The organism is Kitasatospora sp. NPDC001132 (genome assembly GCF_053598415.1).
On record NZ_JBSFKF010000009.1, the window covers coordinates 114,498 to 205,076 of the forward strand.

Below are 90,579 nucleotides of genomic sequence, written 5' to 3' on the forward strand. Positions count from 1 at the left end.
CCGCCGTCGGCGCGGCCCTCGGTGACAAGGACCACAGCCTCACCGGCGACCCCGGCGTCGGCATCTTCTACGGCCTCAACTTCGGCCAGGCGGCACTGACCTGCTTCGGCATCCTGCTGATCGGCCAGGAGTTCAACACCCGCATGATCGACTTGTCGTTCACCGCCGTACCGAGGCGGGGCCGTTTGTACGGCGCCAAGCTCGCGCTCGGCGCACTGGTCGGACTCGCGGTCGGCGCCGTCGGGACGGCGGGCGCCTTCGCCGGTTACGCGGCCACCGTTCCCGCCGAATGGGACGGGCCCGCCTTCGTCCGCACCGCCGTGGCCGGGGTGCTCTACCAGACGCTGCTGGTGGTGCTCTGCCTCGGGACGGCCGCCCTGCTGGGCAATCTCACCGCCGCCATGGGGCTGTTGGTCCCGTCCCTCTTCCTGCTCTCACCGCTGCTCAGCGGTGTCCCCGGGGTGCGGAAGGTGGTCCAGTTCCTGCCCGACCGGGCCGGCCAGTACGCCCTGCGGTACGCCGACGACCCGGCGGTCGCCTACGGCCACTGGACCGGACTGCTGATCATGGCGCTCTGGACGGCCCTGGCGGCGTACGGCGGGCTGCGGGCACTGCGACGCGCCAAGTGACCCGGAGCGAAAGGGACATGGGAGATCGGACATGGGATACCGGAGTTGGGAGCGACAATGAGCACGATGGCCGACGCCGTACGCGCCGAACGGGTCAAGTTCACCACCCTCCCCTCGCAGTGGGCGGCCCCGCTGGTCGCGCTCGCGCTGACCGTCGGGGTCACGGCGGCCGTCAACGCCGCCTACGGGGCGAAGGACCACACGCCCGGTGAGGACCCGGCCGGCGGGATCTTCTACGGGCTGCTGTTCGGCCACGTCGCGGTGGCCTGCCTCGGGATCCTGCTGATCGGGCAGGAGTTCAACACCCGCATGATCGGCACCTCACTCACCGCCGTCCCCCGGCGCGGTCGGCTGTACGGCGCCAAGCTCGTGCTCGGCGCCGGGCTGGGCCTGCTGCTCGGGCTGGCGTCGACGGCGGGCTCGTTCCTGGCCGTCGGCACCACCGTCGGCCTGGACCTCTCCACCCCGGGCCTGGCCCGCAGTTTCCTGGCCGGGGTGCTGTACCACCCGATGATGGTGCTGCTCTGCCTCGGACTGACCGCGATGCTGGGCAACTTCAGCGCCGCACTCGGCCTGCTGACCCCGATGGTGTTCCTGGGCACCACCTGGCTGGCCGCCATCCCCGGCGTCCGCGAACTGGGCCAGTTCCTGCCCGACCGGGCCGGCCTGTACGCGACCCGCACCCAATCCGAGCCGGGCGTCCACTACGGCCACTGGACCGGACTGCTGATCATGGCGCTCTGGACGGCCCTGGCGGTCTACGGCGGGCTGCGGGCGATGCGGCGCTACGAGCGGAGCTGACGACCGACGAGGAACGGCGAACGGATGACAGCTGACAGATTTCGAATTCTGTCAGCTGTCAGCTGTGATCCGTTATCTGTTCGCTGCAATCTGTGCGCCGCCGGCCCTCTGCCGCCGCCACCCCGTCACCGCAGTGCCGGGTGGTCCGCGATCACCGTGCAGCTGCCGGGGACGATCTCGGTGAAGCCCGCGTCCTGGACCACCGGCAGCCCGCTGCGCAGGAGGTCCTGCCACGTCTCCGGCGCGGCCGTCCGGACCGCGAGCGCGAACCCGGTCTCGGCCCACTCCTTGCGCTGTGCCTCATCGAGCCGCCACCACGCGAGCTGGGCGGCGTGCCCGGTCTGCGCCATCGTCTTGCCCGCGCTCATCTCCAGCTCGGGGTTGAGCCACAGCACCGGCAGCCCCGGCTCGGGCGTCCCGACCTCGGCCGTCTCCTCCAGGTCCGTCCCGGACACCTGGAGCTTGGCGAGTTCCTTCGGCCAGCCGTCCAGCGGGATCGGCGGGAACACCCGCACCTCGGCCTCCCGCCCCCGCACCGTGACGCCGGGCAGCTCGCCCGCCCGCCGCCACTCACCGCCCCGGGCCCGCCGGACCACCTTGCGGATCCGGGCGTCCTCCCAGGCGGCGACCCGCTCCGCCCACTCGCCGTCCACCTCGGTCACCCGGGGGTCGGCGAGCAGGGTGAGCACCGCCCGCGCCGAGGTCTCCAGCGCGTCCGTCCGGCCCGGCGGAGTCGCCCGCTCCACCCGGACGACCAGCGGCAGCACGTACTGCGGCCGCTCGTCGCGCTCCTCGCGCGACGGGGTGTCGCCGAGCTCCGCCGCCGGGGCGGGGGCCACGGCGGCCGGCGACGGGACCGAAGCCGGGGCCGGGGCCGGAGCCGTGGGCAGGGACGGGGAAACCGGAGACGAAGGAGCCGGGGCCGGAGCGGCGGAAGTCGGAGCGTCGGAAGGAGAAGTCACCCGACCAGGATGCCAGCCCCGCCCCGACCGACTCGGCCCGCCCCGTTCACCTCGACGGTTCGCCTCGACGGCGAGCCCCCGGCACTCGCCGTCCGAACCGCCGTACCACCGCACCACCGCACGGCAACCGCGACGCCCGGTCAGCGCCGGTAGCCGCGCTGCGGGTCCCGCTCCTCCGCGTCCTCGTACATCAGGAACCAGCCCTCCGGGTGGGTGGCCGCCAGCAGCAGTTCCGTGCGCTGCTCCGCCGCGAGCTCCGGATCGCCGTCGTCCGGCCCGTAGACGCCGAACAGCTCGTCGTGGCAGCCGTCCCAGTCGTAGTCGTAGAGGTCGGCCGGGAGGTCGCCCATCATGTCCGCCACCGACTCGGGCTGCGCGCCGAGCAGGGCCCGGGCGTCCACCAGGGCCATCCGCAGCGCTATCTCCTCGGCCAGGCAGCGCGGCAGCGGCCACTCGCCGAGGGCGAGGTCGTCGGCGAGGTCGTCGAAGGCCCGGGCCATCGCGCGGCGCCAGCCCCGATGCATCCGCCAGGTGCGCTCGGGCAGCCGGGAGAAGACCGTCCAGTCCGTGTCGTCGCCCTCGGAGACCGCCTCGTCCCCGTGCTCGTCGAAGTCGTCGTACGCGGCGTCGGCCAGACCGATCAGCTGGGCGTGGAGCAGACAGGCGGTGCGCGGGGTGAGCGTCCAGTCCGCGCCCGCGCCGCCGTCCTCCTCGTCGCCCTCCAGCGGGAACAGGTCCGCGAAGTCGGGGGTGAAGTCCTCCGTGACGCTGATCTCCAGCGTGCCGCCGAGCGCCTCGACCCCGGGGATGGCGGCCACCAGCCGGTCCGGGTGCAGCAGCGCACCGAGCGCCGCGTTGGCGTCCTCGGCCACCTCACGCAGCAGTTCACGGCGCTGGCCGGCCGGGTCGATGCCCTCGAAGTCCAGCTCCTCGACGGCCCTGATCGCGGCCGCGCGCAGGGCCGGCCAGTCGGTGATCCGAAGGCCCAGCACCACCGTCGCCTCGATCTCCTGCGCACCGGAGTCCTCCGCCGCGCCCGGCCCCTGTGGATGATCGCTTCGCTCGCCCATGGGGCTAACGGTACGGCCTTTCGGGCGCCCGATCACGGGTCCGGACCAGCTTCCGGAAGCCTTCTCGGCCACCGCCCGGCCCCGCCTCGGTCACTCGGACGCACGAACTGGCAGGATGCGTCCCATGGCAGACATCAACGAGTACGGCGGCGGGCAGGGCCCGAACGCAGACGTCCTTGTCGTGACCACCAACGACATCCCCGGTTTCCGGGTCGACCACGTGATCGGCGAGGTCTTCGGGCTGACCGTCCGCAGCCGCCACGTCGGCAGCCAGATCGGTGCCGGTCTGAAGTCGCTGGTCGGCGGTGAGCTGCGCGGTCTGACGAAGACCCTGGTCGAGAGCCGCAACGAGGCGATGCAGCGGCTGGTCGAGCAGACCAAGGCGCGTGGCGGCAACGCCGTCCTGATGATGCGTTTCGACGTCACCGAGGCGGCCGCTGTCGGCACCGAGGTCTGCGCCTACGGCACCGCCGCGGTGATCTCCCCGGTCTCCTGACGCCCTTCCGGCCCGGGACGGACGCCCTCCGGCCCGGTGCGCGGGAACACACCGCCGGTCCGCCGATGTTTCACGGGCGTGACTGTTTACGGTGCAACTAACGCTGTTCCGCAACGCGTGGACGTCCTGGTGGTGGGCGCCGGGCAGGCGGGCCTGTCCGCCGCCTACCACCTGCGCCGTCGCGGCTTCGCCCCGTACCGGGCGGGCATCGACGGCGGCTTCGTCGTCCTCGACGCCAACCCCGTACCAGGCGGTGCCTGGGCGCACCGCTCGCCGTCCCTGCGGATGGCCACCGTGCACGGCGTCCACGACCTCCCGGACGCCGAACTCCCGCCGCCGGACCCCGAGGCCCCCGCCCGCGAGGTGGTGCCGGAGTACTTCGCGGCGTACGAGGCCCGGCACGCGCTCCCGGTCGTACGCCCGGTCGTGGTGCGTGCCGTACGGGCGGAGTCCGAGCGCCCGGACTCCCGGTTGCTGGTCGAGACCGACCACGGCACCTGGTCCACCCGTGCGCTGGTCAACGCCACCGGCACCTGGACCCGCCCCTTCCTCCCGCACTACCCGGGCCACTTCGCGGGCCGTCAGCTGCACTACGCCGAGTACCGCGGTCCCGAGGAGTTCACGGGCAAGCGCGTGCTGGTGGTGGGCGGCGGGGCTTCGGCGATCCAGGTGCTGTCGGAGGTGGCCGCGGTCGGCGAGACGGTCTGGGTCACCCGCTCCGAACCCGTCTACCACGACGGACCGTTCACTCCCGAGTACGGGCGCGCGGTGGTCGCCAAGGTGGCGGAGCGGGTCCGGAAGGGCCTGCCGGTGCGCAGCGTGGTGAGCGTGACCGGGCTCGGCCCGTCCGTCGCCTACCGGCGCGCCGAGGAGCTGGGCGCGCTGCACCGCCGGCCGATGTTCGACCGCCTGACCGAGCACGGGGCCGCCTGGGGCGACGAGGAGCTGGCGGTGGACGCGATCGTCTGGGCGACCGGTTTCCGGCCCGAGATCGGGCACCTCGGCCCGCTCGGCCTTCGTTCCCCCGGCGGCGGCATCGCGCTCACCGGGACCCGTGCCACCGCCGACCCCCGCGTCCACCTGGTCGGCTTCGGCCCCTCCGCCAGCACCGTCGGCGCCAACCGGGCCGGGCGCGCGGCGGTCAACGACCTGGTCAAGCTCCTCGGGAACCCGGCCCTCGGTGCTCCGGCGCTCGGTGCTCCGGCGCTCGGTGGCGCGGTGACGGAGCCCGCCGCCGTCTGAGGCTCAGCGGTCGTAGTCGACGGTCACCCGGTCGGTGAGCGGGCGGGCCTGGCAGGTGAGGACGTAGCCGGCGGCCAGTTCCTTCTCCTCCAGCGCGAAGTTGCGGCGCATCTCCACCTCGCCCTCGGTGACCAGGGCGCGGCAGGTGCCGCAGACCCCGCCCTTGCAGGCGAACGGCAGGTCGGGGCGGGAGCGCTGGGCGCCGTCCAGGATCGAGCGGTCGCACGGGAGGCAGAGGGTGCTGCCGCGGCCGTCGAGGACGACGGTGACCTCGCTCTGCGGGCCCGAGGCTCCACCGGACGAAGCGCCGCCCGACGAGGCGTCCGTCCGGTCCCAGTCCTCGTCGCGTTCCGGGAGCGGCTCGTCCTCGGCGTGGAACAGCTCCTGGTGCACCCGCTCGCCCGGCACGTCCAGCTCCGCCAGCAGTTCCTTGGCCCCCGCGACCATGCCGAACGGGCCGCACAGCCACCAGTGCCCGACGCTGCCGACGTCCACCAGCGCCGCCAGCAGCGCGCGAACCCGCTCCGGGTCCAGGCGGCCGCTGAGCAGCTCGGCGTCCCTGGTCTCCCGGGAGAGTACGTGGACCAGCTGGAAGCGGCCGAGGTAGCGGTCCTTCAGGTCGGCCAGCTCGTCCGCGAACATCACGGTGTCGCTGCGCCGGTTGCCGTAGAGCAGGGTGACGGTGGAGTCGCGGTCGGCGGCCAGCACGGAGGCGGCGATCGACAGCATCGGGGTGATGCCGGAGCCGGCCGCGAGCAGCACGTGGTCGGCCGGGACGCCGAGTTCGGGGGTGAACAGGCCGGACGGCGTCAGCACCTCGACCTCCTCGCCCGGCACGGCCTCGCGCACCAGCCAGCGCGAGAACAGCCCGCCGGGCACCTCCCGGACGGCGATCCGCAGCGGCCCGCCGACCGGGGCGCAGATCGAGTACGAGCGGCGCTCGTCGGTGTCGTCCACCAGCTTGCGCAGGGTCAGGGTCTGCCCGGGGCGGAAGGCGTACTCCTGCACCAGTTCGTCCGGCACCGCGAAGGTCACCGCGACGGCGTCCTCGCACAGCCGCTCGACCCGGTCGATCCGCAGCCGGTGGAAGGTCGGGCGGCGGGCGGGGCGGATGCCGCTCGCCTCGGTGTCCGAGCCGGTGTCCGCCCTGGTGGCGGAGGCGGAAGCCGCAGTGGCGGAGGCCGGTCCGGCGGGGGTGGAGGCCGGTCCGGCGGGGGTGGAGGCCGGTCCGGCGGAGGCGGCGCCCGGACCGGCGGTACCGGCGGACGCGGCGGCGGGGGAAGCGGCGGGCATTCAGATCTCCTTGACGCGTTCGAACGGCTCGCGGCAGGCCCGGCAGCGCCAGAGCGCCTTGCAGGCGGTGGAACCGAAGCGGGACAGCTCCTCCGTCGCGGTGCCACCGCAGTGCGGGCACGGCACGGGGGGCGGGGTCGCGGTTCCGGTGCGCGTCGGGCCGAGGGTGAGCGCCACCGGACCGGCCGTGGCGACGGCGGCGGTGGGGCGCGGCGGGGCGATGCCCGCCTCGGCGAGCTTGCGGCGGCCCTCGGCGGTGATCAGGTCGGTGGACCACGGCGGGTCCAGCCGCAGCCGCACCCGGACGTCCGGGTACCCGGCCGCGCGCAGCCGGCGGTCCACGTCGGCGGCCATCTCGGCGACGGCGGGGCAGCCCGAGTAGGTCGGGGTCAGCCAGGCGGTCACCGTGCCGTCGGCGCTGCCGCTGCCGCCGTCCACCTCGACCTCGGCCAGGACGCCCAGGTCGGCCAGGGTCAGCATGGGCAGCTCCGGGTCCGGGACGGCCGCGGCGACCGCCCAGGCCAGGTCCCGGGTCGTCCTGCCCGTCGGGTCCGCGGTGCCGGTCGGGTCCGCGACGCCCGTCGGGCCCGCCGCGCCCGTCGCGGTGCCGCCCGTCACCATGTCGCCCCCGGGTGGGCCCGGGCCACCACCTGGAGCTCGGCGAGCAGCGGGCCGAGCGCCTCGGTGTGCACGCCGTCCCGGCCGGCCCGGCCCAGGACGGTGGCCAGCGGCGGCACGTCCGGTACGGTCAGCCCGGCCTCGGCGAGGACGGCGGCGAGCGAGCGCAGCACCGGTTCACGCAGCGTCGCAGGGTCGACGCCCGCGCGCTGCTCCACCGGGTGTGCCGTGAACAGCTCCTCCAGCAGTGGCCAAACCGCGTCCAAACCGGCCTGCATCCGCTCGGCGGAGTACGGCGTGCCATCGCCCAGGCGCAGCGTCCAGGCGGTGGCGTACTCCCGGTGGTAGGCCAGCTCCTTGACGCCCCGGGCCGCGACCGCGGCCAGTACCGGGTCGGGGTGCGTGCTCAGCGCCTCGTACAGGGCGCCGCGCGCGGTGGCGAACAGCAGCAGCCGGGCGATCGAGTACGCGAAGTCGCCGTTCGGCGTCTCCACCAGGCGGACGTTGCGGAACTCGTGCTCCTCGCGCCAGTACGCCAGGTCGTCCTCGGTGCGGCCGGTGCCGTCCGCCTGACCTGCCCGGGTGAGCAGCAGGCGGGCCTGGCCGAGCAGGTCGAGGCCCAGGTTGGCGAGCGCGACCTCCTCCTCCAGCTCGGGCGCCCTGGTGCACCACTCGATCAGCCGCTGGGCGAGGACCAGAGCGTCGTCGCCCAGCATCTGGCAGTAGGCGGCGAGGTCCGCGCCGTCCACGCCTGCGGGCAACGCCGTGTCCACGCCGAGCAGCGGGTCGGCGAAGCCCGTCCCGTACGCCCAGCGGCCCTCGCCCTCGGGGCCGGGGGCGGCGTCGGCGAGGCTGAGGTAGACGTGGTCGTCCTGGTCGGCGCCGGTGGTGGTGTCGTTGTGCACGGTGGCTCCCCCGTCAGATGTGCGGGACATCCTCGGGGATGTCGTAGAAGGTCGGGTGGCGGTAGACCTTGTCGCCGCTGGGCTCGAAGAACGGGTCGCGCTCGTCCGGGGTGGAGGCGGTGATCGCGTCCGAGCGGACCACCCAGAGGCTCACACCCTCGTTACGGCGGGTGTACAGGTCGCGGGCGGCGAGCAGGGCCATCCGGTCGTCGGAGGCGTGCAGCGAGCCGACGTGGACGTGGTTCAGCCCGCGCCGGGGGCGCACGAACACCTCGTACAGCGGCCAGCCGGCCTTGGACCCGGCCGGGGAGCCAACCTGGGGGTCGGTCACTTTCCGTTCTCCTGTTCGGTGGCTTCAGCGGCCGCGGGGGCTGCGGTGGTCTCGGGGGCTGCGGTGGTCTCGGGGGCCGCGGGGACTGCGGCGGCTTCGGCGGCGCGCTTGGCCGCGTAGGCGACGGCCGCCTCGCGCACCCAGGCACCGTCCTCGTGGGCGGCGCGGCGGCGGTCGACCCGCTGGGCGTTGCAGGGGCCCTGGCCGTGGATGACCCTGGTCAGCTCGGACCAGTCCGGCTCGCCGAAGTCCCAGCCGCCGCGCTCCTCGTTCCAGCGCAGCTCGGGGTCCGGGAGGGTGACGCCCAGGTGCTCGGCCTGCGGGACGGTCATGTCGACGAAGCGCCGGCGCAGCTCGTCGTTGCTGTGCCGCTTGATCCGCCAGGCCATCGAGCGGGCGCTGTTCGGCGAGTCGGCGTCCGAGGGGCCGAACATCATCAGCGACGGCCACCACCAGCGGTCCACCGCGTCCTGGACCATCCGGCGCTGGGCCTCGGTGCCGCGCATCAGCGTCATCAGCAGCTCGTAGCCCTGGCGCTGGTGGAAGGACTCTTCCTTGCAGATCCGCACCATCGCGCGGGCGTACGGGCCGTAGCTGCAGCGGCAGAGCGGGACCTGGTTGCAGATCGCGGCGCCGTCCACCAGCCAGCCGATCACGCCGACGTCGGCGAAGGTGAGGGTCGGGTAGTTGAAGATCGAGGAGTACTTCTGGCGGCCGGAGATCAGCTTCTCGGTGAGCTCGGCGCGGTCGACGCCGAGGGTCTCGGCGGCGGCGTAGAGGTAGAGGCCGTGGCCGGCCTCGTCCTGGGCCTTGGCGAGCAGGATCGCCTTGCGGCGCAGGGACGGGGCCCGGGTCAGCCAGTTGCCCTCGGGCTGCATGCCGATGATCTCGGAGTGGGCGTGCTGGGCGATCTGGCGGATCAGGGTGGCCCGGTAGGCGTCGGGCATCCAGTCCCTGGGCTCGATCCGCTGCTCGGCGGCGACGACCGCCTCGAACCGGTCCTCCGGCGTCTGCGCGGGGACCGCCTCGGCCACCTCTGCTGTCACCACGGTCCCCTCTCGTGTCCTACCCGGTCGGTCGGGCGTCTGGGCGCCGACCAACCGACTGACCGTTCGGTCGGTACCATTCTGCGCGGCGGGACGGAGGGATGGCAAGGTGCGGAACGGATAACAGCTGACAGATTTCAGAATCTGTCAGCTGTTATCTGTCAGCTCTTCACTGTTTGCTGTTCGCTGTCCCCTGTTCGCTGACCGCTGTTCGCTGTGAGTTGTTCGCTGTTCCCCGTCCGCTGTCGACTGTCTGCCCGTCGTCGACCGTCAGCGGTCGGCCGTCAGCGGCTCACCGGCGGCTCATCCCTCCGCGCGGTCGCGCAGTCGCGGCAGCGGTACGGCAAGAAGTGCTGCCAGCAGGGCGACCCGGGGGGCGATCTGATCGAGCCGGATGTGCTCGTGCCGAGCGTGTGCTCCGGCGCCCACCGCACCGAAGCCGTCCAGGGTCGGCAGCCCACGCGAGCCGGGCAGATTGGCGTCCCCCGCCCCACCCGCCGGGGCTCCGTCCAGCTGCTGCCCGAGCTCGGCGGCGAGCGAACGCACGTGCCGCAACAGCGGGTTGCCCGTCCGTTCGGGCCACGCCGGACGGCTGGACAGCACCTCCGTACGGACCCGGGCGCCCGGGCGCAGCGCGGTGAGCCGGGCCAGGTCGTCGAGCGTGCGGCGCTGCGCCTCTGCGGTGGCGAAGCGCAGCCCCAGCTCGGCCTCGGCCCGGCCGGCGACGACATTGGCGCGCGTACCGCCGCTGATCCGCCCGGTGTTGAGCTCGGTACCGGGTTGGCCGGCGAGATCGCGCACCAGCACGAGCTGGTCCACCAGTTCGTCGACCGCGGACACCCCGTCGTGGGCGTCGTTGCCGGCGTGCGCCTCGCGGCCGGTCACGGTGAGCCGCACCCGGGTGCTGCCGCGCCGCGCGGTCTTCAACCGGCCGTCGGGGTGCGACGGTTCGAGCCCCAGGACCGCGGCGGCGCCGCGCAGCTGGCGCTCGACCAGGCGCCGCCCGTCCGGACTGCCCACCTCTTCGTCGGAGACCACGACCAGGCGGACGGTGCGGTGCGGGCACTCGCCCAGGTCCGCGAGAAGCGCCAACGCGCCCTCGAGGATGGCGAGTCCACCCTTCATGTCGACCACGCCGGGGCCGGTGAGCCGGCCGTCCTGCTCGGTCACCGGCCAGTCCGCGAGGGTGCCGACCGGCCAGACGGTGTCATGGTGCCCGACGATCAGCAGGTGCGGCAGGGACTCGTCCCGGCCCTCCCACTCCAGTACCAGGTGGTCGCCCGCCGGTCCGGGTTCGCGGCGGGCGGTGGCACCGGTGGTACGGAACCCGGCCGCCAACTCCTCGGCCAGGGCGTCGAGTCTCGGGGCGTCACCGCTGGGGGACTCGATCCGCGCCAGGTCGGCGCAGCGGCGCCGGACGGCGCCGGCGAGGCTACGGGCACGGGTGCTGAGTGCCTGCGGCACACCGGGCAACGCCGTGGTGGCGGTTGCGGTCCCCGGGGTGGCGGTGGCCGCCGGTCTTGCCGTGGGCTTCGCGACAGTCGTCTTCGCCACCGCGGTCTTCGCGACGCCGGTTTTGGTGAGGGCTGATTTCGTGAGGGCGGCATTGATGAGGGCCGACGTGGCGGCCGTGGTCTTGGCGACCGCCGCCTTGGTGGCGGACGCGGTGGCGGTGGCCTGCCCCGAGGCGGTCGGCACCGTGGTGGCCGGAGCCGGAGCGGCAGTTGCCGTGCAGGCGGCGGCAGCGGTACCGGTGGCAGTGGTGATGGCGAGGGCCTCGCCGTCGGTGGCGGCCGGGACGGTGACAGGTGACGGGGCGGGTTCCCCGGCGGCGCCCGGCACGGCGTGCGACCCGATGGTCTGGGAACTCAACGCTCGCCTCCGCGGCCGCCGCCGGTATACAGCGGCCGTACCGGCCGACCGTTTCCGCCCGGGCGCCAGGCCCGGCCGGACCGCACCGACCGAACGGGATGATGGGCGGCCCACCGGAGCGGCCCGACTGGCCCAAGTACGGTGGTACGGCATGGCGGCGTGCTTGGCATGATGCGTCCTCCTCGCTCGATCCGGGGACCCCGGTCCGCCCGGAGCCCCCGTGGACGGCGGCCTCCTGACAGCGGGCGCAGTGGCCGGACCGCCGCAGGGAAGCCGAGATGTGAGCCTAGAAGAACCGTTCGGTTTCCTGCGAGGTGGCCCTGCTCCCAGCGTGCCGGTACCGGGCCCCGCTTCGGAGGCCGCCCGTCCGCGATCGGCGCGAGCGCTCGGCGCGCGGGCCTGGATCGGCGCGCGGGCGCGGTCGCCGGATCGCGCCCATCTCCACCATGGACCCGCCGCCCGAGTTCGGCAGCGCAAACGGCGAAGGCACGGCAATTCCACGCCGGATGGGTGACAGCGGCTCAGCACGCGGTACGAACCGGGGGCACGCGACGGCTCAGGGAGGCCCGCTTCGAGTCCCGCCCTGACTCCGGAGGAACGTCCGGGGAACGCCCGCGTGAACACCGGACGATGCCGTGCCCCGATGTGCCCCACCGCGCCTCGACGTGCCTCGACTGCTACCCCGGGCACGACAGGGCGGCAGCCGGGCACGGCGGGACGGCGGCCGGGCAGGGCGGGACGGCTGGGCGGCGTGCCCTTGGGACAGCGACTCGCTCAGCCACCGTCGCCCACCAGCCCGGCGTCGCGCGCGAGCAAGGCCGCCTGGACCCGGTTTCCGACTCCGAGCCCGGTCAGGATCCGGCTGACGTGCGCCTTGACGGTGCTCTCACGCATCCCGAGCACGCCGGCGATCTCCGCATTGGAGAGCCCGTCGGCGAGTTCGCGCAGGACCTCGGTCTCCCGCGGGGTGAGCCCGGCGACCCGACTGCGGGCCGTCACCGACCGGGGCGCCCCGACCCGGTGGTAGCGGTCGATCAGCCGTCGCGCGGCCGCCGGGTGCAGCATCCCCTGGCCGCCGGCGACGACGTGCACGGCCCGGGCGATCTCCGCGGGCGGGGTGTCCTTCAGCAGGAACCCGTCCGCCCCGGCCGCGAGCGCCTGGTACACGTACTCGTCCAGGTCGAAGGTGGTGAGGGCGATGACCCGCGGGCCGTCCGGGAGTTCGCGCAGCCGCCGGGTGGCGGCGATCCCATCGAGCCTGGGCATCCGGATGTCCATCAGCGCGACGTCGATCCGCCGGCTGCCGGCGAGTTCGACGGCCTGCAGCCCGTCGGCGGCCTCGGCGACCACGGTGAGTGCCGGATCCTGGGCCAGCAGGTCGACCAGGCCGAGGCGGACCAGCGCGTCGTCGTCCACCACCATCGTTCGGATCATGCGATGTCCTTCGGCTGAGGCTTCGCGCCCTGCTCTGACCGTTCTGACCGCTCTGATTGCCCTGATCCCTCGGACTGCTCCGAGCTCGGTGACACTCGCCCCGGGTGGGGCCGCGCGGCCCGCAGTGGTGAAGCCGGACCGTCGCCACGGGTGGGACCCGGGTCGGGCGCCGCACGCGGCGGGCGGTCCGGCGCGGGTAACCGGGCGGAGAGCCGGAAGCCGCCGCCTCCGTCCGGGCCTGCGTCGAGATGGCCGCCGAGTGCGCCGACCCGTTCGGACAGCCCCACCAGTCCGTACCCGCCACCGGTGCTGGGCTCGTCCGGCGGCGCCTCGCCCGGGCCGTTTCGGACCTCGACCGTCGTCGCCGGAGCCCCGTAGCCGACCCGGACGGTGACGGGTGCGGCGTGGGCGTACTTGCGGGCGTTGGTCAACGCCTCCTGGACCAGCCTGTGCACAGCCAGCCGGTGGGTGGTCGGGACGGCCTCCGGGTCTCCGGAGAGGGCGAGTTCGACCCGCTGGCCGGCCTGGGTCGCCTCGCCGACGAGCTCGGTGAGGTCCCGCAGGGCGGGCGCCGGGACACGCCCGCCCCCGGCGGGCACGGACGGCTCGACTCCCGTCGCGGACGGGGCAGGTGGGTGGTCGGCCCGCAGCGCGCCCAGGACGTCGCGCAGGTCGTCGAGCGAGCGGGCGGCGGTGGTGCGCAGCAGTTCGAGGCGGTGGGTGAGCCGGTCGGGGTCGGCGGCGACGGTGCCGGCTCTGGCCTGGTCGCGCAGCACCCCGGCGTGCAGCACCAGGAGGCTGAGCCGGTGGGCCAGCACGTCGTGCATCTCCCGCGCGATCCGGGCGCGTTCGGCGGCCCGGGCCTGTTCGGCGCGCAGCTCGCGCTCGCGGCGCAGCGCGTCGACCTGTTCGTGCAGGGTGCGGATCAGCACCCGTCTGCCGTGCAGCCACAGGCCGACCGCCAGGACGGCGGCCTGGACCAGGAGTTGGGACCCGGTGGCACCGACCCAGCCGAGCAGCGAATCCGCGCGCGTCGCGCCGGCCACCGCGATGACCGCGCCACCCGCCATTGCGGGGCCCGTCCGGCCGAGGTAGGCGAGGTGGAAGACGCTGAACAGCCCGGGGAAGGCGCGGTTGAACAGCCCGCCGACGAGCACCGGCAGCACGGCCGAGGCCACCGGGTGGCGGCGGGCGAGGAAGAGCGAGAGCGCGGCGAGCGCGGCCACGGCCGTGCGCGGCAGGCGCAGCGGATCGTCGGAGTGCGTCCACTGGACCAGGGCCTCCTCGGTGGCCAGGCCGAGCACGCCGATCAGCAGCAACGTGTCGATCCCGGCCCGGTGGTCCGGCTCGTACCAGCCGAGCACACTCCTGCGCATGCCCTTCCTCCTTTCCTCGCTTCGCGCTCCGAATGCCTTCCGGGGGGCCGGCGTTCGGCACTTCGGGCTCGATGCTAGGGGCGCTGCGCCGCGCAGCGCCTCTGTCTTCCGGCTACCCGCACCCTCGACTTTCGTCGGGGGTCGGCGCCGCTGACCGGCCGATTCGCGGCGGCTCCGCCGTGCCTAGCGTCGACGGCATGACCGAGAACCGGCTCCGCCACCTCCCCGACTCCCCTTCCCTCCGCCACAGTTCGCCCGTCGGCGGGGACCACCTGCTGTTCCTCGCCGAGGCCCTGCGCACCTTCCACGACACCGGCGCGCTGGCCCCGAGCGGCCCCGAGCTGGTGAACGCGCTGGTGGTACCGGTCACCAGCCGCCCGAACCGTCCGATCTCGGTGCTGGAGGTGGGTGCCGGTACGGGCGTGGTCACCCGCCGACTGGCCCAAGTGCTGCGTCCGGGCGACCGGTTGCACGTCGTCGAGGCCAACCCGCGGTTCGCCGACCGGTTGCGGGAGGATCCGGTCCTGGCCGCCCGGCACCCCGGGGTCGGGTTGCGGCTGTCGGCCTGCCGGGTCGAGGAGTTGCCGGAGTGCCGGCCGTCGGCGCCGGACGGGGCGCGGCCGGAGGACGGTCCGCACCGGTACGACGTGATCGTGTCCGGGCTGCCGTTCACCAACTTCGAGCCCGCTCGGGTGCGGGACATCCTCGACCTCTACCTTCGGCTGCTGGTGCCCGGAGGCGAGCTGACGTACTTCGGGTACCTCGGCACGACGACGGCGCGCACCCTGACCTCGGGTCCCCGCCAGGGCGCCCGCCACCGGGCGGTGGCGCGGCTGCTGCGCCGGTTCGAGGCGGAGCACGGCCTTGGCCGGCGCACGGTGTGGCGCAACGTGCCGCCGGCCCGCGCCCACCTGCTGCGGTCGCCGGGCGGGCGCGAGGCCTGGGCACCGGCGACGGAAGCGGCGGGCCCGGGCGCGGCGGACCGGGACACGGCGAGGCCGAAGAACCCGGCGGGCGGCGAGGAGGTGGGGCGTCACCCGATTCCGAACAAATGACAATCGACAGATTTCAACTTTCAGATAACAGACGACAGCGAACAGATTTTGAAATCTGTTCGCCATCATGCCATAGTGGCACCCGGGTCACCCTGCCCCCGCCTCCCCGGCACCGCAGCCGCCCCCTGGAGCCCCCGTGTCCCCTCACACCCGCCCCGCCCAGCGCCCCCTCGGCACCACCGGGCCGGTCACCTCGACCCTCGGCCTCGGTTGCATGGGCATGTCCGACCTGTACGGCCCGGCCGACGAGGCCGAGAGCATCGCCACCATCCACGCCGCCCTCGACGCCGGGATCACCCTCCTCGACACCGGCGACTTCTACGGCATGGGCCACAACGAGCTGCTGATCCACGAGGCACTGCGCGGCCGCGACCGCGAGAGCGTGCAGATCAGCGTGAAGTTCGGTGCCCAGCGCACGCCCGACGGCCAGTGGCTCGGGTACGACGCCGGCCCCGCCGCCACCAAGACCGCGCTCGCCTACACCCTGCGCCGCCTGCGCACCGACCACGTCGACGTCTACCGCCCGGCCCGGCTGGACCCGAACGTCCCGATCGAGGAGACCGTCGGCGCCATCGCCGACCTGGTGCAGGCCGGCCACGTCCGCCACATCGGGCTCTCCGAGGTCGGCGCCGACACCCTGCGCCGGGCCGCCGCCGTCCACCCGATCAGCGACCTCCAGATCGAGTACTCACTGCTGTCCCGCTCGATCGAGGCCACCGTCCTCCCCACCGCCCGCGAACTCGGCATCGGCATCACCGCGTACGGCGTGCTCTCCCGCGGCCTGCTCGGCGGCCACTGGGACCGGGACCGCGCCCTCAGCGGCACCGACTTCCGCAGCCACAGCCCGCGCTTCCAGGGCGAGAACCTGGCCCACAACCTGGCGCTGGTCGAGGCCCTGCGCGAGATCGCCGCCGCCCGGGGCACGACCGTCGCCCAGATCGCCATCGCCTGGGTGGCCTCGCGCGGGCAGGACGTCGTCCCGCTGGTCGGCGCCCGCCGCCGGGACCGCCTGACCGAGGCCCTCGGCGCACTCGACGTCACGCTGACCGAGGCCGACCTCGCCGCCATCGAGGCCGCCGTACCCGCCGGCTCCGCCGCCGGCGACCGGTACGGCGCCGCACAGATGGCCCACCTGGACAGCGAACGCTGACCGCACCACCCAGCCCCACACCCCGACCGCCACGCCCGACCACACGATCCCAAGGACGGACCTCCCCGTGACCACGGACACCACACTCACCGCCGAGCAGATCCTGATCGCAGCGGAGGACGTCCTGCGGCGCTTCGGCCCGGCCAAGGCCACCGTCGTGGACGTCGCCCGCAACCTCGGCGTCAGCCACAGCAGCGTCTACCGTCACTTCCCCAGCAAGGCCGCGCTGCGCGAGGCCGTCACCCAACGCTGGCTGGACCAGGCGCACTTCGACCTGGCGGCCATCTCCAACGAGGGCGGCCCCGCCGCCACGCGGCTGCACCGCTGGCTGAAGACGCTGTTCGCGGCCAAGCGGAAGAAGGCGCTGGACGATCCGGAGCTGTTCGCCACCTACATGGTGCTGGTCGAGGAGAACAGCGGCCTGGTGGAAGCCCACATCGACACCCTGGTAGACCAGATCGCGCAGATCGTCCAGGAGGGCACGGAGGGCAAGGAGTTCAAGCTCGCCCACATCCGGAACACCGCCCGCGCTGTCTTCGACGCCACCGGCCCATTCCACGACCCGGCCTATGCGGCCACCTGGTCCACCCCGGGGATCGACGACCGGTTCGAGGCCGTTTGGCGGCTCGTTCTCGGTGGCCTGAAGGCCAAGTGACGTCACGTCAGTGATCGGGGCCGCCGGCGAGCGGGGGAAAACCGCTGGCCGGCGCCCCGCCCGTCGGCCAGACTGCCGCACACGGTCGATCTCACCTGGAGGATGACATGCGTGCGGCCCGCCCGGCCCTGGACAGCCTGGAGGGACTCGCCCTCGGCGACGCCTTCGGCGACCGGTGGTTCTCAGTGCCACTGGACGAGGCGCCCGCCGCGCTGGCCGCCCGACTGGTCAGGCCGGCGCCCTGGCACTGGACCGACGACACCGCCATGGCGCTCGTGCTGGTCCGCCACCTGCTCGACGGGGGCGAGGTCCGACCGGACGCGCTCGCCCGGGAGTTCGCCGCCGAGTACGCCCGCGAGCACGGGCGCAAGTACGGCCCGTCGATGCACCGGGTGCTGCGCGGGATCGGCACCGGCGGGGACTGGCGCACCATCACCGCGGGCCAGTTCGAGGGCCAGGGCTCTTACGGGAACGGCGCCGCCATGCGGGCCGCACCGCTGGGGGCCTGGTTCGCCGAGGACCTCGACCTGGTGGCCCGGCAGGCCGAACGGCAGGCGCTCACCACCCACTTCCACCCGGAGGCGGTCGCCGGTGCGGTGGCGGTCGCGCTCGCCGCGGCGCTGGCGGTCCGCGGCCGGGGCGAAGACCGGCCCGCTCGGGCCGAGTTGCTGACCGAGATCGCCGGACGGCTGCCGGACACCGACGTCCGCTCCGGGCTGCGGATCGCCGCCCGGCTGCCCGAGCACACCAGTGTCCGGCACGCCGCCAACGTGCTCGGCTCGGGGGCGCTGATCTCCGCCCCGGACACCGTGCCGTTCGCCCTCTGGTCCGCGGCCGGGCACCTGGACTCGCTGCCCGAGACCGTCTGGCACACCCTGGAGGGCTGGGGCGACAAGGACACCACCTGCGCCATCGCCGCCGGCGTGACCGCCGCCAGGACCGGGCTCGCGGGCGTGCCGCCCGAGTGGCTCACCTCGCGCGAGCAACTCCCGGGCTGGGTCGCCGAGGTGTCCCTGACCACCGACCGGTGACCGGGCGCAGCGGCCGGTGACCAGAACACCCGCTGACCGGAACGCCTGGAAAGCCGGGCCCCGCTTCGGGGCCCGGCGGTCAGCGCCGGGAGACGAAGCGGAACACCCGGTAGGCGAGGAGCAGGACCATCGCGCCACCGATCGCCGACACCCAGGTCGTGACGTCGAGGATGCTCGGTCTCACCGTCCCGTGCATCCAGTGCGAGACGATCCAGGTGCCGATGTAGGAGCCGGTGATGCCGATCAGGGTGCTGCCGATCAGGCCGCGCTCACCCCTCGACATCGCCATCCTGGCCACGGTCCCCGACACCAGGCCCAGCACGATCCACGCCATCCAGCTCATCCGCCGCCCCTTGCGTCATCGGTTGACGACCCCGCCGAGCCCCCGGGTCCGACCGGAAGGACGTACGAGGACGCCGTGCCGTTCCAGCGAACGGAAGGACCGGTACGAACCGGCCACCCGCCGTGCCGCGGCCGCTGCCGAACTGCTTCGTCAGCGGCGCGAGTTGCCGAACAGCAGCCGGTAGAGGATCAGCAGCACCAGCGCGCCGCCGATCGCCGACACCCAGGTCGCCGCGTCGAAGAAGTGCGCGGTGACCGAACGGTGCAGGAAGTGCGACGCGATCCAGCCGCCGACGAAGGACCCGGCGATGCCGATCAGGGTGGTCACGATCAGGCCGCCAGGGTCCTTCCCCGGCAGCAGCAGCTTGGCCAGCCCACCCGCCAGCAGGCCCAGCACGATCCACGCGACGACGCTCATCCGCAGTCCCCTCCCGTCCGAGGCGCGACGGGCCCCGTCCCGTCCGCTCTTGCCCGCAAGGACGCCACCGCACGCCACCCGGTTCCGGCACCCGCGGAGCCGCGGTCGAAGCAGCTGACCAGCCGGGCCCGCGCCATGCCGGGACGTGCCACGCCGGGCCGTGCCGCGCCGGGCCGCACCGCGCCGTGCTGGAGCCGAACCGCCCGCGCGCGGCACCCTTCCGGCGGGCCGCCCGCGCCGAAATACCGCGGCCATGCGCATCCTGATCGCCATCGCCGGCTCCCGGGGCGACGTGGCGCCCTTCACCGGGCTCGGCGTCCGCCTGCGGGCCGCCGGGCATCAGGTGGCCGTCGCCACGCACGGCACCTTCGCCGATTCCGTGCGGGCCGCCGGGCTGGAGTTCCGTCCCCTGCCCGTCGACCCGCGCGCCGAACTCGCCTCCGCCGCGGGCCGTAGCCCGCTGCGGGCCGGCAGCGGACCGGGGGCCGTCCTGCGGCTCCTGCGGCTCGGCAGGAGGTTCATGCCCGCCCTCGGCGACGGCATCGCCGACGCCACCGCGCTCGGCACCGACCTCCTGCTGACCACCAGCACCACCAGCGCGCTCGGGCAGGTGGCCGCCGAGGCGGCCGGCATCCCCAGCATCGGGCTGTACCTCCAACCCCTCGCCCCACCCGTGAATTCGCGCCCGCCGTCACCGGCACCCGATCGCTCGGCCGGTCCGGCAACCTGCTGGCGGGGCACGCCGTCCGGGCCGCGACCGACCAGCTGTTCGCCCCGGCCGTCCGCGGACTGCGCCGGCGACTCGGCCTGCCGCCGCTCGGCGTCGCCCGGGCCCGTCGTGACCGCCCCGTGCTGGCACGACTGGCTCTTCCCGCGCACCGCCGCCGTGGTCCACCACGCGGACGCCGGCACCACGGCCGCCGCCCTCCGCTCCGGGACGCCCACCGTGCCCGTGCCGGCCCAGCTCGACGCGCCGTTCTGGTCCGCCCCGCTGGCCCTGCTCGGGGTCTCCCCCGGCCCCGTCCCCCTGCGCTGCCCTCACCCCTGCCCGCCTCGCCTCCGCCCTGCGCCTCGCCCTCGACGACCCCCGCTACCGGGCCCGCGGCCAAGCCGTCGCCGCCGCCCTGGCCGCCGAGGACGGTGCGGCCAAGGTCCTGACCGCCGTCGAACGGGTGGCGGCAACGGCCCGGGTGACGAGTGGCAGCCGACAGCGGACGGCGAACAGCGGACGGCTGACAAATTTCAAAATCTGTCAGCCGTCCGCGGGCACCCGTCATCTGTCAGCCGCCACCCGTCATCCGCCTTCCGTCATCCGTCAGCGCCCCACTCCCTCCCGACGCCCCTCTCCCGCACACCCCGGTCAGCCCCAGGTACACCACGGCCGCCGCCGTCAGCCCGACGGCCCAGCCGTAGTCGGCGAGCGGCTTGAGGACGGGGATCAGACCGTCGGCCGGAAAGGGGCCCTGCTCGGCGCCGTCGGCGTCGAGGGCGGAGTACGAGCCGCCGACGGCCAGCACCCCGCCCACCAGCAGCGCCGCGACGGCCCGCCAGTTCCAGCCGGCCGCGTACCAGTAGGCCCCGCCCGGCCGGTACAGCTCGGCGAGCCGGAGGCGGGTGCGGCGAAGCGCCCAGTAGTCGGCGATCAGCACTCCTCCGACCGTGCCGAGCAGGCCGCCGACCACGCCCAGCCAGGTGAAGATGTACACGTGGGGGTCGGAGATCAGCCGCCACGGGAAGATCGCGATCCCGACCACTCCCGTGATCAGCGCCCCGGTCCGGAAGGTCACGAGGCGCGGCAGCAGGTTGGCCAGGTCGTAGGCGGGTGAGACGACGTTGGCGGCGATGTTCACCGACAGCGTCGCGACCAGCACGGTCAGCAGCGCGAACAGGATGCCGATCGGGTTCTCCATCTTGGCGGCCAGTTGGATCGGGTCCCACACCGGCGCCCCGTAGACCGCCTCGGAGCCCGAGGTGACCAGCACGGACAGGAAGGCGAACAGCGTCATCGTGGTCGGCAGGCCGAGTGCCTGCCCGCGGATCTGGGCCCGCTGGCTGCCGCCGAAGCGGGTGAAGTCGGGAATGTTCAGCGAGAGGGTGGACCAGAACCCGATCATGCCCATCAGAGCCGGGAAGAAGACCTTCCAGAAACCGCCGCCCCACCCCAGCCTGGACGGCTGGTCCAGCAGCGGCCCGAGCCCGCCCGCCTTGACGGTGATCCACACCAGCAGCGCGAGCGCGCCGACGATGACGAACGGCGCCGCCCAGTTCTCGAACCGCCGCAGCGCCTCCATCCCCCGCGCGATGACGGCCATCTCGATCAGCCAGAACAGCAGGAACGAGAGCCACTGCGTCCACGGGTAGCCGCCGAACTCACCGGCCGTGCGCCAGGATTCACCGAACAGCTTGCCGGCCAGCAGGAAGATGCCCTCGCCGCCGATCCAGGTCTGGATGCCGAACCAGGCACAGGCCACCGCCGCCCGCAGCAGGGCGGGCAGGTTGGCGCCGCGCAGCCCGAAGGCGACGCGGGCGAACACCGGGAACGGGATGCCGTACTTCGTTCCGGCGTGGCCGGTGAGCAGCATCGGTATGAGCACGAGGAGGTTGGCGAGCGCGATGGTCAGCACCGCCTGCTTCCAGTCCATGCCGAGCGTGACGAGGCCTGAAGCCAGCGTCCAGGACGGGATGTTGTGGGCCATGCCGACCCAGAGCGCGAGGAAGTTGTACGTGGTCCAGGTGCGCCGCGCCACCGGGACCGGCCGCAGGTCGTCGCTGGTGAAGCCGTTGGGGGGCAGTTCCCCGGCGGCCGGGTCCAGTTCGACCCGGCCGTCGGGGTGGTGCCACTGTCTTCCGCCACTGGTCGCGGTGTCGGGCATGGGCAACTCCCGTCCGCCGCGGGCGAGTCCGCGGCTGGGCTCAGATGGAGGTCACAGGCGGATTCTCGGGCAGGTTCACCAGCCGGCTCGGGATCGACACCACAGCGGGTCGCCACCGCAGCGGATCGGCACCACACCGGGTCGCCACCGCAGCGAGTCGGCACCGCAGCCGGAGGGGCATCACACGGAACATCACAGGCAGAACATCACGAACAGGGCGTCACAGGTGCGGGATGACGTCCGTCCCGTACGCGTCGATGGTCGCCTCGATGGCGTCGTGCATGGCATAGACGGCGAACTGGTCGACGCCGAGCGAGCGGAGCTCCGCCAGCCGGGCCCGCTGCGCCTCCACCGGGCCGATCAGGCAGAAGCGGTCCACGATCTCGTCGGGGACGAAGGCCGTATCGGGGTTCCCGGCCCGCCCGTGGTGACTGTAGTCGTAGCCCTGGCGGCCCTTGATGTAGTCGGTGAGCGCCTCCGGCACCAGGTCGGAGTGCTCGCCGTAGTGACTGACCAGGTCGGCCACGTGGTTGCCGACCATGCCGCCGAACCAGCGGCACTGCTCCCGGGCGTGGGCGAGCGCCTCGGGCGAGTCGTCCGCGGTGACGTAGGCGGGGGCGGCTACGCAGATGGTGATCGAGTCCGGGTCCCGGCCGGCCTCGACGGCGGCGGCCCGTACCGCCTTCACCATGAACTCCGTGAGGTAGGGGTCGGCCAACTGCAGGATGAAACCGTTTGCCTGACGTCCGGTCAGGTTCAGCGCCTTCGGCCCGTACGCCCCCATCCAGATCGGCAGGGAGGCACCGGCGCCGACCCACGGCAGGCGCATCTCGGTGCCGTCCACCTCGGCGGTGCGCCCCTCGGCCAACTCCTTGATGGCGTGCATGGCTTCGGAGAGCCGGGCGAGGGTGGCGGGGCGTCGTCCGGCGACCCGCATGGCGGAGTCGCCGCGGCCGATGCCGCAGACGGTCCGGTTTCCGTACATGTCGTTGAGCGTGGCGAACATGGAGGCGGTCACCTCCCAGGTGCGGGTGGAGGGGTTGGTGACCATCGGGCCCACGACCATCCGCTCGGTCTCCGCGAGGATCCGGCTGTAGATGACGAAGGGCTCCTGCCACAGCACGCAGGAGTCGAAGGTCCAGCCGTGGCTGAACCCGGCCCGCTCGGCGCGGATCATCCGGTCGATGAGCAGCCGGGCGGGCGGGTCGGTCTGAAGGACGAGGCCGATGTCCATGAGGGGCTCCAGGTAAGGGTTTCGACCGCCGCCGCCCGGTCGCCGGTCGGGTCGGAGCGACGAGCGCGCGGGCGGCGGCGGGTGGACGTCCAGAGCGGGAGAGGCGGGCGGACGTTCCGGACGGGAGGAACGAGAGGGGCAGGAGAGATGGAAGGGACGGGAAGCTGAGGTGGTGTCAGAGCAGGTACTGGCAGGTGTCCCGGCGCAGGAAGGTGCCGTGGCCGGCCCGGCCCAGCCAGTGGCCGCCGTCCAGCACGACGGTGCCGCGCGACATCACCGTCCGTGCCCGGCCGGTGAGTCGGCGGCCCTCGTAGGCCGAGTAGTCCACGTTCATGTGGTGGGTCGCGGCGGAGACGGTCTGCACCGCGGTGGGGTCGTAGACCACCAGGTCGGCGTCGGCGCCCGGGGCGATGGTGCCCTTGCGCGGGTGCAGGCCGAACATCCGGGCCGGGGTGGTGCAGGCGATCTCGACCCAGCGGCGCCGGCTGATGTGCCCGTCCAGCACGGCCTGGTGGAGCAGGTCCATCCGGTTCTCGACGCCCGGCAGGCCGTTGGGGATCTTCGAGAAGTCGCCCCGGCCCAGCTCCTTCTGGCCGACGAAGCAGAACGGGCAGTGGTCGGTGGAGACCACCTGGAGGTGGTTGGTGCGCAGTCCGCGCCACAGCGCGTCCTGGTGCTCGCGCGGCCTGAGCGGCGTGCTGCACACGTACTTGGCGCCCTCGAAGCCGTCGGCCCCCTCCTCGGCGAGGTTGTCGGTGGAGAGGAAGAGGTACTGGGGGCAGGTCTCGCCGAAGACGTTGAGGCCTTCGTCCCGGGCCCGGGCGAGTTCGGCGAGCGCGGCGGCGGCGGAGACGTGCACCACGTAGAGCGGGCTGCCGGCCACCTGGGCGAGCCTGATCGCCCGGTGGGTGGCCTCGGCCTCCAGCAGTTCGCGGCGGACCTCGCCGTGGTGGCGGGGGGCGGTCCTCCCGGCGGCGAGTGCCTGTTCGACCAGGACGTCGATGGCGATGCCGTTCTCCGCGTGCATCATGATCAGCCCGCCGTTGGCGGCGCCGCGCTGCATGGCGCGCAGGATGCGGCCGTCGTCGCTGTAGAACACGCCGGGGTAGGCCATGAACAGCTTGAAGGAGGTGGACTCGCCGGAGTCCACGAGGGCGTCCATCTCCTTCAGCACCGCGTCGTTGACGTCGGAGACGATGGTGTGGAAGGCGTAGTCGATCGCGCAGTTGCCCTCGGCCTTGGCGTGCCAGGTGTCCAGGCCCTCGCGCAGCGAGCCGCCGACCGGCTGGACGGCGAAGTCCACGATGGTGGTGGTGCCGCCCCAGGCGGCGGCCCGGGTACCGGTCTCGAAGGTATCGGAGGCCGCGGTGCCGCCGAACGGCAGTTCCATGTGGGTGTGGGCGTCGACGCCGCCCGGGATGACGTAGTGGCCGGTGGCGTCGATGACGGTGTCTGCGGTCCAGGCCTCGGCGGCGGAGCTTCCTGTGGCGGCGAGGGCGGCGATGCGCTCGCCCTCGATCAGGACGTCGGCGTGGAGTTCCTCGGTGGCGGTGATGACGAGGCCGCCGCGGACGACGGTGCGCTGCTGCGGGCCGCGGGCGGTCCGCACGTCGTTGGTGGTCATCGGGCTGCTCCTCACGCCTCGGCGAGCGGCCCGTAGGCGTCGGGGCGGCGGTCGCGGTAGAACGCCCACTGCTGGCGGACCTGTTCGATCAGGCCGAGGTCGAGGTCGCGGACGACGAGTTCCTCCTCCTTGTCGGAGGCGACGTCGCCGACGAACTGACCGCGCGGGTCCACGAAGTAGGAGGTGCCGTAGAAGTCGTTGTCGCCGTACTCCTCGGTGCCGACGCGGTTGATCGCGGCGACGAAGTACTCGTTGGCGACGGCGGCGGCGGGCTGTTCGAGCTGCCAGAGGTAGCCGGACAGGCCGCGGCTGGTGGCGGAGGGGTTGTAGACGATCTGCGCGCCGGCCAGGCCCAGGGCGCGCCAGCCCTCGGGGAAGTGGCGGTCGTAGCAGATGTACACCCCGACCTTGCCGACGGCGGTGTCGAACACCGGCCAGCCGAGGTTGCCGGGCTTGAAGTAGTACTTCTCCCAGAAGCCCTTGACCTGCGGGATGTGGTGCTTGCGGTACTTGCCGAGATAGCTGCCGTCGGCGTCGATGACGGCGGCGGTGTTGTAGTAGACGCCGGTCTGCTCCTCCTCGTAGACCGGGACGACCATCACCAGCCCGAGTTCGCGGGCGAGGTCCCGCATCCGGCGCACGGTCGGGCCGTCGGGAACGGCCTCGGCCCAGCGGTAGTGCTCGGCCTCCTGGACCTGACAGAAGTACGGGGAGTTGAAGACCTCCTGGAAACCGATGATCTTCGCGCCCTGGGCGGCGGCCTCGCGGGCGTACCGCTCGTGGAGCGCGATCATGCTCTCCTGGTCACCGGTCCAGCGGGTCTGGACGAGCGCGGCACGGACGATCTGCGACATGGGTACCTCCGCAACTCCGCGGCCCGGCCGTGCGGTCGGGCCTGCGGTCTGAGGGTTGACGGGGCTGGTCCGACCCGCGGTTCCGCTCGGGGAACCACTGGGTCTACGTGCGTAGAAAGCGATCTGTAGACGGTAGGCCCGGCCTCGGTGGCCTGACAATACGTCGGCTGAAACGCGTCTGGGGCGATCTTGTTGCGCGGACACGCGGACGGTCCCGGGTGGGGTGAAAAGCTGATCTACCCCGGGAGTTGCCCCCTTACTCGTTCGAGTGAAACCAGGCACTCCTGGTGCGCAATCGGCGATGGTGGGGTAAGACCCGCGTGGACGTCGTCGCGGATCACCACGAACCGTCAGTTCACCGTGGTCTCCTACGAGTTCACGGCCCGATCACGGGGGATCGGGCCGACGAAGCGGGGGTGTGGTGGTGGGGAATTCCGCGGCGGACACCGCGAGATCGGCGGAACCGACGGGCACGGCGCCCACGGCGGCGGGCGCCCCCGCGGCACGGCCGCCCGCCCTGCCCGCCTGGGCGGGTCTGCTGCTCGCCCTCGGCACGCTGCTGCCGCTCGTCCTCGGAGGGCTGCTCTTCCACCGCCAGGCACCGCCCGTACGGGACGTCGCCCTCCAGTTGGCCGGTTCCCGCACGGCAGCCGAGGCGGTGGTCGGCGGGCGGGTCGCGGACCACCTGGCCGCCCTGCGCGCCGACGGCTGGCTGATCGGCGGCTACGGGCTGACGCTGGCCGCCGCTGCGCTGCTGGGCGGGTACGTGCTCGGGCCGGCGCGCCGGCGGTCGCAGGCGTTCGCAGTCGGCGGCGCCGGGCTGCTCGCGGCCTGCTGCGACCTCGGCGAGGACGCGCTGCTGCGCGCGGGGCTCGACGGCCTCCACCCGGGCACGGGCGGCTCCGACGCCCCCTTCGCCGCCGCCACCGCGCTCGCCACCGTCAAGTGGCTGCTGCTCCTGCCCGCCGGGGTGGCCGCCGCGGGGCTGTTGCTGGTGACGGCCACCCGGGCGGTGCGCGGGCTCCGGCCGTCGCGCGTGGACGCGAAGGCCTTCGGCGCCGACTCCCCCGACCGGCCGGCACTGATCCCGCCCTGGCCGATCGCCACCCGGCACGCCGCCCCGCCACCCGCCGACGCGGCGCCGGGCGCCTGCGCCACACCCGACGCCCGGGAAGCACCCGTCCGGCACGCCCACTGGCGCGACGCCGCCCGGGTGCCGCCCGGCCGCGAGCCCGCCGAGCTCGGCTTCTGCGCCTCCGGCGGCGGCATCCGCTCCGCCTGCGTCGCGCTCGGCGCGCTCCAGTCGCTGCGGCCCTGGCTGAAACGGGCCCGCTACCTGGTCTCCGTCTCGGGCGGCGGCTACACCGTCGGCGCGCTCCAGCTCGCACTCAGCGACTCGGCCCCCGGCAGCCCGGTGCGCGCCGTCTCGGGCCTGACGGCCGACACCGTGCTGGAGCCCGGCTCCCCCGAGGAGGACCACCTCCGCCGGCACGGCAAGTACGTCGCCGACGGCGCCGGGGAATGGCTGGTCGCCCTCGGGACACTGCTGCGCGGCCTGCTGTCCGCCCTCACCCTGCTGCTGGCCGCCGTCCTGACGCTCGGCCTCGGACTCAGCCGCTTCTACCAGGCCGTGCCGCTCACCGATCCGGGCCGGCTGGCGGCGGCCGGGCTGCGCCACGCCGGGGCCGTCGCAGGGCCGTTGGAGTTCCGGGCGCCGGCGCTCGCGGCCCTCGGTGCCCTACTGGCGTCGGCGGCCGGGTGCTGGCTGCTCTGGCTGCTGGCCTTCCCGTCGCTCGGCTGGCAGGCGCTGCTGCCACGCGCGCTGCGCCGGGTCAACCTCGGCCTGCTCGGGCTGGCCGCCCTGCTGGCCGTCGGGGTGCTGGCGGTGCCGGGCCTGGCCTGGGGCGCGGTGCGGCTCCAGCAGGCCCTGGCCGCGGGACCGCAGCTGACCGGCGCGGGGCTCGGCCTGATCTTGGCGCTCAGCTACCTGGCACTGCTGCTCGGCATACTCTGGCGCGACCGCCGGGTGCCCGGCCGGGGTGCCGGCGCACCGGGCGCGGCGGGCCGCGGCGCGGTCCGGCCCCGCGGCGTCCGCTCCGCCAGCCTCCCCCAGACCCTCGTGGTGTGGTCCGCCCTCCTGGCGCTGACGGCGGGTGCCCTGCTGGCCCTCGGCTGGGCGGTCGCCACCGGGTACGCCTGGCCGGCCGCCGTCCAGGTGATGCTGCCGCTGCTGCTCGTCGCGGTCGGGCTGAACCTCGACCAGACCTGGATGAGCCTGCACCCGTTCTACCGGCTGCGGCTGGCCTCGGCGTTCGCGGTCCGGCGGGTCACCGAGGGCGGCCGTTCGCTGGCCCGCCCGTACCACTTCTTCCGGGAGCAGACCTGGCTGAGCCACTACGGCGCCCGGCGCCCCGACTTCCCGCAGGTGATCTTCTCGGCGGCAGCCAACCTGTCCGGCAACTCCCGCACGCCACCGGGTCGTCCGGCGGTCTCCTTCTCGCTCTCGTACGACTACGTGGGCGGTCCGGACGTCGGGTACGCGCGTACCGACCTGCTCGAGCGGCGCACCCGTCCGCACATCGCCAGGGACCTCACCGTGCAGTCGGCGATGGCCGTCTCCGGCGCGGCCTTCTCCTCCGCGATGGGACGGGAATCCCGGGTCTACCAACGGCTGTTCGCGGTCACCAACGCGCGTCTCGGCACCTGGCTGCCCAACCCCGCGGTGCTCGGTCCGGACTGGTCCGGGCCGCCGGACTGGCGCCGCTCCGCGCAGCCCGCCGTCCGCCGCCTTCCGTACCAACTGCGGGAGCTGATCGGGCGGTTCCCGGCCGACGACCGCTTCCTGCTCACCACCGACGGCGGCCACTACGAGAACCTCGGGCTGGTCGAGCTGCTGCGGCACCGGGTGCGCACCGCGGTCTGCATCGACGCCAGCGGGGACGCCGGCTACGCCACCAACCTGGCCGCCGCGATCACCCTGGCCCGTGAGGAGCTGGGTGTCGCCATCACCCTGCACGAGCCCGAGCTGCTGATCCCGGGCAGCGCCGCCGACCGGCCCGCCGAGGGTGGCGTCGCGCACGACGGCGCGCACGACGGCCCCGACGGTGGCCCGGACACCGGTTCGGACAGCGGTTCGGACGGCGGCCCGGGCTCCGGTGCGGTCGGCCGCACGGGCCGCCGACCGCCGCTGCGCGGGCTGGCGGCGCAGCTGTCCGCCAGGCTCTCGGCCCGGGCGGTGGTCACCGGGGACATCCACTACCCCGACCTGGGCGAGGGCCCCGGGGCCGTCCGGCACGGCCGACTGATCGTCCTCCAGGCGGTGCTGACACCCGACATGCCGTACGAGCTGCACGCCTACGCGATGGCGAACCGGGCCTTCCCGAACGACCGCACCAGCGACCAGTGGTTCGACCACCAGCAGTTCGACGCCTACCAGACGCTCGGCCGCCACTTGGGCGAACAGGCCGCACCGCTGCTCGAGCGGGCCCTGGCCGGCCCCGCGCCGGGCAGCACCGCCGGGTCGCTGCCCGCGCAGCCGGCGGGTGACGCCGTGCCGGCACCGTCGGCCACTGCCCCGCCGGCGCCGCGCGGCCGGGCCGAGGGGTAGCGGCCGACGGGTTGTCGACATGTGGTCGAGGGGCGGTCCGCGGGTGGCCGAGGGGACCGCCCGGCACCGGCGGTGACCGGCGGCGGGCCGTCGGCTCGGCTTGACTTCGTCCGCTTCGCTCGGGAAGGATCCGGCGCATGGAATCCGGCACCACTCTGGTCTGCCGCCTGCACGTCGATCTGCGACGCCAGGCGAGTTCCATCTGTGCCTGTTGACCTTGCTCTTCCCCGCCGGTCCCGCCCTGTGACGTCTGCCAGGGCCCGTGCCGCGCGATCGCACCCGCAGTCCTGACTTCCGCCTCCGTCCCGGCGCACCCGTGCGTGGCCGGCCGCTCCGTCGGCCCGCGCCCGTCCACGGCGGCCGGATGGCGGGCGCATCCCACCGACGTTCCCCGCCGCATCCGAGGACGCCCCCCATGAGCCTGAGCCCGAGCATCAGCCCCGACGCCCGACCCGCTGCCGGCCCCGGTCCCGACTCCGCCACCGCCCCCGGCACCGCCCCCGTCCATCGCGCCGGCACCGGCACGGGCACCGCGCGCCCCGCCGACAACGCGGGCAAGGCTGGCAACGCGGGCACCGCGAGCACCGCCGCCAACCCCGAGCCGCCACCGACGCCGCCAACCGAGTCCACCCCCGCGCCGCTCACCCCCGGCACCCTGCGGACCATCGTCCGCGAGCTGGCCGAGCGCCCCGAGGAGTGGATCCACCACGTCCGCCTCTCCACCGAGGAGCGCTGGTACCGGCGGCTGGCCGTCGACGGGGCCCACGAGGTGTGGCTGATCAGCTGGTTGCCCGGCCAGTCCACCGGTTTCCACGACCACGGCGGCTCGCGCGGCGCGTTCACCGTCGCCCTCGGCGAGTTGGAGGAGCTGTCCCTCGGCGGCCCGGACCAGGGCCTGCTGATCCGGAGGATCCCGGCCGGCACCACCCGCGCCTTCGGCCCCGAGTACGTGCACGACGTGCGCAACACCGCCGTCGGCCCGGCCGTCACCCTGCACGCCTACTCGCCGCCACTGAGCTCGATGGCGCACTACGACCTGCGGGCCGGCGGGCTCGTCCGCACCTCCGAGGAAGGACCCGAACAGTGGTGACCACGATCGACGACCTGGTGGAGCGGGCCCGGGAGGGCGTCCACCGGCCACGCGCCCGGGAGGCGTACCAGGCCCAGCTGGACGGCGCGCTGCTGGTGGACATCCGTCCGGCGGCGCAGCGGGCGGCCGAGGGGGAGATCCCCGGCTCGCTGATCATCGAGCGCAACGTGCTGGAGTGGCGGCTCGATCCGACGGGCAGTCACCGGATTCCCGAGGCCTCGGGCTACGACGTCGAGGTGATCGTGGTCTGCTCCGAGGGCTACGCCTCCAGCCTGGCCGCCGCCTCCCTGCGTGAGCTGGGGCTCCATCGGGCGACCGACCTGGACGGTGGTTTCGTCGGCTGGGCGGCCAGCGGCCTGCCGACCCGTCAGGGCGGCTGAGCGCGCGGGCGCACCGCGTGCCGGGGCGGTAAATCAAGGACAGGAGATGATGCAGGTCATAGTCTGATCAGAGTTTCCGCCGGTCCAAAGCTGGGCAGCTACGCGGGCGGAAGTACGCCTGGGCGCTAGAAACTGCCGTCACCGAACGACCCGACCGAACGACCGAACGACCCAGGCGCCACCTCCCCGGGGCGCCCTGACGAGGAAACTCCACGTGATCAGATTCGAGGGCGCGGGAAAGCGCCACCCCGACGGCACCGTCGCCGTCGAGGGCCTGGACCTGGAGGTCCCGACCGGTCGGATAACCGTCCTGGTCGGGCCTTCCGGCTGCGGGAAGACCACCCTGCTGCGCATGGTCAACCGGATGGTCGAGCCCACCTCCGGCCGGGTCCTGCTGGACGACACGGACGTCGCGAAGCTGGAACCCGCCAAGCTGCGCCGTGGCATCGGCTACGTGATCCAGCAGGCCGGGCTCTTCCCGCACCGCAAGGTGATCGACAACATCGCCACCGTCCCCTACCTGCTCGGCTGGGACCGCAAGAAGGCCCGCGCCCGCGCCGTCGAACTGCTCGAACTGGTCGGACTCGCACCGGAAACCGCCAAGCGGTACCCGTTCCAGCTGTCCGGCGGCCAGCAGCAGCGCGTCGGCGTGGCGCGCGCGCTGGCCGCCGACCCACCGGTGCTGCTGATGGACGAACCGTTCAGCGCGGTCGACCCGGTGGTGCGGGCCGGGCTCCAGGAGGAACTGCTGCGGCTCCAGTCCGAGCTGCACAAGACGGTGCTGTTCGTCACCCACGACATCGAGGAGGCCGTCCGGCTCGGCGACCAGGTGGTGGTGCTCCGCGAGCACGGCCGGATCGCCCAGCTGGCCGACCCGCACACCCTGCTCACCACCCCCGCCGACGACGGCGTGGCCGCCTTCCTCGGGCGCGACCGGGGCCTGCGCGGCCTCGGGCTGCGCCCCGCGAAAACCGTCGAGCTCCGCCCCGTGGACGGAGGACTCCGCTACGGCGGCTGGGAGTTGACGCTGGACGACGAACGCCGCCCGATCGGCTGGATCGACCGCGACGCCGTCACCGCCGAACTGCACCCGCCGGCGGTCTTCCGCCCGGACACCGACACCCTGCGCACCGCGCTGGACGCCGCCGTCCTCTCCCCCGCCGGGGTCGCGGTCGCGCTGGACGCCGACGGCCGGGTCACCGGTACGGCGAGCCGCGACGCCGTCCTCGCCGCGCTGCGGCCCGACGGCTCCGCCTCCGGCTCTGGCTCCGGCTCGTCTGAGGCCGGCCGGGGCGTCCGCGTCGACAAGTCCCCGGCCGGCGCCGGAAGCCGGCGGAACGACACGGGTGGACAGCACGACGCGGCGGGCGCGGACGGAGTCGACGGTGGACGATGAACCGATCGTCCGCTGGTACTGGATCGGCGACCACCTCGGCTACCTCGGCGACCTGCTCGCCGACCACGCCCTGATCGCCCTCGTCCCCGTGCTCATCGGCCTGCTGCTGGCCGTCCCGCTCGGCCTGGCCTGCGCCCGCTACCCCCGGCTGTACCAGCCGCTGTCCGCCGTGTTCAACATCGTCTACGCGCTGCCCTCGCTGGCCGTGTTCGTGGTGCTGATCCCGTACACCGGCCTCGCCACCCAGGCGACCGTGATGATCCCGCTCACCTTCTACGCCCTCGCCGTGCTGCTGCCGACCACCGTGGACGGGCTGCGCGCCGTCCCGGACCCCGTCCGGCAGGCCGCCACCGCGATGGGGTACGGGCCGTGGCACCGGCTGACCTCGGTCGAGCTCCCGGCCGCCGTGCCGTACCTGATCGCCGGACTGCGGGTGGCGGCGGTGTCCAGCATCTCGCTGGCGAGCGTCGGCGCACTGGTCGGTCGCGGCGGACTCGGGTACCTGTTCGTCGACGGCTTCCAGCGCACCTTCCCGACACCGATCGTGGCCGGCATCGTGCTGATCGCCGTCCTGGCCCTGGCCGTCGATCTGCTGCTGGTGGCCGCCCGACGGCTGCTCGCGCCGTGGGCCGTCCGGGAGAAGGGAGCCGGCTCGTGAACTGGCTGAACTGGCTGAGCGACTTCTTCACCGCTCCGAACCACCTCAGCGGGCCGGACTCGATCGTGCACCGGGTCGCCGAGCACCTGGTGCTCTCCGGCGAGGCCCTGCTGTTCGCGGCGCTGCTCGCCGTCCCGCTCGGGCTGCTGATCGGCTACACCGGGCGCGGCGTCACCGCGGTGACCGCGCTCGCGGGCGCCGCCCGCGCCCTGCCCACCCTCGGCCTGGTGACGCTGGCGGTGCTGCTCGCCGGGGTCGGCGACACCGCCGTGCTGGTCCCGCTGGTCGCGCTCGCCGCACCGCCACTGCTGGTGGCCGCCGTCGAGGGGGTGCGCGGCACCGATCCGGACGTCCGGGACGCCGCGCGCGGCATCGGGCTGACCCATCCCCAGGTGCTGCGGCAGGTCTGCCTGCCCTCGGCAGCGCCGACCCTGCTGGCGGGCTTCCGCACCGCGACCGTGCAGGTCATCGCGACCGCCACGGTGGCCGCCTACGTCGGCCTGGGCGGTCTCGGCCGCTACGTCATCGACGGGCTGGCGACCCGCCAGTACGCGGTGACCGTGGGCGGCGCGCTGCTGGTGGTGCTGCTCGCGGTCGCCGCCCAGCTGTTCTTCGCGCTGCTCGCCCGGTTCGCGCTCCCGGCCGGGGTGCGTGCCCAGCAGCAGCCCAACTGACCCCGTCCGCCCTCCTCTCCAACTCCGGAAGGACATCTGTCACCATGTCGACAATCAACCGAAGCCGCCGCGTCGCCGCCATCGGTGCCCTCGCCGCGCTCGCCCTCGGCGCCACCGCCTGCGGTTCCTCCGGCGGCAACCCGCTCGACGGGGGCGCGGGCGCCTCGGCCTCGGCGGGCGGCTCGGGCGGCTCGGACGGCTCGGGCGGTTCCGGGTCGACCGTCGTCGTCGGCTCGGCGAACTTCCCGGAGAACGTCCTGCTCGGATCGATCTACTCGCAGGCACTCAAGGCCAAGGGCGTCAAGGTCCAGGAGAAGTTCAACATCGGCAGCCGCGAGGTGCTCTACGGGCAGTTGCAGAGCGGCAACCTGACCGTCCTGCCGGAGTACAACGGCTCGCTGCTCGCCTACCTGGACGCCAAGTCCACCGCCGTCACCACCCAGGACGTGAACGCGGCGCTCACCAAGACGCTGCCGGCCTCGCTGGGAATCCTCGAGTCCTCCCCGGCCGAGGACAAGGACTCGCTCAGCGTCACCCAGGAGACCGCCGACAAGGACAACCTCAAGAGCATCGCCGACCTCGCCGCCAAGGGCGGCGAGTTCACCATCGGCGGGCCGCCGGAGTTCAAGAACCGCCGCGAGCAGCAGCTCAAGGACGTCTACGGGCTGACCTTCAAGGAGTGGAAGCCCACAGCCGACACCACCGCGAACGCACTGAAGGACGGCAGCATCCAGGTCGGCAACGTGTTCACCACCGACCCGAAGATCGCCCAGTACAAGCTCGTCCCGCTGGCCGACCCGAAGAACATCTTCGGCGCACAGAACGTCACCCCGCTGGTCCACAAGGCGGGCGTGGACGGGACCGCGACGGCGGCGCTCAACGCGGTGTCGGCCAAGCTCGACACGGCCGGGCTGATGGCGCTGATGAAGCGCGTGTCGGTGGACAAGGAGGACCCGTCGGCCGTCGCCAAGGACTGGCTGAAGGTTAACGGCCTCGGCTGACGACTGACGGCTGGTCGGCAGGGCCGGCGGTCCGGCCTGCGGCAGGCGGTCGGCAGGTCGACCGGCAGGCGGGCGCGGCCCGCGGCGGCCCCGGAGGAGCTTCCTCCGGGGCCGCCGCGCTGTCGCTCCGGAGATCGCCCTCCGGCCTTCGGGGGACCTTCCCTTCCACGCCGCGAACATGACAGTCTGGGCGCCATGCGCACTCGTCTCCTCGCCGCCACCCTCACGGCACTCGCCGCGGTGAGCCTCGCTGCCTGCTCCAGCTCCGGATCGGGCTCAGGCTCGGGCTCGGACAAGGCCACCTCCGCGGCCGGCTCCCCCACCGCCGCCGCCTCGGCCGCCGCGCCGTCCGACGCCGCCACCACGCCCGCGGCCCCCGCGCCCGACTCGACCGCCCCCACGGCCGACGGCGCCACCGGCGCGCCCGCCCCCGACGGCGGCGCCTCGGGAGCCCCCGCACCGGCCAAGCCCGCGCCGCCCGCCGACGCCGGACTGCCCGCCAAGCCGGGCACCGACCTGACGGCCAAGCTGGTCTCCGCCCTGGACGCGATCGACCCGGCGATCGTCGACGGCAAGCCGGACCAGGCCGTGGACCGGGCGCGCAACCAGTGCCAGTCGATCTACCAGTTCCCCAAGGACAAGCAGAAGTTGACCGAGCTGGCCAACCAGCGCTTCACCTCGGCCGCACACCCGCAGGGTTTCGGACCGGACACCGCCGCGAAGATCAACGAAGCGCTGCTCGCCACGCTCTGCCCGCCGGGCCGCTGATCCGGACGGCGGCCCCGCCCGCTGCCCGTCGACCCGGGGGTCCGCATGTCCACGGATCCCCGACACCATGAACCGCCCGGCGTCCTGAGCGCCGGGCCGCCGTGGCCGCGCCCCCTCGCCGGGTGCGCGGCCACGGCTTTCTCGTTTCCGGCGCCTCCCGTCGCCATCGGCCTCCCGACCGCCCCGGGCCGCCAGAGCGCCCCCTTCCTTCGCACGGACCGTCCGCTGACGAACTGTTAGGTCTCTTGACAGACCAGTGGTCTAGTCCAAACATAAGCATGTCGATCCGACCGGGATGCACTGTGGGGGTGTGACCACCGGCGGCTGAGGCACTGCCCTGCCATGCACCGCTCCACCCCCGCCCCGTACGGCGCACGCGTCCACACGCCGCCCGCGTCCGCGCGATTCGGTGGGCCTTCGCACGCCCGAACTCCCGAGCTCACGCACGCACTCCCGATGTCCGACCCGGTCCCGGGATCACGGCCGACCCCACACGGCCGCCCCGCCAGGACCGGCCGCACCTCGCCAACGTCCTGTCCCACCACGTCTGTTGGAGGAATTCATGCGCCTTCGCCGAACAGTCCAGGCCGTGTTCACGGCCTGCGCCACGCTGGCAGCCTCGGCCGGCCTGGTCGCCGCCGGGACGAGCTCCGCCGAGGCCGCCACCCCGCTCCCCAGCCGGGTCTTCGCCCCCTACTTCGAGGCCTGGACCGGCCAGAGCCCAGCCCAGCTGGCCGCGCAGTCCGGCGCCAAGCACCTGACCATGGCGTTCCTCCAGACCGCCACCAAGGGCTCCTGCACGCCGTACTGGAACGGCGACTCCTCGATGCCGGTGTCCTCCGCCACCTTCGGCGCCGACATCGCGACCATCCGCGCCAACGGCGGGGACGTGATCCCGTCCTTCGGCGGCTACACCGCCGACAACACCGGCACCGAGCTGGCCGACAGCTGCACCGACGTCAACCAGATCGCGGCCGCCTTCGAGAACGTGATCACCACCTACGACGTCAGCCGGATCGACCTCGACATCGAGGACAACTCGCTGACCAACACCGCCGGGATCGACCGCCGCAACAAGGCGATCAAGATCGTGGAGGACTGGGCCGCCGCCAACGGCCGGACCATCCAGTTCTCCTACACGCTGCCCACCACCACCTCCGGGCTGGCCAGCAGCGGGCTCGCGGTACTGAAGAACGCGGTCAGCAACAACGCGCGGATCGATGTCGTCAACATGATGACCTTCGACTACTACGACAACGCCGCCCACGACATGGCGGCCGACACCCAGACCTCCGCGCAGGGCCTCTACAACCAGCTCGCCAAGCTCTACCCGTCCAAGACCCCGGCCCAGCTGTGGGGTTCGATCGGGATCACCGAGATGATCGGTGTCGACGACTTCGGCCCGGCCGAGACCTTCACCGTGGCCAACGCCACCACCGTGTACAACTGGGCCGTCTCCAAGGGCATCAACACGCTGTCGTTCTGGGCGCTCCAGCGCGACAACGGCGGCTGCCCGGGCACGGCCGGCAGTGACTCCTGCTCCGGGATCTCCCAGAACACCTGGGACTTCACCCACATCTTCGCGCCGTTCACCAGCGGCTCGACGGTGAACAACGACTTCTCGGTGTCGGTCAGCCCCAACTCGGCCACGGTCGCTGCCGGTTCGTCCACCTCGGCGACCGTCGCGACGGCCGTGACGGCGGGCTCGGCGCAGAGCGTCAACCTCACGGTCAGCGGCGCCCCGGCCGGCGTCACCGCCACCGTCACCCCTGGCAGCGTCACCGCCGGCAGCAGTGCCACGCTCAACATCAGCACCACCTCCTCGGTGGCGCCCGGGAGTTACCCGATCACCGTCACCGGCGCGGCGGCCTCCGGCAGCCACACGAGCACTTTCACCCTGATCGTCACCGGCACTCAGCCCGGCAACGACTTCTCGGTCGCGGTGAACCCGGCCTCCGGTACGGTCGCGGCCGGCTCGTCCACCTCCGCCACCATCGCGACGGCGGTCACCGCGGGCTCGGCGCAGAACCTCAACCTCACGATCACCACCGTTCCGGCCGCCGGCATCAACGCCACCGTCACCCCGGGCAGCGTCACCGCCGGCAACAGCGCCACGCTCAACATCTCCACCACCGCGGCCGCGAACCCGGGCTCCTACCCGCTGACCGTCACGGCCACCGGGGCCTCCGGCAGCCACAGCGCGACCTACACGCTGACCGTCACCGGGACCGGCCCGACGACCGGACTGGTCAACGGCGACCTGGAGAGCGGCAGCCTCGCCCCGTGGACCTGCCAGAGCGGCGGCGCCGTGGTCTCCACCCCGGTCCACTCCGGCAGCAAGGCGCTCCAGGCCGCGGCCACCGCCGCCCAGACCGGCGAGTGCTCGCAGACCGTCACGCTGAAGCCCAACACCAGCTACACCCTGAGCGGTTGGGTGCAGGGCAACTACGCCTACGTCGGCGTCAGCGGCGGTGCCACCGCCAGCGCCTGGGCCAACTCCGCCGGCTGGACCAAGCTGTCCGTCCCCTTCACCACCGGGGCCAACGGCACCGTCACCGTGTACCTGCACGGCTGGTACGGCCAGGGCAACGTGTACGGGGACGACTTCTCCATCGCCTGAGTCCGCTTCGGGTGGCGAGGACCACTGACGATTGACGGATGACGAACGACGGATGACAGCTGACAGATTTCAACATCTGTCAGCTGTCATCCGTTTCCCGTTGTCTGTTCGCTGTTTTCTGTTCGCCGTGTTCCGCTCGCCGTCAGCTGCCCGCCGTTCGCATCCGCTCCGGGCGGCACAGCGCCAGGTACGCCACCGTCGCCAGCACCCCACACACCAGGACCACCAGCGCCAGCAGCACCGCCGACGGCCGACCGCCGAGGCTGCTCAGCGGTGCGACCACCGCGCCGCACAGGAAGTTGCCCGTCCCGAGCAGCGCCGACGCCGTGCCCGCCACCTGCGGCTCGACCAGGCCGAGCGCCTGGGCGGCGGTGTTCGGCAGCAACACCCCCAGGCTGCCCATCATCACGAACAGCGGCGGACAGAAGCCGGCCAGTCCGAAGTCCCACACCGTCGTCAGCAGCACCAGCGCCACCCCGGCGGCGACCGCCGACGCGAGGCTGCCCAGCATCAGCGTCCGCTGCGTGAAGCGCGGCGCCAGCACCCGCCCGTTCAGCTGGGTCATCACCACGATCGCGAACGAGTTCAGCCCGAACAGCAGGCTGTAGGTCTGCGGCGAGACCTGGTACACGTTCTGGAGCACGGTCGACGACCCGCTGATGTAGCCGAACAGCGCCCCGAAGGCGAGGGAGCTGGTCAGCGCCAGCCCGAGGAACGGCAGGTTGCGCAGCAGCCGCCCCATCGTCCGCAGGGCCGCGCCCACCCCGCCGCGGTCCCGGGTCTCCGGCGGCAGCGTCTCGCGCAGCACGCCGAACGAGACCAGGGCGAGCAGCAGCCCGAGCGCCGTGAGCACGCCGAAGGTGCCGCGCCACGAGGTGAACCGCATCAGCTGTGCGCCGATGATCGGGGCGAGGATCGGCGCCAGACCCGATATCAGGGCGATCGAGGCGAGGAAGCGCAGCAGGGCGACGCCCTGGAAGCGGTCCCGGGAGACGGCGCGCCCGATCACCAGTCCGGCGGAGCCGGCCGCGCCCTGGACGAACCGGCCGGCGATCAGCACCGACAGGTTCGGCGCGAACACGCACACCAGGCTCGACAGGGTGTAGAGGACGAGCCCCGCGAGCAGCGGAGTGCGGCGCCCGAAGCGGTCGCTGAGCGGCCCGAAGAGCAGCTGCCCGGCGGCGACCCCGAGCATCGAGAAGGTCAGGGTGAGCTGGACGGCGGCCGGCTGGGCGACCAGGTCGTCGGCGATGGCGGGCAGGCCCGGCAGGTAGAGGTCGGTGGTGAGCGGGCCGAGCGCGGTGAGTCCGCCGAGGACCGCGATCACGGCCCAGCCGGGACGGGCCTGGCCGGTGACGGGTGCGGCGGCGGATGCGGGGGTGGGTGTGGTGGCGGCAGCGGTCGACGTGTCGTCGGTGGGGCCGACGGTCGGGCCGGGCATGGTGCTCCTTACGGACGGGTGACGTGGGGTTCGTTCGCGCTCCGTCCTATCGCAGCCCGGTCGGGTTCCGACAGCGGGGGTGCGCACTGTTCGGCCGTCGGCGTGCGTCGCGGGCGGACGTCCGCCACCGCCGCGGCCCGCACACGACGGCGGCCCGCCCGCACCGGAAGGTGCGGGCGGGCCGTTGCGTTCTCCGTGCCCCGGGGTGCGACGCGCCGCCCCGGCAGCCGGCCGCGGCGGTCGCGGCGCCTGGCGACCTGCTCGGCGGCCTCAGCGCCTGGCGACGTGCTCGGCGCGCAGCGCCGCCTGCATCGCCGCGCCGTCCTGCCACGCGTAGAGCTGGTTGCCGGTCAGCGCCACGTTGTAGTGCCCGCAGGTGCCGGTGGCCTTGGTCACGACGTTCTCGGGGAACCAGCCGGCCTTGAGCGCCTCCGGCACCGGGTGCGCGCTCTTGCCCGGCAGCCCGGTGCTGCAGCCGGCGGGCAGCCGGCCCTCCGGGAGGGTGGCGAACAGCAGGCGGTCGTCACCCCTGGTGGACATCATGTACTTCACCCCGGAGGCGTTGTCGGGGAGCCAGCTCGGCATCGACCGGCGATCGGCCTTGGCCTGGACGCCGGTCTCGTACGAGCCCTGCTGCTGGTGGTGTTCGTCGTACCAGTCGGACACTCGTGGGCCGATTGCCACGGCCGCCACGGCGACGGCCATGCCGGTGCCCGCGACTCCCATCGCGACCTTGCTCACGATGCTCTTCATGCCCGACTGCCCTCTCCGTGTCGTGACCGGTGCGGCTGTTGCCGCTCGTCTCCGCCGCCGACGGCCGCTCAGGGGGCACCGCCGGCCCGGTCGGCGTGCTCCGCCGTCCGGTGCAACCATCCTGGCCCGTCCGCACCCGTCGGTTCGTCACCACCAGGTCGCGATCCTGTCTCCGACCCACGGGGTACCGTCTCCACCTTCAGACGTACGCCCGTCGGCGGGGCCCCTGAGGTCTTCGGGTTCCGGGCCCCGATCGAGCCTCGCCGAAGCCCGGGGCCGCCGCAGCCCGACCTGCTGCACCCGGGGCACCGGCGGCGCCCCCGCGCGGCCGTCCGGGTCTCAGACCGACGCCGGCACCGGCCGGGCGACCGGGAACGGGCGGCCGTCGAGGGTCCAGTGCGGGTCGATCGGGCGCAGCAGCGAGGCGTACACCTGCGCGGCGACGTCCGGGTGGCGGATCTCGCCGGTGGGCGGGCCGGCCGGGATGTCGTGCCCGGCGCAGGCCACCCAGGCCGTCCGTTCCTCGGCCGTACGGCCGCCGTGGCCGCCGGCGTCCACATGCCCGTGGTCGGTGACGACGATGACCGTCCACTGTTCCTCGGCGTAGGTCTCCCGGCCGCGGACGGCGTCGAGGAGGCGGCCGAGGCGCTCGTCGGCGGTGCGCATGGACGCGCGGTACTCGTCGCCGCAGCCCAGGAAGTGGGCGGTCTCGTCGACGGCGCCGAGGTAGACGAAGGAGGCCTCCGGGTCGGCGGTGCCGAGGACGTGGACGGCCTCCCGGGTGACCTCCTCGTCCACCGCCTCCCAGGCCTCGGGGGCGTCCTCGGCGGGGGCTATGTACGAGAGCCGGCCGGGGGCGCGGAACAGCGGGCCGCCGGACTCGTTGATCATCAGAGGGTCCCAGCCGGCCGCGACGAAGGTACGGCGGCGGTCGCCCCGGGCGAGGCGGGTGGCGAAGTCGGGGAACACGTCGAGGCGGTTGCCGCCCAGGTGGTTGCCCCAGACTCCGTGCTTGGCGGGCTCGACCCCGGTCACGATGGTGGCCCAGCACGGCCCGGACATGGTGGGCGTGGTGTCCGCGACGGTGACCGGCACCAGGAACCCGGCCTCGGCGACCTCCCGCAGGCGCGGCATCGGCACCTGCTCCAGGTAGTCGTGGCGGACTCCGTCGATCCCGACGACGAGCACGCGGGGGCGGGGCCACTGGGCAGCGGACATGGGCGGTTCCTTTCGGTCGTGCGCACCCGGCCGCGCCCGCCGAGGGCGCCGCCGACCGCGCCATGCTCCACCGGCCGCCGTACCGGTCGGCGTCGCACCACCGAACACGGGGTGGCCACCAGGTGTCGGGAAGTCGCCATTCCGCTCTCGGCCGGTCCGCTCACGGCCGGTCGGCTCGCGTCGGTTGCCGTCAGCCGGTCGGTTCGCGGTCGGCTGCCCGTCGGCCGGTCGCCGACGGCCGGACGAAGCGGCGGTCGGCCGCGTCGAGTTCGGCGGCCGGTCCGGCGGCGCGCGGCACCACGCCGAGGCCCCGCTCCGGGTCCGCGGCGTAGCAGTGCGCGAGCCGGGGCAGGTTCGCCTCGACCACGGCCCGGTTCCCCGCCGGGTCGTACGGATCGGCGATCGGGCCGACGTCCAGGACGGCGGCGCTGGGCAGGGCGTCGGCGGCCTCGGCGAGCAGGACGGCGGTGGTGGTCCGCTGGGCCGAGGTGAGCAGGACGCGCTCCCCCGTGCCCAGGGCGTCGGCGGGCGACGTCACGGCTGCGGGCGGAACTCGTGGACGAGCTCGATGCGGCCGACGATGTGGCGGTTGAACTCCGCCAGCTCCTCGGCGGGCACCCAGAGTTCGAGGATCGTCCGGCCGCCCGCCTGCTGGACGGGGTAGCGGGCGAGGAAAGCGGTGTCGACCTTGAAGCGGGTGACGTAGCCGACGCCGGAGGCGGGGACGTTCCAGTCCCGGGCGATGCGGATCGCGTAGTCCTCGTTGAGGACGGGGTAGAAGATCGGCTGCTCGGGCAGGCGGGGCGGCCAGGCGCACCAGTCGGCGGCCTCGACCAGGGCCAGCTCCTCGGGGCCGGTGGGGCGCCAGAGGGTGGTGGTCGGGGGCGGCGTCGGGGCGAACCGGCTGGTCATGGCAGGGACGGTAGCCGGGCCGCGACGGGCCCGGCCACCGGTTTTCCCGGGCCGGCGCGGGGCCGCGGGGGACGGTCGAGGGAGAAGAGGGCGGGGGTGGGGCAGGGCCGTCAGCGGTAGGCGGACTCGCCGGTGATGGCCTCACCCAGGACCAGGGTGTGGATCTCGCTGGTGCCCTCGTAGGTGAGCACCGACTCCAGGTTGTTGGCGTGCCGCAGCACCGGGTACTCGGTGGTGATGCCGTTGGCCCCGAGGACGGTCCGGGCGCTGCGGGCGATCTCCAACGCGGTGCGGACGTTGTTGAGCTTGCCGAAGCTGACGTGCGGCGGGCGGGCCGCGCCCTGCTCCTTGAGCCGGCCGATCCGCAGGGCGACCAGGTACGCCTTCTCGACCTCCAGCATCATCTCGACGAGCTTCTGCTGGGTCAGCTGGAAACCCGCGATCGGGCGGTCGAACTGGATCCGGGTCTTGGCGTAGTCCAGGGCGGCGGTGTAGCAGTCGCGGGCGGCACCGACGGTGCCCCAGAGGATGCCGTAGCGGGCCTCGTTGAGGGAGGAGAGCGGTCCGCGCAGGCCGACCACCCCCGGCAGCACGGCGTCAGCGGGCAGCACCACCTCGTCGAAGGCCAGCTCGCTGGTGACAGAGGCGCGCAGCGAGAGCTTGCCGTGCACGTCGGTGGCGGTCAGACCGCGGGTGCCGCGCTCGACCAGGAAGCCGCGCACGCCCTCCTCGGTCTGCGCCCACACCACGGCGACGTCGGCGATGCTGCCGTTGGTGATCCACATCTTGCTGCCGGACAGCACCCAGTCGCCGCCCCCGCCGCCCTTGCGCACCGCCCGGGTACGCATGTTGGCCGGATCCGAGCCGAAGTCCGGTTCGGTCAGGCCGAAGCAGCCGATGAGTTCGCCGGCGGCCATGCCGGGCAGCCAGCGCTGCTTCTGCTCCTCGGAGCCGAAGGCGTGGATGGAGCGCATGGCCAGCGAGCCCTGGACGGAGACGAAGCTGCGCAGCCCGGAGTCGGCCGCCTCCAGTTCCATGCAGGCCACCCCGTACGCCACCGCGTCGGCGCCCGCGCAGCCGTAGCCGTCGAGGTGCATGCCGAGCACGCCCAGGGCGCCGAGCTCGGGGGCGAGTTCGCGGGCCGGGAAGACCCCGCGTTCGAACCAGTCGCCGATGTGCGGGCGGATGCGCTCCTCGGTGAACCGGCGGACGGTGTCACGGATCAGCCGCTCCTCGTCGGAGAGCAGGTCTCCGACGGCGAGCAGGTCGGACGGGTCGATCCGGGTCGGCTTCGTCATCGAAGCTCCTTGTACTCTCGGCGGAATACCGGCGAGTATCGCGCACCCGGCCGGGCTGTGGGCGGGCGCGAACGAGTGAGGATGGCGACATGTCCGACGACGCGTACGTGGTCAGCGAGCTGACGGCCGGGGAGCTGGACGACTCGGCCGAGGAACTCGCCGCACTGCTGGTGGAGACGGTGCGCGCGGGCGCCTCGGTCGGGTTCCTCGCCCCGCTCGCGCCCGAGGAGGCCGCGGCGTGGTGGCGGGCGCTCGGCCCGGACGTCGCGGCCGGGCGCCTGGTGCTGTGGACCGCGCGGACCAGGGTCGGCGGGCGGCTCGCCGGCACGGTGCAGCTGCGGCCGGCCACCGCCGCGAACGGCCGGCACCGGGGCGAGGTGGCCAAGCTGATGGTGGACCCGGCCGACCGGGGGCAGCGGCTGGCCGGGCGGCTGCTGGCGGCCCTGGAGGCGCGGGCGGTGGCGCTGGGCATCCGGCTGCTGGTGCTGGACACCGAGACCGGCAGCCCGGCCGAGCGGCTGTACGAGGGGGCGGGTTGGAGCCGGGTCGGTTCGGTGCCGGACTTCGCGGCCGACCCGGCGGGTACGCTCCGGCCGACCACCATCTTCTTCAAGTCGCCGACGGGCCGGGCCGCGGTGACGGGCCGACGCGCTGACGGGCCGACGCGCTGACGGGCCGAGCGGCCGAGCGGCCGAAGCAGCGGCCGGCGGGGGCACAACGGATCGGATGGGGACGGAGCGGGGGCAGGGCATGGCACGTTGGGCGCTGGTCGTGGAGGAGACGGTCGGCAGCGGGCACGACCGGACCTGGGGCAGCAAGGTGCTGGCCGAGGTCGAGGGCAGCCGGGAGGATGCCGTCGAGGAGCTGAAGCGACTCGTCCCCTCCTACACGCCGCAGCACCCGTTCAACAGTCGGCGGCGGACGCTGCTCCGTGACGGGGACACCTACCTGCTGATCTCGCAGGGGAGCATGCGCGACTACCACTGCGTGTTCAAGGTGTGGGAGCTGCTCTGGGACAGCAAGCGGCCGGAGGTCCAGGCGGAGCGCCTGGCCGAGGGCGCCGGGGAGGAGCAGTGACCGGTGGCCGATGACTGGCGCACGGATGAGAGTGGACGGACGGCGGCCGACAGATGACGGCCGACAGATGTCAGCTGACAGATTTCAAACTCTGTCAGCTGACATCTGTCATCCGCCCGCCGTCATCCCACCCCGCACAGCCGCAGCACCGCTGTCGTCGCCGCACCCGCGACGACCACCGCCGGGAACGGCGCCCGGCGCAGCGCGAGCACCCCCGCGACCAGTACGCCTGCCGGTCGAGCCCATCCCGCGAAGCCGTGCCCCTGGGTCAGCGCACCGGTCGCGACCAGGGCCACCAGCAGCACCGCCGCCGCGACCGCCAGCAGGTGCCGCAGTCGCTCCGAGAGGGCGAGTCGGCCGGCGAGCAGCGGCCCGGCCAGCCGGTAGGCGTACGTTCCGGCCGCCAGCAGCAGGATCGCGTACAGCGGCATCATCGGACCGCCTCCTTCTTCCCGTTCACCGCGCCCGCGTCGTCCGCCGCCTTCCGGTCCGCCTTTCCTGCGGCCGGCCGTCCAGCGAACAGCAGTCCGACGAGGGCCAGCAACACCGGCAGCCCGGCCGGGACGAACGGCGTTGCCGCCACCGCGACCACCGCGCCCACCAGCGCTGCCGTACGGGTGCGGCGGTCCGCGAGCGAGGGCAGGACGAGCGCGAGCAGCACCGCAGGGAAGGCCGCGTCCAGGCCGAGTGCGTCCGTGTCGCCGATCAGCCCACCCGCGAGCGCTCCGAGCAGCACCGAGATGTTCCAGACCACGAACAGCGCGATCCCGCAGAGCCAGTAGACGGCCCGGCGCCGACGCGGTTCGTCCTGCTGCAGGGCGAAGGCGGCGGTCTCGTCGGTGAGCAGCTGCGCGCCCAGCAGGCGTCGCCACCGCGGGCCGTCGAGCACGTCGGCCACGGTGAAGCCGAAGGGCAGCAGCCGGGCGTTGAGGACCAGTCCGGTGGCGACCGCGGCGAGGGCGCCGCCGCCGGAGAGCACCACGCCGACCGCCGCGAACTGGGAGCCACCGGCGAACACCAGGACGGAGAGGGCGACGGGCACCCAGAGGGGCAGGCCGCCGGAGACGCTGATCGCGCCGAAGGAGGCGCCGACGAGGGCGTCGGCCAGACAGACCAGAGCGACGTCCCGAAGGGTGGCACGCTCCAATGTTCGGATTAGCGAACGCATGTTCATTAGAGTGAACCGCACCGGCGCCGTTCGTCAAGGCGAACAGGTAGACCGATCGGGCGAACGATGGTCGACTTGGCCGACCGTGGCAGCATGAACGGCGGCATCAGCCGCACCGGCAGCCGTGGAAGGGGCCAGGAGGAAGCGTGAGTGGCGAGCATGAGTGACCAGACCACCCCGGCCACGAGCCCCGGCGGGGCCGGCGGCACTGGCGGCACTGGCGGCCCCGGCGGGCCCGGCGGCGTCGGCGGGCCCGGCGGCGTCGGCGGCGTCGAGCTGATCGGCCAGATCGCCGCCTCGATCCGGCGAGAGCGCGAGCGCAGCGGCCTGTCGATGGCCGAGCTGGCCCGGCGCGCGGGCATCGCCAAGTCCACGCTGTCCCAGCTGGAGTCGGGCTCGGGCAACCCCAGCGTGGAGACGCTGTGGGCGCTCGGGGTCGCGCTGAACGTGCCGTTCAGCCGGCTTGTCGACCCGCCGCGCCCGGCCGTCAAGGTGATCCGGGCCGGCGAGGGCCCGGTGACCCACTCCGAGCGCGCCGACTACGCCGCCACCGTGCTCTCCTCCTGCCCGCCCAACGCCCGGCGCGACATCTACCGGATCGAGGCCCAGCCGGGCGAGACCAGGGCTTCCGACCCGCACATGCCCGGCACCGTCGAGCACGTGATGATCGGTGCCGGGCGGGCGCTGGTCGGGCCGACCGAGGCGCCGGTCGAGCTGGGCCCGGGCGACTACGTGAGCTACCCGGGCGACGCTCCGCACGTGTTCCGCGCACTGTCTCCCGACACCCTCGCGGTGATCGTCATGGAACACATCTGACACACCTGACTCACCGTCAATACCCGAGGTGACGCGAGAGGCTACTTCAACAGGCCGTCCAGGAAGGGGTTTCCGAACACCCGGTGCGGGTCGTGGCGGTCCAGCACGGCGACCGCCTCGTCCCAGCCCGGCCCGCCGCCCGCCCGCAGGCTGTCGGGGATGACCCGGCCGAGCAGGTCGGGATCGGACCAGGCGGCTTCGTCGGTGTACGCCCAGCCCTTGGACCACTCGACCCGCAGGCCCGCCCTGGTCCCGTCGAAGGTGCGCAGCAGCCACTGCTCCAACTCCCGGGCGAAGCGCTCCAGTCCGGGCGTGCCGGGGAAGGCCAGGACGTCCAGCCAGATCGCCGTGTCCCAGTCGGGCCGGTCGGCGCGCGGGCGCAGCGCGGACAGCAGCGGGGGCCGGGCGCCGGGGGCACCGGAGGAGGCCGGGTCGTCCAGGCCGGTGACCCTGATCTCCACCGCGCCGTTCACCGGGAACTCGCCTCGGGCCTGGTAGGTGGCGAGCAACTCCCGGTAGTGGGCGGCGAATTCGCTGACCGCCCACTGGATGTCGGCGCGCTTGAGGTGGATCGCGTAACCGTTGGCGGTGACCCGCAGGGTGGTCGGGCGGACGTACTGGAGCAGGGTGCGCGAGGGGCCCCAGAGGTCGGAGCGCAGTCCGCCCGCGAGCAGGTGGGTGAGCACCTCGCCGCTCAGCAGCCGGCGCAGCAGGTCACCGGAGAGCAGGACATCCGTGATGTCGCCCGTGAGCGCCACCTTCGCGACCAGGTACTGGAGTTGGCCGAACAGCGGGGCCGAGGCCCAGGCGCCGGTGACGATCTCGCCGGCGAGCCGGGCGACCGGCTCCGGAACGCTGTCCGAGAAGGGGTAGTTGTACGGGTGGTCGACGGCCAACGAGGCCAGCGGCTTCGTCGGGGTGACGGTCCAGGTCTTGAGCCACGGGTACTCGGTGTAGGCGAACCAGATCGCCTCGACCCGTCCGTCGCGTTCCACGAAGTCGGCGAGGGTGCGCGGGCCTCCCCCGGTACCGAGGACTCCGCCCAGCACGCCGCCGACGACCCCGCCGAGCACACCCCCGAGCCCACCGCCCTCGCCGCTCCCGGCTCCGGCTCCGGCCCCGGCGCCGGCTCCCGTTCCGGCGACCGGGCGGGCGAAGAGCTCGCTCGCCGGGATGTCGAGCCGGCTGACGCAGCGCAGCGGCCGGTCGGCGCCGGCCCGCAGCACCACCTCGGTGAGGAAGGCGCGGCCCAGGTGCACCAGGAAGGCGGCGCTGTCGGCCTCGGAGCGGTCGAAGGTGCGCAACGTGTAACGGCCGGTGGCCGGGTCGAGGACGACGGCGGTGAGCCGGACGACCTGGTTGCTGACCGAGCCGTAGCCGTGGCCCTGAGGCCGTACTTCCCCGGCGGCCGGGACGGCGGTGCCGTGGCCACCGATGGCGAGCACGCCTCCGACGGTGATCTCGCCGGGGGCCGGGCAGGCGGTCAGGCCGAGGCCGCGGTCGGCCAGGTGGGCGAGCAGTGCTTCCATGGTGGCGCCGGTCTGCACCCGAACGGTGTCGGCCGAGTCGGCACTGATGGCGGTCAGGTACCGGCTGGTGTCGACGAGCAGGACCCGGGCGCTCTCCTGGGTCCCGGCGGCGACGGTGAGCGGCGCCCAGGTGTGCCGGTAGCCGGAGGCGCGCAGCCGCCAGCCGTTGGCGTGCGCCCAGTCGGCCAGCGCCGGGACCTCCTCGGGGGTGCGGGGCGCGCAGGTCCACAGCTGGTCGGTGCGGATCTCGCCGGACCAGTTCTGGAAGACCCGCTGGTAGAGCTCGGTGCCGGCGGGCAGTCCGGGCGGTACGGGCGCGGCCGCCTCGGCACTGTCGGGTCCGACGGTGCCGCGCAGCAGCCACGCCGCGCCGCCGAGCGCCGCCGACGCACCCAGCAGCTGCCGACGGGTGAGGCCCCCGGGGGTGCTCGTCGGGGGCCTCACCGGTACGTCCGTCCGGGCGTTCATCGGGACCATTCCGTCCGGTTTCGCCCCGCCGCCCGTTCCGCCCGTCGGGCCGTGTCCTGTGGTCATCCGCGTCTCCGCCCCCTCGTGCTGGTCCCCCGGGCCGAGCTGCGGCGATCGGGTCCGGCCGGAGTCCGCCCGGCCCGGTTGGGAGCGTATGAAGGGGCGCGCGGCAGTTTGAAGCGCCTGACCGGGATCTCACTCCTTCGAGTGAGATCGGCCCGATCGACCCCGGGAGACCCGTTCCACCTGCCCCCGCTCCTCGCCCGGACCCGGTTGCCCGCCCGCTCGGCCGGCGCATAGGTTGATCACGATCACCCCGCCCGCCCGCCGGAGGCTCCGCCATGCCCTCGTCCGCGAACTCTTCCGTGCCCACGCGTCCCGAGCCCGCGCGCCCCCAACCCGCGCGTCCCGAGCCCGGAGCACTGACCGTCCCCGGAGCGCTGACCGTCGCCGTCGCCCAGCCCCTCTGCGCCGCCGCCGGCCGTCCGGACACCGTGTCCGAGAACGTCGCCCGGCACGCCGAGGCGGTGCGCGAGGCGGGCACCCGGCTGGTGGTGTTCCCCGAGCTGTCGCTGACGGGCTACGACCTGGCCGCACCGGCCGTCGACCCGGCGGACGCCCGGCTCGCGCCGCTGGTGGCGGCGTGCGCCGCGACCGGCGCCGTCGCCCTGGTCGGGGCGCCGGTCCTCGAGGCCGACGGGCGCGAGTCCATCGCCACGCTGGCGGTCACCGGGGAGGGCGCCGAGGTCGTCTACCGGAAGACGCGCCTGCACGGTGCCGAGGTGGAGCGCTTCGCCCCCGGCGAGAAGCCCGTCGTCCTGGAGCTGGACGGCCTGCGGCTCGGCCTCGCCGTCTGCGCGGACGCCGCCGACCCGGCGCACGCCGAGGAGACCGCCGCGCTCGGCATCGACGCCTACGTCGCCTCCACCCTCTACGGGCCCGGCGCCGCCCAGGCCGAGCGCCGGGACGGCCACTTCCGCGACCGGGCCGCCGCCCACGGGGTGTGGTGCGTGCTCGCGACCTGTGCCGGGGCCACCGGCGAGTACCCGGACAGCTCGGGCGGCTCCGGTGTCTGGGCCCCGGGCGGGGGCCTCGTCGTCCAGGCCGGCAGTGCCCCGGGCGAGCTGGTCCGCGCCGAGCTGCCCCGGCGGTAGGCCCGGGCGGTAGGCCTCGGGGGCAGGCCCCTCGTCGACCTGTTCCCCGGCGGCCGGCTGGCCGGAACCGAGTCCCCCGAGCGGAAGAACCCGGCCCGAGCGGAAATACCCGGGCCCCGCGCGCGGCTGTGGTGAGCGAAGATCCGTTCCGGGCCGCTCCGGCCCGTACAGGAGGTGCAGCGCGCGATGAGTGGCGAGCAGGCGAAGCCGCAGGAGTACCGGATCGAGCACGACTCGATGGGCGAGGTCCGGGTGCCGGCCGACGCGAAGTGGCAGGCGCAGACGCAGCGGGCGGTGGAGAACTTCCCGGTGTCCGGTCAGCGGCTGGAGCGGGCGCACATCGCCGCGCTGGCCCGGATCAAGGCCGCCGCGGCCCGGGTGAACGCCCGGCTCGGGGTGCTGGACGAGGAGACGGCGGAGGCGATCGCGGGGGCCGCCGAGGAGGTCGCGGAGGGGCACTGGGACGACCAGTTCCCGGTGGACGTGTTCCAGACCGGCTCGGGCACCTCCTCCAACATGAACACCAACGAGGTGATCGCCACCCTGGCCGGGGAGCGGCTGGGCCGGCCGGTCCACCCGAACGACCACGTCAACGCCAGCCAGTCGTCCAACGACGTCTTCCCGTCCTCGATCCACATCGCCGCGACCGCCGCCGTCACCCACGACCTGGTCCCGGCACTGGAGCACCTCGCGGAGGCGCTGGAGCGCAAGGCCACCGAGTTCGCCGGGGTGGTCAAGTCGGGCCGCACGCACCTGATGGACGCCACGCCCGTCACGCTCGGCCAGGAGTTCGGCGGCTACGCGGCGCAGGTGCGGAACGGGCGGGAGCGGCTGCTGGCCTCCCTCCCCCGGGTGGCCGAACTCCCGCTCGGTGGAACGGCAGTGGGCACCGGCATCAACACCCCGCCCGGCTTCCCGGCGGCCGTCATCGCGGAGGTCGCGCGCGCCACCGGCCTGCCGCTGACCGAGGCGCGCAACCACTTCGAGGCGCAGGGCGCGCGGGACGCCCTGGTCGAGCTGAGCGGTCAACTGCGCACGGTGGCGGTCGGGTTCACGAAGATCGCGAACGATCTGCGGTGGATGGGCTCCGGTCCGCGCACCGGGCTCGGCGAGATCAACCTGCCGGACCTCCAGCCGGGTTCGTCGATCATGCCGGGCAAGGTGAACCCGGTGCTGCCCGAGGTGGTGCTGATGGTCGCCGCCCAGGTGGTGGGCAACGACGCGACGGTCACACTGGCGGGTGCCAGCGGCAACTTCGAGCTGAACGTGATGCTCCCGGTGATCGCCCGCAACGTGCTGGAGTCGGTGCGGCTGCTCGCCAACAGCGCCCGGCTGCTGGCCGACCGGACGGTGGACGGCGTCACCGCCAACGTCGAACGGGCCCGGGAGTACGCGGAGTCCTCGCCCTCGGTGGTGACCCCGCTGAACCGCTACATCGGGTACGAGGAGGCGGCGAAGGTCGCCAAGCAGGCGCTGGCCGAGCGCAAGACGATCCGTCAGGTGGTGCTGGAGCGCGGCTACGTCGACCAGGGCAGGCTCACCGGGGAGCAGCTGGACGAGGCCCTGGACGTCCTGCGGATGACGCACCCGTAACGGGGGCCGGACCACGCCGGCGCCCGGGGCGCGCGCGGGGGCGTACGCCGGGGCGCGGCCGACGTCCCGGCAGGCGTGTGCGCCACCGTCCCGGCAGGCGTGTCGGGACGCACGCCGGGGCGCGGCGGGCGGTTGGGCCCTCCGCGCCCCGGTCATGGGCTGTGGGGAAGATCAGCCCTTGGCGCGGCCGGCCCGGCCGCGCCGCATCGATGCTCCGTTCGACGTCATGGTCGCCATCGAGATCGCCGCGAGGCCGAGCAGGAACATCACGGCGCCTACGATGATGCAGGTCACGATGTTCTTGCCGTGCGCGACGGACCCGGAGACGAGCCACGGGGAGATGATCGTCCAGACACCGAGCGCGGCGGCCGCCCAGGCCCGCGCGTGGGTGCGTTCGTAGGCCGATCCGTAGCCGGCCATGAGGGCCGTGTAGGCCAGACCCACGATCAGGCAGGTCACGGTCAGGGTGTTGTACGCGGTGAAGCCGACGATCCATGGCGATGCTGCCAGGAAGAGACCGGCCAGGACGGCCAGGGCTTCGATGCCCTGGGCACGGGGGGTCGAAGTGACCCGCTCGTAGCGTTCGCGGAGTTCGACGATGTCCGGATGGTGCTCCATGCCCGTCGTCGGGATATGGGTTGCCACCGATACCACCTCCTGTGGTCGGAACCGGTAAGGCGCTTGCCCCGTACCCATTCTGGCCCTTATCCACCGTTTTGCACCCGATGGCCGGGAATGGTGGATAACCATCCGATCACGCCGGTGACCTGCGTCTCAACCGCCCGGGCCGCCATTGCCTATGCAACTCGTTGCATAGCAGGATGCGGGCCATGGCACTGGAGCACGCGATCCTCGTCTCGCTGCTGGAGCAGCCCGGCTCCGGCTACGAGCTGGCCCGGCGCTTCGACCGCTCGATCGGACGCTTCTGGACCGCCACCCACCAGCAGATCTACCGGGTGCTGCGGCGGATGGAGGCGGACGGCTGGGTGGCCGCGCAGGAGGTCCCCCAGGACGGGCGCCCGGACAAGAAGGTCTACTCGGCGGCCGAGGCCGGACGCGCCGCACTGGCCGGCTGGCTGCGCGAGCCCGTCGAGCCGGAGACCGTCCGGCACGAGCTCGCGGTCAAGATCCGGGCCGCCGCCTTCGACGACCCGGCCGCGCTGGTCTCCGAGGTCGAACGGCACCGCGAGAGCCACGCCGCCCTGCTCGCCCGCTACCTGCACGGCGAGCAGCGGGACTTCCCCGACACCACCGCGCTCGACGCCCGCGAGCAGCTCCAGCACGTGGTGCTGCGCGGCGGCATCGAGTACGAGCGGATGACTCTCGCCTGGCTCGACGACGTGCTCGCCACCCTACGCCGCCTCGCCACCGACCGGCCTGACCAACCGGCCTGACCAACCGGCCTGGCCGGCGGTCCGACCGGCAGTCAGGCCAGCAGTCAGGCTGGCCAGCAGGCCGGCTCGCCGCCCATTTCGCACCCTCGACCTCTCACACCCTCGACCCCCGGGAGCCCCTCGATGCTCTTCAACCCGCGAAGCTACGACCCCGTACAGTTCGACGAGCCGACCCGCCGACTGCTGCGCGCGACGGTGGACTGGTTCGAGTCCCGCGGCAAGAAGGCGCTGATCGACACCTACATCGACCGCAGCTGGTACGCGGACTTCCTGGACTTCGCCGCGAAGGAGGGCCTGTTCGCGGAGTTCCTGACCCCCGCCGCGGCCGACTCCGACAAGCGCTGGGACACCGCGCGGATCGCCGAGCTCAACGAGATCCTCGGCTTCTACGGCCTCGGCTACTGGTACACCTGGCAGGTCACCATCCTGGGCCTCGGCCCGGTCTGGCAGAGCGAGAACGAGGCCGTCCGCGCCCGCGCCGCCAAGCTCCTCGCCGACGGCCACGTGATGGCCTTCGGCCTCTCCGAGCGCACCCACGGCGCCGACATCTACTCCACCGACATGATCCTCACCCCGGACGGCGAGGGCGGCTTCACCGCGAGCGGCTCCAAGTACTACATCGGCAACGGCAACGTGGCCGGCCTGGTCTCGGTGTTCGGCCGCCGCTCGGACGTCGAGGGCCCGGAGGGCTACGTCTTCTTCGCCGCCGACAGCCGCCACGACGCGTACCACCTGGTCAAGAACGTGGTGAACGCGCAGATGTACGTCAGCGAGTTCCGCCTGGAGGACTACCCGGTGCGCGCCGAGGACGTGCTGCACACCGGCCAGGCCGCCTTCGACGCCGCGCTGAACACCGTCAACGTCGGCAAGTTCAACCTCTGCACCGCCTCGGTCGGCATCTGCGAGCACGCGATGTACGAGGCCGTCACGCACGCCCACAACCGGGTGCTGTACGGCCGGCGGGTCACCGACTTCCCGCACGTCAAGCGGGAGTTGACCGACGCGTACGTCCGCCTGGCGGCAATGAAGCTGTTCAGCGCGCGGGCCGTGGACTACTTCCGCAGCGCCTCCCCCGAGGACCGCCGCTACCTGCTGTTCAACCCGATGACCAAGATGAAGGTCACCACCGAGGGCGAGAAGGTCATCGACCTGATGTGGGACGTCATCGCGGCCAAGGGCTTCGAGGCGGACACCTACTTCGACAAGGCCGCGAAGGACATCCGCGGCCTGCCGAAGCTGGAGGGCACCGTCCACGTCAACCTGGCGCTGATCCTCAAGTTCATGGGCAACTACCTGTTCGCGCCCGCCGACTACGCCCCCGTGCCGACCCGCCTGGACGCCGCCGACGACGCCTTCCTGTTCCGGCAGGGGCCCGCCCGCGGCCTCGGCGCGATCCGGTTCCACGACTGGCGCGCCGCCTACGACCGCCACGCCGAGCTGCCCAACGTCGCCCGCTTCCGCGAACAGGCCGACGGCTTCTGCGAGTTGCTGCTTGAGAACGCGCCGAGCAAGGAGCAGCAGGCGGACCTGGACTTCCTGCTGGAGATCGGCCAGCTGTTCGCGCTGATCGTCTACGGACAGCTGGTGCTGGAGCAGGCCGAGCTGACCGGCCTGGACGCGGACGTCCTGGACCGGATCTTCGACGCGCTGGTCCGCGACTTCTCCGCGCACGCCACCGAGCTGCACGGCAAGGCCTCCGCCACCGAGGAGCAGGCTGCCTGGGCTCTGGCGAACGTGCGCCGCCCGGTCGCCGACCCGGCGCGGGACGCGCGGGTGTGGGCGCGGGTGGAGGCGCTCTCCGGCGCGTACGAGATGCAGCCGTAGGGCCGCGCGGCAGGACCCCGGGGGTGCCGGTCGGCGGGCCGGCACCCCCGGTTCATCCCTCCGGGGAGGGCCGGCACCCCCCGGTTCACCTCTCCGGGGAGGACCGGCCGTCCCCGAGGCCCATGTCGCGGGCCCGGGCGACCGCCTCGGCGCGTGTCGCGACGTGCAGCTTCTCGAAGATGTGGGTGATGTGGTTGCGGACGGTCTTCTCGGCGACCACCAGCTCCCGGGCGATCCGCCGGTTGTCCAGTCCGCGCGCGACCAGGTCCAGCACCTCGGCCTCGCGGGCGGTGAGCTCGGGAAAGAGCTGTCCCGCCTCGCGCATCCTCGCCCCGGCCAGCAGGGCGGTGATCCGCCCGGCCACCTCGCCGCCGAACACCGCGCCGCCCGCCGCGACCGTCCGCACCGCGTGCAGCACCTCCTCCCGGCCCGCGCCCTTGACCAGGTAGCCGCGCGCGCCCGCCTGGAGGGCGCCGAGCAGGTTCCCGTCGTCGTCCGACATGGTCAGCATCAGCACCGGCGGCGGGGCTTCCTGGGTGGCGAGCTGCCGGACGGCCTCCAGTCCGGAGCCGTCGGGCAGCGAGAGGTCCATGATCACCACGGTCGGGCGGTGCCGGGCGACCGCCCGCGGGACGTCGGCGACCCGCTCGGCCTCGGCGACGACCGAGATGTCGTCCGTGCTCTCCAGGGCCGCCCGGAGGCCCTCCCGGAAGAGGGGGTGGTCATCGACGATCAGTACACGGACGGCCCTTTCCGTGCTGGGGTCCGGAGGTTCCACTGGCTGCTCCTCATCCACGCGGGCGACACTATCAGCGGCGATAGCATGACTTTCCGTGACATGCTGGTGAACCCCTCGGCGTGTCGGCCCGCCTGCGCCAGGATCCGAGACCGGTGCCTCAGGCACCCGGGACACCGGGCCGCCGAGGCTTGGGTCCCCGGGACCGGTGCCCTGTCGACCGAGCCCGTCCAAGAGGTGATGCCATGGCCACGGCGATCTCTCATCCGCACCGCACGCGGGCCGAGCGGCAACTGACCGCCGCCGCGGTCGTCACGGCGGTCTGCTTCATCGTCGCGACGCTGTGGATCTGCTACGTGCTCGTGCACCTGGGCGATCCGGGCGTGTCCGTCCCCCGGGACGCACTCCTCAACCTGCTCGCCATCCTTCCGGCCGCCGCCTCGGGCATGCTGCTGCATGCCCACCGCCCCGGCAGCCCGCTCGGCTGGGTCTTCCTGATGTGGGCCTTGAGCTTCGTCCTGACCCTCGCCCCGACCGCACCGGCCTGGGTCGAGGTCACTGCCCCCGGCCTCATCGGCGCCATCCTGGTCGTCGAGGTGATCGGCCTTGCGGTCAGCTCGACGATCATCTACGCGCTACCGCTATGGCTACCGAACGGTCGGCTGACGACCCGACGATGGTGGTGGTACATCGCGGCCGTCTCGCTGTACACGGTTCCGGCCGCGGCTGCGCTGCTCGACCGTCCGCATTCCTTCGGACGGCCGAATCCGCTGGCGGGCACCCCTCCGGCACGCTTCTTCAGCACCGTCGCCGGCACCTGGGCCGACCACGACCGGCTGATCAACGACTGCCTCCTCGGGTTCCTGGCGGTCGTCCTGTTGACTCGAATGCTGCGATCCCGCAGCCGGGGCAGCGACGCGGAAGTGACTCGCAGGCGCCGGTTCCGGGTGCTGGCGATGCTCGGAACGTATTCGCTCTTCGCTGCGACCGAGGCCCTGTACGCCCGGCTGTCGAGTGTGCACTTCTGGCTCACCTATGTGCTCTACGCCGTCGCGGGTCTGGTTTGGGCCGTCGTGGGTTTCCTGGTCGTGCAGCATCACGGCTGGCGGCTCGACAGAGCGGCCCGCAATGTCCTGATCGGGCTGTTGCTGGGCACAGGCGTCACCGGGCTGTTCGTGGTGGCCGCCGCCGTGCTGTCCAACTGGCTGGTCCCTGGCCACGGCGCGGCAGCCCTGGTGTTGATCGCCCTGGTGTACGCGCTCGGCGCGGCACTGCCCCGTGCGGCGCGGGGAGCCGTCGCCCTGGTCGACCGGCTGTACTTCGGCAAGCGCGCACAGCCGTACCAGGTGTTGCGCACGCTCGCCGGGAGGTTGCGGCAGGTCGTCGATCCGGAGCACATTCCGGAGACACTGTGCTCAACGGTCGCCGAGGAACTACGACTGCCCGGAGTCGCCCTCTCCGTCATCACCCAGTCCGGGCACCGCACCCTGGCCACGACCGGAAGACTGGGCGGACTCAGCCAGGACTTCCTGCTGTTCCATAACGGGATGAAGATCGGCACATTGACCGTGGGCCTGCGCTCCGGCGAGCAGCGACTGGACGCCAGCGACGTCGACATCCTGCGTTCGCTCGCCGACCAGGCCTCACCGGCAGTCGCCTCGCTTCGGCTCCAGGAGGACCTTCGAGCCAGCCGGGAACAGATCGTCTCCGCGCGGGAGGAGGAACGGCGGTGGCTGAGGCGCGACATCCATGACGGGCTCGGGCCGGCCCTGGCCGGACTGCGACTGCAGGTGGACAATGCGGGCTCGGAGGCCGACGGCAGGCTCGCGGGCACCCTGCACAAGGTGTCGGACGGCCTGGGGCTGGCGATCAAGGAGGTCCGCCGGATCACCGACCGGCTCGGGCCCGCGCCGGTCTGCGAGTTCGGTCTGACGCGAGCGGTACGCCGACTCGCGGAGACCTTCAGCGGGACCGGGCTGACCGTGACGGTGGAGCTGTCATCGGATCCACTACCGGACCTGCCGGCGGTAGTGGAGAACACGGCGTACCGCATCACGGCAGAGGCGCTCAACAACGTGTTGCGGCATGCCCGAGCTCGAACAGCGCGTGTGACGCTGCGGGTGGACGCGGAGGAACTGACACTGATCGTGCATGACGACGGCGTGGGGTACCAGGCCGACCAGCGTCTGCGAACGGGTGGCGGCGGAGTCGGAATGCGGTCGATGGCGGAACGGGCGGCGGAGGTCGGCGGCCGGTGCACCATCCGGTCGCTGCCGGATGACGGGGGAACCCAGGTGGTGGCCGTACTGCCGCGCTCTCCGATGACCAGGAACAGTTGAATGACGGATGACGGATGACGGGCGGATGACAGATTTCAAAATCTGTCATCCGTCATCTGTCATCCGTCATCTGTCATCCGTCTCGACGACTTGCAGGTCGCCCTGTTCTCTCAACTCTGCGGATCGACCTGCCCCAGGCGCGTGGGCCCGTCCTCCCGCTCCGGCGCCGCTCCGGCGCCGGGGGCGCCGACGCGGCCGAGAACGGCGGTGACCGGTCCGCGCCGCCCGGCCCGCAGGCCGTACCGCTCGCCCGCCCTGGCGTAGACCAGGTCGCCGGGGATCAGCGGTACTTCACCGAGTTCGCCGAGGAAGACGGCGGCCCCGGAGAGGAGCAGCAGGAAGGTGTCGGCCGAGCGGTCCGTGTACGGGCCGCAGGTGGTGCCCGGGGCGAGGCGGACGGTGCCCACGTCGACCTGGCGCCAGTTCCGGGCGGGCGCCGAGTCCGATCGCTGGGTCGGGATGGCGGCCCTGGCGGGGTTGGGGCGGACGGTGAGCACGGCGGTCGGTGTGCCGCGGACGGCGGTGAGCCGGTAGGAGGTGCCGGGCCGGTGGTGCAGGGCCTCGCCCGGGGAGAGGATCCGGCCGGCCGCGAACAGCCGGCCGGAGAGCACCACGGTCACCGACTCGACGGACTTGTACGGGAGTTGTTCGACCCGGACGCCCGGCGGCAGCGCCTCGACAGTGAGTCCGGCGCGGACGGCCGGCCGCTGCTCGGGGTCGATCAGCCGCTGGAACGCGGGCGCGGTGCGGGGAACGGCGGCGGGGACGAGTATCACGAGGGGTTCCTCCGACGAGGACTGGTGGGACCGGTCAGGGCCGGTTCCGGCGGGTGGCGCGGCGCCGGGCCGGGGCGGCCCGGGTGCCGGCGGAGTGCCGGGGTACGGCGAGGGTCAGGCAGAGCAGCTCCGCACCGAGCGGCCCGGCTTCGAGGTGCAGGGCGCGGCCGCGGCGGGCCAGCAGCAGGTCTCCTTCGGAGGCCAGGTGCTCGGGCTCGTCGGAGAGTCGGCCGACGACGGCGGCGCCGCGCAGCACGTGCAGGACGGTCTCGGTGTCGGGCCGGCCCGGGAGGACGTGGTGGGCGCCCGGGCTCAGGCGCAGGTGGTCGAAGGCCTCGCAGGCGCTGGCGAGCATCGGGCTCCGAGCCAGGGAGCGGATCCGTACGCGCTCGCCGTTCGGGCCGATGAGGACCATGGCCGCGCCGGTGTCGGTGGTGACGATCACCTGGGGTCACCTCCTCGGGAGGGGAGCGGGACGGCGAGCAAGGCGTGGAAGAACTCCAGGCCCGCCGTCCCGGCGGTCAGGACGGTCCGCGAGCCGAGCGGCAGTACCACCGCGGTGCCCTCGACCAGCGGGAGGCCGGCCCCGGCGCGCTCCGGGTGATCCGGGTGGTCCGGGTTGTCCGGGTGCACGGCGCTCTCGGGCAGCTCGGCGAGCCCGGAGCCGGCGGTGACGTAGATCGCGTGCTCGATGCCGTCGGCGACCAACTCGGTGCACCAGCCCGGGTCGAGCCGTTGCAGGCCGACGCCGCGCAGCGGTCCGGCGAGCAGGCGGCCGGGGTCGACGGCGCCTCGGCGGCGCAGGTCGGTGATGACGGTGCCCGACATGACGGGCGCTCCTTCCGCTCGTGGGCGGGCTCTGCGGCCCGCCTACGCGATCCACCGTGCGCCGCCCACTGTCCCGGCCACACGGGGGTGTCGTCCCGTCCGGCTCCCGACCCGATCCCGGACGGCTCCCGACCCGATCCCGGCCGGCTCCCGACGCGATCCCGGCCGGGACCCGGTTCGATTCCGCCCCCCCCCCCCCCGCCAGGAGCGCCGCCCCGGTCCGGACCGGTTTCCCCCTCGCGCGCACCTCGCAAGCCCCCCGCCCGCGACCGCCCCGAGCCGAGCGGAACGACGTACGGTGGAACCGGAGGCCGTGTCATGCACGTCACCGGAACCCACTTCACCCGCTTCGCCGACCGGACCGAGGCGGGCCGTCGGCTGGCCGCCCGCCTGGGCCACCTGGCCGGCCCCGACACCGTGGTCGTGGCGCTGCCGAGGGGCGGTGTGCCGGTGGCCGCCGAGGTCGCCGCGGCGCTCGGCGCCCCGCTGGACATCTGCGTGATCCGCAAGCTCGGCGTGCCGTACCAGCCCGAGCTCGGCATGGGGGCGATCGGCGAGGACGGGGTCCGGGTGCTGAACGACCAGGTCATCCGGTTCTCGTCGGTCACGGACGGGCAGCTGGCCGAGGTGGAGCGGCGTGAGCGCGCCGAGCTGGCGCGCCGCGCCCGTCGCTACCGGGGCGACCGGCCGCCCGCCGACCTGCGCGGACGAACGGTGGTCGTGGTGGACGACGGCATCGCCACCGGGTCCACCGCCCGGGCGGCCTGCCGGATCGTCCGCGAGCGTGGCGCGGGCCGGGTGGTGCTCGCGGTGCCCGTCGCGCCCGTGGACTGGGCCGAGCGGCTCGGCGAGGTCGCCGACGAGCTGGTCTGCGTCGACACGCCGTCCCCGTTCTACGCGATCGGCGAGTTCTACGCCGACTTCTCGCAGACCGAGGACGAGGAGGTGCTGCGGTTGCTGGCCGCGGCCGGTGGCGACCGGCCCGCGGCCTCCGCCGGGGTCGACCGCGAGCTGCAGCTGCCCGTCGCCGGGGCCCGCCTCGCAGGCCGGCTGACCGTCCCGGCCGGAGCGCGCGGGGTCGTCCTGTTCGCGCACGGCAGCGGAAGCGGCCGGCACAGCCCGCGCAACCGGCACGTCGCCGAGTACCTGAACCGGACCGGGCTGGCCACGCTGCTGTTCGACCTGCTCACCGAGGCCGAGGAGGCCGACCGGCGGAACGTGTTCGACGTGGCGCTGCTGGGCGGCCGGCTGACGGCCGTCGCCCGGCAGCTGGGCGCGGAGCGCGACCGCGCGGGGCACGAGGGCCCGGAGCACGACGGCCCGGAGCACAACGGCCCGGAGCACGAGGGCCCGGAACGAGCCGGCGGGGAGCACGGCGCCGAACGAGCCGGCCCGGGAGCCGTCATGCCCGAGACCCGGTCGCTGCCGCTCGGCCTGTTCGGCGCCAGCACCGGCGCCGCGGCCGCGCTGCACACCGCCGCCGAGCTGGGCCCGGCGGTGCGCGCCGTGGTCTCCCGGGGCGGTCGCCCCGACCTCGCCGGGCCCGACGCGCTGGCCCGGGTCCGCGCCCCGACGCTGCTCGTCGTGGGCTCCCTGGACCCGACCGTGCTCGACCTCAACCGGCAGGCCCGCAGCCGTCTGCGCTGCGAGACCGGGCTCGCGGTGGTGCCGCACGCGAGCCACCTGTTCGAGGAGCCGGGGACGCTGGACAGGGTCGCCGAGCTGGCCGCGGACTGGTTCCTCCGGCACCTCCCGCGCCCCGTCGGCCCCGGAAGTACGTGAACGCCCCATTGCACAGACTTCGGGCATCATCGCCGGTCAGCAGCACATTTTGCGCAGCGGACAGCGGGATTTTCTGATCAGCTTGTACACATTGAGCAGTCAAAATCCGACCTGTTGCCCAAGGCCCCCGACAGTAGCAAGCTCTCCGCAACCACACCGCCCACCCGTTCGCGGTGCGGTCGCGATCCAGCGGAAGCCTCGACGGCGAGGCCCGAAGTGGAGGAACGAGCGATGACCCCGCAGACCCACGCCCTTGAGCTGACCCCCGAGGAGCGCGAGGCCGGTCTTGACGCCGACCAGCTGCGCCGCCTCGTCGGCCTCGTCGAGCACGACGCCGCCGCCGACCCGTTCCCGGTGACCGCCCAAGACGCGGTCGTCTTCGTGGTCGGCAACGCCACCCAGACGGCCCAGTTCTACCAGGTCGTCTTCGGCATGGAGCTGGTCGCCTACTCCGGCCCGGAGACCGGCCGCCGGGACCGCAAGTCGTACGTGCTCCGCTCCGGCTCCTGCCGCTTCGTGATCAAGGGCGGCGTCCAGCCGGACAGCCCGCTGCTGGACCACCACCGCCGCCACGGCGACGGCGTCGTCGACCTCGCCCTGGAGGTCCCGGACGTCGACAAGTGCATCGAGCACGCCCGCGCGTCCGGCGCCAGCGTCCTGGAGGAGCCGAACGACATCTCGGACGAGAACGGCACCGTGCGCCGCGCGGCCATCGCCACCTACGGCGAGACCCGCCACACCCTGATCGACCGCTCCCGCTACCACGGCCCGTACCTGCCGGGCTACGTCGTCGCGGAGAGCAGGGTCACCCACCCGGAGGGCTCGCCCAAGCGCCTCTTCCAGGCCCTCGACCACGCCGTCGGCAACGTCGAGCTGGGCCGGATGGACGAGTGGGTGTCGTTCTACAACCGCGTCATGGGCTTCGTGAACATGGCCGAGTTCGTCGGCGACGACATCGCCACCGAGTACTCCGCGCTGATGTCCAAGGTCGTCGCCAGCGGCAACCACCGGGTGAAGTTCCCGCTCAACGAGCCGGCCATCGCCAAGAAGAAGTCCCAGATCGACGAGTACCTGGAGTTCTACACCGGCCCCGGCTGCCAGCACATGGCACTCGCCACCAACGACATCCTCACCACCGTGGACGTGCTGCGGGCGCGCGGCGTGGAGTTCCTCAACACCCCGGACGCCTACTACGACGACCCGGAGCTGCGCGAGCGGATCGGCAAGGTCCGGGTGCCGATCGAGGAGCTGAAGAAGCGCGGCATCCTGGTCGACCGCGACGAGGACGGTTACCTGCTGCAGATCTTCACCAAGCCGATCGGCGACCGTCCCACCGTCTTCTACGAGTTCATCGAGCGGCACGGTTCGCTCGGCTTCGGCAAGGGCAACTTCAAGGCGCTCTTCGAGTCGATCGAGCGCGAGCAGGACCGCCGCGGCAACCTGTGAGCGTCTTGAGCGTCGGAGAGCTCTGACGAACGGTCGAGGAGGACCACGGAGATGGCGTACTACCGGCAGCTGGGCAGCATCCCGCCCAAGCGGCACACCCAGCACCGCACCCCCGAAGGCGGGCTCTACTACGAGGAGTTGATGGGCGAGGAGGGGTTCTCCTCGGACTCCTCGCTGCTCTACCACCGGGGCATCCCCTCGGCGGTGGTCAACGCTGTGCCCTGGGAGCTGCCGGACCAGTCCACGGTGCCCAACCACCCGCTCCTCCCCCGCCACTTCAAGCTGCACGAGCTGTTCGCGGACCAGGACTGGAAGTCCGCGGACGTCGTCGGCAGCCGCCGGCTGGTCCTCGGCAACGGCGACGTGCGGATCTCGTACGTCGCCGCCGGGGCCCCGAGCGAGCTCTACCGCAACGGGCTCGGCGACGAGTGCGTGTACGTGGAGTCCGGCTCCGGCACGGTCGAGACGGTGTTCGGCTCGATCGAGGTCGGCCAGGGCGACTACGTGATCATCCCGCGCGCCACCACCCACCGCTGGGTGCCGGCGGGCGACGAGCCGCTGCGCGCGTACTGCATCGAGGCGAACAGCCACATCACCCCGGTCAAGCGCTACCTGTCCAAGTACGGGCAGCTGCTGGAGCACGCGCCGTACTGCGAGCGGGACTTCCGCGGACCGGTCGGCCCGCTGGTCGTCGACGCCCCCGGGGACGTCGACGTGCTGGTCAAGCACCGCGGCCCGAACGGGATCGCGGGCACCCGCTACACCGTGCCGCACCACCCGTTCGACGTGGTCGGCTGGGACGGCTGCCTGTACCCGTACGCCTTCAACATCAAGGACTTCGAGCCGATCACCGGCCGGATCCACCAGCCCCCGCCGGCCCACCAGGTCTTCGAGGGCAACGGCTTCGTGATCTGCAACTTCGTTCCGCGCAAGGTGGACTACCACCCGCTGGCGATCCCGGTGCCCTACTACCACGCCAACGTGGACAGCGACGAGGTCATGTTCTACTGCGGCGGCGACTACGCGGCCCGCAAGGGCTCCGGCATCGGCCAGGGCTCGATCTCGCTGCACCCGGGCGGGCACACCCACGGGCCGCAGCCGGGGGCGTACGAGCGCAGCATCGGCGCGGAGTTCTTCGACGAGTTGGCCGTCATGGTGGACACCTTCCGCCCGCTGGAGCTCGGCGAGGGCGGCCGGGCCGTCGAGGACGCCGACTACGCCTGGACCTGGGCCGGTCGGGGGCCGGGCCGATGAGCGCGCCGGCCACGGGGGGCGCGCTGCCCGAACCGGTTTCCGCACCGGGTCCCACAGCGATCCCCGAGCTGTTCCGCGGGCTGTTCGACGACGCGGCGGTGTTCCCCCCGGGGAACCTGCCGGTCGCAGAGGCGGTGCCCGCGCACCGGGCGCACCGCGCGGCCTGGTACGCGGAGGCGGTCGGGCCGTTCCTCTGCGGGGCTGGCCGGCTGGGCGAACTGGCCGCGGTGGTCGCGGATACGGCTGCCGCGGTGGGTGCGCCCACCGGGGCGGCGGGGGGCGCGGCGGGGGCGGACGACGCGGCGGCGGCGGGCGACCGGCCGCTCAAGGTCGGGCTGGTGCTGCCGGGGGGCAGCGCCGAGCTCGCCCCGGCGCTCGCCGCCGCCGCGTCGTTCGAACTGGCCGGCGTCGAGCTGGCCGTCCGGGACGCCGCCGAGGCGGTGGCCGCGCTGGACCGGCTGCTGCCGCCGCACGTCCCGGCCGCCGTCGAGCTGCCGCGCGAACTCCTGCGCGGGGACGGGCTGGACGCCGTCCTGGACGCGCTGGTGGACAGCCCGTACCGGGCGAAGTTCCGCACCGGGGGGCTGGTCGCCGAGGCGTTCCCGGACGAGGACGAGCTGGCCGCCTTCCTCACCGGCTGCGCGCGGCGGGGGCTGCCGTACAAGTGCACGGCCGGGCTGCACAACGCCGTCCGGCACACCGACCCGGAGACCGGCTTCGAGCACCACGGCTTCCTGAACGTGCTGCTGGCCGCGCAGGAGACCGACCGGGCCGCGGCCGCCGCGGTGCTGGCGGAGCGCGACGGCGAGGTGCTGGCCAAGGCGGTGCGCCAACTGACGGAGCATCAGATCACGGTGATCCGCAACTCGTTCACCGCGTTCGGCACGTGTAGCATCGCCGAGCCCCTGGGCGACCTGGCCGCGCTCGGCCTGCTGTCCTCGCCCAGTCCACTGCACCAGGAGGACCGTTGAGCACCACCCCCAGCAGCACCGGCAGCTGGCTCACCAGCGCCCAGGACTCGCCGTTCGGCGTGCACAACCTGCCGTACGGTGTCTTCACCGCGGCCGACCGGCCCGGGCGGCGCCGGATCGGTGTGCGCGTCGGGGACTTCGTGCTGGACGCCGGGGCGGCCGCCCGGGCGGCCGGGGCGCCGTCGGAGCTGCTGGACGCGGACTCGCTCAACCCGCTGATGGCGGCGGGGCGTCCGGTCTGGACCCGGGTGCGGGCGGACCTCACCACCTGGCTCACGGACGAGTCCTTCCGCGAGGCGCTGTCGCCGGCACTGCTGGCGGCCGACGAGGTGGAGCTGCACCTGCCGTTCGAGGTCGCCGACTACGTCGACTTCTACGCCTCGGAGCACCACGCCACCAACCTGGGCCGGATCTTCCGCCCGGGCTCGGAGCCGCTCACCCCCAACTGGAAGCACCTGCCGATCGGTTACCACGGGCGGGCGGGCACGGTCGTGGTCTCCGGCACGCCGGTGGTGCGACCGCACGGGCAGCGCAAGGCGCCCGCCGACGCCGCACCGGCCTTCGGTCCGTCGCGGCGGCTGGACATCGAGGCCGAGGTCGGCTTCGTCGTCGGCGCGCCGTCCGAGCTGGGCCGGCCGGTCGCGCTGGACGACTTCCGCGAGCACGTGTTCGGCGTCTGCCTGCTCAACGACTGGTCGGCGCGCGACATCCAGGCCTGGGAGTACGTGCCGCTCGGCCCGTTCCTCGGCAAGTCCTTCGCGACCTCGGTCTCGCCGTGGATCGTGCCGCTGGACGCGCTGGAGCACGCCCGGGTCACGCCGCCGGAGCGCGACGTCGAGCCGCTGCCGTACCTGGACGACCGGGACGGCGAGCCGTGGGGCCTGGACCTGGCGATGGAGGTCCGGCTGAACGGGCACCCGGTCTCCCGGCCGCCGTTCGCCACCATGTACTGGACGGCGCAGCAGCAGCTGGCCCACATGACCGTCAACGGCGCTTCGCTGCGCACCGGCGACCTGTTCGCTTCGGGGACGGTCAGCGGGCCCGAGCGGGACACCCGGGGCGCGCTGATCGAGCTGACCTGGAACGGCGAGGAGCCGCTGAAGCTCCCGGACGGGACGACCCGCACGTTCCTGGAGGACGGCGACGAGGTGACCATCACCGCCACCGCGCCGGGGCCGGACGGCGCCGTGATCGGCTTCGGCGAGGTCACGGGGCGGGTCCGGGGCTGAGAGTCCGCCGGGGCTGCGGCCGCCGGGGCACAGCTGACGGGCAACAGATAACGGATAACAGCCGACGACTGACAGCTGACAGATTTCATCATCTGTCAGCTGTCAGTCGCTCGCCCGTCTCCGACCGGACGGTCCGCCCCGTCCGCGCCCCGCCCTGCCCCGCCTACAGTCGCGAGCCGCCGGTGGCGTCGACCACCCGCCCGGTCATCCACCGCGCGTCGTCCGAGGCGATGAACGCGACGATGTCCGCGATGTCCTCCGGCGCCCCGACCCGGCCGAGCGCGGCGAGCGAGGCCGCCTGGGCCCTCGCCTCCGGGTCACGCAGCCAGTCCGCGTTGAGGTCGGTGTCGATGATCCCGGGCGCCACGGAGTTGACGGTGATCCCGCGCGGCCCGAGCTGCTGGGCGAGGTTGAGCGAGAAGGTGTCCAGCGCCCCCTTGGTGGCGCCGTAGGCCATGATCTCCGGCATGGCGAGCCGGGCCAGGCCGCTGGAGACGTTGATGATCCGGCCGCCGTCGCGCAGCCACCTCGGTCAGCGACCTCACCACCGCCATGGGCATCCGCCCCGGCAGCCTCTACGCGGCCTTCGGCGACAAGCGGTCGCTGTTCGAGGAGGTGGTCCGCCAGTACGGGCACTCCCCCGTCGGCGCGTTCGCGACCGTCGCCCTCGCGGAGGAGCCCACCGCGTACGGCGCCTTCGCCCGCATCCTGCGCGAGGCCGCCGCCGTCTACGCCGACCCGTCGCATCCGGCGGGCTGCCTGGTGATCTCCGCGGCCACCAACGTCGCCCCGCAGGACGCCGGCATCCAGGAGCAGCTGCGCGAGTGGCGCAACGGGAACCTGCGGACCTTCGAGGAGCGGCTGCGCCGGGCGCGGCAGGACGGCGAACTGCCGCCCGGGGCCGACCCGAAGGCCCTGGCCGGCTACTTCGGCGCGGTCCTCCAGGGCATGTCCCAGCAGGCCAGGGACGGCGCCACCGCCGCCGACCTGGCCCGCACCGCCGAACTCGCCCTGCGCGCCTGGCCCTGAGCCGCGACCGCACACCCGCCCCGGCCCACGCTGCCCGGTGATCAGGGCTCCCCACCGCCCCCGGTACGGTGGACTCCAGGATTCCGGCAGGGACCAGGTCGGCATCGCCGAGGGACGGGAGCGGACCCGATGGACACAGAGGTGGCGGAGACGGCGGAGGTCCGGGCGTTCCTGGACGGGGGCGTCGGACGGCTGGTGCTGAACCGTCCACGGGCGCTCAACTCGCTGACCCAGGGCATGGTCACCGCCCTGCGTGCCACCCTGGACGACTGGGCCGCGGACGACCGGATACGCGCCGTCGTGCTGACCGGCGCGGGCGAGCGCGGCCTGTGCGCGGGCGGCGACATCCGCGCGATGCACGACGACGCCAAGGCGGGCGGGGCCGGCACCCGGGCGTTCTTCCGCGACGAGTACCGGCTGAACGCGCTGATCGCCCGCTACCCGAAGCCGTACGTCGCGGTGATGGACGGCATCACCATGGGCGGGGGCGTCGGCGTGTCCGCCCACGGCGCGGTGCGGATCGTCACCGAGCGTTCCACCGTCGCGATGCCCGAGACCCGGATCGGCATCGCCCCGGACGTCGGCGGCAGTCGGCTGCTGGCCCACGCCCCGGGCGAGTTGGGCACCCACCTCGGTCTCACCGCGGCCGCGATGGGCCCGGGCGACGCCCTGCTGTGCGGGTTCGCGGACCACTTCGTGCCCTCGTCGCGCGTCGCGGACCTGCTGGACGCCCTGGGCCGGAGCACCGCCGCGGCGACCGGGAGCGGCACCGCCGAGGTGGCGGCCGTCGTCGCCGCGCACGCCGAGCCCGCTCCGCCCGCCGCACTGGCCGACCAGCGCGCCTGGATCGACGCCTGCTACGCGGCCGACACGGTCGAGGAGATCGTCGAGCGGCTGCTGAACTCCGGTGTCCCGGAGGCGAAGGAGGCCGCGGAAGCCGTCCTGTCGAACTCCCCCACCGCCGTCAAGACCACCCTGGCCGCACTGCGCCGCGCCCGCACGCTCCCCTCGCTGGAGGCCGTGCTCGACCAGGAGTACCGGATCTCCTGCGCCGCGCTGGAGGGCCACGACATGGTCGAGGGCATCCGGGCACAGGTGATCGACAAGGACCGCAACCCCCGCTGGCGGCCCGGCACGCTCGCCGAGGTGACGGAGGCGGACGTCGCCCGGATCCTCGCCCCGCGCGAGGGCGACGAACTGGGCCTGGCCTGACCCCCGCCCCTCCGCTGCCCGCACACCTGGAGCCCGCCGTGACCACCAGGTCCCGCCATCGCGACGGGAGGCTGTTGCGGAGCCGGGAAGGCCTCGGGGTCGAGGTGTGGACGGTGCCGTCGCCGCACCACGTCCGGCCAGAGCCGCACCGCACGAGAACGCCTCCGAGCACCGGCCGTGTTGATCGAGGGCGGCGGCCCGTGTCCCGTACGGCGGGCCGCGGAGCGCCACGGCGTCCGCTTCTGACCGGCACGCGCACACCCCTCCACCGACTGGTGACCGGCGTCTCGCATACCAAGACTGGCGCGAGGCGGGGCGCGTCGTAGATCGTTGGGTGGTCAGGCGCGCCCACGGGCGCCGAGCAGCGGAAATGGGAGTCGACGGCGATGACCGAGACCGAGACCTACGAGACGATCCTGGTCGAGCGCAAGGGGCGGGTGGGCCTGATCACGCTCAACCGGCCCAAGGCGCTCAACGCGCTCAACACCCAACTCATGAACGAGGCGGTCGCCGCCGCGACCGCCTTCGACCGGGACCCGGAGATCGGCTGTCTGGTAATCACCGGCTCGGAGAAGGCCTTCGCGGCCGGCGCCGACATCAAGGAGATGCAGGGCAACCGCTTCCCGGACGTCTACCTGGACGACTGGCTGGGCCCGTGGGACCGGCTCGCTGCCCTGCGCAAGCCGGTGATCGCGGCGGTCGCCGGGTTCGCGCTGGGCGGCGGCTGCGAGCTGGCGATGCTGTGCGACATCCTGCTGGCGGCGGACACCGCGAAGTTCGGGCAGCCGGAGATCAAGCTCGGCGTGATCCCGGGCATCGGCGGCTCGCAGCGGCTGACCCGGGCGGTCGGCAAGGCGAAGGCCATGGAGCTGTGCCTGACCGGCCGGATGATGGGCGCCGAGGAGGCCGAGCGGGCCGGCCTGGTCTCCCGGATCGTCCCGGCGGACCAGCTGCTGTCCGAGGCGCTGGCCACCGCCGAGACGGTCGCGGCGATGTCCGCCCCGGCGGCCATCATGATGAAGGAGAGCGTCAACCGCGCCTTCGAGACCACGCTCGCCGAGGGCGTGCGCTTCGAGCGCCGGCTCTTCCACGCGGCCTTCGCCACGGCGGACCAGAAGGAGGGCATGGCGGCCTTCGCCGAGAAGCGCCCGCCGGAGTTCCAGAACCGCTGACGACGAGGGGCGGCCACGGGGAGCGGCCGGGGAGCGCGACGGACGGATGACGGATGACAGCTGACAGATTTCAGATGTTGAAATCTGTCAGCTGAACTCCGTCCGCTGACCGCTGTCGGTTGTCAGCCGACCGACTGCCCCCAGCTGCCCGCCGGCCCCGGCCTTCGTCGCCGTCGCCGCGCTCAGTCTTCTCAGTCCTCCTCCACCGCCACCGTGTTGAGCCGGGCCAGCCCGCTGCGGGTGGCGGCGACGACGATCTGGTCACCCGGGGCGAGCCGCCGGGTGCGGTCGGGGAAGTTCCACTGCAGCTGCCCGCCGTGGGCGAAGCGCACGGCGATCACCCGGACGCCGCCCGGGTCCTCCAGGTCGTGCCGGTTGAGTCCGATCAGCCCGCTGCCGTCCTCCACCTTCAGCTCGGCGATCAGCAGCACGTGCCGGAGCACCGACAGCGTCCCGCGCACCTCGCGTCCCATCAGCGCCGCCGCGAAGGCGGGCGCGGCCAGGTAGGACACCGACCGGGAGGCCGCGTTGTCCAGCGTCTTGTAGAAGTGGCCGGCGAAGTCGTCCTCGAACAGCCGCACCACCACCCGGATCTCGGGGTTGCCGTGGCGCGCCTCCAGGGCCGCCTCCAGGTTGGTGGCGTCGTCCCCGCTGACCGCGACCAGCGCCCGGCTGTGCTTCAGCCGGGCCCGGCGCAGCTGCTGCTCGAACGGCCCGTCGCCCATCACCACCGGGATGCCGAGCGCCCGTACGGCGGCGATGCCGCGCGCCTGCGGGTCCCGTTCCATGCAGACCACTGGCACGCCCATGTCGTGCAGTTGGGCCGCGACCCGGGTGCCGACGTTGCCGAGGCCGACGACGATCACGTGGTCCCGGGTGCCCGCCCCGGGGTTGCGCGGCTGTCCGCGCCGCCCGGAGCCCAGCACCTCGACCGCGATGGCGGTGGCGACCGGCGCGAAGGTGATCCCGCAGATGGTGATCACCACCTGGGCGACCCGCTGCCAGAACCCGCCGGTGCCCGTCCCGGCGGAGATGTCGGCGAGCTGGTCCGGCTGGGCGGCGCCGGCCAGGTCGAGCAGCGCGATGTAGACGGTCCAGCCGAAGTTCCGGTTGAGGTACCAGAGCACGCCGAAGGCCAACAGCACCGCCGCGAGGGCGGTGAGCAGCACCAGCCGCATCCGGGCGCTGGTGAAGAAGCGCATGGTGTCGAGCAGTCGCCAGCGCAGCCGTCGCATCCAGTCGATCGGCTCCCGGGGTTCGATCCGCAGCACCTGGAGCGCCGCCCGACTGCCCGGTTCCCGCGCCACGGCGGGGTCGTCCGTCGGGGCCGGTTCGCGCCGTACGCCACCGGGCCGGATCGGCCCGTCGTCTCCGAACTCGCTGGCGAGACGGACGAACTCGGCCGAGTCGCCCTGCTGTTCGGGCAGCAGCCGGATCCTGCCGAGGTCCTGCCGGTCGATCTGGTCGGCGACCACGCAGATCCGGTCGGAGGTGATGTCGTCGTCGAACGCGATGTGCAGGTAACGCCCTTCGATCTCCACCGAGTTGGGCCGGTCGAGCGCCGCGGAGGCGAAGGCCGGAGCCGCGGTGGCGGAACCGGAGAGCGCGGCACCGTTCTTGAGCAGCCGTTCGATGTTCTCCCCGAGGCGCTGGTTGAACATCCGGAACACGATGCGGATGTCCGGGTTGTGGTTCTGGGCGCTGAGCGCGGCGTGGATGTTCTCCTGGTCGCTCCCTTCGACCAGGGCGAGACCGCGCGCGGTGCCGATGGACACCGCGCGCAGTGCCTCTTCGGTGACGCTGGCGTACTCCACGACCGCGGCGACGCCCGAGAGTTGCTCGATCTGCGGCGCGTGGTCGCGGGTTCGGTCGGCGACCAGGACGACGACCGGGACCTCGTAGTGCTCGCCGAGCTCCAGGACCAGCCGGTGTGCCAGCGCGTTGCCCCCGCAGACGATGTAGTGCTGACCGATCGGCTCGACCGGAGGGGTCCCCCACCCTTCAGAAGTCATACCGACAGACGATAGCTACGGAAAGTGTCCGGGGGATGACACTCCGGCGACCGAGGCGGATCCCCCGAACGGCCGTATCCGGCGCGCGGTCCGACCGTGGCGGCGGAGAGGCTGGGGTACGTTCCCTGCCCGCCAGCCGGCCGACCCGACCCGACCCGCCCTGCGTCACCCGACCAACGTGTCACCCGACCAGCACGGTGCCCGTCACGCGTCACCCGTCGCCCGGCGTCAGCCCGAGGAGGACACCACCGTGGCCTCTCCGATCATCACCCCCGACGGCACCCCGGTCCAGGGTCCGCTCGGACTACTCGCCAAGGCCGCCTGGCAGGTCCTGCTGGTCGCCGGGCTCGCCTCCCTCGCCCTCGGGATCGTGGTCTTCGCCTGGCCCCGGGAGACGCTCCTGGTGGTGGGCGTGCTGTTCGGCATCTACCTGCTGGTGATCGGCATCGTGCAGCTGGTCGCCGCCTTCGGCACCCACACCACCACCGCGCTACGGGTGCTGGCCTTCATCAGCGGTGCGATCTGCGTCCTGCTGGGGCTGCTCTGCTTCCGCAGCGCGGCGCAGTCGCTGCTGCTGCTCGCGCTCTGGATCGGGATCGGCTGGCTGTTCCGCGGCATCACCCAGATCGCCGCCGCGATCTCCGACCCGCTGATGCCCGCCCGCGGCTGGCAGGCCTTCGCGGGCGTGGCCAACACCCTGGCCGGCGTGCTGCTGATGGTGTGGCCCACCGGGTCGATCACCGCGCTGGCCGTACTGGCCGGGTGCTGGCTGGTGATCCTCGGCCTGATCGAGATCGTGACGGCGTTCCAGGTCCGCCACCGGGCCAAGGAGATCCCGTCGGGGGTCTGACCGCACGAGCCAGTGCGCCGGGGCCGTGTCCCACGGGGGGCACGGCCCCGGTGCCGGGCGGAGCGGCTCAGCGGGCGGAGCGGCTCAGCGGGCGGAGCGGCTCAGGGGTGCGGGTGCGGGGCGTAGCCGATCCGGAAGGTCGCGGCCTCCAGCCGGTGCGGGTCGAGCCGGACGTCGGTGAGCCGCTCGGCGAGCGCGAACGCGGCCTCGGTGTGCAGTTTGAACTCCTGCGACTCCAGCTGGAAGCCGCAGTCGGCCAGCAGCTGGGGGATGCCCGGGGCCTCGGCGTCCGAGCCGTTCCGCTGGTCGGGGAAGAGCGGCTCGAAGTGGAGGCGCTGAACGCCGTGCTCCCACCAGTGGAACTTGTCCACCGCGTTGACGTTGCGGAAGTGCGAGACCAGCCGGACGTCCCCGCCGAGCCGGGCGATCACCTCGTGCAGGCAGCCGAGGTAGCCGTTCGGCTCGATGGCGACGGCCCAGCCGTCGAGTTCGGTGACGGCGACGAACAGCCGGTCGTCCTCGTCTTCACCCCCACCGTCCTCCTCGTCCTCACCGTCCTCACCGTCCTCCTCGCCCTCGCCGTCCTCCTCGCCCTCGCCCTCGCCGTCCTCGAAGGCGCACCAGGCCTCGATCGCCGCGTCCAGCCCGGTCACCTCCCCGCCGGGCACCGCGTCGAGGCGGCGCAGCAGTTCCTCGGCGGAAATTCCCTGGACCTCGGTGAGGCAGTAGGCCTCCCGCAGGACGGGATAGCGCTGCCCGAACCAGGTGTAGTCGGTGGCGTGTGCGGTCATGACGGCGATGCTGCCAGACGCCTCGGACAGTGTTCGCCCGCGGCCGTCAGAGCCAGACCGGCTCGTCCGTCCCCCAGCGCCCGGGCGGGCGCGACCAGTCGGCGGGAGCCCCCTCGTACCCGATCGGCGGCAGGGCGTGGCACAGCCGCCCGTACGCGGAGTCGGTCTCGACGAGCCACCGGGAGGGGTCGTACGGCTCGGGCGAGGCGGCGTGCGGTGCTTCCGGTTCGATGCCGTGGAGCAGCCAGGAGGCCGTACCGGCGAGGGAGAAGCGCAGGTGGCGGCCGCCGTGGCGGCGGGTGCGCTGCTCGACGAGGGAGCGCAGGACGCCGGCGGCGATGAGGTAGCCGGTGCCGTGGTCGAGGGCCTGGGCCGGCAGCACGCCGGGACGGCCGTCGGGGTCGGGTCCGGCGGCATCGTCGACGGCCTCGTGGGCGGCGATGCCGACGCCCACCTGGACCAGGCTGTCGAAGCCACGCCGTCCCGCCCAGGGGCCGGTCCAGCCCCAGGCGCAGAGCTGGGCGAGGACCAGGTCAGGGCGGCGGGCGAACAGCGCCTCGGGGCTGAGGCCGTGGGCGTCGAGGGCGCCGGGGCGGTAGCCGGTGACGACGACGTCGGCGGTGGCGAGCAGGTCCTCGAAGACGGCGCGGTCGGCCGGCGTGGTGAGGTCGAGGCGGGTGGAGCGCTTGCCGAAGCCGGTGTCGGCGTGGGCGTCATCGGCCTCGGGCAGCCGTGGCGAGTCGACGCGCAGGACGTCGGCGCCGAGCAGGGCGAGGGTGCGGGTGGCGACCGGTCCGGCGATCACCCGGGTGAGGTCGAGGACCCGGATCCCGGCGGCGGGCCGGTCCAGCGGGGCCGCGCCGAGCGGGCGGGCCGGTGCGGGCCCTGCCGTGGTCCCGACCTCGGCGGTGGCTTCGACCTCCAGGTGCTCCACGAGGGGGTGCACGGTCGGGCTCACCGGTGCGACGGCCACAGCGAGCGCCCCCGCCTCGTACGCGCGCTCCTGGATCCGCTCGGCCGGCAGCCTGCCGAGCACCTCGGCGAGCTGCTCGGGCCCGGCGTCGGCGGCGAGGCCGAGGGCGGAGAGCAGCCGGGTGCGGTGGTGCGGGTAGTTGGCGTGGGTGCGCACCCAGCCGTCGGCGGTGCGCCAGAAGCCGGAGTGCGGGGCGAAGGTGACGGGCGTGCGGCCGTCGACCGTCAGGTGCCGCTCGCTGACGAAGGCCGTGGCGACCGCCCCCTGGTCCACCCGGACGGCGGGGACGGGTGCGCCGGTGCGGTGGGCCGCGAGTTCGGCGGCGGCCAGCGAGCAGACGGCCACGGTGGCGCGGGCGAGCCGGCGCACCGGGAGACCGGAGGGCAGGACGTCCTCCGGTCCGTGGAAGGCCACCCGCTCCAACAGCTCAGGCGGTCCACCGAGAGCCGCCCAGGCGTGGGCGGTCGGGCGGTCGACGGACCCGGCGGCTCCGGCGGCTCCGGTCGTTCCGGCAGGTCCGGTCGTTCCGGTGGCTCCAGGCACTCCGGCGGTTCCCTCTGGCAACGGACGATCAGTCATGCCGGGAATTGTGCTCCCGTTCTCAGGCGGTCGCCGTGACGCCCGCCACCAGCATCAGCAGCACCGCCGAGACCACGGTCATCCGGCGGGCCGCCCGCGGGCTGCCGCCGAAGCGGCCGCCGAGCCGCCCGCTGGCGTGCGCGACCAGCCCGTACACCACGGCGCAGGCCAGCACGTTGAGCGAGCCGAGCGCGAGCACCTGCCCGCCGACCGGCAGCGCGGCGTCCGGGTCGACGAACTGCGGCACCAGGGAGAGGTAGAGCAGCAGGCCCTTGGGGTTGAGCAGCGCGGTCAGCATGCTCTGGCGCAGCACCGTCGCGGTGGGCTGTGGCTTGGGCTCGGCCAGGGCGGAGGAGCCCCCGCCCTTGCGCAGCGCCAGCAGCATCATGACGGCCAGCACCAGCAGGTACGCGGCGCCGGTGAGGCGCAGCACGGGCAGGGCGGCCGGGACGGCGCGCAGCGCGGCTGCGAGGCCGGCGCTGGACAGCAGGGTGTGGACGGCGTACCCGGCGCAGACCCCGCCGACCGCGGTCAGTGCGGCGCGGCGTCCCTGGCCGAGGCCGCGGGCGGCGATGTAGAGCCAGTCGGGGCCCGGGGTGCAGACCAGCAGGAGGTCGACTCCGAGGAAGAGGAGGAGGGCGTGGGTGTCCATGGGCGTGGGCGTGGCCTGTCGTGCTCGTCGCGGTTCGGCCCGGCGGTCGGCCGGTGCGGTCACTGAAGGTAGCCGGATCGGGCTGGCACGCGATGGCAACTTCACGCTGGTCGGAGCGGTGTTTTGGCAGAATGTTGCGCCATGGACCGAATCGACCGCAGAATCCTCCGCGAGCTCCAGCAGGACGGGCGCCTGACCAACGCCGAGCTGGCCTCCCGGGTGGACCTCACCCCCTCCCCCTGCCTGCGCAGGGTCCGCCAGCTGGAGCAGGACGGCGTGATCCGCGGGTACCGGGCGGTGCTGGACGGCGCGGCGGTCGGACGCGACTTCCAGCCCTTCGTCACGATCACCATGCGTCACGAGGATCAGGTGACGGTCGCCGAGTTCGAGCGCCGGGTGGCCGAGCTGCCGGAGGTGGTGGAGGCGCACCGGCTCTTCGGCGAGCCGGACTACCTGCTGCGGATCGCGGTGGCCGACATAGCCTCGTACGAGCGCTTCATCACCGACGTGCTGTCCGGTCTGCCGGGCATCGCGCAGGTCAACTCCCACTTGACGATGAAGCAGGTGAAGGCCGACCGGGGGCTGCCGATCGGCGGGTAGGGTGCGAACCGGGGCCCGTGCGGCGCACGTACGGGGCCAGAGCGACGCACTGCGACATGGGGGGCTGAATTGCGCGTGATCCGCCGTCTCGACCTGGGGTACATCGTCCGGCCGGCTTCCGAGGTGGGCGGCCCGGAGCCGCGCGTGGAGCCGGTGCTCGCGTACCTGGTCCGGCGCCCGGAGGGGCTGCTGCTGTTCGACACCGGGATCGGCGGCGGCGAGCCGGAGACCGAGGCGCACTACCGCCCGGTCCGCCGACCGCTGCCCGAGGCGCTCGCCGCGGCCGGGGTCTCCGTCGCCGACATCGACCTGGTGGTCAACTGCCACCTGCACTTCGACCACTGCGGCGGGAACCCGCTGTTCGCCGGCACGCCCGTCCTGGTCCAGGCGGGAGAGCTGGCCGCCGCCCGGCGCGGCGGGTACACGATCGACGCGCTGGTCGACTTCCCCGGTGCCGAGTACCGCGAGCTCGACGGCGAGGCCGAGGTCTGGCCCGGCGTCCGGGTGCTGCCCACCCCCGGCCACACCGGGGGCCACCAGTCGCTGCTGGTCGACCGTCCGGGCAGCGGGCCGGTCCTGCTGGCCGGGCAGGCGTACGACTTCGCCTCCGAGTACGGGCAGGCGGTGCTGGCCCGGCGGGCGGCGCGCGACGGCGTGGCCGCGCCGCTGCCCGGGTACCGGGCCTGGCTCGACCGGATGGCGGAGCACGCGCCGCACCGGGTGCTGTTCGCGCACGACCACGCCGTCTTCGAGCCGACCGACTAGCGGCGGCTTCCTCCGGCCCGGGGTTCGGAACGACGTCGTGCTGCTCGGCGCTCCGAACGGCTTCGTCCTGCTCGGGGCCCGGGGCGGCTCCGTCCCGCCCGCCGAACCTCAGAAGGTGAAGCGCAGCGAGCGGACCCGATGATCGAAGCTGGACGGGACGATCTGCGGCTCGCCGACCGACCGCACCTCGGGCAGGCGGGTGAAGAGCTCGCGGAACAGCGCCGTCATCTCCTGCCGGGCCAGGTGCGCGCCGAGGCAGTAGTGCGGGCCCCCGCCGCCGAAGCCGAGGTGGGGGTTGGGCGTGCGGGTGACGTCGAAGGCGTCCGGCTCGGGGAACACCTCCTCGTCACGGTTGGCCGAGCCGTAGAACAGCGCGACCTTCTCGCCCGCGCGCAGCAGCGGGCCGCCGGGGCCGCCCAGCTCGTGGTCGACGGCGAGGGTCCGGTTGAACTGGATGATCGGCGTGGCGTGGCGGACGATCTCGTCCACCGCGCCTTCGAGCCGCCCGTCGAGGTCCTCGAGCAGCAGGGCGCGCTGCTCGGGATGGACGGTCAGCAGGTGCAGGCCGTGGGCCAGCGCGTTGCGGGTGGTCTCGACCCCGGCGACCAGCAGCAGGCTGAAGAAGGCGCCCAGCTCCCGACCGGTGAGCCGGCGGCCGTCCACGTCCGCCGTGACCAGCGCGGAGATCAGGTCGTCCTCCGGCCGGCGGCGGCGCCGACGGCCGATCCGGGCGACGATGCCCTGCATCCGGGCGAGCGCCCGCAGCCCGCGCCCGGGCACCCGGAGCCGACGGCGCAGCGGGCGGGCCACACCGATGTCCTCGGAGCTGCGGTTGACCAGGTCGAGGATGACGCGGCGCTGCCGCTCCGGGATGCCCATCATGGTGCAGATCACCTGGAACGGGAGCTCGGCGGCGACCGCGGCCACGAAGTCCTCCGGCCGTTCCCGCTCGATCCGGTCGACCAGCTCGGTGCTGATCCGTCGGACGTCCTCCTCGACCCGGTCGAGCAGCCGCGGGGTGAACGCGCGCGAGACGATCCGGCGCAGCTGGGCGTGACGGGGGTCGTCCAGGTTGACCATCGAGTCGCCGAACAGCAGCCGGACCCAGCGCGCCGGGACCGGGGTGGTCACGCCGGGGCCGCTGAGGAAGACGGCGGGGGTGCGGCTGGCCTCGACCACGTCGGCGTGGCGGACCAGTGCGTGGAAGCCCCGGCCGGTGGCGCGGTCGCCGAAGAACACCGGGGCGGGGCGGCTGCGCAGCTCGGCGAAGGCGGCGGCACGCGCTGGGGCGGGCAGCTGCCAGAAACGGGGGTCGGCGAGGTCGGCGCCCTCGGGCGGGGCGGGGGCCTCCTCCGGGGTCGCGGACGCGGGCGCGGCGGGCGCGGCGGCGGGGGCGGACGTGTCGGCGGGGGCGGACGTGTCGGCGGGGGCAGCCGCGTCGGCGGTTGGCTCGGCCGCGTCGGCAGGATCGGTGGACTCGGCCGCGTCGGCAGGGGCAGCCGCGCCGGCGGGCACGGTGGACTCGGGTGAGTCGGCCTGCTCTGCGGGCTCGGCCGACTTCTTGGCTGCGGCCGGTTCCGCGGCTTCGACCGTCTCCGGGGCGTCGGTCGTCCCGGCGGCCTCGGTCGCCCCGACAGGGCCGGCCGACCCGGCGGCCTCGACAGCTGCGGCCGGTTCGGCGGCCACGGCCCGCTCCCCGCGGTCCGCCGCTTCGACCGGGGCCTTCGCCTGTTCCGGGACCTTCGCCCGCTGCGGGACGGTCGGCTCCGCGGGGGCAGCGGACTCGGCACTGTCGGCAATGGGCGCCGAGGCATCCGTTGTATCCGTCGGGGTCTCCAAGACCGGACCTCCCTGCTTGCTGGACGGCATCGTTCACATACACACCGTGCTGGACTGAGCACATTAAGTGAGCATGGGGATACGTGCTGTCAAACCGCCCCGATGGTCGTACGAGCAGCTGTTCGTTCAGCCTGCCGAACCGACAGGCCGGGCCTGGCCGTGGTCGGGCGCCGTCGCGAACGGGGTCCTGGACGGGTCCTGGACGGGGTCGCGGGGCGGCGGCCGGGCATGGTCTCACGGCATAGAACCAGCCATCACCGGAGGGTGCGGTACGGACCGGGCAGGGCGGGTGCGACGATGAGTGCCATCGTGATGACCGACCGGATCCGCCTGCTGCGCGCCGCGGTCTTCGCCGCGCTGTGCGTGGCGATGGCCGCCACCGCGCACGTCGCCATGGCCGGATCCGGCGTCTCGCCGACGGCCCTGGCCGGCGGCTTCGGGACGGTCCTCGGACTGACCTGGCTGCTCGCCGGGAAGCGGCGCGGGCTCGGGGCGATCAGCCTCTGGATGGTCGTGGCGCAAACCGCGCTGCACCAGCTGTTCGAACAGGCCGGGGCGATCTCCCGAGGAGGCGGCGGTCTGGGCCGGCTCGCCACCACGGACTGGGCCGCGCTCCTGCTCTGCAATCCCGACCGGGCACCCGGCGGGCTCTCCCCGGTCGAACTGGCGCGGATGGCGGGCATCGACCCGGACGTCCCACCGGCCGCCGGCAGCCTGCGGCCGACGGCGGTGCCGCGCCACGGTGCCCCCGGGGCCACGGGCACGGACACGGGCACGGACACGGACCTGCCAGGGATGACCGGGATGGCCGGGATGCCGGGGATGCCGGGGATGCCCGCCGGGCAGCACATGATGCCCGACGGCACGTTCCAAGGCGCCGCGTCGTACGGCCCGGCGCAGGACCTGGTGAGCGCGCCCGCGCACGGACCGGCGCACGACATGGCGCACGGGATGTCCCACGGCATGTCGCCGGGAATGACCGCCGCCCACGTGCTCGCCGCGCTGGCGTGTGCGCTCCTGCTCTGGCGCGGTGACGCGGCGCTGGTCCGGCTCTTCGAGCTGCTCGGCGCGCTCGGCGCCGTGGTCGCGGGGGCTCTGCTGCCCCCGCTGCTGGCGCTCTTCGCGCGCCCCTTCGGCTACCGGGTCCCGGCTCCGCCGCGCCCGGCCGACGACCGGGCCCGGCCACCCCGCTCGGTGCTGCTGACGCATGCCCTGGTCCGGCGCGGGCCGCCGGCGTTCGCCCTCGCCTGCTGACGCGCCCGCCGCTCCGTCTTCCCGCTCCCGGCCGCTTCCGGTCGCCGGGGAACTCTCGCGACGGGCAGGTCGCCCTGCCGTACGGCCGCGCCTCGTGCCGTCGTGCCGCCAGGGTGCGGGCCCGCGTCCGCCGCCGCGCCTCCCCAGGGGGCCCGGCGCGCCGCGCGGCTGCCCATGGACGCCGACGGTGCCGCGCTGCGCGGCGCCGCTCCCCGCCTTCCCCTCGGGACCTTCCCATGCCTGACTTCCACGGCGGACCGGCTGCGGCCGGCGCCACCGTCCCGCCCTTCCCGCTCCCCCGGCCACGCCGGCCGCGCCTACTGCTCGGCGATCTGCGGGTCGTCCGGAGCGCTACCTCCCGGCCGGTCCTCGCCCAGCCGGGCCAGCAGCCGGGCCGACCACTCGGGCGAGGGGCCGTCGCCGGTGCCCGCCCTTACCCGACCACGCAGCCGTTCGGCCCGGTCCAGCCACTCCCGGCAGCCGGCACAGCGCGCGACGTGCTTGTCCAGCCGGATCTCCGGCAGCCCGCCCGGTTCGCCGTCGAGCCGGGCGGACAGAGCCGTACGAAACTGCGCGCATCTCATAGGACCATCGTCCCGCATGGCCGTGGCGCCGGGACCAGCCAGGCGGGGGGCCACCGTGGATGACGAACAGCTCACCGCCCTGGCGCTGACCGCCCGCTCCGGACGGGCGGCGGACGTCGAGGCCTTCGTCCGGGCGACCCAGCGGGACGTCTGGCGCTTCGTCGCCCACCTGACGGACGTGCAGTCCGCCGACGACCTCGCGCAGGAGACCTTCCTGCGCGCGCTGCGCGGCCTGCCCGCGTTCGCGGGGCGGTCCTCGGCCCGTACGTGGCTGCTGTCGATCGCCCGGCGCACGGTGATCGACCGGTATCGGATGGCCGCCGCCCGGCCGCGTTGCGCCGCACTGCCGGACTGGCAGGAGGCGGCGGAGCGACAGATCGGCGTGCCGACGGCCGGGTTCGAGGACGGCATCGCGCTCGGCGACCTGCTCGACCGGGTGCCCGCCCAACGGCGGGAGGCCTTCGTGCTGACGCAGGTGGTCGGCCTGAGCTACGCCGAGGCGGCCGAGGTCGCCGGCTGTCCCGTCGGGACCGTCCGCTCCCGGGTCGCCCGGGCGCGGGAGGAGCTGGTGGCACGCCTGCGCGCCGCCGAGGCCGGGGAGCTCGCGACCGCCTGCTGAGCGGGGACCGACGGAGAACAGATGACAGTAACAGATGACAACTTTCGAAATCTGTTATCTGTCATCTGTTCGCTGAAAGCCGTCGACTGTCGACCCCCGGGAAGAAATCCCCCAAGTGTTCGGAACCGGAGCCCCCGCGCCACCGACTGCTGTACCGGACCCCGCCGCCGAGGCGGTGTCCGCTGCAGCAGCACGGGAGACGGAGGGACTTCGTGACAGCACAACCAACCCCGGCCGCCCCATCCCTGACGGAGCGTCAACCGCCAGCCGACCGCTGGAGCCTGGTCGTAGCCGCCGGCCTGCTGTCGTTCGTCGCGATGCTCGACATGAACGTGGTCAACCTCGCGCTCACCGACATCTCGGCCGGCCTGCACGTCTCCCCCGGGGTCGCCCAGTGGGCCGTCCTCGGGTATCAGCTCCCGCTCGTCGCCCTGCTGTTGCCCGCCGGGCGGTGGCTGGATCAGGTCGGCACCCGCTCGGCCCTGCTGTTCGCCGTCGGCTGCTTCGCCCTGTGCAGCATGCTGGCCGCCTGCGCCCCGTGGGCCGGTTGGCTGATCGCGGCCCGGATGCTCCAAGGCGCCTTCGGAGCCGTGCTCTTCGTCCTGATGCCGGTGCTCGCCGCGACCTCCGTCCGGCCCGAGCTGCGCGGCCGGGCGATGAGCGTGCCCGCGACACTCGGTCCGCTCGGCGCCGTCACCGGGCCGGTGGTCGGCGGTCTGCTGCTGGACCACCTGGGCTGGCGGGCGATCTTCCTGGTGAAGCTGCCGGTCTGCCTGGCCGCCGTCCTGGTCGTGTGGCGTCGCGCCCCGCGTCGCGGCGGGCTGCGGCCGCCCGACCGGTCCTCGCTCGGCGACGCCGGGCTGATCGGCGCCGCCGTGGCCGCCGTCCTGCTCGGGCTCACCCTGGCCCCACAGGCACCGGGGTGGCTGCTGCTCGCCCTGCCCGCCGTGCCGCTGGTGCTGCTCTGGCTGCGCCGCCCCGGCGGGCGGCCGGTGGCCGAGGTGCTGCGGGCCGCCGGGACCGCCGGGGCCAACGCCTCGGTGCTGGCGCTCGCCGCCGGCTTCGCGGCCTGCCACTACCTGCTCGCCCAGCACCTGCGCGGCCCCCGGGGCGAGAGCGCCACCGCCACCGCGCTCACCATGCTGGCGTTCCCGCTCGGCATGGTGCTGGCCGGCCGGGTCGGCGGCCGGCTGGCCGACCGCTGGGGCGCCCGCCCGACCGCGCTCACCGGCGCCGCCGTCACGGCCCTCGGCCTGGCCCTGCTCGTCCCGCTGGACGCCGGTTGGTCCGCCGCCGAGATAGCAGCGCGACTCGCGCTCGCCGGTGCCGGGATGGGCCTCAACGGCGGCCCCACCCAGGCCCTGGTGATGTCCGCCTCCCCGCCCGGAAAGCTCGCCACCGCCGGCTCCGCCGTCCAGCTCGCCCGCAGCCTCGGCTTCGCCCTCGGCCCGGCCCTCGCCACCGCCGCCGCCCTGGCCGGCGGCCGTACCGTCACCGGGACCCGCGCCGGGATCGCGCTGGCCGCACTCGTCGCGGCCACCGCCGTCGCCCTGCTCGCGCTGCACCGCCGCCCCACGCCCTGACCGCCCCACGCCACACCACCCCGACCCGCACCGCGACACAGCTCCCCGAACCCCCGCACCACCCCCGACCCGCACCACACCGCACCGAAGGATCCCCGATGACCGAAACGATCCCCGGCCCGGCCTCCACCGACGACGACGTCCCGGGCTGCCCGTACGGGTACGACCGGCTCCCCTCCCCCGTCCCGCTGTACGGCCCGGCGTACAAGCGCGACCCGTACCCCCTCTACCAGCGGATGCGCGAGGCCGGGCCGGTGCACCGGGTGGAGTTCCCGAGCGGCATCCACGCCTGGCTGGTCACCGGCTACCGGGCCGCCCACGCGGCCCTCAACGACCCCCGCCTCGGCAAGAACCACGCACTGGGCAACGACAACTGGCGCCGACTCGCGTCGATCATGCCCGAGCCGCAGCACTCCCAGCTCCAGGTCCACCTGCTCCACCAGGACCCGCCCAAGCACACCTCGATGCGCCGGCTCGTGCTGGACGCCTTCGCCCCGCGCCGGGTGGAGTCGCTGCGCCCCCGGTTCCGGGAGCTGGCCGACGCGCTGGTGGACGAGCTGCCGGAGTCCGGCGGCGCGGACCTGGTGGCCGGCTTCGCGGCCCACTACCCCTTCCGGGTGCTCGCCGAAGTCATCGGACTGCCAACCGAGTTGGCGGAGCGCTTCGACCGGGACTGGGGCAAGGTGGTCGCGCCGGTCGGCCCGCAGGACCCCGGCCGTCCGGCGTACGAGGCGCGGCTGCGCGGCCTCCAGACGTACATCGCCGACGTCGTCGCCCGCAAGCGCGCCGACTGCCGGGAGCCCGGCTGGGCGGCGCAGGAGGACCTGCTGGGCCGGCTCGTCGCCGCCCATGACGCGGGCGAGTTGAGCCGCGCCGAGCTCGACTCCATGGTGTTCCAGCTGCTCGTCGCCGGGCAGGAGCCGGTGACCAACCAGATCACCACCATGCTGGTCACCCTGCTGCGCCACCCCGAGCAGCTCGCCCGGCTGCGCGAGGGCGTCGACGAGCCCGGCCGACTCGCCCGGGCGGTGGAGGAACTGCTGCGCCACGACGCCGCGTTCGAGCTCACCACCTGGCGGTTCTTCGCCGAGGACAGCGACCTGTTCGGCACCGCCGTCCCGGCGGGCGACTCGGTGATCGTCTCGCTCTGCGCCGCCAACCGCGACGAGGCACAGTTCCCCGGGCCCGACCGCCTCGACCTCGACCGCACGCCCAACGCCCACCTGGCCTTCGGCCACGGCATCCACTTCTGCCCGGGCGCCGCGCTGGCCCGGGCAGAACTCCAGATCGCCCTCGCCACCCTGCTCACCCGACTGCCCGGCCTGCGCCCGGCCGAGGCGCCCGGCGACGGTCTGGCGGACCTGACCTGGGTCCCCGCCGTCCTGGCGCGCGGCGTGAGCCGGCTGCCGGTCGCCTACGACCACCGCCGCTGACCCCGGACGCGTCCCGCCACCCGGCTCCACCCGCCCGGAGCCGCGCCCCGCACCCCGCACCCCGCACGACCTTCCCTGGAGGACCCGCCATGCCGCCCGTCGGCACCGCCCCTGCCGTCATCACCCCCCACGCGCCCGACGCCCCCGACGCCCCCGACGGCCCCGGAACCCGCGCCGGCGCCACCGCCCTCGCCGCCCGCGTCCTCGGCCTGCTACTGCCACACCGTCGCGCCTCGGACCCGGAGTTCGACGCCGGCCCGGAGCACTTCCCGCTCCAGCTGGCGCAGTTGGCGGACTTCATCACCGCCGGCGAGCCGATCGTCCTCACCCTGCCCGGCTTCCCCTGCAAGTCGCCGAACCCGGCGAAGGTGCTCGGCCACCTGCCGGACGAGGGCGAACGGCTGTCGCTGACCTTCCTCGACGGGCTCTGCGCCGAGATCGGCCGCCTGCACGCGCCCGGCGCCCGCATCCTGATCTGCTCGGACGGCCACATCTTCGGCGATCTGATCAACGTCCCGGACGATCACATAGACGCCTACTCGGACGCCCTGACCGCGATGATCGCCCACGAGGGCCTCTCCCACCTCGACATCTTCGACCTGCGGGCCGTCCTCGGCGACCTCCCGTACGACGAGAAACGCGCCCGGGTGCACGCCCAGTACGCGCCGAGCGTCGAGGAGTTGCGCGAGCAGGTGCTGACCGAGGAGGAGACCCTGCGGCTCTACCGGGGCATCACCCGCTTCCTCACCGAGGACACCATCGGCTTCACCGGCACCCGTTCCGCCCTCCAGCGGGAGTGCCGCCGCCGCGCCTACGGGGTGATCCAACGCAGCCGTGCCTGGGGCGAGTTGATCGCCGAGCACCACCCGCGCGCCGTCCGGCTCTCCATCCACCCGCAGCCGGCCGGGGCGTCCAAGTTCGGCATCCGACTGCTGGCGTCCGCCGATGCCTGGACCACGCCCTGGCACTCGGCGGTGCTCCACCGCACCGGCGGCGAGCGGGAGTTGCTGCGCAACGACGAGGCCGCCAGACTCGGCCGGCTGGTGCTGCGGGACGGCAGGCCGAGCCACTACGAGGGCTGCTGAGGCACGCCTCGCCGGCCCGCGCGGGCCGGGTGGTACCGGGGGCGGCCGGCCCCTGCGCTACCCGGCCCTGCCGTCGACCCCGCAGCGCGTGGGAGCGATGGCCGGGTCCGCCGCCGGGGCACGGTGGTCGAAGGCGATCAACGGGTCGCCGGTGAGCGGGTGTTCCACCACCGCCGCCCGTACCCCGAAGACCTCGGCCAGCAGCCCGGCGGTCAGCACCTCGCGCGGCGCCCCGGAGGCCACCAGGGCGCCGCGGTGCAGGACGTGCAGCCGGTCGCAGACCGAGGCGGCGGCGTTGAGGTCGTGCAGGGCCACCAGGGTCGTGCGGCGCTGCTCCCGGAGCAGCGCCAGCAGTTCGACCTGGTGCCGGACGTCCAGGTGGTTGGTCGGCTCGTCCAGCACCAGGACGTCCGGCTGCTGCGCGAGCGCCCGGGCGAGCAGCACCCGTTGCCTCTCGCCGCCGGACAGTTGGGCGAAGCGGCGGTCGCCGGCCTCGGCCATGCCGACCCGGTCGAGCGCCTCGGCGGTGATCCGGTGGTCCTCGGCGCCGTCCGCCGCGAAGGCCCGCTTGTAGGGCGTGCGGCCCATCGCGACCACCTCGCGGACGCTCAACTCGAAGTCCTCGCCGCGCTCCTGGGGCAGCGCCCCGATGTGCCGGGCGGACTGCGCGGGCCGCAGCTCCGCCAGGTCCCGCCCGGCCAGCAGCACTCGGCCCGCGCTGGGCCGCAGGTGCCGGTAGACGGTGCGCAGCAGGCTGGACTTGCCGCTGCCGTTGGGCCCGACCAGTCCGGCGATCTCTCCCTCCTCGGCGATCAGGTTGGCCCCGGCCAGCACCGTCCGGCCGGCCAGGGCGACGCTCAGGTCCTCGACGGCGATCCTCAACTGCGCTCCAGTCGTCGGTCCAGCAGGTAGAGCAGGGTGGGGGCGCCGAGGACGGCGGTGACCACGCCGATCGGCAGTTCCTGGCCGTCCAGGGCGGTGCGGGCCACGGTGTCGACGACGACCAGCAGCAGCGCCCCGGTCAGCGCGGACAGCGGGAGCAGCCGCCGGTGGTCGCCGCCGAGCAGCAGTCGGCACACGTGCGGCACCATCAGTCCGACGAAGCCGATCGCCCCGGAGACCGCGACCAGCACCCCGGTGAGCACGCTGGTGACGACGAAGACCTCGCGGCGCAGCCGGGTGACGTCCACGCCGAGCCCGGCGGCCGTCTCGTCGCCCATCAGCATCGCGTTGAGCCCCCGGGCGCGGGCCTGGAGCAGCGCCAGTCCCACCGCCACAGCGACGGCGGGGAGGGCGAGTTGGGCCCAGACGGCGCCGCCGAGGCTGCCCATCAGCCAGAACAGCACACCTCTGGTCTGCTGCTCGTCGCGGGTCTGCAGGACGAGGTAGCTGGTGATGCCGCCGAGGAACTGGGCGATGCCGATGCCCGCGAGGACCAGGCGCAACGGGGAGAAGCCGCCACCGCGGCGGGCCATCAGCCAGACCAGTGAGAACGCGGCGAGCGCGCCGGCGAACGCCGCCAGGGAGACGGTGAGGCCGAGCGCGCTGCCGAAGGAGAGCTGGAGACCGAGGGTGGTGCCGAGGACGATGGCGGCGACCGCGCCGAGCGAGGCGCCGGAGGAGATGCCGAGCAGGTAGGGGTCGGCGAGCGGGTTGCGGACCAGGGCCTGTACGGCGGTGCCGACCAGGCCGAGTCCGGCGCCGACCACGGCGGCCAACAGGGCGCGTGGGACGCGCAGTTGCCAGACGATGAGGTCGCGGGTGCCGGGTTCGGGGGCCCGGCCGGCGAGTCGGCGGGCGACCACCGACCAGACCTCGCCGGGCGGGACGTCCACCGAGCCGAGTGAGACGGCGGCGGTCAGCGCGAGCACCAGGGCGGCGGTGAGGGCGGCGGCCAGCGGCCCGGCCCGCAGGGTGCGGGCCGGGCGGGCGTCGCCGCGCTCATTCCGGGAGGTGGCCGAAGTCACCGGCTACTGCCCGTTCTTGGCGAGGTCGGGGCTCTTGACCAGGTCCGGGTGGATGGTGGCGGCGATCTGCCGGACGGCGTCGGCGTTGCGGACCCCCGCGATGGTGGTCACCTCGGAGCCGAGCCGGACGAAGTGCCCCTCCTGGACGGCCTTCAGGCCCTGGGTCGCGGGAAAGTCCTTCAGGAAGGCCTCGGCCTCGTCGAAGGCCTTGCGGGTGGCCTCCTCGCTGCCCCGGTTGCGCACGGCCAGCTGGATCCAGTCCGGGTTCTTGGCGACCACGTCCTCCCAGGAGCCGGGCTTGAAGTCGGCGTCGCAGTCGGCGAACACGTTGCGCGCCCCGGCCTGGCTGATTACGGCGTTGGCGACCTGTCGGCCGCAGACCGCCACCGGCTGCTTGGTGCCGGCGTCGAAGTCGAAGACGAAGTAGCTCGGCCGCTGTGCCTCCGGCACGGCGGCGAGCGCGGTGCGGACCTCGCCGAGTTGCTTCTCCATCCCGGCGACCAGTTCCTCCGCGCGCGCCGCGGTTCCGGTGACGGCGCCGAGCCGGCGGACGTCCTCCTCGATCCCGGCGAGGTCGATGCGCGGCGCCTTGGCGGCCTTCGGTGTCCCGGCGCAGGCGGTGGAGAGCAGGTAGACGTGCTGGATGCCGGCCGCCGCGTACTCCTCCTCGCTCGGCCCGGTGGCGCCGCCGCCCATCATCGGCATCGCGCCGAAGGTGTCCACGTAGAGGTCGGCTCCGGAGCCGAGCAGCTTCTCCTTGGCTATGCCCTTGTCCCCGAGCGCCGGCACCTTGGCGCCCTGCTCGGCGAGGTCGGCGGGCAGGGTGCCCTTGCCGGGCGGGAAGCCGGTGCCGATCACCCGCTCCCCCGCGCCGAGTCGGAGCAGCAGCTCCAGGCTGGAGGCGTTGCTGGTGACGATCCTGGCGGGCGCCTTGGCGATGGTGGTCTCCTTGCCCGCGCAGTCGGCGACCTTGACGGGGAATCCACCACCGGGGGCGGGCTGGACGGTGACGGAGGCGCTCTGCCCGCCCCCGGTCCCGCTTCCGCAGGCCGTGGCGAACAGGGCGACGGCGGCCGCGATTCCGCAGACGACGCGAGGGCGCATGACAACTCTCTCCTGGTCGGTGATCGCGCTCGGCGATCGTGTTCGGTGCTTGGTGCTTGCGTTCGGTGCTCGGTGCTCGGCGTTGGCACTCGGCGCTCGTGCGTGCCGAGGGCCCGTGCTGCGGACCCGGACCAGGTAGTCGGACGGCCCGGGCGGCCGGTTCCCCGCGATTCGCGACCGGTCGCCGGCGGCGCGCCCCCTCGCCGGGAAGCCGGACGTAGGCTGGCCGGATGGCCGCCCCCACCGCCCCGCGCGACGACCTCGACCTTCCCGTCCGGCTCGGGCCGCGCCCGCCCCGCCGGGTGGTCTCGCTGGTGCCCTCACTGACCGAGGCGGTCGCCGCCACCGCGCCCGGGCTGCTGGTCGGCGCCACGAACTGGTGCAGCCACCCCGCCGACCTGTCCGTCACCCGGATCGGCGGCACCAAGAACCCGGACGTCCCGCGCGTCCTCGCGCTCGCACCCGACCTCGTCCTCGCGAACGACGAGGAGAACCGGCGCCCCGACCTGGACGCGCTGCGGGCGGCCGGCGTCCCGGTCTGGGTCACCGACATCCGCACCCTGGACGACGCCTTCCGCTCCCTGGACCGGCTGTTGACCACCGCCTGCGGGCTGCCCCGCCCGGCCTGGCTGGACGAGGCGGAGGCGGCCTGGGCCCCCGTCTGCAGCGGCGGCACTCCTCCGGACGTCGACGGCCCGCGGACCGTCGTGCCGATCTGGCGCCGACCGTGGATGGTCCTCGGGAGCGACACCTTCGCCGGGGACCTGCTGCGCCGGCTGGGCCTGCGGCTCGTCCACGCCGACCACCCCGAGCGCTACCCCGCCGTCCCGCTTCCCGAACTGATCGCCTGTCGGCCGGAATTGGTGGTCCTACCGGACGAGCCGTACCGGTTCACGGCCGAGGACGGCCCGGAGGCATTCCCGGAGACACCGGCGGCGCTGGTCAGCGGACGGCACCTGACCTGGTACGGGCCGTCGCTGGTGACGGCCCCGGCCGTGCTTCGGCGGGCCCTCGACCACCCGCTCGGTCCTGGTGGCAGGGGCACCTCGTAGGATGACCGCCACTCACCGGCGGCCGCCGGTGACCAGTGGGGGGACCACACATGAGAGTGAGCACGACCGGGCGGGCCCTGGGCCTGATGTCCGCCGCCGCCGTCTCGGCCGCCGTCCTGGCCGGCTGCGGCACCGAGCACGCCGACAGTCACCGGGACGCGTCGTCCGGCGGCACCCCGGTGGCCGCGAGCGCCTCGCCCGTCGCGACACCGAGCGAGAGCCCGTCCGCGAGCACCGCGCCGAGCCCGACCGCACCGGCGAGCACGAGCCCCGCCGCCACCCAGGGCCTGGCCACCGGACAGAGCACCGGCCCGGGCACCTTCGGAAAGCCCTCCCCGAGCACACAGCCGGGCAGCACCGCCAAGGCCGGAGCCGGCAGCCTGCCCGCCGGGGTGACGACCCAGCCGCCCGTCGCCAAGCCCGTCGTCGCGGCGCCGGTGCCGAGCGCCAAGCCCGGCCCGGTCGCGCCTCCACCGCCGGCGCCCTCGACCCCGCACGTGCCCCCGGCGCAGAGCGGCTGCGCGCCCGGCAAGCCCCGGCCGGACGAGGCCAAGGAGGCCGTCGGCGCGGCGCTCGGGGCGGCGGCCGACCAGACCCGGACGCTCAGGCTCGGCAGCGGCGGCACCGACCAGCTCCCGCCGCTGCCCTCAACCTCGTCAGGGCGATCGCCTGGCAGGAGAGCGGCTGGCAGTCCGGCATCGTCGCCTGCGACGGCGGAATCGGCACCATGCAGGTCATGCCGAACACCGTCAGCTGGATGAACGGCAAGTTCGGCACCACCTCCGACCCCGCCACCCTCGCCGGGAACGTCCAGCTCGGCACCCAGCTGCTCGACTGGCTCGTCGCCTACTACGGCGACTCCTCGTTCGGCGGCAAGTACGACCTCTCCCCCGACCCGGTCACCGGCAAGACGCCGCTGCTCGACCTGGTCGTCTCCGCGTACAACGCGGGCGCGGGCAACGTGCACTACAGCGTCGTCATCGACCCGGCCACCGGCGAGGCCGTCGGCAGCCTGGCCATCCCCAACCCGGCGTACGTCGCCAACGTGAAGGCGCTGATGTCCAGCCAGCCGTGGAACAAGGCCGGCTGACGGAGGGCACCGTTTCACCCCCGGAACACGACGGGGCCCGGGACGCGTGCTCGCGTCCCGGGCCCCGGCCCTGCGGCCGTACGTCGTCAGCCGCGCGCGGCGGCGACGGCGGCGCCCAGCGCCTCCTTGATCCGGGGGCCGAGGCGGGCGAAGCCCAGCTCCTTCATGGCCGCCCGCAGCAGCTCCTCGTCGCTCCGCTCGACACCGTCACCGTCCACCCACCGCACGACGGCGAGCAGTTCCTCGGCGGAGTAGGCGGTCACGGGGCGACCGGGCGTGAAGTCCGGCTTCGCGGGACGGGCGTCGGCCTCCGGCTCGGCGACCGGAGCCTCGGCGACGACGGGCTCGGCCTCGATGACCGGCTCCTCTGCCTCGACGACCGGCTCCGCCACCTCGACGGCAACAGCCTCGGTCTCGGCGACGGGCTCCTCGACAACGGTCTCGGACTCGGACTCGACGACCGGCTCAACCTCAGCCTCAGCAGCTTCGACAACCGCATCGGCACCCTCGACCTCGGCCGACTCCTCGGCGGCAGGCTCCGCCGCTACGACCTCAGGCTCGGTCTCGGACTCGGTCTCGATCTCGGCCGCCGGCGCGACCTCAGCAGCGGCCTCCTCGACCTCAACGGCCGGTTCCTCGACCGCAGGCTCCGCCACGACGACCTCGGCGACTACCTCAGCGGCCTCGGCGGCAGGCTCCGCCGCTACGGCCTCAGGCTCGGTCTCGGACTCGGACTCGGACTCGACGACCGGCTCAACCTCAGCCTCAGCAGCTTCGACAACCGCATCGGCACCCTCGACCTCGGCCGACTCCTCGGCGGCAG

Annotated in this window: 86 protein-coding genes and 2 pseudogenes (1 of these 88 cut by a window edge); 45 read left to right on the plus strand and 43 right to left on the minus strand. The window is 73.7% G+C overall.

Annotation, left to right across the window (positions count from 1 at the left end; genetic code table 11):
* Both ACWDBE_RS15035 and ACWDBE_RS15040 read left to right on the plus strand, forming a co-directional pair.
* Positions 1-629: the 3' portion of an ABC transporter permease gene (locus tag ACWDBE_RS15035; protein ID WP_449791639.1), read on the plus strand. Its footprint begins 145 nt before the window's first position; the window shows 629 of its 774 coding nt (coding positions 146-774); its start codon lies beyond the left edge, outside the window; the stop codon is at positions 627-629.
* Between the two features lie 57 nt (positions 630-686).
* Complete coding sequence (locus ACWDBE_RS15040; protein ID WP_449808211.1) at positions 687-1,430, plus strand: hypothetical protein; 744 nt, start codon at positions 687-689, stop codon at positions 1,428-1,430.
* A 125-nt stretch (positions 1,431-1,555) separates the two neighbouring features.
* Here the strand turns inward: ACWDBE_RS15040 and ACWDBE_RS15045 are convergent, their stop codons facing one another.
* Together ACWDBE_RS15045 and ACWDBE_RS15050 are read right to left on the minus strand one after the other, a co-directional pair.
* On the minus strand, positions 1,556-2,269 hold the full coding sequence (locus ACWDBE_RS15045; protein WP_449808212.1) for a peptidyl-tRNA hydrolase: 714 nt from the start codon (positions 2,267-2,269) through the stop codon (positions 1,556-1,558).
* 263 nt (positions 2,270-2,532) lie between these two features.
* The gene (locus tag ACWDBE_RS15050; RefSeq protein WP_402400157.1) at positions 2,533-3,462 is read right to left on the minus strand and encodes a hypothetical protein; all 930 of its coding nucleotides are present in this window, start codon (positions 3,460-3,462) and stop codon (positions 2,533-2,535) included.
* A gap of 124 nt (positions 3,463-3,586) precedes the next feature.
* Between ACWDBE_RS15050 and ACWDBE_RS15055 the strand changes: the two genes are divergently transcribed.
* Both ACWDBE_RS15055 and ACWDBE_RS15060 read left to right on the plus strand, forming a co-directional pair.
* Entirely contained in the window at positions 3,587-3,958 is a 372-nt protein-coding gene (locus tag ACWDBE_RS15055) for a YbjQ family protein (RefSeq protein WP_449791642.1), read from the plus strand.
* Between the two features lie 117 nt (positions 3,959-4,075).
* Positions 4,076-5,200 (plus strand): flavin-containing monooxygenase, encoded by a 1,125-nt coding sequence (locus ACWDBE_RS15060; RefSeq protein WP_449808213.1) that lies wholly within the window; start codon positions 4,076-4,078, stop codon positions 5,198-5,200.
* A gap of 3 nt (positions 5,201-5,203) precedes the next feature.
* Here the strand turns inward: ACWDBE_RS15060 and paaE are convergent, their stop codons facing one another.
* From paaE to ACWDBE_RS15100, 8 genes are all read right to left on the minus strand, one after another.
* On the minus strand, positions 5,204-6,493 hold the full coding sequence (gene paaE, locus ACWDBE_RS15065) for a 1,2-phenylacetyl-CoA epoxidase subunit PaaE (protein WP_449808214.1): 1,290 nt from the start codon (positions 6,491-6,493) through the stop codon (positions 5,204-5,206).
* Positions 6,494-7,114 carry a 1,2-phenylacetyl-CoA epoxidase subunit PaaD gene (paaD, locus tag ACWDBE_RS15070; RefSeq protein WP_449808215.1) on the minus strand — a complete coding sequence of 207 codons (621 nt, stop codon included), beginning with the start codon at positions 7,112-7,114 and terminating at the stop codon, positions 6,494-6,496.
* Positions 7,108-8,016, minus strand: coding sequence for a 1,2-phenylacetyl-CoA epoxidase subunit PaaC (gene paaC, locus ACWDBE_RS15075; RefSeq protein WP_449808216.1), 909 nt, complete (start codon positions 8,014-8,016; stop codon positions 7,108-7,110). The genes paaD and paaC overlap by 7 nt, the downstream gene beginning before the upstream one ends.
* A gap of 13 nt (positions 8,017-8,029) precedes the next feature.
* On the minus strand, positions 8,030-8,347 hold the full coding sequence (gene paaB / locus ACWDBE_RS15080) for a 1,2-phenylacetyl-CoA epoxidase subunit PaaB (RefSeq protein WP_387757691.1): 318 nt from the start codon (positions 8,345-8,347) through the stop codon (positions 8,030-8,032).
* The gene (gene paaA / locus ACWDBE_RS15085) at positions 8,344-9,396 is read right to left on the minus strand and encodes a 1,2-phenylacetyl-CoA epoxidase subunit PaaA (protein WP_449791647.1); all 1,053 of its coding nucleotides are present in this window, start codon (positions 9,394-9,396) and stop codon (positions 8,344-8,346) included. Before paaA ends, paaB begins: the two co-directional genes overlap by 4 nt.
* Positions 9,397-9,696: 300 nt before the next feature.
* Positions 9,697-11,265, minus strand: coding sequence for a M20 family metallopeptidase (locus ACWDBE_RS15090; RefSeq protein ID WP_449808217.1), 1,569 nt, complete (start codon positions 11,263-11,265; stop codon positions 9,697-9,699).
* A 774-nt stretch (positions 11,266-12,039) separates the two neighbouring features.
* Positions 12,040-12,699 (minus strand): response regulator, encoded by a 660-nt coding sequence (locus ACWDBE_RS15095; RefSeq protein WP_392871939.1) that lies wholly within the window; start codon positions 12,697-12,699, stop codon positions 12,040-12,042.
* Positions 12,696-14,075 carry a sensor histidine kinase gene (locus ACWDBE_RS15100; protein ID WP_449808218.1) on the minus strand — a complete coding sequence of 460 codons (1,380 nt, stop codon included), beginning with the start codon at positions 14,073-14,075 and terminating at the stop codon, positions 12,696-12,698. Before ACWDBE_RS15100 ends, ACWDBE_RS15095 begins: the two co-directional genes overlap by 4 nt.
* 197 nt (positions 14,076-14,272) lie before the next feature.
* Between ACWDBE_RS15100 and ACWDBE_RS15105 the strand changes: the two genes are divergently transcribed.
* From ACWDBE_RS15105 to ACWDBE_RS15120, 4 genes are all read left to right on the plus strand, one after another.
* Positions 14,273-15,130: a class I SAM-dependent methyltransferase gene (locus ACWDBE_RS15105; RefSeq protein ID WP_449808219.1), complete on the plus strand. Its 858-nt coding sequence runs from the start codon at positions 14,273-14,275 to the stop codon at positions 15,128-15,130.
* A gap of 214 nt (positions 15,131-15,344) precedes the next feature.
* Positions 15,345-16,280 carry an aldo/keto reductase gene (locus ACWDBE_RS15110; RefSeq protein WP_449808299.1) on the plus strand — a complete coding sequence of 312 codons (936 nt, stop codon included), beginning with the start codon at positions 15,345-15,347 and terminating at the stop codon, positions 16,278-16,280.
* Positions 16,281-16,347: 67 nt separating this feature from the next.
* Entirely contained in the window at positions 16,348-16,935 is a 588-nt protein-coding gene (locus tag ACWDBE_RS15115) for a TetR family transcriptional regulator (protein WP_449791651.1), read from the plus strand.
* Positions 16,936-17,042: 107 nt separating this feature from the next.
* Complete coding sequence (locus ACWDBE_RS15120) at positions 17,043-17,966, plus strand: ADP-ribosylglycohydrolase family protein (RefSeq protein ID WP_449808220.1); 924 nt, start codon at positions 17,043-17,045, stop codon at positions 17,964-17,966.
* 79 nt (positions 17,967-18,045) lie between these two features.
* Here ACWDBE_RS15120 and ACWDBE_RS15125 read toward each other — a convergent pair whose 3' ends face one another.
* Complete coding sequence (locus ACWDBE_RS15125) at positions 18,046-18,309, minus strand: GlsB/YeaQ/YmgE family stress response membrane protein (RefSeq protein ID WP_449808221.1); 264 nt, start codon at positions 18,307-18,309, stop codon at positions 18,046-18,048.
* 150 nt (positions 18,310-18,459) lie between these two features.
* Positions 18,460-18,726 carry a GlsB/YeaQ/YmgE family stress response membrane protein gene (locus ACWDBE_RS15130; RefSeq protein WP_449791654.1) on the minus strand — a complete coding sequence of 89 codons (267 nt, stop codon included), beginning with the start codon at positions 18,724-18,726 and terminating at the stop codon, positions 18,460-18,462.
* 253 nt (positions 18,727-18,979) lie between these two features.
* Here ACWDBE_RS15130 and ACWDBE_RS15135 point away from each other — a divergent pair.
* Positions 18,980-19,093 (plus strand): annotated as a pseudogene (locus ACWDBE_RS15135) (glycosyltransferase); the annotation flags it as partial.
* Here ACWDBE_RS15135 and ACWDBE_RS15140 read toward each other — a convergent pair.
* The 5 genes from ACWDBE_RS15140 to ACWDBE_RS15160 all read right to left on the minus strand — a co-directional run bounded on the left by ACWDBE_RS15140 (position 19,066) and on the right by ACWDBE_RS15160 (position 25,311).
* On the minus strand, positions 19,066-19,368 hold the full coding sequence (locus ACWDBE_RS15140; protein ID WP_449808306.1) for a hypothetical protein: 303 nt from the start codon (positions 19,366-19,368) through the stop codon (positions 19,066-19,068). The pseudogene ACWDBE_RS15135 and the gene ACWDBE_RS15140 overlap by 28 nt on opposite strands.
* Before the next feature lie 638 nt (positions 19,369-20,006).
* Positions 20,007-21,599 carry an NCS1 family nucleobase:cation symporter-1 gene (locus tag ACWDBE_RS15145; RefSeq protein ID WP_449808222.1) on the minus strand — a complete coding sequence of 531 codons (1,593 nt, stop codon included), beginning with the start codon at positions 21,597-21,599 and terminating at the stop codon, positions 20,007-20,009.
* Positions 21,600-21,819: 220 nt separating this feature from the next.
* Positions 21,820-22,833 carry a TIGR03842 family LLM class F420-dependent oxidoreductase gene (locus ACWDBE_RS15150; RefSeq protein WP_449808223.1) on the minus strand — a complete coding sequence of 338 codons (1,014 nt, stop codon included), beginning with the start codon at positions 22,831-22,833 and terminating at the stop codon, positions 21,820-21,822.
* Positions 22,834-23,008: 175 nt separating this feature from the next.
* Positions 23,009-24,457, minus strand: coding sequence for a dihydropyrimidinase (gene hydA, locus ACWDBE_RS15155; protein ID WP_449808224.1), 1,449 nt, complete (start codon positions 24,455-24,457; stop codon positions 23,009-23,011).
* Between the two features lie 11 nt (positions 24,458-24,468).
* Entirely contained in the window at positions 24,469-25,311 is an 843-nt protein-coding gene (locus ACWDBE_RS15160) for a nitrilase-related carbon-nitrogen hydrolase (protein ID WP_392871972.1), read from the minus strand.
* A gap of 424 nt (positions 25,312-25,735) precedes the next feature.
* Here ACWDBE_RS15160 and ACWDBE_RS15165 point away from each other — a divergent pair, with 424 nt between their 5' ends.
* From ACWDBE_RS15165 to ACWDBE_RS15210, 10 genes are all read left to right on the plus strand, one after another.
* Positions 25,736-28,918 (plus strand): hypothetical protein, encoded by a 3,183-nt coding sequence (locus ACWDBE_RS15165; RefSeq protein ID WP_449808225.1) that lies wholly within the window; start codon positions 25,736-25,738, stop codon positions 28,916-28,918.
* A gap of 137 nt (positions 28,919-29,055) precedes the next feature.
* Positions 29,056-29,133, plus strand: a complete 78-nt coding sequence (locus tag ACWDBE_RS15170; protein ID WP_350736542.1) for a putative leader peptide — start codon at positions 29,056-29,058, stop codon at positions 29,131-29,133.
* A gap of 200 nt (positions 29,134-29,333) precedes the next feature.
* Positions 29,334-30,008, plus strand: a complete 675-nt coding sequence (locus ACWDBE_RS15175) for a cysteine dioxygenase (protein ID WP_449808226.1) — start codon at positions 29,334-29,336, stop codon at positions 30,006-30,008.
* Positions 30,002-30,388: a rhodanese-like domain-containing protein gene (locus ACWDBE_RS15180; protein WP_360251340.1), complete on the plus strand. Its 387-nt coding sequence runs from the start codon at positions 30,002-30,004 to the stop codon at positions 30,386-30,388. Before ACWDBE_RS15175 ends, ACWDBE_RS15180 begins: the two co-directional genes overlap by 7 nt.
* Positions 30,389-30,602: 214 nt before the next feature.
* Entirely contained in the window at positions 30,603-31,784 is a 1,182-nt protein-coding gene (locus tag ACWDBE_RS15185; protein WP_449791661.1) for an ABC transporter ATP-binding protein, read from the plus strand.
* Positions 31,774-32,442 (plus strand): ABC transporter permease, encoded by a 669-nt coding sequence (locus ACWDBE_RS15190; RefSeq protein ID WP_449791662.1) that lies wholly within the window; start codon positions 31,774-31,776, stop codon positions 32,440-32,442. The genes ACWDBE_RS15185 and ACWDBE_RS15190 overlap by 11 nt, the downstream gene beginning before the upstream one ends.
* Entirely contained in the window at positions 32,439-33,116 is a 678-nt protein-coding gene (locus tag ACWDBE_RS15195; protein WP_449791663.1) for an ABC transporter permease, read from the plus strand. Before ACWDBE_RS15190 ends, ACWDBE_RS15195 begins: the two co-directional genes overlap by 4 nt.
* Before the next feature lie 44 nt (positions 33,117-33,160).
* Positions 33,161-34,117, plus strand: coding sequence for an ABC transporter substrate-binding protein (locus tag ACWDBE_RS15200; RefSeq protein WP_449808227.1), 957 nt, complete (start codon positions 33,161-33,163; stop codon positions 34,115-34,117).
* 195 nt (positions 34,118-34,312) lie between these two features.
* A complete protein-coding gene (locus ACWDBE_RS15205; protein WP_449808228.1) occupies positions 34,313-34,885 on the plus strand; it encodes a hypothetical protein in 573 nt (190 codons plus the stop codon).
* A gap of 562 nt (positions 34,886-35,447) precedes the next feature.
* Positions 35,448-37,505, plus strand: a complete 2,058-nt coding sequence (locus ACWDBE_RS15210) for a glycosyl hydrolase family 18 protein (protein ID WP_449793607.1) — start codon at positions 35,448-35,450, stop codon at positions 37,503-37,505.
* Between the two features lie 142 nt (positions 37,506-37,647).
* Here the strand turns inward: ACWDBE_RS15210 and ACWDBE_RS15215 are convergent, their stop codons facing one another.
* The 6 genes from ACWDBE_RS15215 to ACWDBE_RS15240 all read right to left on the minus strand — a co-directional run bounded on the left by ACWDBE_RS15215 (position 37,648) and on the right by ACWDBE_RS15240 (position 43,127).
* A complete protein-coding gene (locus tag ACWDBE_RS15215) occupies positions 37,648-38,946 on the minus strand; it encodes a multidrug effflux MFS transporter (RefSeq protein WP_449793606.1) in 1,299 nt (432 codons plus the stop codon).
* Between the two features lie 270 nt (positions 38,947-39,216).
* Positions 39,217-39,699 carry a hypothetical protein gene (locus tag ACWDBE_RS15220; RefSeq protein WP_449808229.1) on the minus strand — a complete coding sequence of 161 codons (483 nt, stop codon included), beginning with the start codon at positions 39,697-39,699 and terminating at the stop codon, positions 39,217-39,219.
* A 339-nt stretch (positions 39,700-40,038) separates the two neighbouring features.
* Positions 40,039-40,917 (minus strand): alkaline phosphatase family protein, encoded by an 879-nt coding sequence (locus ACWDBE_RS15225; RefSeq protein WP_449793444.1) that lies wholly within the window; start codon positions 40,915-40,917, stop codon positions 40,039-40,041.
* A gap of 190 nt (positions 40,918-41,107) precedes the next feature.
* Complete coding sequence (locus ACWDBE_RS15230) at positions 41,108-41,455, minus strand: hypothetical protein (protein WP_449793445.1); 348 nt, start codon at positions 41,453-41,455, stop codon at positions 41,108-41,110.
* Positions 41,452-41,829 (minus strand): ADP-ribosylation/crystallin J1, encoded by a 378-nt coding sequence (locus ACWDBE_RS15235; RefSeq protein ID WP_449793446.1) that lies wholly within the window; start codon positions 41,827-41,829, stop codon positions 41,452-41,454. Before ACWDBE_RS15235 ends, ACWDBE_RS15230 begins: the two co-directional genes overlap by 4 nt.
* Positions 41,830-41,939: 110 nt before the next feature.
* Positions 41,940-43,127: an acyl-CoA dehydrogenase family protein gene (locus tag ACWDBE_RS15240; protein WP_449793447.1), complete on the minus strand. Its 1,188-nt coding sequence runs from the start codon at positions 43,125-43,127 to the stop codon at positions 41,940-41,942.
* 89 nt (positions 43,128-43,216) lie between these two features.
* Here ACWDBE_RS15240 and ACWDBE_RS15245 point away from each other — a divergent pair, with 89 nt between their 5' ends.
* Both ACWDBE_RS15245 and ACWDBE_RS15250 read left to right on the plus strand, forming a co-directional pair.
* Positions 43,217-43,798 (plus strand): GNAT family N-acetyltransferase, encoded by a 582-nt coding sequence (locus tag ACWDBE_RS15245; RefSeq protein ID WP_449808230.1) that lies wholly within the window; start codon positions 43,217-43,219, stop codon positions 43,796-43,798.
* Positions 43,799-43,877: 79 nt separating this feature from the next.
* Entirely contained in the window at positions 43,878-44,204 is a 327-nt protein-coding gene (locus ACWDBE_RS15250; protein WP_449808231.1) for a hypothetical protein, read from the plus strand.
* A 122-nt stretch (positions 44,205-44,326) separates the two neighbouring features.
* Here the strand turns inward: ACWDBE_RS15250 and ACWDBE_RS15255 are convergent, their stop codons facing one another.
* Positions 44,327-44,635, minus strand: coding sequence for an AzlD domain-containing protein (locus tag ACWDBE_RS15255; protein ID WP_392872766.1), 309 nt, complete (start codon positions 44,633-44,635; stop codon positions 44,327-44,329).
* Complete coding sequence (locus tag ACWDBE_RS15260) at positions 44,635-45,372, minus strand: AzlC family ABC transporter permease (RefSeq protein ID WP_449793450.1); 738 nt, start codon at positions 45,370-45,372, stop codon at positions 44,635-44,637. Before ACWDBE_RS15260 ends, ACWDBE_RS15255 begins: the two co-directional genes overlap by 1 nt.
* A gap of 150 nt (positions 45,373-45,522) precedes the next feature.
* Between ACWDBE_RS15260 and ACWDBE_RS15265 the strand changes: the two genes are divergently transcribed.
* Positions 45,523-46,188: a helix-turn-helix domain-containing protein gene (locus ACWDBE_RS15265; RefSeq protein ID WP_449808232.1), complete on the plus strand. Its 666-nt coding sequence runs from the start codon at positions 45,523-45,525 to the stop codon at positions 46,186-46,188.
* Positions 46,189-46,229: 41 nt separating this feature from the next.
* Here ACWDBE_RS15265 and ACWDBE_RS15270 read toward each other — a convergent pair whose 3' ends face one another.
* Entirely contained in the window at positions 46,230-48,185 is a 1,956-nt protein-coding gene (locus ACWDBE_RS15270; RefSeq protein WP_449808233.1) for a cholesterol oxidase substrate-binding domain-containing protein, read from the minus strand.
* A gap of 365 nt (positions 48,186-48,550) precedes the next feature.
* Here ACWDBE_RS15270 and ACWDBE_RS15275 point away from each other — a divergent pair, with 365 nt between their 5' ends.
* Positions 48,551-49,339, plus strand: coding sequence for a carbon-nitrogen hydrolase family protein (locus tag ACWDBE_RS15275; RefSeq protein WP_449793453.1), 789 nt, complete (start codon positions 48,551-48,553; stop codon positions 49,337-49,339).
* Between the two features lie 186 nt (positions 49,340-49,525).
* Complete coding sequence (locus ACWDBE_RS15280) at positions 49,526-50,932, plus strand: class II fumarate hydratase (protein ID WP_449793454.1); 1,407 nt, start codon at positions 49,526-49,528, stop codon at positions 50,930-50,932.
* Between the two features lie 171 nt (positions 50,933-51,103).
* Here the strand turns inward: ACWDBE_RS15280 and ACWDBE_RS15285 are convergent, their stop codons facing one another.
* Complete coding sequence (locus tag ACWDBE_RS15285; protein ID WP_449793455.1) at positions 51,104-51,577, minus strand: SPW repeat protein; 474 nt, start codon at positions 51,575-51,577, stop codon at positions 51,104-51,106.
* A gap of 185 nt (positions 51,578-51,762) precedes the next feature.
* Here ACWDBE_RS15285 and ACWDBE_RS15290 point away from each other — a divergent pair, with 185 nt between their 5' ends.
* Both ACWDBE_RS15290 and ACWDBE_RS15295 read left to right on the plus strand, forming a co-directional pair.
* Complete coding sequence (locus ACWDBE_RS15290) at positions 51,763-52,326, plus strand: PadR family transcriptional regulator (RefSeq protein ID WP_449793456.1); 564 nt, start codon at positions 51,763-51,765, stop codon at positions 52,324-52,326.
* Between the two features lie 123 nt (positions 52,327-52,449).
* Positions 52,450-54,150 (plus strand): acyl-CoA dehydrogenase family protein, encoded by a 1,701-nt coding sequence (locus tag ACWDBE_RS15295; RefSeq protein ID WP_449793457.1) that lies wholly within the window; start codon positions 52,450-52,452, stop codon positions 54,148-54,150.
* Positions 54,151-54,235: 85 nt separating this feature from the next.
* Here the strand turns inward: ACWDBE_RS15295 and ACWDBE_RS15300 are convergent, their stop codons facing one another.
* On the minus strand, positions 54,236-54,928 hold the full coding sequence (locus ACWDBE_RS15300) for a response regulator (protein WP_449793458.1): 693 nt from the start codon (positions 54,926-54,928) through the stop codon (positions 54,236-54,238).
* 203 nt (positions 54,929-55,131) lie between these two features.
* Here ACWDBE_RS15300 and ACWDBE_RS15305 point away from each other — a divergent pair, with 203 nt between their 5' ends.
* A complete protein-coding gene (locus ACWDBE_RS15305; protein WP_449793459.1) occupies positions 55,132-57,225 on the plus strand; it encodes a sensor histidine kinase in 2,094 nt (697 codons plus the stop codon).
* A 110-nt stretch (positions 57,226-57,335) separates the two neighbouring features.
* Here ACWDBE_RS15305 and ACWDBE_RS15310 read toward each other — a convergent pair whose 3' ends face one another.
* The 3 genes from ACWDBE_RS15310 to ACWDBE_RS15320 are packed head-to-tail and all read right to left on the minus strand — an operon-like array spanning position 57,336 to position 58,829.
* Positions 57,336-58,001, minus strand: coding sequence for a hypothetical protein (locus tag ACWDBE_RS15310; RefSeq protein ID WP_449793460.1), 666 nt, complete (start codon positions 57,999-58,001; stop codon positions 57,336-57,338).
* Between the two features lie 34 nt (positions 58,002-58,035).
* Positions 58,036-58,446: a hypothetical protein gene (locus tag ACWDBE_RS15315; RefSeq protein WP_449808234.1), complete on the minus strand. Its 411-nt coding sequence runs from the start codon at positions 58,444-58,446 to the stop codon at positions 58,036-58,038.
* Positions 58,443-58,829: a hypothetical protein gene (locus ACWDBE_RS15320; protein WP_449808235.1), complete on the minus strand. Its 387-nt coding sequence runs from the start codon at positions 58,827-58,829 to the stop codon at positions 58,443-58,445. The genes ACWDBE_RS15315 and ACWDBE_RS15320 overlap by 4 nt, the downstream gene beginning before the upstream one ends.
* Before the next feature lie 318 nt (positions 58,830-59,147).
* Between ACWDBE_RS15320 and ACWDBE_RS15325 the strand changes: the two genes are divergently transcribed.
* The 5 genes from ACWDBE_RS15325 to fahA all read left to right on the plus strand — a co-directional run bounded on the left by ACWDBE_RS15325 (position 59,148) and on the right by fahA (position 65,511).
* On the plus strand, positions 59,148-60,611 hold the full coding sequence (locus ACWDBE_RS15325; protein WP_449788536.1) for a phosphoribosyltransferase family protein: 1,464 nt from the start codon (positions 59,148-59,150) through the stop codon (positions 60,609-60,611).
* Positions 60,612-60,842: 231 nt separating this feature from the next.
* Entirely contained in the window at positions 60,843-62,057 is a 1,215-nt protein-coding gene (gene hppD, locus ACWDBE_RS15330) for a 4-hydroxyphenylpyruvate dioxygenase (protein ID WP_449808236.1), read from the plus strand.
* Between the two features lie 51 nt (positions 62,058-62,108).
* The gene (locus ACWDBE_RS15335; RefSeq protein WP_449808237.1) at positions 62,109-63,311 is read left to right on the plus strand and encodes a cupin domain-containing protein; all 1,203 of its coding nucleotides are present in this window, start codon (positions 62,109-62,111) and stop codon (positions 63,309-63,311) included.
* The gene (locus ACWDBE_RS15340) at positions 63,308-64,282 is read left to right on the plus strand and encodes a hypothetical protein (protein WP_449788539.1); all 975 of its coding nucleotides are present in this window, start codon (positions 63,308-63,310) and stop codon (positions 64,280-64,282) included. The genes ACWDBE_RS15335 and ACWDBE_RS15340 overlap by 4 nt, the downstream gene beginning before the upstream one ends.
* On the plus strand, positions 64,279-65,511 hold the full coding sequence (gene fahA / locus ACWDBE_RS15345) for a fumarylacetoacetase (RefSeq protein WP_449788540.1): 1,233 nt from the start codon (positions 64,279-64,281) through the stop codon (positions 65,509-65,511). The genes ACWDBE_RS15340 and fahA overlap by 4 nt, the downstream gene beginning before the upstream one ends.
* Before the next feature lie 163 nt (positions 65,512-65,674).
* Here fahA and ACWDBE_RS15350 read toward each other — a convergent pair.
* Positions 65,675-66,034: pseudogene (locus ACWDBE_RS15350) on the minus strand (SDR family NAD(P)-dependent oxidoreductase); the annotation flags it as partial.
* 29 nt (positions 66,035-66,063) lie between these two features.
* On the opposite strand from ACWDBE_RS15350, the gene ACWDBE_RS15355 reads away from it, so the two are divergent.
* The 3 genes from ACWDBE_RS15355 to ACWDBE_RS15365 all read left to right on the plus strand — a co-directional run bounded on the left by ACWDBE_RS15355 (position 66,064) and on the right by ACWDBE_RS15365 (position 68,924).
* Positions 66,064-66,540, plus strand: a complete 477-nt coding sequence (locus tag ACWDBE_RS15355; protein WP_449788541.1) for a TetR/AcrR family transcriptional regulator — start codon at positions 66,064-66,066, stop codon at positions 66,538-66,540.
* Between the two features lie 129 nt (positions 66,541-66,669).
* Positions 66,670-67,752: an enoyl-CoA hydratase/isomerase family protein gene (locus ACWDBE_RS15360; RefSeq protein WP_449808238.1), complete on the plus strand. Its 1,083-nt coding sequence runs from the start codon at positions 66,670-66,672 to the stop codon at positions 67,750-67,752.
* Positions 67,753-68,138: 386 nt separating this feature from the next.
* Entirely contained in the window at positions 68,139-68,924 is a 786-nt protein-coding gene (locus ACWDBE_RS15365; protein ID WP_449808239.1) for an enoyl-CoA hydratase, read from the plus strand.
* Between the two features lie 191 nt (positions 68,925-69,115).
* Here ACWDBE_RS15365 and ACWDBE_RS15370 read toward each other — a convergent pair whose 3' ends face one another.
* A complete protein-coding gene (locus ACWDBE_RS15370) occupies positions 69,116-70,936 on the minus strand; it encodes an NAD-binding protein (RefSeq protein ID WP_449808240.1) in 1,821 nt (606 codons plus the stop codon).
* Between the two features lie 250 nt (positions 70,937-71,186).
* On the opposite strand from ACWDBE_RS15370, the gene ACWDBE_RS15375 reads away from it, so the two are divergent.
* A complete protein-coding gene (locus tag ACWDBE_RS15375; RefSeq protein ID WP_449808241.1) occupies positions 71,187-71,786 on the plus strand; it encodes an HdeD family acid-resistance protein in 600 nt (199 codons plus the stop codon).
* A 101-nt stretch (positions 71,787-71,887) separates the two neighbouring features.
* On the opposite strand, the gene ACWDBE_RS15380 is transcribed toward ACWDBE_RS15375, so the two are convergent.
* Genes ACWDBE_RS15380 through ACWDBE_RS15390 form a run of 3 tightly spaced genes read right to left on the minus strand, consistent with a single transcriptional unit; the run spans position 71,888 to position 74,781 of the window.
* Positions 71,888-72,577: a DUF6461 domain-containing protein gene (locus ACWDBE_RS15380; protein ID WP_449808242.1), complete on the minus strand. Its 690-nt coding sequence runs from the start codon at positions 72,575-72,577 to the stop codon at positions 71,888-71,890.
* A gap of 46 nt (positions 72,578-72,623) precedes the next feature.
* Entirely contained in the window at positions 72,624-74,129 is a 1,506-nt protein-coding gene (locus ACWDBE_RS15385; RefSeq protein WP_449808243.1) for a CoA transferase, read from the minus strand.
* Between the two features lie 22 nt (positions 74,130-74,151).
* On the minus strand, positions 74,152-74,781 hold the full coding sequence (locus ACWDBE_RS15390) for a LysE family translocator (RefSeq protein WP_449788547.1): 630 nt from the start codon (positions 74,779-74,781) through the stop codon (positions 74,152-74,154).
* Positions 74,782-74,922: 141 nt separating this feature from the next.
* Here ACWDBE_RS15390 and ACWDBE_RS15395 point away from each other — a divergent pair, with 141 nt between their 5' ends.
* Both ACWDBE_RS15395 and ACWDBE_RS15400 read left to right on the plus strand, forming a co-directional pair.
* Complete coding sequence (locus ACWDBE_RS15395; RefSeq protein ID WP_449808244.1) at positions 74,923-75,381, plus strand: Lrp/AsnC family transcriptional regulator; 459 nt, start codon at positions 74,923-74,925, stop codon at positions 75,379-75,381.
* Positions 75,382-75,459: 78 nt separating this feature from the next.
* The gene (locus tag ACWDBE_RS15400) at positions 75,460-76,146 is read left to right on the plus strand and encodes an N-acyl homoserine lactonase family protein (protein WP_449808300.1); all 687 of its coding nucleotides are present in this window, start codon (positions 75,460-75,462) and stop codon (positions 76,144-76,146) included.
* A gap of 108 nt (positions 76,147-76,254) precedes the next feature.
* Here ACWDBE_RS15400 and ACWDBE_RS15405 read toward each other — a convergent pair whose 3' ends face one another.
* Positions 76,255-77,442 (minus strand): cytochrome P450, encoded by a 1,188-nt coding sequence (locus ACWDBE_RS15405; RefSeq protein ID WP_449788698.1) that lies wholly within the window; start codon positions 77,440-77,442, stop codon positions 76,255-76,257.
* Between the two features lie 840 nt (positions 77,443-78,282).
* Here ACWDBE_RS15405 and ACWDBE_RS15410 point away from each other — a divergent pair.
* Entirely contained in the window at positions 78,283-79,239 is a 957-nt protein-coding gene (locus ACWDBE_RS15410; RefSeq protein ID WP_449808245.1) for a hypothetical protein, read from the plus strand.
* A 317-nt stretch (positions 79,240-79,556) separates the two neighbouring features.
* Here the strand turns inward: ACWDBE_RS15410 and ACWDBE_RS15415 are convergent, their stop codons facing one another.
* Positions 79,557-79,823 carry a zf-HC2 domain-containing protein gene (locus ACWDBE_RS15415; RefSeq protein ID WP_449788550.1) on the minus strand — a complete coding sequence of 89 codons (267 nt, stop codon included), beginning with the start codon at positions 79,821-79,823 and terminating at the stop codon, positions 79,557-79,559.
* A gap of 16 nt (positions 79,824-79,839) precedes the next feature.
* On the opposite strand from ACWDBE_RS15415, the gene ACWDBE_RS15420 reads away from it, so the two are divergent.
* From ACWDBE_RS15420 to ACWDBE_RS15435, 4 genes are all read left to right on the plus strand, one after another.
* Positions 79,840-80,442 (plus strand): sigma-70 family RNA polymerase sigma factor, encoded by a 603-nt coding sequence (locus ACWDBE_RS15420; RefSeq protein ID WP_402400335.1) that lies wholly within the window; start codon positions 79,840-79,842, stop codon positions 80,440-80,442.
* Positions 80,443-80,654: 212 nt separating this feature from the next.
* Positions 80,655-82,025, plus strand: a complete 1,371-nt coding sequence (locus ACWDBE_RS15425) for an MFS transporter (protein WP_449808246.1) — start codon at positions 80,655-80,657, stop codon at positions 82,023-82,025.
* Positions 82,026-82,123: 98 nt separating this feature from the next.
* On the plus strand, positions 82,124-83,458 hold the full coding sequence (locus ACWDBE_RS15430; protein ID WP_449808247.1) for a cytochrome P450 family protein: 1,335 nt from the start codon (positions 82,124-82,126) through the stop codon (positions 83,456-83,458).
* A gap of 89 nt (positions 83,459-83,547) precedes the next feature.
* Positions 83,548-84,543, plus strand: a complete 996-nt coding sequence (locus ACWDBE_RS15435; protein WP_449808248.1) for an L-tyrosine/L-tryptophan isonitrile synthase family protein — start codon at positions 83,548-83,550, stop codon at positions 84,541-84,543.
* 57 nt (positions 84,544-84,600) lie between these two features.
* On the opposite strand, the gene ACWDBE_RS15440 is transcribed toward ACWDBE_RS15435, so the two are convergent.
* Genes ACWDBE_RS15440 through ACWDBE_RS15450 form a run of 3 tightly spaced genes read right to left on the minus strand, consistent with a single transcriptional unit; the run spans position 84,601 to position 87,614 of the window.
* Positions 84,601-85,425 carry an ABC transporter ATP-binding protein gene (locus ACWDBE_RS15440; protein WP_449808249.1) on the minus strand — a complete coding sequence of 275 codons (825 nt, stop codon included), beginning with the start codon at positions 85,423-85,425 and terminating at the stop codon, positions 84,601-84,603.
* Positions 85,422-86,510 carry a FecCD family ABC transporter permease gene (locus tag ACWDBE_RS15445; protein WP_449808250.1) on the minus strand — a complete coding sequence of 363 codons (1,089 nt, stop codon included), beginning with the start codon at positions 86,508-86,510 and terminating at the stop codon, positions 85,422-85,424. The genes ACWDBE_RS15440 and ACWDBE_RS15445 overlap by 4 nt, the downstream gene beginning before the upstream one ends.
* A 3-nt stretch (positions 86,511-86,513) precedes the next feature.
* Positions 86,514-87,614, minus strand: a complete 1,101-nt coding sequence (locus tag ACWDBE_RS15450) for an ABC transporter substrate-binding protein (RefSeq protein WP_449808251.1) — start codon at positions 87,612-87,614, stop codon at positions 86,514-86,516.
* A gap of 230 nt (positions 87,615-87,844) precedes the next feature.
* On the opposite strand from ACWDBE_RS15450, the gene ACWDBE_RS15455 reads away from it, so the two are divergent.
* Positions 87,845-88,666, plus strand: coding sequence for a helical backbone metal receptor (locus ACWDBE_RS15455; RefSeq protein WP_449808252.1), 822 nt, complete (start codon positions 87,845-87,847; stop codon positions 88,664-88,666).
* Between the two features lie 148 nt (positions 88,667-88,814).
* Here the strand turns inward: ACWDBE_RS15455 and ACWDBE_RS15460 are convergent, their stop codons facing one another.
* Complete coding sequence (locus ACWDBE_RS15460; RefSeq protein ID WP_449808307.1) at positions 88,815-89,291, minus strand: hypothetical protein; 477 nt, start codon at positions 89,289-89,291, stop codon at positions 88,815-88,817.
* On the opposite strand from ACWDBE_RS15460, the gene ACWDBE_RS15465 reads away from it, so the two are divergent.
* Positions 89,184-89,756 (plus strand): transglycosylase SLT domain-containing protein, encoded by a 573-nt coding sequence (locus ACWDBE_RS15465; protein ID WP_449808301.1) that lies wholly within the window; start codon positions 89,184-89,186, stop codon positions 89,754-89,756. The genes ACWDBE_RS15460 and ACWDBE_RS15465 overlap by 108 nt on opposite strands.
* 86 nt (positions 89,757-89,842) lie before the next feature.
* On the opposite strand, the gene ACWDBE_RS15470 is transcribed toward ACWDBE_RS15465, so the two are convergent.
* Positions 89,843-90,579, minus strand: a 737-nt coding sequence (locus tag ACWDBE_RS15470) for a hypothetical protein (RefSeq protein ID WP_449808253.1), incomplete at its 5' end; no start/stop codon positions are given.

Bases quoted from the DNA above. Each gene is read 5' to 3' on its own strand.
- ACWDBE_RS15040 (WP_449808211.1), top strand. From the start codon at position 687: ATGAGCACGATGGCCGACGCCGTACGCGCCGAACGGGTCAAGTTCACC.
- ACWDBE_RS15050 (WP_402400157.1), bottom strand. From the start codon at position 3,462: ATGGGCGAGCGAAGCGATCATCCACAGGGGCCGGGCGCGGCGGAGGAC.
- ACWDBE_RS15055 (WP_449791642.1), top strand. From the start codon at position 3,587: ATGGCAGACATCAACGAGTACGGCGGCGGGCAGGGCCCGAACGCAGAC.
- paaE (WP_449808214.1), bottom strand. From the start codon at position 6,493: ATGCCCGCCGCTTCCCCCGCCGCCGCGTCCGCCGGTACCGCCGGTCCG.
- paaD (WP_449808215.1), bottom strand. From the start codon at position 7,114: ATGGTGACGGGCGGCACCGCGACGGGCGCGGCGGGCCCGACGGGCGTC.
- ACWDBE_RS15095 (WP_392871939.1), bottom strand. From the start codon at position 12,699: ATGATCCGAACGATGGTGGTGGACGACGACGCGCTGGTCCGCCTCGGC.
- ACWDBE_RS15100 (WP_449808218.1), bottom strand. From the start codon at position 14,075: ATGCGCAGGAGTGTGCTCGGCTGGTACGAGCCGGACCACCGGGCCGGG.
- ACWDBE_RS15105 (WP_449808219.1), top strand. From the start codon at position 14,273: ATGACCGAGAACCGGCTCCGCCACCTCCCCGACTCCCCTTCCCTCCGC.
- ACWDBE_RS15110 (WP_449808299.1), top strand. From the start codon at position 15,345: ATGGGCATGTCCGACCTGTACGGCCCGGCCGACGAGGCCGAGAGCATC.
- ACWDBE_RS15120 (WP_449808220.1), top strand. From the start codon at position 17,043: ATGCGTGCGGCCCGCCCGGCCCTGGACAGCCTGGAGGGACTCGCCCTC.
- ACWDBE_RS15125 (WP_449808221.1), bottom strand. From the start codon at position 18,309: ATGAGCTGGATGGCGTGGATCGTGCTGGGCCTGGTGTCGGGGACCGTG.
- ACWDBE_RS15130 (WP_449791654.1), bottom strand. From the start codon at position 18,726: ATGAGCGTCGTCGCGTGGATCGTGCTGGGCCTGCTGGCGGGTGGGCTG.
- ACWDBE_RS15140 (WP_449808306.1), bottom strand. From the start codon at position 19,368: ATGCTGGGGATGCCGGCCGCCTCGGCGGCCACCTGCCCGAGCGCGCTG.
- ACWDBE_RS15145 (WP_449808222.1), bottom strand. From the start codon at position 21,599: ATGCCCGACACCGCGACCAGTGGCGGAAGACAGTGGCACCACCCCGAC.
- ACWDBE_RS15150 (WP_449808223.1), bottom strand. From the start codon at position 22,833: ATGGACATCGGCCTCGTCCTTCAGACCGACCCGCCCGCCCGGCTGCTC.
- hydA (WP_449808224.1), bottom strand. From the start codon at position 24,457: ATGACCACCAACGACGTGCGGACCGCCCGCGGCCCGCAGCAGCGCACC.
- ACWDBE_RS15160 (WP_392871972.1), bottom strand. From the start codon at position 25,311: ATGTCGCAGATCGTCCGTGCCGCGCTCGTCCAGACCCGCTGGACCGGT.
- ACWDBE_RS15170 (WP_350736542.1), top strand. From the start codon at position 29,056: ATGGAATCCGGCACCACTCTGGTCTGCCGCCTGCACGTCGATCTGCGA.
- ACWDBE_RS15175 (WP_449808226.1), top strand. From the start codon at position 29,334: ATGAGCCTGAGCCCGAGCATCAGCCCCGACGCCCGACCCGCTGCCGGC.
- ACWDBE_RS15200 (WP_449808227.1), top strand. From the start codon at position 33,161: ATGTCGACAATCAACCGAAGCCGCCGCGTCGCCGCCATCGGTGCCCTC.
- ACWDBE_RS15205 (WP_449808228.1), top strand. From the start codon at position 34,313: ATGCGCACTCGTCTCCTCGCCGCCACCCTCACGGCACTCGCCGCGGTG.
- ACWDBE_RS15210 (WP_449793607.1), top strand. From the start codon at position 35,448: ATGCGCCTTCGCCGAACAGTCCAGGCCGTGTTCACGGCCTGCGCCACG.
- ACWDBE_RS15215 (WP_449793606.1), bottom strand. From the start codon at position 38,946: ATGCCCGGCCCGACCGTCGGCCCCACCGACGACACGTCGACCGCTGCC.
- ACWDBE_RS15220 (WP_449808229.1), bottom strand. From the start codon at position 39,699: ATGAAGAGCATCGTGAGCAAGGTCGCGATGGGAGTCGCGGGCACCGGC.
- ACWDBE_RS15225 (WP_449793444.1), bottom strand. From the start codon at position 40,917: ATGTCCGCTGCCCAGTGGCCCCGCCCCCGCGTGCTCGTCGTCGGGATC.
- ACWDBE_RS15235 (WP_449793446.1), bottom strand. From the start codon at position 41,829: ATGACCAGCCGGTTCGCCCCGACGCCGCCCCCGACCACCACCCTCTGG.
- ACWDBE_RS15240 (WP_449793447.1), bottom strand. From the start codon at position 43,127: ATGACGAAGCCGACCCGGATCGACCCGTCCGACCTGCTCGCCGTCGGA.
- ACWDBE_RS15245 (WP_449808230.1), top strand. From the start codon at position 43,217: ATGTCCGACGACGCGTACGTGGTCAGCGAGCTGACGGCCGGGGAGCTG.
- ACWDBE_RS15250 (WP_449808231.1), top strand. From the start codon at position 43,878: ATGGCACGTTGGGCGCTGGTCGTGGAGGAGACGGTCGGCAGCGGGCAC.
- ACWDBE_RS15255 (WP_392872766.1), bottom strand. From the start codon at position 44,635: ATGCCGCTGTACGCGATCCTGCTGCTGGCGGCCGGAACGTACGCCTAC.
- ACWDBE_RS15260 (WP_449793450.1), bottom strand. From the start codon at position 45,372: ATGCGTTCGCTAATCCGAACATTGGAGCGTGCCACCCTTCGGGACGTC.
- ACWDBE_RS15270 (WP_449808233.1), bottom strand. From the start codon at position 48,185: ATGAACGCCCGGACGGACGTACCGGTGAGGCCCCCGACGAGCACCCCC.
- ACWDBE_RS15280 (WP_449793454.1), top strand. From the start codon at position 49,526: ATGAGTGGCGAGCAGGCGAAGCCGCAGGAGTACCGGATCGAGCACGAC.
- ACWDBE_RS15290 (WP_449793456.1), top strand. From the start codon at position 51,763: ATGGCACTGGAGCACGCGATCCTCGTCTCGCTGCTGGAGCAGCCCGGC.
- ACWDBE_RS15295 (WP_449793457.1), top strand. From the start codon at position 52,450: ATGCTCTTCAACCCGCGAAGCTACGACCCCGTACAGTTCGACGAGCCG.
- ACWDBE_RS15305 (WP_449793459.1), top strand. From the start codon at position 55,132: ATGGCCACGGCGATCTCTCATCCGCACCGCACGCGGGCCGAGCGGCAA.
- ACWDBE_RS15320 (WP_449808235.1), bottom strand. From the start codon at position 58,829: ATGTCGGGCACCGTCATCACCGACCTGCGCCGCCGAGGCGCCGTCGAC.
- ACWDBE_RS15325 (WP_449788536.1), top strand. From the start codon at position 59,148: ATGCACGTCACCGGAACCCACTTCACCCGCTTCGCCGACCGGACCGAG.
- hppD (WP_449808236.1), top strand. From the start codon at position 60,843: ATGACCCCGCAGACCCACGCCCTTGAGCTGACCCCCGAGGAGCGCGAG.
- ACWDBE_RS15335 (WP_449808237.1), top strand. From the start codon at position 62,109: ATGGCGTACTACCGGCAGCTGGGCAGCATCCCGCCCAAGCGGCACACC.
- ACWDBE_RS15340 (WP_449788539.1), top strand. From the start codon at position 63,308: ATGAGCGCGCCGGCCACGGGGGGCGCGCTGCCCGAACCGGTTTCCGCA.
- ACWDBE_RS15355 (WP_449788541.1), top strand. From the start codon at position 66,064: ATGGGCATCCGCCCCGGCAGCCTCTACGCGGCCTTCGGCGACAAGCGG.
- ACWDBE_RS15360 (WP_449808238.1), top strand. From the start codon at position 66,670: ATGGACACAGAGGTGGCGGAGACGGCGGAGGTCCGGGCGTTCCTGGAC.
- ACWDBE_RS15365 (WP_449808239.1), top strand. From the start codon at position 68,139: ATGACCGAGACCGAGACCTACGAGACGATCCTGGTCGAGCGCAAGGGG.
- ACWDBE_RS15370 (WP_449808240.1), bottom strand. From the start codon at position 70,936: ATGACTTCTGAAGGGTGGGGGACCCCTCCGGTCGAGCCGATCGGTCAG.
- ACWDBE_RS15380 (WP_449808242.1), bottom strand. From the start codon at position 72,577: ATGACCGCACACGCCACCGACTACACCTGGTTCGGGCAGCGCTATCCC.
- ACWDBE_RS15385 (WP_449808243.1), bottom strand. From the start codon at position 74,129: ATGACTGATCGTCCGTTGCCAGAGGGAACCGCCGGAGTGCCTGGAGCC.
- ACWDBE_RS15390 (WP_449788547.1), bottom strand. From the start codon at position 74,781: ATGGACACCCACGCCCTCCTCCTCTTCCTCGGAGTCGACCTCCTGCTG.
- ACWDBE_RS15395 (WP_449808244.1), top strand. From the start codon at position 74,923: ATGGACCGAATCGACCGCAGAATCCTCCGCGAGCTCCAGCAGGACGGG.
- ACWDBE_RS15410 (WP_449808245.1), top strand. From the start codon at position 78,283: ATGAGTGCCATCGTGATGACCGACCGGATCCGCCTGCTGCGCGCCGCG.
- ACWDBE_RS15415 (WP_449788550.1), bottom strand. From the start codon at position 79,823: ATGAGATGCGCGCAGTTTCGTACGGCTCTGTCCGCCCGGCTCGACGGC.
- ACWDBE_RS15420 (WP_402400335.1), top strand. From the start codon at position 79,840: ATGGCCGTGGCGCCGGGACCAGCCAGGCGGGGGGCCACCGTGGATGAC.
- ACWDBE_RS15430 (WP_449808247.1), top strand. From the start codon at position 82,124: ATGACCGAAACGATCCCCGGCCCGGCCTCCACCGACGACGACGTCCCG.
- ACWDBE_RS15435 (WP_449808248.1), top strand. From the start codon at position 83,548: ATGCCGCCCGTCGGCACCGCCCCTGCCGTCATCACCCCCCACGCGCCC.
- ACWDBE_RS15450 (WP_449808251.1), bottom strand. From the start codon at position 87,614: ATGCGCCCTCGCGTCGTCTGCGGAATCGCGGCCGCCGTCGCCCTGTTC.
- ACWDBE_RS15455 (WP_449808252.1), top strand. From the start codon at position 87,845: ATGGCCGCCCCCACCGCCCCGCGCGACGACCTCGACCTTCCCGTCCGG.